Source organism: Sedimentitalea arenosa, from assembly GCF_016428585.1.
Classification (GTDB): domain Bacteria; phylum Pseudomonadota; class Alphaproteobacteria; order Rhodobacterales; family Rhodobacteraceae; genus Sedimentitalea; species Sedimentitalea arenosa.
Genome location: NZ_JAELVR010000009.1, coordinates 56,427 through 170,674 on the forward strand (window position 1 = coordinate 56,427; position 114,248 = coordinate 170,674).

At 65.8% G+C, this 114,248-nt stretch carries 103 protein-coding genes, 1 pseudogene and 1 riboswitch (2 of these 105 cut by a window edge); of the genes and pseudogenes, 53 read left to right on the top strand and 51 right to left on the bottom strand.

Annotation, left to right across the window (positions count from 1 at the left end):
• The 13 genes and pseudogenes from tssH to JF290_RS13540 form a co-directional block, all read left to right on the top strand.
• Window positions 1–1,430, top strand: partial view of a type VI secretion system ATPase TssH gene (tssH, locus tag JF290_RS13485; RefSeq protein WP_199025418.1) — the 3' portion only. It extends 1,273 nt beyond the left edge of the window; the window shows 1,430 of its 2,703 coding nt (coding positions 1,274–2,703); its start codon lies off the left edge, out of view; its stop codon occupies window positions 1,428–1,430.
• A gap of 66 nt (window positions 1,431–1,496) precedes the next feature.
• Window positions 1,497–2,324 (top strand): ion transporter, encoded by an 828-nt coding sequence (locus tag JF290_RS13490; RefSeq protein ID WP_199025577.1) that lies wholly within the window; start codon window positions 1,497–1,499, stop codon window positions 2,322–2,324.
• Window positions 2,321–2,794 (top strand): annotated as a pseudogene (gene tssB / locus JF290_RS19570) (type VI secretion system contractile sheath small subunit); the annotation flags it as partial. The gene JF290_RS13490 and the pseudogene tssB, both read left to right, overlap by 4 nt.
• A 411-nt stretch (window positions 2,795–3,205) precedes the next feature.
• Window positions 3,206–5,560, top strand: a complete 2,355-nt coding sequence (locus JF290_RS19805) for a type VI secretion system contractile sheath domain-containing protein (RefSeq protein WP_343227378.1) — start codon at window positions 3,206–3,208, stop codon at window positions 5,558–5,560.
• Between the two features lie 51 nt (window positions 5,561–5,611).
• Window positions 5,612–7,789, top strand: coding sequence for a type VI secretion system Vgr family protein (locus JF290_RS13500; RefSeq protein WP_199025420.1), 2,178 nt, complete (start codon window positions 5,612–5,614; stop codon window positions 7,787–7,789).
• A 9-nt stretch (window positions 7,790–7,798) separates the two neighbouring features.
• Entirely contained in the window at window positions 7,799–8,410 is a 612-nt protein-coding gene (locus tag JF290_RS13505; RefSeq protein WP_199025421.1) for a DUF6931 family protein, read from the top strand.
• Window positions 8,407–8,709: a PAAR domain-containing protein gene (locus JF290_RS13510; RefSeq protein ID WP_199025422.1), complete on the top strand. Its 303-nt coding sequence runs from the start codon at window positions 8,407–8,409 to the stop codon at window positions 8,707–8,709. The genes JF290_RS13505 and JF290_RS13510 overlap by 4 nt, the downstream gene beginning before the upstream one ends.
• An 8-nt stretch (window positions 8,710–8,717) precedes the next feature.
• Window positions 8,718–10,139, top strand: coding sequence for a type VI secretion system-associated FHA domain protein TagH (gene tagH, locus JF290_RS13515; protein ID WP_199025423.1), 1,422 nt, complete (start codon window positions 8,718–8,720; stop codon window positions 10,137–10,139).
• Between the two features lie 13 nt (window positions 10,140–10,152).
• The gene (tssK, locus tag JF290_RS13520) at window positions 10,153–11,493 is read left to right on the top strand and encodes a type VI secretion system baseplate subunit TssK (protein WP_199025424.1); all 1,341 of its coding nucleotides are present in this window, start codon (window positions 10,153–10,155) and stop codon (window positions 11,491–11,493) included.
• 27 nt (window positions 11,494–11,520) lie between these two features.
• Entirely contained in the window at window positions 11,521–12,930 is a 1,410-nt protein-coding gene (icmH, locus tag JF290_RS13525; RefSeq protein WP_199025425.1) for a type IVB secretion system protein IcmH/DotU, read from the top strand.
• Entirely contained in the window at window positions 12,927–16,496 is a 3,570-nt protein-coding gene (gene tssM / locus JF290_RS13530; RefSeq protein ID WP_199025426.1) for a type VI secretion system membrane subunit TssM, read from the top strand. Before icmH ends, tssM begins: the two co-directional genes overlap by 4 nt.
• A gap of 5 nt (window positions 16,497–16,501) precedes the next feature.
• A complete protein-coding gene (gene tagF / locus JF290_RS13535) occupies window positions 16,502–17,176 on the top strand; it encodes a type VI secretion system-associated protein TagF (protein WP_233155388.1) in 675 nt (224 codons plus the stop codon).
• Window positions 17,173–17,895, top strand: a complete 723-nt coding sequence (locus tag JF290_RS13540; protein WP_199025427.1) for a PP2C family protein-serine/threonine phosphatase — start codon at window positions 17,173–17,175, stop codon at window positions 17,893–17,895. Before tagF ends, JF290_RS13540 begins: the two co-directional genes overlap by 4 nt.
• An 82-nt stretch (window positions 17,896–17,977) precedes the next feature.
• On the opposite strand, the gene JF290_RS13545 is transcribed toward JF290_RS13540, so the two are convergent.
• Both JF290_RS13545 and JF290_RS13550 read right to left on the bottom strand, forming a co-directional pair.
• A complete protein-coding gene (locus JF290_RS13545) occupies window positions 17,978–20,137 on the bottom strand; it encodes a serine/threonine protein kinase (protein WP_199025428.1) in 2,160 nt (719 codons plus the stop codon).
• A 46-nt stretch (window positions 20,138–20,183) separates the two neighbouring features.
• Complete coding sequence (locus tag JF290_RS13550; protein WP_199025579.1) at window positions 20,184–20,759, bottom strand: OmpA family protein; 576 nt, start codon at window positions 20,757–20,759, stop codon at window positions 20,184–20,186.
• A 187-nt stretch (window positions 20,760–20,946) separates the two neighbouring features.
• Here JF290_RS13550 and JF290_RS13555 point away from each other — a divergent pair, with 187 nt between their 5' ends.
• Window positions 20,947–21,789: a M15 family metallopeptidase gene (locus JF290_RS13555; RefSeq protein WP_199025429.1), complete on the top strand. Its 843-nt coding sequence runs from the start codon at window positions 20,947–20,949 to the stop codon at window positions 21,787–21,789.
• 9 nt (window positions 21,790–21,798) lie between these two features.
• Here the strand turns inward: JF290_RS13555 and JF290_RS13560 are convergent, their stop codons facing one another.
• From JF290_RS13560 to JF290_RS13620, 13 genes are all read right to left on the bottom strand, one after another.
• Window positions 21,799–23,298, bottom strand: coding sequence for a caspase family protein (locus tag JF290_RS13560; protein WP_199025430.1), 1,500 nt, complete (start codon window positions 23,296–23,298; stop codon window positions 21,799–21,801).
• Window positions 23,299–23,392: 94 nt separating this feature from the next.
• Complete coding sequence (ureG, locus tag JF290_RS13565) at window positions 23,393–24,034, bottom strand: urease accessory protein UreG (protein WP_199025431.1); 642 nt, start codon at window positions 24,032–24,034, stop codon at window positions 23,393–23,395.
• Window positions 24,031–24,672: an urease accessory protein UreF gene (locus tag JF290_RS13570; protein WP_199025432.1), complete on the bottom strand. Its 642-nt coding sequence runs from the start codon at window positions 24,670–24,672 to the stop codon at window positions 24,031–24,033. Before JF290_RS13570 ends, ureG begins: the two co-directional genes overlap by 4 nt.
• On the bottom strand, window positions 24,662–25,117 hold the full coding sequence (gene ureE, locus JF290_RS13575; RefSeq protein ID WP_199025433.1) for an urease accessory protein UreE: 456 nt from the start codon (window positions 25,115–25,117) through the stop codon (window positions 24,662–24,664). The genes JF290_RS13570 and ureE overlap by 11 nt, the downstream gene beginning before the upstream one ends.
• 19 nt (window positions 25,118–25,136) lie before the next feature.
• Complete coding sequence (locus JF290_RS13580; RefSeq protein ID WP_199025434.1) at window positions 25,137–25,361, bottom strand: DUF1127 domain-containing protein; 225 nt, start codon at window positions 25,359–25,361, stop codon at window positions 25,137–25,139.
• 138 nt (window positions 25,362–25,499) lie between these two features.
• Window positions 25,500–27,209, bottom strand: coding sequence for an urease subunit alpha (ureC, locus tag JF290_RS13585; RefSeq protein ID WP_199025435.1), 1,710 nt, complete (start codon window positions 27,207–27,209; stop codon window positions 25,500–25,502).
• Window positions 27,210–27,220: 11 nt separating this feature from the next.
• Window positions 27,221–27,532 carry an antifreeze protein gene (locus JF290_RS13590; protein WP_233155372.1) on the bottom strand — a complete coding sequence of 104 codons (312 nt, stop codon included), beginning with the start codon at window positions 27,530–27,532 and terminating at the stop codon, window positions 27,221–27,223.
• A 1-nt stretch (window position 27,533) separates the two neighbouring features.
• Entirely contained in the window at window positions 27,534–27,938 is a 405-nt protein-coding gene (locus JF290_RS13595) for a carboxymuconolactone decarboxylase family protein (RefSeq protein WP_199025436.1), read from the bottom strand.
• Entirely contained in the window at window positions 27,938–28,756 is an 819-nt protein-coding gene (locus JF290_RS13600; RefSeq protein WP_199025437.1) for a cyclase family protein, read from the bottom strand. Before JF290_RS13600 ends, JF290_RS13595 begins: the two co-directional genes overlap by 1 nt.
• Window positions 28,757–28,832: 76 nt before the next feature.
• A complete protein-coding gene (locus JF290_RS13605) occupies window positions 28,833–29,141 on the bottom strand; it encodes an urease subunit beta (protein WP_199025438.1) in 309 nt (102 codons plus the stop codon).
• Window positions 29,138–29,308: a hypothetical protein gene (locus tag JF290_RS13610; RefSeq protein WP_199025439.1), complete on the bottom strand. Its 171-nt coding sequence runs from the start codon at window positions 29,306–29,308 to the stop codon at window positions 29,138–29,140. Before JF290_RS13610 ends, JF290_RS13605 begins: the two co-directional genes overlap by 4 nt.
• A 17-nt stretch (window positions 29,309–29,325) precedes the next feature.
• Entirely contained in the window at window positions 29,326–29,628 is a 303-nt protein-coding gene (locus tag JF290_RS13615; RefSeq protein ID WP_199025440.1) for an urease subunit gamma, read from the bottom strand.
• 1 nt (window position 29,629) lies between these two features.
• Window positions 29,630–30,397: an urease accessory protein UreD gene (locus JF290_RS13620; protein ID WP_199025441.1), complete on the bottom strand. Its 768-nt coding sequence runs from the start codon at window positions 30,395–30,397 to the stop codon at window positions 29,630–29,632.
• 527 nt (window positions 30,398–30,924) lie between these two features.
• Between JF290_RS13620 and JF290_RS13625 the strand changes: the two genes are divergently transcribed.
• From JF290_RS13625 to JF290_RS19830, 8 genes are all read left to right on the top strand, one after another.
• Window positions 30,925–33,021, top strand: coding sequence for a 3-hydroxyacyl-CoA dehydrogenase NAD-binding domain-containing protein (locus JF290_RS13625; RefSeq protein ID WP_199025442.1), 2,097 nt, complete (start codon window positions 30,925–30,927; stop codon window positions 33,019–33,021).
• Window positions 33,018–34,190, top strand: coding sequence for an acetyl-CoA C-acyltransferase (locus JF290_RS13630; protein ID WP_199025443.1), 1,173 nt, complete (start codon window positions 33,018–33,020; stop codon window positions 34,188–34,190). Before JF290_RS13625 ends, JF290_RS13630 begins: the two co-directional genes overlap by 4 nt.
• Window positions 34,191–34,299: 109 nt before the next feature.
• Window positions 34,300–35,490 carry an acyl-CoA dehydrogenase family protein gene (locus JF290_RS13635; RefSeq protein ID WP_199025444.1) on the top strand — a complete coding sequence of 397 codons (1,191 nt, stop codon included), beginning with the start codon at window positions 34,300–34,302 and terminating at the stop codon, window positions 35,488–35,490.
• A 3-nt stretch (window positions 35,491–35,493) separates the two neighbouring features.
• Window positions 35,494–36,627, top strand: a complete 1,134-nt coding sequence (locus tag JF290_RS13640) for an acyl-CoA dehydrogenase family protein (protein WP_199025445.1) — start codon at window positions 35,494–35,496, stop codon at window positions 36,625–36,627.
• Window positions 36,608–37,030, top strand: a complete 423-nt coding sequence (locus JF290_RS13645; protein WP_199025446.1) for a PaaI family thioesterase — start codon at window positions 36,608–36,610, stop codon at window positions 37,028–37,030. The genes JF290_RS13640 and JF290_RS13645 overlap by 20 nt, the downstream gene beginning before the upstream one ends.
• Complete coding sequence (locus JF290_RS13650) at window positions 37,027–37,803, top strand: oxepin-CoA hydrolase, alternative type (RefSeq protein WP_199025447.1); 777 nt, start codon at window positions 37,027–37,029, stop codon at window positions 37,801–37,803. Before JF290_RS13645 ends, JF290_RS13650 begins: the two co-directional genes overlap by 4 nt.
• Window positions 37,800–39,320, top strand: coding sequence for a class I adenylate-forming enzyme family protein (locus tag JF290_RS13655; protein WP_199025448.1), 1,521 nt, complete (start codon window positions 37,800–37,802; stop codon window positions 39,318–39,320). The genes JF290_RS13650 and JF290_RS13655 overlap by 4 nt, the downstream gene beginning before the upstream one ends.
• A 440-nt stretch (window positions 39,321–39,760) precedes the next feature.
• Complete coding sequence (locus tag JF290_RS19830; RefSeq protein WP_425503960.1) at window positions 39,761–39,916, top strand: hypothetical protein; 156 nt, start codon at window positions 39,761–39,763, stop codon at window positions 39,914–39,916.
• Between the two features lie 273 nt (window positions 39,917–40,189).
• Here the strand turns inward: JF290_RS19830 and rpe are convergent, their stop codons facing one another.
• The 8 genes from rpe to JF290_RS13700 are packed head-to-tail and all read right to left on the bottom strand — an operon-like array spanning window position 40,190 to window position 47,381.
• Entirely contained in the window at window positions 40,190–40,882 is a 693-nt protein-coding gene (gene rpe, locus JF290_RS13665; protein WP_199025450.1) for a ribulose-phosphate 3-epimerase, read from the bottom strand.
• Window positions 40,883–40,923: 41 nt separating this feature from the next.
• On the bottom strand, window positions 40,924–41,400 hold the full coding sequence (locus tag JF290_RS13670) for a class I SAM-dependent methyltransferase (RefSeq protein ID WP_199025451.1): 477 nt from the start codon (window positions 41,398–41,400) through the stop codon (window positions 40,924–40,926).
• On the bottom strand, window positions 41,397–42,152 hold the full coding sequence (locus JF290_RS13675) for a polysaccharide deacetylase family protein (protein WP_199025452.1): 756 nt from the start codon (window positions 42,150–42,152) through the stop codon (window positions 41,397–41,399). The genes JF290_RS13670 and JF290_RS13675 overlap by 4 nt, the downstream gene beginning before the upstream one ends.
• Window positions 42,149–43,285, bottom strand: coding sequence for a glycosyltransferase family protein (locus JF290_RS13680; RefSeq protein WP_199025453.1), 1,137 nt, complete (start codon window positions 43,283–43,285; stop codon window positions 42,149–42,151). Before JF290_RS13680 ends, JF290_RS13675 begins: the two co-directional genes overlap by 4 nt.
• On the bottom strand, window positions 43,282–43,863 hold the full coding sequence (locus JF290_RS13685) for a histidine phosphatase family protein (protein WP_199025581.1): 582 nt from the start codon (window positions 43,861–43,863) through the stop codon (window positions 43,282–43,284). The genes JF290_RS13680 and JF290_RS13685 overlap by 4 nt, the downstream gene beginning before the upstream one ends.
• On the bottom strand, window positions 43,863–44,951 hold the full coding sequence (locus JF290_RS13690; RefSeq protein ID WP_199025454.1) for a glycosyltransferase family 4 protein: 1,089 nt from the start codon (window positions 44,949–44,951) through the stop codon (window positions 43,863–43,865). Before JF290_RS13690 ends, JF290_RS13685 begins: the two co-directional genes overlap by 1 nt.
• Before the next feature lie 4 nt (window positions 44,952–44,955).
• Window positions 44,956–46,185, bottom strand: coding sequence for a glycosyltransferase family 4 protein (locus JF290_RS13695; protein WP_199025455.1), 1,230 nt, complete (start codon window positions 46,183–46,185; stop codon window positions 44,956–44,958).
• Window positions 46,182–47,381: a glycosyltransferase family protein gene (locus JF290_RS13700; RefSeq protein WP_227363192.1), complete on the bottom strand. Its 1,200-nt coding sequence runs from the start codon at window positions 47,379–47,381 to the stop codon at window positions 46,182–46,184. The genes JF290_RS13695 and JF290_RS13700 overlap by 4 nt, the downstream gene beginning before the upstream one ends.
• A gap of 305 nt (window positions 47,382–47,686) precedes the next feature.
• Between JF290_RS13700 and JF290_RS13705 the strand changes: the two genes are divergently transcribed.
• Window positions 47,687–50,050: a mechanosensitive ion channel family protein gene (locus JF290_RS13705; protein WP_199025456.1), complete on the top strand. Its 2,364-nt coding sequence runs from the start codon at window positions 47,687–47,689 to the stop codon at window positions 50,048–50,050.
• Window positions 50,051–50,154: 104 nt separating this feature from the next.
• Here JF290_RS13705 and JF290_RS13710 read toward each other — a convergent pair whose 3' ends face one another.
• From JF290_RS13710 to JF290_RS13730, 5 genes are all read right to left on the bottom strand, one after another.
• On the bottom strand, window positions 50,155–50,514 hold the full coding sequence (locus JF290_RS13710; protein ID WP_199025457.1) for a hypothetical protein: 360 nt from the start codon (window positions 50,512–50,514) through the stop codon (window positions 50,155–50,157).
• Between the two features lie 122 nt (window positions 50,515–50,636).
• Entirely contained in the window at window positions 50,637–51,791 is a 1,155-nt protein-coding gene (locus JF290_RS13715; protein ID WP_199025458.1) for an ABC transporter permease, read from the bottom strand.
• Window positions 51,788–52,816, bottom strand: a complete 1,029-nt coding sequence (locus JF290_RS13720) for an ABC transporter permease (RefSeq protein WP_199025459.1) — start codon at window positions 52,814–52,816, stop codon at window positions 51,788–51,790. The genes JF290_RS13715 and JF290_RS13720 overlap by 4 nt, the downstream gene beginning before the upstream one ends.
• The gene (locus JF290_RS13725; RefSeq protein WP_199025460.1) at window positions 52,816–54,741 is read right to left on the bottom strand and encodes an ABC transporter substrate-binding protein; all 1,926 of its coding nucleotides are present in this window, start codon (window positions 54,739–54,741) and stop codon (window positions 52,816–52,818) included. Before JF290_RS13725 ends, JF290_RS13720 begins: the two co-directional genes overlap by 1 nt.
• Entirely contained in the window at window positions 54,734–56,506 is a 1,773-nt protein-coding gene (locus JF290_RS13730; protein ID WP_199025461.1) for an ABC transporter ATP-binding protein, read from the bottom strand. The genes JF290_RS13725 and JF290_RS13730 overlap by 8 nt, the downstream gene beginning before the upstream one ends.
• Window positions 56,507–56,726: 220 nt before the next feature.
• Between JF290_RS13730 and JF290_RS13735 the strand changes: the two genes are divergently transcribed.
• From JF290_RS13735 to JF290_RS13755, 5 genes are read left to right on the top strand one after another with little or no spacing between them, the layout of a single operon-like run.
• A complete protein-coding gene (locus JF290_RS13735; RefSeq protein WP_199025462.1) occupies window positions 56,727–57,224 on the top strand; it encodes a class I SAM-dependent methyltransferase in 498 nt (165 codons plus the stop codon).
• A 54-nt stretch (window positions 57,225–57,278) separates the two neighbouring features.
• A complete protein-coding gene (locus JF290_RS13740; protein WP_199025463.1) occupies window positions 57,279–58,652 on the top strand; it encodes a bifunctional enoyl-CoA hydratase/phosphate acetyltransferase in 1,374 nt (457 codons plus the stop codon).
• Window positions 58,649–59,791, top strand: coding sequence for an acetate/propionate family kinase (locus tag JF290_RS13745; RefSeq protein WP_199025464.1), 1,143 nt, complete (start codon window positions 58,649–58,651; stop codon window positions 59,789–59,791). The genes JF290_RS13740 and JF290_RS13745 overlap by 4 nt, the downstream gene beginning before the upstream one ends.
• Window positions 59,792–59,806: 15 nt before the next feature.
• On the top strand, window positions 59,807–60,436 hold the full coding sequence (locus JF290_RS13750) for a glutathione S-transferase family protein (protein ID WP_199025465.1): 630 nt from the start codon (window positions 59,807–59,809) through the stop codon (window positions 60,434–60,436).
• Between the two features lie 17 nt (window positions 60,437–60,453).
• On the top strand, window positions 60,454–61,623 hold the full coding sequence (locus JF290_RS13755) for an acetyl-CoA C-acetyltransferase (protein WP_199025466.1): 1,170 nt from the start codon (window positions 60,454–60,456) through the stop codon (window positions 61,621–61,623).
• An 18-nt stretch (window positions 61,624–61,641) separates the two neighbouring features.
• Here the strand turns inward: JF290_RS13755 and JF290_RS13760 are convergent, their stop codons facing one another.
• Window positions 61,642–62,916, bottom strand: coding sequence for a TAXI family TRAP transporter solute-binding subunit (locus JF290_RS13760; RefSeq protein ID WP_199025467.1), 1,275 nt, complete (start codon window positions 62,914–62,916; stop codon window positions 61,642–61,644).
• Between the two features lie 167 nt (window positions 62,917–63,083).
• On the opposite strand from JF290_RS13760, the gene JF290_RS13765 reads away from it, so the two are divergent.
• On the top strand, window positions 63,084–65,486 hold the full coding sequence (locus JF290_RS13765) for a GcvT family protein (RefSeq protein ID WP_199025468.1): 2,403 nt from the start codon (window positions 63,084–63,086) through the stop codon (window positions 65,484–65,486).
• A 31-nt stretch (window positions 65,487–65,517) separates the two neighbouring features.
• Here JF290_RS13765 and JF290_RS13770 read toward each other — a convergent pair whose 3' ends face one another.
• Window positions 65,518–68,955, bottom strand: coding sequence for an indolepyruvate ferredoxin oxidoreductase family protein (locus JF290_RS13770; RefSeq protein ID WP_199025469.1), 3,438 nt, complete (start codon window positions 68,953–68,955; stop codon window positions 65,518–65,520).
• 139 nt (window positions 68,956–69,094) lie between these two features.
• Here JF290_RS13770 and JF290_RS13775 point away from each other — a divergent pair, with 139 nt between their 5' ends.
• On the top strand, window positions 69,095–69,553 hold the full coding sequence (locus JF290_RS13775) for an Lrp/AsnC family transcriptional regulator (RefSeq protein WP_199025470.1): 459 nt from the start codon (window positions 69,095–69,097) through the stop codon (window positions 69,551–69,553).
• Window positions 69,554–69,660: 107 nt separating this feature from the next.
• Window positions 69,661–71,463, top strand: a complete 1,803-nt coding sequence (locus JF290_RS13780) for an NAD(P)/FAD-dependent oxidoreductase (RefSeq protein ID WP_199025471.1) — start codon at window positions 69,661–69,663, stop codon at window positions 71,461–71,463.
• A 100-nt stretch (window positions 71,464–71,563) separates the two neighbouring features.
• Here the strand turns inward: JF290_RS13780 and JF290_RS13785 are convergent, their stop codons facing one another.
• Window positions 71,564–73,489: a DUF3604 domain-containing protein gene (locus tag JF290_RS13785; RefSeq protein ID WP_233155374.1), complete on the bottom strand. Its 1,926-nt coding sequence runs from the start codon at window positions 73,487–73,489 to the stop codon at window positions 71,564–71,566.
• A 109-nt stretch (window positions 73,490–73,598) separates the two neighbouring features.
• Complete coding sequence (locus JF290_RS13790; RefSeq protein ID WP_199025472.1) at window positions 73,599–73,997, bottom strand: DUF3307 domain-containing protein; 399 nt, start codon at window positions 73,995–73,997, stop codon at window positions 73,599–73,601.
• Window positions 73,998–74,177: 180 nt separating this feature from the next.
• Here JF290_RS13790 and JF290_RS13795 point away from each other — a divergent pair, with 180 nt between their 5' ends.
• Both JF290_RS13795 and JF290_RS13800 read left to right on the top strand, forming a co-directional pair.
• Complete coding sequence (locus JF290_RS13795; RefSeq protein WP_199025473.1) at window positions 74,178–74,867, top strand: hypothetical protein; 690 nt, start codon at window positions 74,178–74,180, stop codon at window positions 74,865–74,867.
• A 65-nt stretch (window positions 74,868–74,932) separates the two neighbouring features.
• Window positions 74,933–78,004, top strand: a complete 3,072-nt coding sequence (locus JF290_RS13800; protein WP_199025474.1) for an ABC transporter transmembrane domain-containing protein — start codon at window positions 74,933–74,935, stop codon at window positions 78,002–78,004.
• A 35-nt stretch (window positions 78,005–78,039) separates the two neighbouring features.
• Here JF290_RS13800 and JF290_RS13805 read toward each other — a convergent pair whose 3' ends face one another.
• The 10 genes from JF290_RS13805 to JF290_RS13850 all read right to left on the bottom strand — a co-directional run bounded on the left by JF290_RS13805 (window position 78,040) and on the right by JF290_RS13850 (window position 87,561).
• On the bottom strand, window positions 78,040–78,324 hold the full coding sequence (locus JF290_RS13805; RefSeq protein WP_199025584.1) for an ArsR/SmtB family transcription factor: 285 nt from the start codon (window positions 78,322–78,324) through the stop codon (window positions 78,040–78,042).
• 111 nt (window positions 78,325–78,435) lie between these two features.
• The gene (locus tag JF290_RS13810; RefSeq protein WP_199025475.1) at window positions 78,436–79,668 is read right to left on the bottom strand and encodes a mandelate racemase/muconate lactonizing enzyme family protein; all 1,233 of its coding nucleotides are present in this window, start codon (window positions 79,666–79,668) and stop codon (window positions 78,436–78,438) included.
• A 74-nt stretch (window positions 79,669–79,742) separates the two neighbouring features.
• Window positions 79,743–80,834, bottom strand: coding sequence for a Zn-dependent alcohol dehydrogenase (locus JF290_RS13815; protein WP_199025476.1), 1,092 nt, complete (start codon window positions 80,832–80,834; stop codon window positions 79,743–79,745).
• Window positions 80,835–80,919: 85 nt separating this feature from the next.
• Window positions 80,920–82,119 carry a TCR/Tet family MFS transporter gene (locus JF290_RS13820; RefSeq protein WP_199025477.1) on the bottom strand — a complete coding sequence of 400 codons (1,200 nt, stop codon included), beginning with the start codon at window positions 82,117–82,119 and terminating at the stop codon, window positions 80,920–80,922.
• 52 nt (window positions 82,120–82,171) lie between these two features.
• A complete protein-coding gene (locus JF290_RS13825) occupies window positions 82,172–83,515 on the bottom strand; it encodes a lyase family protein (protein WP_199025478.1) in 1,344 nt (447 codons plus the stop codon).
• Window positions 83,515–84,228, bottom strand: a complete 714-nt coding sequence (locus JF290_RS13830) for an alpha/beta fold hydrolase (protein WP_199025479.1) — start codon at window positions 84,226–84,228, stop codon at window positions 83,515–83,517. Before JF290_RS13830 ends, JF290_RS13825 begins: the two co-directional genes overlap by 1 nt.
• 17 nt (window positions 84,229–84,245) lie before the next feature.
• Window positions 84,246–85,034: a 3-oxoadipate enol-lactonase gene (gene pcaD / locus JF290_RS13835; protein ID WP_199025480.1), complete on the bottom strand. Its 789-nt coding sequence runs from the start codon at window positions 85,032–85,034 to the stop codon at window positions 84,246–84,248.
• A 36-nt stretch (window positions 85,035–85,070) separates the two neighbouring features.
• The gene (locus JF290_RS13840; protein ID WP_199025481.1) at window positions 85,071–86,048 is read right to left on the bottom strand and encodes a threonine ammonia-lyase; all 978 of its coding nucleotides are present in this window, start codon (window positions 86,046–86,048) and stop codon (window positions 85,071–85,073) included.
• On the bottom strand, window positions 86,045–86,875 hold the full coding sequence (locus JF290_RS13845; protein WP_199025482.1) for an alpha/beta fold hydrolase: 831 nt from the start codon (window positions 86,873–86,875) through the stop codon (window positions 86,045–86,047). The genes JF290_RS13840 and JF290_RS13845 overlap by 4 nt, the downstream gene beginning before the upstream one ends.
• Window positions 86,875–87,561 (bottom strand): haloacid dehalogenase type II, encoded by a 687-nt coding sequence (locus tag JF290_RS13850; RefSeq protein ID WP_199025483.1) that lies wholly within the window; start codon window positions 87,559–87,561, stop codon window positions 86,875–86,877. The genes JF290_RS13845 and JF290_RS13850 overlap by 1 nt, the downstream gene beginning before the upstream one ends.
• 263 nt (window positions 87,562–87,824) lie before the next feature.
• On the opposite strand from JF290_RS13850, the gene JF290_RS13855 reads away from it, so the two are divergent.
• The gene (locus JF290_RS13855) at window positions 87,825–88,256 is read left to right on the top strand and encodes an FKBP-type peptidyl-prolyl cis-trans isomerase (protein WP_199025484.1); all 432 of its coding nucleotides are present in this window, start codon (window positions 87,825–87,827) and stop codon (window positions 88,254–88,256) included.
• 411 nt (window positions 88,257–88,667) lie between these two features.
• Here the strand turns inward: JF290_RS13855 and JF290_RS13860 are convergent, their stop codons facing one another.
• The 4 genes from JF290_RS13860 to fabA all read right to left on the bottom strand — a co-directional run bounded on the left by JF290_RS13860 (window position 88,668) and on the right by fabA (window position 92,029).
• Window positions 88,668–89,273 (bottom strand): VPLPA-CTERM sorting domain-containing protein, encoded by a 606-nt coding sequence (locus JF290_RS13860; RefSeq protein ID WP_199025485.1) that lies wholly within the window; start codon window positions 89,271–89,273, stop codon window positions 88,668–88,670.
• Between the two features lie 178 nt (window positions 89,274–89,451).
• Entirely contained in the window at window positions 89,452–90,243 is a 792-nt protein-coding gene (locus JF290_RS13865; protein ID WP_199025486.1) for an enoyl-ACP reductase FabI, read from the bottom strand.
• A gap of 9 nt (window positions 90,244–90,252) precedes the next feature.
• Window positions 90,253–91,482, bottom strand: coding sequence for a beta-ketoacyl-ACP synthase I (fabB, locus tag JF290_RS13870; protein ID WP_199025487.1), 1,230 nt, complete (start codon window positions 91,480–91,482; stop codon window positions 90,253–90,255).
• A 34-nt stretch (window positions 91,483–91,516) separates the two neighbouring features.
• Window positions 91,517–92,029: a bifunctional 3-hydroxydecanoyl-ACP dehydratase/trans-2-decenoyl-ACP isomerase gene (fabA, locus tag JF290_RS13875; RefSeq protein ID WP_199025488.1), complete on the bottom strand. Its 513-nt coding sequence runs from the start codon at window positions 92,027–92,029 to the stop codon at window positions 91,517–91,519.
• A 189-nt stretch (window positions 92,030–92,218) separates the two neighbouring features.
• Between fabA and irrA the strand changes: the two genes are divergently transcribed.
• Window positions 92,219–92,635 (top strand): iron response transcriptional regulator IrrA, encoded by a 417-nt coding sequence (gene irrA / locus JF290_RS13880; protein WP_199025489.1) that lies wholly within the window; start codon window positions 92,219–92,221, stop codon window positions 92,633–92,635.
• Window positions 92,636–92,649: 14 nt separating this feature from the next.
• On the opposite strand, the gene JF290_RS13885 is transcribed toward irrA, so the two are convergent.
• Window positions 92,650–93,552 carry a LysR family transcriptional regulator gene (locus tag JF290_RS13885; RefSeq protein WP_199025490.1) on the bottom strand — a complete coding sequence of 301 codons (903 nt, stop codon included), beginning with the start codon at window positions 93,550–93,552 and terminating at the stop codon, window positions 92,650–92,652.
• A gap of 88 nt (window positions 93,553–93,640) precedes the next feature.
• Between JF290_RS13885 and JF290_RS13890 the strand changes: the two genes are divergently transcribed.
• Together JF290_RS13890 and JF290_RS13895 are read left to right on the top strand one after the other, a co-directional pair.
• On the top strand, window positions 93,641–94,438 hold the full coding sequence (locus JF290_RS13890; RefSeq protein WP_199025491.1) for a phytanoyl-CoA dioxygenase family protein: 798 nt from the start codon (window positions 93,641–93,643) through the stop codon (window positions 94,436–94,438).
• A 54-nt stretch (window positions 94,439–94,492) separates the two neighbouring features.
• Window positions 94,493–95,272, top strand: coding sequence for a potassium channel family protein (locus JF290_RS13895; protein ID WP_199025492.1), 780 nt, complete (start codon window positions 94,493–94,495; stop codon window positions 95,270–95,272).
• A 13-nt stretch (window positions 95,273–95,285) separates the two neighbouring features.
• Here the strand turns inward: JF290_RS13895 and JF290_RS13900 are convergent, their stop codons facing one another.
• Window positions 95,286–96,152: a hypothetical protein gene (locus tag JF290_RS13900; protein WP_199025493.1), complete on the bottom strand. Its 867-nt coding sequence runs from the start codon at window positions 96,150–96,152 to the stop codon at window positions 95,286–95,288.
• 123 nt (window positions 96,153–96,275) lie between these two features.
• Between JF290_RS13900 and miaB the strand changes: the two genes are divergently transcribed.
• The 6 genes from miaB (at window position 96,276) to metK (ending at window position 103,035) form a co-directional block, all read left to right on the top strand.
• Window positions 96,276–97,595, top strand: coding sequence for a tRNA (N6-isopentenyl adenosine(37)-C2)-methylthiotransferase MiaB (gene miaB / locus JF290_RS13905; protein ID WP_199025494.1), 1,320 nt, complete (start codon window positions 96,276–96,278; stop codon window positions 97,593–97,595).
• A gap of 130 nt (window positions 97,596–97,725) precedes the next feature.
• A complete protein-coding gene (locus JF290_RS13910) occupies window positions 97,726–98,733 on the top strand; it encodes a PhoH family protein (protein ID WP_425503961.1) in 1,008 nt (335 codons plus the stop codon).
• Between the two features lie 75 nt (window positions 98,734–98,808).
• On the top strand, window positions 98,809–99,321 hold the full coding sequence (gene ybeY / locus JF290_RS13915) for an rRNA maturation RNase YbeY (RefSeq protein ID WP_199025496.1): 513 nt from the start codon (window positions 98,809–98,811) through the stop codon (window positions 99,319–99,321).
• A gap of 21 nt (window positions 99,322–99,342) precedes the next feature.
• The gene (locus tag JF290_RS13920) at window positions 99,343–100,257 is read left to right on the top strand and encodes a hemolysin family protein (protein WP_199025497.1); all 915 of its coding nucleotides are present in this window, start codon (window positions 99,343–99,345) and stop codon (window positions 100,255–100,257) included.
• Window positions 100,254–101,759, top strand: a complete 1,506-nt coding sequence (gene lnt, locus JF290_RS13925) for an apolipoprotein N-acyltransferase (RefSeq protein ID WP_199025498.1) — start codon at window positions 100,254–100,256, stop codon at window positions 101,757–101,759. The genes JF290_RS13920 and lnt overlap by 4 nt, the downstream gene beginning before the upstream one ends.
• A 38-nt stretch (window positions 101,760–101,797) precedes the next feature.
• A riboswitch (SAM-SAH riboswitch) is annotated at window positions 101,798–101,847 on the top strand.
• Window positions 101,848–101,853: 6 nt separating this feature from the next.
• Window positions 101,854–103,035 carry a methionine adenosyltransferase gene (metK, locus tag JF290_RS13930; RefSeq protein ID WP_199025499.1) on the top strand — a complete coding sequence of 394 codons (1,182 nt, stop codon included), beginning with the start codon at window positions 101,854–101,856 and terminating at the stop codon, window positions 103,033–103,035.
• A 40-nt stretch (window positions 103,036–103,075) separates the two neighbouring features.
• On the opposite strand, the gene JF290_RS13935 is transcribed toward metK, so the two are convergent.
• A complete protein-coding gene (locus tag JF290_RS13935) occupies window positions 103,076–104,953 on the bottom strand; it encodes an amidohydrolase (RefSeq protein ID WP_199025500.1) in 1,878 nt (625 codons plus the stop codon).
• A 131-nt stretch (window positions 104,954–105,084) separates the two neighbouring features.
• Between JF290_RS13935 and trmB the strand changes: the two genes are divergently transcribed.
• The 6 genes from trmB to rpsA all read left to right on the top strand — a co-directional run bounded on the left by trmB (window position 105,085) and on the right by rpsA (window position 110,694).
• A complete protein-coding gene (trmB, locus tag JF290_RS13940) occupies window positions 105,085–105,786 on the top strand; it encodes a tRNA (guanine(46)-N(7))-methyltransferase TrmB (protein ID WP_199025501.1) in 702 nt (233 codons plus the stop codon).
• Between the two features lie 115 nt (window positions 105,787–105,901).
• Complete coding sequence (gene aroA, locus JF290_RS13945; RefSeq protein ID WP_199025502.1) at window positions 105,902–107,254, top strand: 3-phosphoshikimate 1-carboxyvinyltransferase; 1,353 nt, start codon at window positions 105,902–105,904, stop codon at window positions 107,252–107,254.
• A gap of 3 nt (window positions 107,255–107,257) precedes the next feature.
• Complete coding sequence (locus JF290_RS13950; RefSeq protein WP_199025503.1) at window positions 107,258–107,794, top strand: hypothetical protein; 537 nt, start codon at window positions 107,258–107,260, stop codon at window positions 107,792–107,794.
• Complete coding sequence (locus JF290_RS13955; protein WP_199025504.1) at window positions 107,791–108,414, top strand: (d)CMP kinase; 624 nt, start codon at window positions 107,791–107,793, stop codon at window positions 108,412–108,414. Before JF290_RS13950 ends, JF290_RS13955 begins: the two co-directional genes overlap by 4 nt.
• A 154-nt stretch (window positions 108,415–108,568) precedes the next feature.
• Complete coding sequence (locus JF290_RS13960) at window positions 108,569–108,793, top strand: hypothetical protein (protein ID WP_199025505.1); 225 nt, start codon at window positions 108,569–108,571, stop codon at window positions 108,791–108,793.
• A gap of 221 nt (window positions 108,794–109,014) precedes the next feature.
• Window positions 109,015–110,694, top strand: coding sequence for a 30S ribosomal protein S1 (gene rpsA / locus JF290_RS13965; RefSeq protein ID WP_199025506.1), 1,680 nt, complete (start codon window positions 109,015–109,017; stop codon window positions 110,692–110,694).
• A 112-nt stretch (window positions 110,695–110,806) separates the two neighbouring features.
• On the opposite strand, the gene yghX is transcribed toward rpsA, so the two are convergent.
• Window positions 110,807–111,721, bottom strand: a complete 915-nt coding sequence (yghX, locus tag JF290_RS13970; protein ID WP_199025507.1) for a YghX family hydrolase — start codon at window positions 111,719–111,721, stop codon at window positions 110,807–110,809.
• A 100-nt stretch (window positions 111,722–111,821) separates the two neighbouring features.
• Window positions 111,822–112,523, bottom strand: a complete 702-nt coding sequence (locus JF290_RS13975) for a DUF1194 domain-containing protein (protein ID WP_199025508.1) — start codon at window positions 112,521–112,523, stop codon at window positions 111,822–111,824.
• Window positions 112,524–112,675: 152 nt separating this feature from the next.
• Between JF290_RS13975 and JF290_RS13980 the strand changes: the two genes are divergently transcribed.
• The 4 genes from JF290_RS13980 to JF290_RS13995 all read left to right on the top strand — a co-directional run.
• Complete coding sequence (locus tag JF290_RS13980) at window positions 112,676–113,212, top strand: histidine phosphatase family protein (protein ID WP_199025509.1); 537 nt, start codon at window positions 112,676–112,678, stop codon at window positions 113,210–113,212.
• 248 nt (window positions 113,213–113,460) lie between these two features.
• Window positions 113,461–113,742 carry an integration host factor subunit beta gene (gene ihfB / locus JF290_RS13985; RefSeq protein WP_199025510.1) on the top strand — a complete coding sequence of 94 codons (282 nt, stop codon included), beginning with the start codon at window positions 113,461–113,463 and terminating at the stop codon, window positions 113,740–113,742.
• 4 nt (window positions 113,743–113,746) lie between these two features.
• Window positions 113,747–114,097 carry a lipopolysaccharide assembly protein LapA domain-containing protein gene (locus tag JF290_RS13990; protein ID WP_199025511.1) on the top strand — a complete coding sequence of 117 codons (351 nt, stop codon included), beginning with the start codon at window positions 113,747–113,749 and terminating at the stop codon, window positions 114,095–114,097.
• A 6-nt stretch (window positions 114,098–114,103) separates the two neighbouring features.
• Window positions 114,104–114,248: the 5' portion of a phosphoribosylanthranilate isomerase gene (locus tag JF290_RS13995; RefSeq protein ID WP_199025512.1), read on the top strand. 512 nt of this gene lie beyond the right edge of the window; only the first 145 of its 657 coding nucleotides appear in the window; its start codon is at window positions 114,104–114,106; its stop codon lies beyond the right edge, outside the window.

The following is a 114,248-nucleotide window of genomic DNA, read 5'->3' on the forward strand; positions in this document are numbered from 1 at the left end:
TGCTCGACACCGCCTGTGCCCGCGTCGCCGTCAGCCAGCACGCTGTGCCGGCCGAGGTCGATGACAGTCGCCGCCGGATCGAGGCGCTCTCCACCGAGCTTGAGATCATCGGGCGCGACGAAACCGCCGGCTATGACGTCGGAGACCGTCGCGAGGCGGTATCTGCGGCCAAGACCGCCGAGGAGACGCGTCTCGCAGAGTTGGAATCCCGTTGGGACGCCGAAAAGGCCGTGGTGCAGGGCATTCTCGACCTGCGCGCCAAGTTGCGCGAAGGCGGTGCGCCGGTCGAGGCGGAACCGGGCAGCGAGGGGGCCGAGGCCAGCCCCTTGTCCGACGAGGACCGCGCGCAGCTGCTGGCCGACCTGAAGGCCAAGAACGCCGAACTGATCGAGTTGCAGAGTGAAACCCCCCTGATCCTGCCTATCGTGGACCATCAGGCCGTCGCCAGTGTCGTCGGTGACTGGACCGGTATCCCGGTCGGGCGCATGGTCAAGGACGAGATCGACACGATCCTGCATCTCGAAGATCACCTCGCCAAGCGGGTGATCGGGCAGGATCACGCGATGAAGATGATCGCCAAGCGGATCCAGACCAGCCGCGCGGGGCTCGACAACCCTTCCAAGCCCATCGGGGTCTTCCTGCTGGCCGGCACCAGCGGCGTCGGCAAGACCGAAACCGCGCTGGCGCTGGCCGAGGTGCTCTATGGCGGCGAGCAGAACGTCATCACCATCAATATGAGCGAATACCAGGAAGCGCATACCGTCAGCAGCCTGAAAGGCGCACCGCCGGGTTACGTGGGCTATGGCGAGGGCGGCGTTCTGACCGAGGCGGTGCGGCGCAAGCCCTATTCCGTCGTGCTGCTGGACGAGGTCGAAAAGGCCCATCCGGACGTGCACGAGATTTTCTTTCAGGTCTTCGACAAGGGCGTGATGGAAGATGGCGAAGGCCGGGTGATCGACTTCAAGAACACATTGATCCTGCTGACCTCGAACGCGGGCAGCGACCTGATCATGGATCTTTGCTCCGATCCCGATCTGCTGCCGGAACCCGAAGGCATCGCCAAGGCTTTGCGCGATCCGCTCTTGAAGATTTTCCCGGCCGCGCTGCTTGGCCGGTTGGTCACGATTCCGTATTATCCGCTCAGCCCGGAGATGATCGCCGAGATCACCAAGCTTCAGCTGGGACGAATCAAAAAGCGCGTCGAAGCCAGCCACGGCGTGCCGTTCGAATACTCGCAGGCCGTCGTGGACGCGATCGTCGAGCGCTGCCAGGAGCTCGAAAGCGGTGGGCGGATGATCGACGCCATCGTCACCAATACGATGCTGCCCGACATTTCCGCTGAGTTCCTGCGTCGGATGATGGAAGGGCGCGAGGTGTCGCGGGTGGCCATCGAGTCCGATGGCAAGGCATTCACCTATGCGTTCGACTGAACAACGGCGCTGAACGGACAGGACACAGGAGACGACCACGTGGAGACGACCCCCGATACCAGCCAAATGACATTGCGCGAAAAGGCGCGGGAGTTCGTCGAACGCGACCGCGTCAAGAACATCATCCTCGCGATCATCATCTTCAACGCGATCACGCTTGGTATGTCCACGTCCGACACGATCACGGCGCAGATCGGGCCGGCGCTCAAGGTGATCGACAAGGTGGTTCTGGGGATATTCGTCGCCGAACTGGCGTTGAAGTTCTTCGCCTACGGGCGATCGTTCTTCAACAGTGCCTGGAACATCTTCGACCTGGTCGTCGTCGGCCTCGGCCTGTTGCCCGACAAGGGGGGCTTGTCGGCGCTGCGCGGATTGCGTGTGATCCGCGCCATGCGTCTGTTGTCGGTTGTTCCGCAGATGCGCGCCGTGGTTCAGGCGCTGCTGGACGCGCTGCCCGGGATGGGCGCGGTCATCATCATGCTTTCGATCGTCTATTACGTCTTCGCCGTGATGGCGACACTGATGTACGGGCCCAGTTTCGACGACTGGTTCGGAACGCTGGGACGGTCGCTTTATTCGTTGTTCCAGATCATGACGCTCGAAAGCTGGTCGATGGGCATCGTGCGCCCTGTGATGGATGTCTATCCCTATGCGTGGGCCTTTTTCGTGCCCTTCATCATCATCACGGCGTTCTCGGTGCTCAACCTGTTCATCGGCCTTCTGGTCAACACCATGCAAGCCGCGGTCGAGGCGGACGAACATGCCGAGTTCGAAAACCTGCGTGGCCTCGTCAAGAGCGAGACAGACATCGTCGATGCGCGGGTGATAGAGTTGCTCGAGGAAGTCCGGGCGCTCAGGTCCGAGATCACCGCTCTCAGGGAGGCGGACAAATGACCGAAGGGTCGCAGAAGTTCATCGCTCGCAATCGTGCGCCGCGCGTACAGATCGAATACGACGTCGAACTCTACGGCTCGGAGAAGAAGGTTCAGCTGCCTTTCGTCATGGGCGTGACGTCCGACCTGTCCGGCAAGTCGAAACTGCCGCAGCCTCAGATTGAAGACCGCCGGTTTCTCGAGATCGACGTGGACAATTTCGATGAGCGGATGAAGGCGATGCAACCTCGTGCAGCCTTCAGCGTGCCCAACACCCTGACGGGAGAAGGTGCGCTGTCCGTCGATCTGACCTTTGAGAAGATGGACGATTTCACCCCAGCGGCGATCGCCGCCAGGATCGAACCGCTGCGTACGTTGCTTGAAGCGCGCACGCAATTGTCCAACCTCGCGACCTATATAGACGGCAAGGCGGGCGCCGAGGCGTTGATTGAACGCATCCTTGCGGACCCGGCGCTTCTGGGCGCATTGGCTGGCGGCGCCAAGGGCGTGGACCAATCCGCCGCACTTGAAAGTCTGCGCGCGGCGGAGTTGCCCGAGGAGAAAAGCGAAGAGGACTCCGCCATACTGGACAGTTTGCGCGCGCAGGCTCCGGCTGAGGTTTCCGAGGCTGACGCGACCGGGGATGTGCTTGCAGGCCTCGCGCAGCAGCGTCCTGCCGAAGCTGATCCGCCCGATCGTCCGGCCGACGTCTTGAGCGAACTTCGCGCGCGTGGGGATGCTTTGGAGGTTGATGCCGACGCCGGCCTCGATGATGCGTTAACCAGTCTGCGAACGGACGCGGCACCGGAAGACACGCAGCTCGACGGCCAGATCGAGGACACGCTTGCCAGTCTTGCAAAGGCACATCCTATCGCCGAAGACAGAGGCGCGGATGTCGAAGATGTGCTCGCCAGCCTGCCTGCCGCGTCGCCTGATGAGCCGGCAGCGGAGGATGCGCAATCCGTCCTGTCCGATCTCGCCGCCGCGACGCCCTCTCCCCCCGAGGTCGAGGATGATCTTCTGGGAAGCCTCGATGCGGAAGACAAGTCCGCGCCGGAACCGGAAAAGTCCGATGACCTAGGCGTGTCGGAAAGCGATGAAGCCGGGGCTGTCAGCGTTGACGACGACGCCTTGGACGATCTGATGAGCGATGCGCAGACTCCCGAACCGCAGGAGGCGGAACCGGAGGGCTTCGACGATCTATTGGCGGATGTCGAGGATCCGGCTGATACCTCTGCGACCCCTGTCGAACCGCAATCTGCCGACACCGACGATCTGGACGACCTGCTGGCCGGAATCGATGCGCCGGCGGAGACCGAACCCGAGCCCGCCAAGCTGCAAACTGCGGAACTGGATGATCTGGACGATCTGTTGGGAGAGATTGAAAACCCGGCCGGCGCGACGTCCGCGCAGCAACCTGTCGAGGCAGACGACCTGAGCGACCTCGACGGCCTGTTGGGCGATGCAGAGCCAGCGAACGCGCCAATGTCGGAACCGGTCGCGCGGCCTGCCGCGGAAGTGGACGAACCCGCCGTGGACGATGATCTCGGCAATCTTCTGGACGATCTCGACATGCCTGCCGCCGTCACGGCGACCTCGGCGGAAACGACCTTCGCTTTCGGCAGCATGACGGCTGAAAGACCGGGCCGGGAGGCGTTGAACCGCGCCCGGTTCCGGATCGCGATCCTCGGCGATTTCTCAGGTCGTTCCGCGCGCGGCGAGATGGCCACCGGCAATGCGTTGGCAGGGCGCGCACCGGTGCTGCTCGACCCCGACACCGTCGAGGAGGTGATCGAAGGCTTCGCGACGCGCCTCACCTTGCCGATCGGCAAGGACGGTACGGCGGTCGAAGTTCCTTTGAACGGGCTCGACGACCTGCATCCGGACGAGCTTTTCGACAACATCAGCCTGTTCGCGGACCTCGCCGGCTTGCGCGCCCGGCTGGCCGCGGGGGCAACGGCTGCAAACGCGGCGCGCGAGTTGCGTGCCTGGGGCGAGGCGCACAGCACTCCGGTCGCGCCGCCGCGCCGCACCTCGGCGGGCAGCTCCGTTCCCGCCGGTCTGAAGCTCACCGATTTCCAGCGCTTGATCGGCGATACCCGGCCACAACCGCCCAGATCGGCTCCGATCGACGATCTTTTGGCGCGGATCGTCGGCCCGCATGTGCGCGCTCTGCCCGATGCGGATGCCGCCGCGATGCAAGCGGCCGTCGATGATGCGCTTTCGTCCGCGATGCGTATGATCCTGCATCACCCCGAATTCCAGTCGGTCGAAGCACAATGGCGCTCGCTCGATCTGATCGCGCGCAGCATCGAAACCGACGACCGGCTCGAGGTGGTGCTCTACGATGTCTCGGCCGAGGAGATCGCCGCCGATCTCGCTGCCGCGGGCGACCTGGCCCGGTCCGGCTTCGCGAGGCTCCTGACCGAGGCGCCTCTGGACCCCGAAAACGGTCGGGGCGGTTACTCGGCCCTGATCGGGCTTTATACATTCGAGGAAACGCCGCCCCATGCGGACCTCCTCGGCCGCATCGCGCGCGTGGCGGCGCATGTCGATGCGCCCTTCCTCGCGGCCCTGTCCCCTGCCTGCCTCGATACGCCGAAGGAGGACCGCCACCCGCTGGTCGCCACCGCCTGGGACGGGCTGCGCGCGATGCCGGAAGCCGGCCATATCGGCCTCGCGACGCCGCGTTTCCTGCTGCGACGGCCCTATGGCGCAAAGAGCGATCCGATCTCGGCGTTCAAGTTCGAAGAATTCACCATGGCCGAAGGTTTGTCCGGGATGCTCTGGGCGAACCCCGTGGTGCTGGCCGCGATCCTTTTGGCGAAGTCCTATCGCGAGAACGGCGCGAGCATGGGGCTCGGGTCAATCATGTCGCTGGGGCAGATGCCGTATCATGTCGTCACGGACCGCCATGGCGATCAGGTCGCGCTGCCCTGCACCGAGCGCAACCTGACGCTCGAGCGGGTCGAGAAGGTGATGACGCGCGGCCTGATGCCGGTTGTGTCGATCAAGGGCCGCGACGAGATCCGTCTGGCCTCGTTCCAGTCGCTGGCCGGTGGCCAAATTCTCGGCCCCTGGTCCGACGTCGCGCCGCCGCCGCCCTCGCCGCCGAAACCCACAGTGGAGCCGACGCCCGAGGATGATCTGGGCCTTGACGACCTTCTGGCAGGCTTCGACGCCGACGCGGCGCCGACTGCCGGTGCCGATCCTGGCGACGTCGATGCCGAACTGGCCGCCTTGTTGGAGGATTTGTAGAGATGTTCATGGTTTTTGAAAGCCGTCCAAGTCCGCGGCAAGGGGGATGTCATGGCTGACTACAAACCCTTCGCCGACTCGCGCGTATGGCTGGAGGGTGATTTCCGGTGGCCCGGCCCGGCTGGCGAGAATGGGCCCAACCTCTACCAGGCGATTGTCCACGAGGGGCTGAGCAAGCTGACAGAAACCACGCTTTTACTGCGCTCGGGGACCGAGCATGTGGATCTGAAATCGCTTCTGGGCCAATCCGTGCGCGTTCACCTGATGGCCCAGGACGACAGCCAGAGAGTTTTCAGCGGGATGTGCATCTCGGCCGAAAGCCTGGGCTATCGCGACGGCTTGCACAACTATGTGCTGGAACTGCGCCCCTGGTTGTGGCGGCTGACCTTGACCCGCGATTGCAGGATCTTCCAGGAGATGACCGCGGTCGAGATCATCAAGAAGATCTTTTCCGACGGAGGGTTCGCGGACTACGAGAGCAAGCTGAAGGAAACCTACGCCAAGCGCACTTACTGCGTGCAATATCGTGAAAGCGACTATGATTTCATTTGCCGCCTGATGGAAGAGGAAGGCATCTATTTCTTCTTCCACAATACCCCCAACGGCAGCGGTGTCGAAAAGCTGATCCTGTGCGACCGGACCAGCGCCCACGCGGCGGTTCCCGGGCACGGGACCATTCCCTACAACGCCCGCCATTCGGCCGAAGGCGCAGGCACCAGCCGCGAGGATCATATCGCGGAGTGGACCGAGCTGGACAACGCGACGGCTGGCAAGGTGCTGCTCAGCGACTACGACTTCATGAACCCGACTGGGGATCTGCTGGTCAATCACTCCGTTCCCGGCGGCCACAAGCACGACGCCGCTGAGAGGTTCGATTATCCGGGCCATCACAGGGTCGCGGACGATCACCCGGCCTCGACCGACCTGGGCGAGAAACGGGCGCAGGTCCGCATCCAGGCCGAGGCTGTGCGCCAGGACCAGTTTCGCGCCGCTTCCAACGTGCGCGCTCTGGCGGTAGGGCAGACCTTCAAGCTGAAGGATCATCCCGATTATCACTTCAACGAGGATTACCTCGTGATCTCGGCCAGCCATTACCTGCAGGACATGAACTACTACAAGGCGTCCGAAGGGCGTCGTGACCTTGTCGCGCTGAGCGAACCCTTTCCCGAGACCATGGCCAAGGATGCCTACGCGTGCACCTTCCATGCGATCGGCAAACTGGTGCCCTTCCGCGCGCCGCTGGTCACGCCCTGGCCCGAAATCGCCGGTCTTCAGACCGCCACCGTTGTCGGTCCGAACGACGAGGAGATCTACACCGATGACGAAGGCCGCATAAAGGTCAAGTTCCATTGGGACCGCAACCCGGCGACCAAGAAACCCGAGGAACTGACCTGTTGGGTTCGGGTCGTCACCCCCTGGTCAGGGACCGATTGGGGCATGGTTGCGCTGCCGCGCACGGGCCAGGAGGTGGTGGTTCAATTCGAGGAGGGCGACCCCGACCGCCCGATCTGCACCGGAATGCTCTACAACAAGCCGAAGAAGCCCGCCTACAAGTTCCCGGATGACAAGACCCAGTTGGGCATCCGCACCAAGTCCTCGCCCAAGGGCGGCGAGACGGACTACAACGAACTGATGTTCGAGGACAAGAAGGGCTCAGAGCTGATGCGCGTGCAGGCGCAGAAGGACCATATCGCCCTTGTCAAAGATCGCTCTGTCGTCACCATCGGTCTGGACAAACACGAGATGGTCGAGACCTTTAAGGGGAACAGCGAAATCAAGGAAGACGTCAAGGACGGCAGTCTCTGGGAGGTGATCAAGGCGAATGTCACCCGCATCATCAACGAAGGCAACCACGAATTCACCATCAAGAAGGGCGACGAGAAACTGAAGCTGGAAACAGGCAGTCAGACGCTCGAGATCAAGAAGGACAAGACCCAGACCATCGAGGGCAAGCACACCAAGACGATCACAGGCAATGACGCCACCACGGTCAAGACCGGCGACATGACGATCGACGTCAAGGCCGGGAAGGTCACGATGAAGGCGATGCAGAGCATCGAGCTCAAGGTCGGGCAATCCTCGATCAAGCTCGAGCCGACCAAGATCACGATCAAGAGCATGAACATCGATGCCAAAGCCGACTTGAAGGCGGATTTCAGCGGTCTCATGACAAACATCAAGGCCAGCGCGATCCTCGTCCTGAAGGGCGCACTGACCAAGATCAACTAGGTGACCATCATGAACCCGCGTTTCCAAGATTTGGTCAAGATCCCGGACGCCCCGGCGGCCAAGCTGCTGGCCGAGGCCAACGTCACCCTGCAGACCCGGCTCGATCTGCCCGCGACAACACTACCGGTCGAAATGCTTGAGGCACTGGAGGAGAAACAGGCCTGGATCGACATGCTGATGCTGCTGGGCGTGGTGCTGCCGCCACGCGAACGCGTGTGGTGGGCCTGTCTCGCCGCGCGCGACTATATCGGCCCTAAATCGGACAAGGATCCGCCCGCGCTCGCGCGGTCCGAGGACTGGGTCTTCAACCCTTGCGACGAGACTCGGGAAGCCGCCCGCCAGACCATCGACCATGCCTATGTGGATGACGAGACCGTGCATTGCGCGACGTCGGTGCTTTATGCGGATGGCACGCTCGGACCGGGCGATCTGGCGCAATACCCGGCTCCTGCGGGCGCGGCCGAACTGTCGGCTTTCGCCATGAATGTGGTAGCACTGACAGAGCTATCTGATAGGTTCGACGAGCACGTTCAACTGCTCATCGACCGCGCGCTCGACATTGCCCGTGGCGGCAGCGGACGGGTTAAGGCGACGCAATCCCGGAAGGAGGCAAGCTCATGACGAGACCCCAGGCCCGCATCACCGACAACGTGCTTTGCGCGATGTTCGCGCCGTCTCCCGCGGGGCCGGTTCCCGGCTCCTCCGTGATCATCCCACCCTGCGCGCCGACGGTGCTGGTGGGCGGTCTGTTTGCCGCGCGGATCGGCGATCTGCACCCGTCGGGGCTGGGCCCGCATCCCAACGCTATGGGGTCCGCCACGGTCATCATCTCGGGCATGCCCGCCTCGCGGATCGGCGACGCCACCGGCTGTGGCGGCGCGATCCTCAAGGGCGAACCCACGGTGCTGGTGGGAGGCTAGGCAGCCGGATGGCGGTAACGCTCAAATTCCAGTCCTCCGGAACGGTACCCGGAAACGCGCGACCGGTGCGAATGCAGGGTGGCAGCCTGACCGTCGGGCGTGGACCGGCCAACGATCTCGTACTGCCCGACCCCGACAGGCTGCTTTCCAAGAGCCATTGCGTGCTGGAGGATCACAACGGCAACGTGGTGATCGTCGACCTGTCGACCAACGGCACCTTCCTGAATTACAGCAAGATCCCGATCGGCAAGGTGCCGACGCCGCTGAACAACGGCGATGTGCTGTCGCTCGGCTCCTACGAACTGGTGGTCGAGGTCGCCGCCGACCTTCCCGAGGATGGCAGCGGCTTAATCGCGCCCGCGGCGCAACTGGGGGCATCCCACGGCGATGCGGGCAAGGCGCCTGATCCGCTCGACCTGCTGAACGCCAGCGACCCTGATGGCGATTTCCTCGATGATCTTCTGGGCGAGCCGTCCGGCCCGACCGGTCCGTCCCAGCTTAACCCGACCGATCCGATCGACGAACTGTTGCCTCCGCTGGGCGATGATGGCGAAGACGATGCTTTCTTCCGCGATCCCGACGACGGGCGCGGCGGCGAGGGCCCGAGCCAACCATCGCACAACCCTTCGGCTCAGGACAGTTTTCGTCCGCAGCAATCGCGCGGCGGCGCGAGCCTGATCCCCGAGGATTGGGACGACCTGCTTGCGCCTGACCCGGCCCCGGCCGACAAGCCCGCTGTCGCCGAGTCGCTCCCACAGGCGCCGGAACCGATCGAGGAGCCGCCCCCGCAGCCTCGACCTCAGGCGCAAGTGCAAGAAACCGAACCCGGACCGGCGCAGGACGACGCTGCCCGCGCCTTTCTTGCCGCCGTGGGGGCCGAGGAGGTGCCGGTCAGGGATGAGGACCTGGTCGTCACGATGGCGCGCATGGGGCGCGTGATGAAGACGCTTGTCACCGGACTGCGCGAAATCCTGATGACCCGCACATCGATCAAGGGAGAGTTCCGCATCGAGCAGACGATGATCAGCGCCGGCGGCAACAACCCGCTGAAATTCTCGATCAGTCCCGACCAGGCGATCGAGGCGATGGTGAAGCCCGGCGCGCGCGGCTACCTGAGCGCAGAAACCGCCGCCGAACAGGCGCTTGACGACATCAAGGCGCATGAGGTTGCGATGGTGACTGGCATGGAGGCCGCGCTGCGGGGCGTGCTTGCGCGGCTCGACCCCGAGGTACTGGCGGGCCAGATCGAACAGCGCGGTGGCATCGGCAGCCTGCTCAAGGGCAAGAAGGCGCGCTATTGGGAAGTCTACGAGAAACTCTATGCTGACATATCCGACCAGGCAGAAAACGACTTTCACGACCTGTTCAGCCGTGAATTCGCGCGCGCCTACAAGACACAGCTGGACAAGCTGAAAGACCGGTCAGACTGAAGGGGAGACGTCATTGTCCTGGGACAGCAAGGTGCTTTGGACGGAGGGATTGTTCCTGCAACCCCACCACTTCCAGCAGGCAGACAGATATACCGAGGCGCTCGTCACCGGGCTGGCGCGGCGCGTGCGCCCCTATGCCTGGGGGGTCAGCGCGCTCGATATCGACGTCGAGGCGCTCAAGGTCGGGCAATTCGCGCTGAAATCCTGCGCCGGGCTGACCCAGGACGGAACCGTGTTCCGCATGCCCGCCGCCGAGGATCACCCGCCCGCGCTCGAGGTGCCTGAGACGATCAAGGATTGCGTCGTCTACTTGACGGTGCCGCAGCGACGCGAGGGCGCGGTCGAGGTCGACCTTTCCGGTGCCGAGCTTTCGGCCAGCCGTCTGCGTCCCGCCGAGGTCGAGGTGACCGACACGATGGGCCAGCACAAGAAGCCGGCGATGCTGGGCGTCGGCAAGCTCAGGCTGCAGTTTGCGCTGGCGGTCGACGACATGGCCGACCGGCTCGCGATCCCGGTGGCCCGCATCATCGAGGTGCGACCGGACAAGGAGATCGTGCTCGACCAGGCTTTCATTCCAAGCTGTGTCGACGTGCGGGCCGCGCAACCGCTCGAAGGCTTCGTGCGTGAACTCGAGGGTCTGCTCTCGCACCGGATGCAGGCGCTGGCCGGTCGGCTGTCGGAAGGCGCGGGCGCGCGGGGCGTGGCCGAGGTGTCCGATTTCCTGCTTCTGACGGTGATCAACCGAATGCTGCCGATCGTGCGTCACATGGCGCAGATCGAGAACCTGCATCCCGAGGATTTCTACCGCACCTGTGTCGGTCTCGCCGGCGAACTCTCCGTCTTCATGACCTCCGAGAAGACCGCGCCCGAGTTTCCGCCCTACAAGCATGACGACCTGACCCGCAGCTTCGCTCCGGTGATCCGCAACCTGCGGCAGTATCTCAGCTCGGTGCTGGAGCAGACCGCCATTCCGATCAAGCTGGAAGAACGAAAGTACGGCATAAGCGTCGGCGTGATCGCGGATCGCAAGCTGCTGGGCAATGCGGGTTTCGTGCTCGCCGTGGATGCCGACACCCCTGCCGAGGACGTGCGTCGCCATTTTGCAGGCCAGGCCAAGATCGGTCCGGTCGAGGAGATCCGCCAACTCGTCAACTCGGCCTTGCCCGGGATCACCCTGCGTCCGATGCCGGTGGCACCGCGCCAGATCCCCTATCATGCCGGGGTGGTCTACTTCGAACTGGACTCGGCCAGCCCCTATTGGGGCAAGATGACGACGTCGGGCGGCATCGCCGTGCATGTGTCCGGCCAGTATCCAGGCCTCAAGATGGAGCTTTGGGCGATCCGCAACAATTGAGGCGCGGGCGCAGGATTGGGATGAGAGATGTCTGACGAAGACCCGTTCGCGGAACCTGACGACACCGACAAGACGGTGATCCGCCCCAATCCGGGCGGTCGGCGGACGCCCGCGCCCGCAGCGCCCGCCCCTGCACCGACTGCCGCGCCAGAGCCACAGACCGCCCCCGTGGACGCGATCGGGGTGCCCGTCTCGGCGCCTCCTGCCAGTCCCGCGGCGCCCCGCACGGCCGAGGCAACCGTGGCGCTGACGGGAATGAACCAGCTTGTCGCCTGCGCCAGCACGCTCTTCTCCCTGATCAGTCGCATCCGCAACCGCGCCCAGCACATGGACCCGGACAAGCTGCGCCAGAGCGTCGTGGCCGAGGTGCGCGCCTTTGAGAACCGCGCGCTGCAGGCCGGCATCCCGGCGCAGACCGTCAAGGTCGCGCGCTATGCGCTGTGTGCGACGCTGGATGACGTGGTGCTGAACACCCCATGGGGTGGGCAATCGAGCTGGGGCCTGCAATCCATGGTCGGCACGTTCCACCGTGAAACCGTGGGTGGTGACCGGTTCTATGACCTGCTGGCGCGGCTCGAGAAAGAGCCCTCGACCAATATCGACATGCTGGAATTCCTCTACATGTGCATGTCGCTGGGCTTCGAGGGACGCCTGCGCGTCGAACAGGGCGGAAGTGAGAAACACCTGCGTATCCGCGAGTCGCTGGCGCGGATCATCCGGGCGCAACGCGGCCCCGTGGAGCGCGACCTGTCGCCCCATTGGGAAGGCGTGCAGAAACCGTTCCGCCCGTTGTCTCTCTGGCGCATGGTCTGGATCGCGGTCGGCGTCACCGCCGGTTTGCTGGCCCTGCAATTCGTCGGCCTGTCCTGGGCGCTCTCTACCTCGACCGAGCGGGTCGTCGGACAGCTTTCGGTGATCGACAGCGGCCCGGTGGCCGAGTTGCAACGCCGCGCGCCGCCGCCGCCGCCAGCACCGCCCGCGCCCACGGCGGAAGAGCAGCTTCGGAAAGTCGAAGGCTTCCTGCAGCCGGAAATCGACGACGGCATCGTCGAGGTGTTCCAGAAGGGCAATACATTGATCGTGCGGATCAAGGGGTCGGGCATGTTCGGGTCGGGCTCCGATCAGCTCAGCGCGCCGTTCCGTGCCCCGGTCGACCGGGTCGCCCGCGCGCTCAACGACGAACCCGGCCCGGTCATCATCGCCGGGCATTCCGACAACGTGCCGATCCGGTCTTCGCGCTTTCCGTCCAATATGGCGCTGTCGCTCGCGCGGGCGAAATCCGTGATGGAGAAGATGTCGGAGGCGCTCGACGATCCCTCGCGTCTTTCGGCCGAAGGACGCGCCGACAAGGAGCCCATCGCCGACAACGCCACGCGCGAGGGTCGCGCTGCCAACAGGCGCATCGAGGTCCTGCTGGTCCGGGAGGACGGAACATGATCGGGCGCACGCTCAAGCTGCTTTTCGGCACGATCTATTCGGTGTTGACGATTGCCGCCATCACCTTGTCGCTCTGCATCTGGTACTTTGCGCCCTTCATCGGGGGAGAGACCTGGCGACCTTTCGACACCATTCTGAGCCGGGTTCTGACCATTGCAGGGGTCTGGTTGTTCTTCCTCGCGCTCATGGGATTCATCTTCTGGCGCCGTCGACGCCAGTCCCGCGAGATGGCGGATGAAATCGTCGAGTCCGTCGATACGGATGCCGACGACGTGACGAACGAGGAACTGGGCGAGTTGCGCGCCAAGTTCAAGAAGGCGATCGCCGAGTTGCGCAAGTCAAAGAATGGCCGCCGCAACCTGCGCGAATTGCCCTGGTACGTGATCATCGGCCCGCCGGGAGCCGGCAAGACCACAGCCATCGTCAATTCCGGCCTGCAATTCCCGTTGGCCGATAGCACCGGCAAAGCTGCCGTGGGTGGCATCGGCGGCACGCGCAATTGCGACTGGTGGTTTACCAACCAGGCGGTGCTGATCGACACCGCGGGCCGCTATACAACGCAGGAGAGTGATGCCGCCGCTGACAATGCCGCCTGGCTGGGCTTTCTCGGGCTGCTCAAGAAATACCGCAAGCGCCAGCCGATCAATGGCGCGATGATCGCAATCAGCCTCAGCGACCTGTCGCTGCAGGACGAGATGACCCAAAAGAGCCATGCCCAGGCGGTCAGACGACGTCTGAACGAACTGCGTGAGACGCTGGGCGTCCGCTTCCCGGTCTACGTGCTGTTCACCAAGGCTGACCTGATCGCGGGTTTCAGCGAGTTCTACGACAATCTTGGCAAGGAAGAGCGCGAACAGGTCTGGGGTTTCACAATGCCACTGGATCAGAGCAAGGCCGAGGCTTCGCCCATCGAGGGGTTTGACGCCGAGTTCGCTCTGCTGCTGGGTCAGCTCAACGCGCAGTCGCTGGAACGCATGCAAACGGAAACCGACCACCAGCGCCGCGCGCTGATCGCGGGTTTCCCGAGCCAGGTTGCTTCGATGCGCGGGGTGGCACGCAGCTTCCTGAACGAGATCTTCCAGGACAACCGGTTCGAGAAGCGCCACATGTTGCGCGGGGTCTATTTCACCTCGGGCACGCAGGAAGGCACGCCGATCGACCGGTTGATGCTGAGCATGGCGCAGACCTTCGGCATCGGGCGCCAGGCCATCGGGTCCGGGCAGGGCAGCGGGCGTTCGTATTTCCTGACCCGCCTGTTCGAACAGGTGGTGTTTCCCGAGGCCGGGCTTGTCTCGGCCGATGACAAGGTCGAACGCCGCTACAAGTGGGCACGCCGTGCCGCCATCGCCGCGACCGTCCTGATCGCATTGACGACGGGCGCACTCTGGGTGCGCAGCTACATGGGCAACGCGGCGCTGATCGCCGATGCCGGCGCGCATGTGTCCGCTTACCAGGACGCCGCCGCCATTCTGCCACCCAGTCCCGTGGGTGATACCGACCTGCCGCCGGTGGTCGATGCCCTGAACATCCTGCGCGACATGCCGGGTAACCCCGTGCTGTCCGATCCCGAGCCCGAACGCCACCTGACCTACGGGCTCTACCAGGGCGAGGTCATCGGCACCCAGGCCGCGCAGACCTACCGCGCTGCGCTGAATCAACGTTTCCTGCCTCGCCTGCTGCTTCGGCTGGAGGAGCAGATGTCGGCCAACATGAACAATCCCGACCTGCTCTACGAGGCGCTCAAGATCTACCTGATGCTGGGGCTGCAAGGACCGATGAATGCTGATCTCGTGAAGGAATGGATGCAGATCGACTGGTCCCTGGCCTATGCCGGTCCGGCGCGCGAGCCGCTGCGCACCGACCTCTCCGATCACCTCGACGCGCTGCTGTCGCAACCGATGGAGGCCATCGCGCTGAACGGCCCGCTGGTCGAACAGGTGCAGGGCCTTTTGTCGGAAATGCCTTTGGCGCAGCGCGTGTACAACGGCATCATCAACAGCCCGCAGGCCGTGGCCTTGCCGAAATGGCGCATCACCGATGCCGGCGGACCGGCTGTTCAGCGCGTGTTGGTGCGCTCCTCGGGCAAACCGCTCAATGACGGGGTCGAGGGCATCTTTACCTATGACGGCTTCAACAACGTCTTCCTGCCCGAGGCCGTCGGCGTGGCGCAGCGTGTGGCCGCCGAAAGCTGGGTTCTGGGTGCCCGCGGCGAGGCCGAACAGACCGACGCCGCGTTGCTCGCGCTCAGCCGGGACGTGCTCGACCTTTACTACAACGACTATATCGCGCGCTACGATGCGATCCTCGGCGATATCGACATCATCCCGATGGAAAGCCTTTCGCACGCGGTCGAGGTCACCAACGTTCTGTCGGGTCCAACCTCGCCCATCGTCAACATCCTGACCGAGATCTCGCGCGAGACCCGCCTGACCGAGGATCGCTCGGTGATCGACACCAGTTCGCTGTCGGAAGGGGCCAGTTCCATCGCCTCGATCGAGACCCGCTCGAACCTGTCGGTGCAATCCCAGATCCTCCTGCAGGCCCTGACCAGTGCCGCCGCCAACAATACGGGCGAACCGCCGCGCCCGCCGGGGGCCTATGTCGAGGAACGCTTTGCCTGGCTGCATCGACTAGTCGAGAGGCCCGAGGGACAGCCCTCGCAGCTCGACCAGTTGATGGGTGCCCTGACCGAGGTATACCAGGAGCTCAACAAGATGTCCTTCAGCGGAGTCGGCAACAGCGCCGAGGGCGGCGCGGCGATCCTGCAGTTCCAGCAGGCCGCCAGCCGGATCGACGGCCCGATCCAACGCTGGGCCTCGCAGATAAGTACCGGCTCCTCGGGGATCACGGCGGATGGCACGCGCGCCTCGATCAACGCCGCCTGGCAGGCCAACGTGCTACCCTTTTGCGAACAGGCGCTGAGTGACCGCTACCCGTTCAACCGCCGCTCGCGCGCGGATGTCGCGATGCAGGACTTCGCCCGGCTCTTTGCGCCGGGGGGGCTGATCGACGCCTTCTTCACCGACAACCTGCTGAAATACGTCGACACCCGGTCGCGTCCATGGACCTGGAAACGGGTCAACGATGTCGATCTCGGCATCTCGCAGGCCGTGCTTGAACAAATGCAGTATGCCGCAGAAATCCGCGACGGCTTCTTCGCCGCCGGTCCGACACCGGCGGTGCAATTCCAGATCACGCCAGAGGCGCTCGATCCCAAGGCGAAATCGGTGATGCTGGAGATCGACGGCCAGCAGATCGGGTTTGAACATCGCAGCGGCCAGCCCAGCCCGGTGGCGGTGACATGGCCCGGTTCCGTCGGGCTGGCGCGGATCATGTTCCAGCCGGATCGCAAGAGCATCGAAAGCACCCTGTCACGGGATGGCCCATGGGGCTGGTATCGCCTGCTGGACGCGGCCGAGGTGCGCCGCACCAACGTGTCCGACCGCAAGCGCGTGATCTTCAACGTGGGTGGGCGGATCGCGATCTTTCAACTGCAGAGCGGTTCGGTCATCAACCCCTTTGCCCTGCCGGCGCTGAGCAAGTTCAGCTGCCCCAAGTCGATGTGACGGTGATGGGCTTCGGCGCCTTCGGCAAGATGCCCGCGGTCGGGGATTTTTTCCGCCTGAACGCGCCGTCCGGTTTCGTGCGCGCGTGGGACGACTGGCTGCAAGGCACGATGATTGCGGTCAGTGAGGCTTTGGGCGCGGGATGGGACGCGCATTACATGTCGGCGCCGATCTGGCGGTTCAGCCTGGCGGCCGGCTTGGCGGGTCCGCAGCCGGTCATGGGTGTCCTGATGCCCTCGGTCGATCGTGTCGGGCGGCGCTTCCCCCTGACCCTGATGACACCTTTGCCCGTGACCGGAGCGGATGAGCTGGCGCATTTCTCCCGCGAGACGCTTTTCGGCGCAGCGGAGACGCTGGCGCTGGAAGCATTGGAGGACGACATGACGACCGACCGTCTGACCACCCGGCTCGCGGAGCTGCCGGCACCCGGGTCCGTTGCCGAGACATTGCGCGACACGGGCGACGGTACTTTGCATCTGGTCGCGGACGAAGACACCGGTGTGCTGCCCACTCTGGCAACACGGCTTCTGTCGAGCCGCTATGCGCGCCCGAGCCTCTGGACTGCGCATGTCGATGGGCGCGAGCACCTGATAATCTGCGAAGGTCTGCCCTCGCCACGGCACGCGCGCGGGTTTTTTGACCTTTCAGACCCCGCAGTTCCGTCCGGTGCCCAGGCATGAACGCGTCGCCCGATATCCGTTACAACGCCAAGACACATGTCGGGCTCAAGCGGAAGGTCAACGAGGACGCCGTGCTGGCTCTGCCCGACCAGCATATCTGGATGGTCTCGGACGGCATGGGCGGCCATGATGCCGGCGATTTCGCCAGCCGACTCATCGCGGATCGGGTCGCGATGGTGCCACGGAGCCTGCCGCCAACAGAACGGATGCACGCGCTGCGCGAGGCGATCCTGACGGCGCATACGACCATCCGCGAAGAGGCTGACAGCCGCGGACGTGGGCTCATCGGGGCGACCGTGGCGGCACTGATGCTGGCCAATGGCCATTTCGTCGGGCTCTGGGCCGGGGACAGCCGGATCTATCGCTTGCGCGACGGCGAGATCGAGATGCTGACGACCGATCATTCCGCCGTGGCCGACCTGGTGCTGGCAGGGCAGATGACCTGGGACGAGGCAGAACGCCATCCGCAATCCAACGCGATCACCCGTGCGGTCGGTGTCGGCGAAGACCTTGGACTCGACAAGGTCCGCGGCGAGGTGCAGCCGGGCGACAGGTTCCTGATCTGCTCGGATGGGCTGACCAAATACGCAACCTTCCGGATGCTGCGCGATGCGTTGGCGCGCTTTCCGATCGAAACGATATCGGATCAACTGATCCAGATCGCTCTTGAAGGTGGCGGGGCCGACAACATCACGGTGATCGTGCTGGACGTGCCCTGAGACGTTAGGGATTGCGCCGCCCGTCTCATAGACGCACGACTTCCCAGAGCTTTCGATAGCCAAGGACGCCTGACGTAGGGGTTCAGTTCGCGGCGGTAACGAGCAGGCGGCTGTCGAGCGACAGGATGCTGTCGCGGTCGGTCTCCATGTCTTCCTGAAGCGCCTCGGCATAGCCGAGCGCGGATTCGGAGGTGGGGCGCAGCCCGTCGAAGAGCGGTGCGACGGAATGCAGGACGACCACCTTGCTCTTGCCGAGGGCGCTGTCATCGACGCGGAAGGCGAGACGACCGTTCTCGGCGGCCTCGGACAGCGGATAGGCGACGCGCACCCGCACCTCTCCGTCCCGGCCTGCGCGCAGGTCGGCGATCGCGTTGTCCTGGCGATTGAGGTTGGGCAGCAGGTGAAAGACATTGCCTGATACGTCGAGGATCGACACGGTCAGGTAACCCTCTGTCACGTCCGCGGGCAGGACCACGTCGATCACCGGGTTCTCGCCGACGAAGAAACGCCCTGACGGATTGGGTTCGTTGCGGTCCCCGACCGTGTACTCGACAACGATCCCGCCGGGTGGGGCGTCGGGCAGGTGGGTTTCGATCAGGCAGAGCGTCGGGTTCAGGACTTCGACATCAAGCACCACGTTCCGCTCTCCGGCCACAGCGCGCAGCGCGTCGAACAGTTGCACCCGCGTCACCGTGTCGGCGACCCGTCCGGTGACCACGATATCGCTGTCTGGGCCGAACCCGACCGGCGAGGCGCCGGGCAGGGCGAGCGGACCGCAATCGGCCATCTCGTCCAGAAGGCGGGCAACTTCGGCAGTTTGCAGGAAGACGGGTTCGTGCCGGATATCGGCCTCGCCGCTGAGCGCCCCGGGAAATCCGGCCAGAAACAGGTCCGACAGGCGATCCTGCAAATCGGCATCACGCGTCATGCCGCTCACGCTGGCCTTGTTGCCGGTCATCTTCAGGTGCCACTGGTCGAGCGGTTCCAGCCGGTTCAAGGTTTCCAACACATCCGTGCCCCAGCTATCGGCCACGTCGCCACTGGCCAGGGTCAGATCGGCGCTGCCCTGGTGACGGCTCATCAGGCTGGTGAGCGCCGCGCGCGTGCTGTCCGAGGGCACGTTGCCCATCGCGCTGGGGGTCCCGTCGAGCGGCTTGGCGACGTCCAGCGTGAACGGGTCGGACACGGGGTAGGCCGGAGCCATCAGGCCATCCAAAGCACCGCCCATGTAAGCGCCGAGCACACCGAGCAGAAGCGCCAGCGCGGACAGAGCGGCGATCAAGCCACCTCGCGCGCGGCGCGGCTCGGGCGCTGGGGGCGGCGGCGCGGCCTGCGGCGAATCGGCCGCAAGTGTTGGCGCGGGTGTTGCACGTTTCGGCGGGGGCACGATCACGGTGGCGTCGCCCTCGGCCGCTACACCCTGCTCGCGCAGGAAGTCCAGCACCTCGCCCGCGGTCTGGAACCGGTCGTCGGGCACGGGCGCGGTCATCCGGTCGATCAGCGTTTTCAGCGGTTCGGGCACGCCCTCTGTGTCGAGTGGTTCGCCTTTCTTGCGCACCACCTCCATCGGGTTCTTGCCGATATCGGGCTTGGCACCGCGGAAATTGGCGAGGAGCAGCGCGCCCAGCGAATAGAGATCCGAGCGCGCGTCGGTCTGCCCGTTCAACTGCTCGGGCGCGGCATAGGCGTATTTCCCGGCGAATTCGTTGCCGACAATGGTCTCGGCACCGGGATTGGTGTCCTTGGCGATGCCGAAATCGATGATCACCGGCTTGGAGGGGTCGCCGTCCCGCAGGATGATGTTGTCGGGGCTGAGGTCGCGATGCACGATCTTGCGCCGATGCGCGGCTTGCAGACCTTCGGTTACCTTGCGGCAGATCATCAGAAGGTCATCCGCCGGCATCGGACCCTGCGCCAGCTTCTTGTCGAGTCCCGGCCCCTCGACATAGTCCATCACCAGATAGACCAGCCCATCCTGGGTGCGGTGGTTCTCGGAATAGCGCACCACGGCGTCATGGCGGATCTCGCGGATCTCCTCCTCGCGGGTCAGCAGCACGAGGTAGTCATCGTTACCCGAGAATTCGGATTTCAGCACTTTCAGAGCCGCCAGACGGCCCGAAATCTCGCTGCGGGCCCTGTAGACATCCGAGGTGCCGCCCCGACCTAGGAGCGCTTCGATGCGATAGGTGTTGTTCAGCACGTCGCCGGGCTGAAAGGCGTCGCTGGGACGGGATTCGATCATCGCCCGCGCCTCGCTGCGTCAGCTTTGCAACGGCGTGTCAGTGTGTTTACCCCAGCGCCTGGAATTCGACGCGACGGTTGATATCGGCCCGTGGATTGGCGCTGTCATAGGGCGCGACCTCGCCCATGCCGATCGCTTCGAGCCGGGTTTCGGCGATGCCGCAATCACTGACCAAGTGACGCTTGACCTCCTGCGCGCGCAGCAGCGAGAGTCGTTCGTTATAGTCGGCCGACCCCGAACTGTCGGTATGTCCGACGATCTGGAATACCGAAACGTCCACGGTTTTCATCACGTCGCAAAGCGTCGCCAGCTTGGGTTTCTGGTCGTTGCGCAGGGCGGCGCTGTCGAAATCGAAGGCGATCTGGATGTTGACCTGATCGGCCTTGTCGACGGCGGAGTATTCCTTGGCGGCGGCAGGGGTCACGGCGGCGGTCTCGGTGGCCGCACTATCCTCTGTCGTGGTTGGCACGATCACCAGGCCGCGCGTCTTCTGCTTCTTGAACGCGTCTGCGATCTCTTCGGCGGTCATGTCGGTAGTGGATTGCGCCAGACCCAGGGTTGGAGCGGCAAAGGCGACCCCCGCGATCAGGGAAATGGCGGCGATTTTCGAGAAACGGACCATCATGCGTCCTTTGCATAGAGTTCAATCAACAACAGGTGCATGTTATACGACACGCCCCCGTCTCACAACGGTTTTGCGCCGCACCCACACGGGCATTTGTTCTGACACTTCGTGGGTTTGTGTGAATAATTCCTTTACTCCCTGCGTCCGGGCAGGCTCAAATGACGGGAAGCGAAACGGAGGGCCGATGCGGTTTCTACCTGCTATCATCATCGCCGTGGCGGTGGTCCTGGCACCGGCGATCTGGGTCGGGCTGACCTACCTTCTGTCGGAGGAGGATTTCCAGGGCTCGGCGGTGGACTCAGGTGCTCGCATCGAGGTCGAAATGCTGCGTCAGCAGGTCGAGGACCTGCAGATCCGGATGCAGTCGCTTGAGCGCGAGATCACCCGGCTTTCGGCAGGCACCACGCGGGGTCAACTGGGCGCGCCCGACCCTGCGGATGTGGACGAGGTCTTCCGTGATACCGGTCCGAACGAGATCATCGACGCCTATGCCCAGGTCGTGCTGATCGCCAACCGGCGCAATGTGAATCGTGGGCTCGAGGTCGCGGGCCCGCGGTTTCTGGAAGAGCGGCTGGGCCGTCCGCGCGACGCGCTCAGCGACGATTGCCAGCCGATGACCAACCCGGAGTTGTCCAACAAGCTGGTGCTGCAAGATGTCGGGCCGATCCGGGTGAACATGCTGCAGCCCGCTGCCGACTCGCTACGGCGCGTGTTCGAGACCGTGCGCAGCGCCGATCCCGACCTCTATGATCGCATAAACACGTCCGGGTCGCTCTGTGTGCGCCGCATTCGCGGCACGGTCGCCAGCCTCTCGACCCACAGTTATGGCCTTGCGGTCGATCTGAACATTGATGGGCATCTCGACAATTTTACCGATGGAAAGACCCAGCTGGGCCTGACGATCCTGGCCGATTTCTTCCATGCCGAGGGCTGGGTCTGGGGCGCCGGGTTCAACCGCGAAGACAGTATGCACTTCGAGATCAGCCGCAGCAAGCTTGAGGAATGGCTCGACCAGGGACTGCTCTGACGTTGGCCGCTATTCCTTCAGCCCATAGGCCAGCCGGATCGCCTTTTGCGTTCCGGGGCCGAATTCGCCATCTATCGCGCCGGCGTAGAATTCAAACTCCTTCAGGCGTGCCTGCAAGGCTCGGCGAGTCTGCGGGCTGAACATCTTGGGCCGCTTGGCCAGAAGGTCGAGCACGTCACGGCTGCCCGAGCGCAGCGCGGAATAGAGGTAGTCGGCCGCGTCGCCCGGTCCCTTGGTCTCGATCAGTCCGTCATCGATCAGGGCGGCGAAGTTGAACAGGGCTTGCGGGTGGCGCAGGTCGGCGGCGCGTTCGAACAGGGCCAGTGCTTTTTGCGGATCTGCAGGTAGGCCCAGCCCGCCCTGGTAGTGCAGAAAGCCCAGATCGTTGATCGCGTCGGCGAAATCCTGATCCGCCGCAGCCTGGTAGAGGTCGAGCGCGCGGGCCTCGTCGACCGGGACGCCGGTGCCGCGCTCATAGATCTTGGCCAGCTCGAACTGCGCCTCGGGCGATCCGGCGGCCGCAGCCTTTTCGAGGAACGCCACCGCCTGCACCGGGTCGAACCGCCCCTCGTTGGGGTTGAGCCGCATGTAGGCCAGCCCCAGCATCGAGCGCGTGTCGCCCAGATCGGCCAACGCGAGAAGCTGTTCCTCCTGGTCCGGACGAAGCGACGCCCAGGCCGATTGTGATGCGCCGGATATGTCCTGCTCGCCCTCGGCGGCCCCGGCAAGGTAGAACGGCACCCCGGTCAGCGAGCCATAGGTATGTGGCTCCTGCAGGTTGTTGGTCTCGTCCAGCACCTTGTCGCGCACCTGCCGGAACATCAGGCTGATCTCGAGCCCCGGCTGCACCATCTTGTCGATCAGCGCCCGGGCATAGGGGCTGTTCTCGCCGACACCGTCCAGCGCCACCTGGCCATCCTTGGCAGCAAAGGCGACCAGCGTGCCGCGCTCGGGTTTCGCCGCCGCGAGGCCGCCGCCACCGCCGCGTGTCGGATCGGTCGACTGCGCGCCCGCCTCGATCGGGCGCGACAGGTCGATCACGTCGCCCAGGGGATTGTCGCGGCAGGAATCCAGGATCACGATCCGCATCTTGCGCGCCCGCTCGACCGAGGCGAGCATCTGCTTGAGCGAGATCGATTGCCGCTGGATGTCGCGGTTCGACGCGATACTCGCATCCACCGGGATCAGGAAATTCTCGCCCTGTACCTCGACCCCGTGGCCGGCGAAATAGATCAGCGCCAGGTCCGCGACCTCGGATCGAAACGAGAAATCATCGAGCAATTGGCGCAGCTCATCGCCGGTCGCGTCCAGCGACAACGTCACGTCGAACCCGATGCCTTTCAGGGTCTCGGCGATGGCACGGGCGTCATTGCGGGTGTTGTCCAGCCGCTCGATGGTTTCATAGGCGCCCATGCCCAGAACCAGGGCCACCCGGTCGGTCGCCGACAGGGCAGCCACCGGCAAGAGGCAGGCACAGCACAGGGCAAGGATGCGGATCACGGCGCGCATGTCATGGTTTCCAAAGCTTTGCGACCCGCGCACCTTATCGCAGAACCACCCGGATGACAGGTCAGATATTCGTGACCTTTCGCCGCCCTTTCGGTCAGACGGCAGCGGCTTGCGCCGTGGGTTCGGGCAACCCGCCGAGCGCGCGGATATGGGCGACGATCTCGGCGACGCCGCCGCCGGCCTTCAGATTGGCAAAGACGAAGGGGCGCGACCCGCGCATCCGTGTCGCATCCCGCTCCATCACCTCGAGCGACGCGCCCACATGGGGGGCGAGGTCCGTCTTGTTGATGATCAGCAGGTCCGACCTGGTGATCGCCGGGCCGCCCTTGCGAGGGATTTCCTCGCCCGCTGCCACGTCGATGACGTAGAGCGTGATGTCGGCCAGTTCCGGGCTGAAGGTGGCCGACAGGTTGTCGCCACCGGATTCGATCAGGACAACGTCGAGATCGGGAAATTTCGCGCACAGTTCGGCCACCGCAGCCAGGTTGATCGAGGCATCCTCGCGGATCGCCGTATGCGGGCAGCCGCCGGTTTCCACGCCGCGGATCCGGTCCAGCGGCAGCGCCTGCATCCGCATGAGGGCCTCGGCGTCCTCCTGGGTGTAGATGTCGTTGGTGATCGCCGCGACCGACAGGTCGTCGCGCAGTGCCCGGCACAGGGCGGCGGTCAGCGTGGTCTTGCCCGCGCCCACCGGTCCGCCGATGCCGATGCGCAGGGGTCCGTTCGGAGATGTCATGACTGGAAAAGCCTCGTTGCCTGAGTTTCGTGTTTCATCGCGCCGATATCGGCGGCGAGGACGCAACTGCCGATATCGTCCGGTGACGCTTCCATCGCCGCTTCGGCCAGTGACAGGCATAGCGGCGCGCACTCGGCGAGAACGGCCTGCCCGTCGCTCTGCCCCAACGGCACCAGCCGCATTGCCGCAGAGCTGAGATTGCCGGCGAAGGCATACAGGAACAGCGCCAGCGTATCGCGCAGGGGCAGCCCGCAGAACTTTGCGGCGACGCCTACCGCGACCGGATAGCAAAGGTCTTCGAACGGCGTCTCCCAGATCGGCGCGGTCGCGCGCGCGAAGGCCGCGCCCTGGTTGACGGTTTCCGCCAGGCGTTCGCGTGACGGGGCCAGCGCGCGGGCAAGGGCGTCGGTCTCTGCCGCATCGTCGGCGCGGTAGGCGTCGGCCAGCAGGATCGCATCGCTACGCCCCGCGCCGTACTCCAGGATATCGCGCAGCCACCGGGAAAAGCTCGCCCGGTCGTGCACGTCGCCCTGCGCGACCGCCCATTCGAGGCCATGCGAATAGCTGAACGCGCCGACGGGGTAGGCGGGGGACAGCCACTGCGACAGGGTCAACAGGGCGTTCGGGTCAGTGCGCATGGGAATGGGTGCGCCCGTGCCCATACGCACCTCCTTCTGGCGTGAAGGGTTCGACCACTTCGTGCACTGTCGCGCCGATCCTGCCGAGCATGTCGCGGATCACGTGATCCGGCTGGATCAGCAAACGGTCGGCTTCGATCTGGCAGGGGGTGTGGCGGTTGCCCACATGCCAGGCGATGCGGGTCAGGTCGTCGCCGGTGATCTCGAGCAGGGGTTCGGCCGCTGCGAGAATGCGGATCTCTCCGCCATCCTCCAACACCAGCACCCCGCCGTGATCCAGCGAGGTCGTCTTGGGCAGATCAACCAGCAGCGACCTGCCTCCGTCCAGCTCCAGCACCTTGCGGCGCAGGAAGCGCGACTCGTAATCCAGCTGCACCTTTCCGACCGGCTCCGGCTTGTGCGGGTGGTCGTGGTAGTGCCGGGCGGTCAGCGCCGGGGCGGTCATGAACGCCCCCCTGCAGAGATCAGCCCCAGAATACGTCCTTGAACACGAAGCGTGCGATCTCGTCGCGGCGCAGGCCACGCTCGGCCAGTTCGGCATCGCTCAGCGCGTTCAGCGCCTCCATCTGGCGCAGCCGCGAATCCGACTCTGCCCATGCAAGGAAAATGTTGCCGAGAGCCGAAGAGAACCGATGAAAGGCGCCGCTCAGCGAAAGGGACGCGTCGTGATGTGTGGATGAATGTGCCATGGGAATACTTGCCTCTTTGGGGGTGGAATTTGTCTCCCCAAAAGTATGCTGCATGTGCAGCATGAACCAGTGCATCTGCAGAATATCCGCTGTGCGTCTGGTGCAAACCTGGATGAAAATACATCATAAGCCGTTCTCTCAAAACAGGAAATAGCGTTGCGCCATAGGCAGGCTTTCCGCCGGCTGGCAGGTAAGAAGCTCGCCATCGGCGCGCACTTCGTAGGTTTCGGGATGCACCTCGATCCTGGGCGTGGCCGTATTCAGCACCAGGTCGCGCTTGCCGATCCGGCGCGTTTTGCGGACGGCGACGGTTTCCTTGGCCATTCCCAGTGCTGCGCCGATGCCATCGGCTTGCGCCGCCTCGGACACGAAGGTGACGGCCGATCGTTCGACCGAGCGGCCGTAGGCCGCGAACATCGGCCGTGAATAGACCGGCTGCGGCGTCGGGATCGATGCGTTGGGATCTCCCATCTGTGCCATCGCGATGCTGCCGCCCAGCAGCACCATCTCGGGCTTCACGCCGAAAAACGCGGGGTTCCACAGCACCAGATCGGCGCGCTTGCCGATCTCGATGCTGCCGATCTCGTGGCTCATGCCATGCGCGATGGCTGGGTTGATCGTGTACTTCGCGATGTAACGGCGAACGCGGAAATTGTCGTTCTCGCCGGTTTCCTCGGCCAGTCGCCCGCGTTGCTTCCTCATCTTGTCCGCCGTCTGCCAGGTGCGGATCAGAACCTCGCCCACACGGCCCATCGCCTGGCTGTCGGACGCGATGATCGAGAACGCACCCATGTCGTGCAGGATGTCCTCGGCGGCGATGGTCTCGCGCCGGATCCGGCTTTCGGCAAAGGCGACGTCCTCGGGAATCGACTTGTCGAGGTGATGGCACACCATCAGCATGTCGAGATGTTCCTCGATCGTGTTCACCGTGAACGGCCGGGTCGGGTTGGTGGAGGAGGGCAGCACGTGCTCCTCGCCGCAGATGCGGATGATATCCGGAGCATGGCCCCCGCCCGCGCCCTCGGTGTGGAAGGCATGGATCGTGCGCCCTTTCATGGCGGCGACGGTGTTCTCGACGAAGCCGCTTTCGTTCAGCGTGTCGGTGTGGATCATCACCTGCACGTCCATGTCGTCGGCCACCGACAGGCAGCAGTCGATGGCAGCAGGAGTGGTGCCCCAGTCTTCGTGCAGCTTCAGCGCGCAGGCACCGCCGCGGACCATCTCGACCAGTGCGCCGGGCTGGCTGGCGTTGCCCTTGCCCGCGAGACCGATGTTCATCGGAAACGCGTCAAGTGATTGCAGCATCCGCCCGATGTGCCACGGCCCCGGCGTGCAGGTGGTGGCCAGCGTGCCATGCGCCGGACCGGTCCCGCCGCCGAGCATGGTGGTGACGCCCGAATGCAGTGCGTCCTCCATCTGTTGCGGGCAGATGAAGTGGATGTGGCTGTCAAACCCCCCGGCCGTCAGGATGCGCCCTTCGCCGGCGATCGCCTCGGTGCCGGGGCCGATGACGATATCGACGCCGGGCTGAGTGTCCGGGTTGCCCGCCTTGCCGATCTTCGCGATCCGCCCGTCGCGCAGCCCCACATCGGCCTTGTAGATGCCTGAATGGTCCACGATCAGCGCGTTGGTGATGACCGTGTCCATCGCGCCGTCGGCCCGCGTGGCCTGGCTCTGGCCCATGCCGTCGCGGATCACCTTGCCGCCGCCGAACTTCACCTCCTCACCATAGGTGGTGAGGTCGCGTTCCACCTCGATGATCAGGTCGGTATCGGCGAGCCGCACCCGGTCTCCGGTGGTGGGGCCGAACATGGCGGCATAGTCGGCGCGGGCGATGGTTGCGGGCATTGTCGGGCCTCCTATCTGAATTGCGGGCCGCGCTTGCCGAGGCGGCGTGCGTTGGAACGGGTTTTTCTGCTGATTGGCGCGAGACCGGTGGCGGCCACGGCCAAGGGCGATTTGCCGGCCATTGTCGCTGTCCCGGCCGCCATTGCGGCACGGGTCCAGGCGTCGACCTTTTCCGAGACCATGCGCGAATTCTCGGATGCGGGAACAGACCAGCCCCCCATCATCCCGAGTGTACGCATCCAGATGACCATCTGCGCCTCGGCCAACATGACCGACATGTCATAGCCGAGACGCCAGAGCTGAAATGGGTCGCTTCGTTTCAATTCAGGACTCCTCTGCTCTGAATACTTCGTCGACCGGCGTCTGTAGCCCGGTGACCAGCGCATTGGTCTGCGCCGCCATGCCGATCACGGCGAGCAACTCGCCATGCATCTCGGGCGTCATGCCCTTGGCCCGCGCCGCCGCCGTGTGGGAATGCACGCAATAGGAACAGCCATTGGCCGTGGATACGGCGACATAAATCATCTCCTTGACCAGCGGGTCGAGCGCGCCTGGCGCCATCACCACCTTCAGCCGCTCCCAGGTCGCGTGCAGCAAGGCCGGGTCATGCGCCAGCGATCGCCAGAAATTGTTGATGAAATCGGTGCCGCGCACCTGTCGGATGTCATCGAAGACGGCCAGCGCTTCGGCGCTGACCTCCTCGTCCTGCAATAAAGGTACAGTGCCCATCAGATCATCCCGAAGATGCGCGCCGGGCCGCCCGATCCGCCGCGATGGGACGGCGCACCCACGATCAGCGTCGCACCGGTGGCTGGCATCTGGTCGAGCCCCTTGAGGCATTCGATGCCATAGCGGTTGGTCGGTAACCAGGCATAGTGGGTGGCGAAATCGGCGGACGGACCGTGATCCAGCGACAGCGTGTCGACCGCGATGGCGACCGCGCCGGTTTCTTCGATCAGCATCTGCGCTGTTTCGACGTGAAAGCCGGGGAAGTGCATGGTGCCCGCCTCGTCGGCATTGCGGAAGCCCGCGCCGACCGCCTTGTGGTCCCAACCCGAATGCATCGCCACGCAGGCGCCATCGGGGATGTCGCCGTTGGCCGCGATCCAGGCCGCCAGATCGTCGGGTGTCACCTGCGCATCCGGATCCTCTGCGGCGCGTGCGGCGATGTCGATCACCGCCAGCGGACATACGAGGTTGCCGATCGGGATCTCGTCCACCGACTGTCCGTCGGCCGAGAAATGCAGCGGCGCGTCCACATGGGTACCGGTGTGTTCGTTCACCATCACCTTGAACAGGTTGAACCCGTGTTCCGCGAAATTGAACTGCTGCTCCATTTCGACGCCCGGTTCGCCGAAATAGGTCGGGAAATCAGCGTCATAGGCGTGGCTCATGTCGACGACACCGCCATGGCCGCTCGCCATCGCGGGCGTTGTCGTCCCGGTGGCAACGGCCCCCGCCGCGACCGCCGCCGCTCCGGCGGTAAAGAACGACCGGCGCGACAGCATCCTGTCCTTCACCGCATTCATCACGCAAACGTCACACATTTCATCTCTCCCTGAGTTGGTTTTCGCGTCCGGGCGTCTGGCGCCCGCGCCCCAGCCTAGCACAGCCGCAAAAATCTCAATCCAGATTTCCCATCACCGCCTGGTTGAAGCCGAACACCCTCCGCGCTCCGCTCAGCGGGATCAACTGCACCTCGCGGCGCTGGCCCGGCTCGAACCGCACAGCGGTGCCCGCCGCGATGTCCAGCCGCCGTCCGCGGGCCGTCACACGGTCGAAATCGAGCGCCGGATTGGCTTCGGCGAAATGAAAGTGCGAGCCGACCTGCACGGGCCGGTCGCCGGTATTGGCCACCATAAGCGTGATCGCTTCGACCCCCGCGTTGAGCAGCAGATCGCCTTCGGCGACCATCACTTCGCCGGGGATCATTTTGTGCGAACCCGCACCAGAACGGCGGCGCCGGCGCCCACGCCGATGAGCGCGAGGCCCAGAAGCAGAGGCAGCATCTCGCCGCCATGGACATGCGGCGCATCGGTCGCGTGGGCCAGCGCAGGGCTCGCGGCCAGGGCGGGAAGGGTCAGGAAAAGTCGGGTCATCTCGGTCTCCTCGGAGGTCAGCGGATCGGATTGTGAACGGTGACGAGCTTGGTGCCGTCGGGAAAGGTCGCCTCGACCTGCACGTCGTGGATCATCTCGGGCACGCCCTCCATGCATTGCGCGCGGGTGATGATCTCGGCACCGGCCTGCATCATGTCGGCGACGCTGCGCCCGTCGCGCGCGCCTTCGACTACCGCGTCGGTGATCAGGGCGATCGCCTCGGGATGGTTCAGCTTGACGCCGCGGGCCAGCCGCCTGCGTGCGACCTCGGCAGCCATCGCGACCAGCAGTTTATCCTTTTCGCGGGGGGTCAGTTGCATGTCAGATCATCCATGTTCGGGGGAGGTCGCCGCCGTTGAGCAGTCGGATCAGGGGCAGCATCGTTTCGCGCAGGGTGAACCCGTCTTGTGCCAATAGGCGGGCAAAAAGCAGCCCGTCGCGGACGAGGCTGACGCCGCCTGTCACGGGCATCAGGGCGCGCGCGGGCGCAAGAAGCCGCTCGGCATCGGGCGCAGCCAGCACCACGCTGGCCCAGGCGCCGCAGCCGGCGCCGATGGCCGGTCCCTCCATCCGCTCGACCGCATCGCCCAGGATGCGGGTGCGATCCGACATCAATAGCTTACCATCGCATGTGATCTCGATCCGGTCGTGGAAGGCGAGGTCGCGCACGGTTTCGCCCATCGCCGCGCGGCCCAGGATCACCGGTTCGACCAAAAGGGCGCGCGCGTCGCTCGCCATTTCGACTCTCAACCGGCGCGAAAGCGCCGCGCCGTCATAAAGCAGTGTTTCCTGCGGAAGCCAGTCCAGCCGAGACCCCGTGCCCAGAACGATCCGGGTGTCGATCCGCCCGGTTTCGCCCGGCTGCGCGCGATAGGCGCGCTCTGCTGCTTGCGTCGTCAGCACCAAGTGACAGCCGGCATCAGCCTCGGCAGCGATGGAAAAGCGGTCGCCGCCGGTCACGCCGCCGGCGGTGTTCAGCAGAACTCCGGTCAGGGCATCGCCACTGCCACGCGGAAACAGCAGCTTGAGCGAGCCGCGCTGATGCAGCGAAGCCAGCACACTGCTGCCGTCGCGTTTTTTGATGCCCAACCGAACGGCGCCCTGCGCTCTCGGCTGCGCCGCCTCGGTCACCGGCAGGCCAGGGATATGAGCGGGTGCGGTAATGGTCTGGTCCTGCGCGATCTGGGAGGTGGTTGAGAGTTATCGCGGTCAAAATGCAGGCAGCCACGCTCTACTGTCTGCCCGGATGCCACCCTTTTGCAGACAATACAGATTGCGTTGCGCAGAAAGCGTGCACAAAATGCGATCGCGACCAGAAAATGGGCGCTATTTGTCTGCCGCAGGTCGCCCGCCACGCCCGATCACGGACGTCAAACCGCCGAAAGCGGTTGCCGACCCGGCTTTTCGTGGAATAGGGTTTCGCAGAGTGAAACTCCGGGAATCGCACGCGCACCGTGAAATGGGAGGACTTGCCGTCCGTCTGGGCGGGAAGTGACGCAAGGTTCAAACCGGCAACGGGATCTGCGCGTTTGCATGGGCGGGACATCGGGGACTAGACATTTCAAGCGCGCGCCCAAGCCGGTGCGCCACACGTCATGATGATAGAGGGGAGCCTTATGACGGACGCCATCGGATATGAACGCATCGGCGATATCGCGGTTCTGAAAGCACAGAACCCGCCGGTCAACGCATTGGGATACGACGTGCGCGTCGGCCTGATGGAAGGCATCGCCCGCGCCGAGGACGAGGGCGCCAAGGCGGTCCTGATCTACGGCGAAGGCAACACCTATTTCGCCGGGGCGGATATCCGGGAATTCGGCCAGCCGCCGAAATCCCCCGGCCTGCCCGAAGTCTGTGACCGGATCGAGGCTTCGCCGCTGCTGGTCGTGTCCTCGATGCACGGAACGGCGCTTGGCGGCGGACTCGAAGTCGCGCTGTCCACCCACTACCGCATCGCAGTTCCTACGGCGCGTGTCGGACTGCCCGAGGTTCTGCTGGGCATCCTGCCCGGCGCCGGCGGCACGCAGCGCTTGCCGCGTGTGGCGGGCGTCGAAGCGGCGCTCGACCTGATCACGACCGGACGGCATATCAGGGCCGACGAGGCGCTGAAGCTCGGCATTATCGACAGAATCGAAGACGGCGCGCCACGCGAGATCGGGCTGGCCTATACGAAGGAACTGCTGGATCAAAACGCCCCGCGCCGCCCGGTGAGCGAAATGGAGGCGCCCGAGCCGGTCGATTTCGACGCGGTCCATGACAGCGTGCTGAAAAAGGGCCGAGGCCAGATTTCCCCCGCCACCGCCGTGCGCGCGGTGCAGGCCGCGACCGAACTGCCCTTTGCCGAGGGCATGAAGCGCGAGCGCGAACTGTTCATGGAATTGATGAACACTGACCAACGTCAGGGACTGATCCATGCCTTCTTCTCGGAACGCGCGGTCAGCAAGCTGCCCGAACTGAAGGGGGTCGAGCCGCGCCGGCTGGCCGCCATCGGCGTCATCGGCGGCGGCACGATGGGGGCGGGGATCGCCACCGCCGCGCTTTTGTCGGGGCTGACCGTGACCCTGCTGGAAATGTCGCCCGAGGCGGCCGAGGCGGCCAAGGGCCGGATCAAGGGCAACCTTCAGGGTGCCTTGAAACGTGGCAAGATCGACCAGGCGAATTTCGAGACCCTGACCGAAAAATCGCTGACTTTGGCGACAGACTATGATGCTCTGAAGGACGCCGACCTCGTGATCGAGGCGGTGTTCGAGGAAATGGACGTGAAGAAGAAGGTCTTCACCCAGCTCGACGCCGTCTGCAAACCGGGCGCGGTGCTGGCGACCAACACCTCCTATCTGGATGTGAACGAGATCGCCGCGATGACCAAACGCCCGCAGGACGTGATCGGACTGCATTTCTTCTCGCCCGCCCACGTGATGAAGCTGCTGGAGGTTGTGGTCGCGGATGAAACCGCGCCCGACGTGGTGGCGACCGGCTTCGCGCTCGGCAAGCGTCTCGGCAAGATCTCGGTCCGTGCCGGGGTCTGCGATGGCTTCATCGGCAACCGGATCCTGTCGACCTATCGGACGGCAGCCGATCACATGATCCTCGATGGTGCCTCGCCCTACCAGATCGACAAGGCGCTGGAAGACTTCGGTTTTGCCATGGGACCCTTCGCGGTGGCAGATCTCGCCGGACTCGACATCGGTTGGGCGGTGCGCAAAAGGAAACGCGCCGAAGGGCTCGACCCGCGTGCCCGCGACAGTGCTTATGCCGACAAGCTGTGTGAAGACGGCCATTTCGGCCAGAAGACCGGCAAGGGGTATTACGACTACGCGGCCGGCCCGCGGTCGCGCGTGCCCAACCCCGACGTGATGCCCCTGATCGAGGCCGAGCGCGCCGAGCAGGGCATCACCCCGCGCGAGTTCACGGATGAGGAAATCGTGCGCCGCTACATGGCCGCGATGGTCAACGAAAGCGCCAAGGTGGTGGGCGAAGGTATTGCGCGCCGCCCGCTCGACGTGGATATGACCCTGCTCTTCGGCTACGGCTTCCCCCGGTATCGCGGCGGTCCGTTGAAATGGGCGGACCTCGAGGGCTTGCCGGGGCTGCTCGACGACATAAGGTCCTGGGCCAAGGAGGATCCCTATTTCTGGGAGCCCGCGCCCCTTTTGGAGAAACTGGTCGCCGAAGGGCGCACCTTCGATGATCTCAACAAGGAAGCTGCCGCATGAAACAGGCCGTGATCGTCGCTGCCGCCCGGACCGGGCTGGCCAAGTCCTTCCGGGGCTCGTTCAACATGACCCACGGCGCAACCATGGGCGGCCACGCCGTCGACGCCGCCGTGGAGCGCGCGGGGATCGACCCCGGCACGATCGAGGATTGCGCCATAGGCTGCGGCTATCCCGAGGGCGAGACCGGCAGCAACATCGCTCGCCAGATCGCCATCCGCGCCGGTCTGCCGGTGACGGCTGCGGGCATGACGGTGAACCGCTTCTGCTCGTCGGGCCTGCAGACGGTGGCGCTCGCGGCGAACGCGATCACTGCCGAGGGGGCCGGGCCGATGGTCGCCGGCGGTGTCGAGAGCATCTCGATGGTGCAGCCCAAGGCGCGGCGTGCCGAGGAAAGCTGGATCGCAGAGCACAAGCCTGCGATCTACATGACGATGATCGAAACTGCCGACATCGTGGCCGAACGCTACGGCATCAGCCGCGAAGACCAGGACGCCTACGGTCTGCGCAGCCAGCAGCGCATCGCGGCGGCGCAGCAGGGGGGACTGTTTGACGACGAGATCGTGCCGATGCAGACCACGATGGCGGTCAAGGACAAGGAGAGTGGCGAGGTGACGCTGCACGAGGTCACGGTGGATCGCGACGAATGCAACCGCCCGAACACCGCGATCGAGAGCCTGCGCGGCCTGCAGCCCGTACGCGAGGGCGGCTTTGTCACCGCGGGCAACGCAAGCCAGTTGTCGGATGGGGCCGCGGCGTTGGTCCTGATGGACAGCACGGCGGCCGAAAAGCAGGGTCTGGACCCGATGGGCGCCTTCAAGGGATTCTGCGTCGCCGGGTGCGAGCCCGACGAGATGGGTATCGGACCTGTGTTTGCGGTTCCGCGCCTGCTGGAGCGGCATGGGCTGACGGTCGATGACATCGACCTCTGGGAGTTGAACGAGGCTTTCGCGAGCCAGGCGCTCTATTGCCGTGACAGGCTGGGGATCGATGACGCCAAGTGCAACGTCAACGGCGGCTCGATCGCCATCGGCCATCCGTTCGGCATGACCGGTGCGCGCATGGTCGGGCACCTGATGCGCGAGGGCAAGCGGCGCGGCGCGAAGCTGGGCGTCGTCACCATGTGCATCGGCGGCGGCATGGGCGCCGCCGGACTGTTCGAGATCTACTGAAGGCCCGGGGGGCGTGCGCCCGGCCCGTCGAGGGCCGGACACACGCGGTCCGGCACGGGAGGCCGGACATCGCCCCCGATCCACGCAATCGCATCATAGGAGAGCACAAATGGACCTGAGCTATTCCCCCGAGGAAATCGCCTTTCGCGACGAGGTTCGCGCCTTTCTGGACGAGAAGCTGCCCAAGGCGCTCGCCGACAAGATCCGCCGGGGCGGGCATCCCAGCAAGGCCGAGCAGGAAGAGTGGCATGCCATCCTGAACGAGCGCGGCTGGCTCGCCCCGAATTGGCCCAAGGAATATGGCGGCGCAGAGTGGAACGCGGTGCAGCGTCACATTTTCGAGGAGGAATGCGCCTTTGCAAGTGCGCCGCGCATCGTGCCCTTCGGCCTGTCGATGCTCGCCCCGGTGTTGATGAAATTCGGCTCCAAGGAGCAGTGCGACCACTACCTGCCGCGGATCCTCGACGGCACCGACTGGTGGTGCCAGGGCTATTCCGAGCCCGGTGCGGGATCCGACCTTGCGTCTCTCAAGACCCGCGCGGTGCGCGAGGGGGATCACTACATCGTCAATGGCCAGAAGACCTGGACCACGCTCGGCCAGTATGCCAACTGGATCTTCTGCCTCGTGCGCACCGATCCCGACGTCAAACAGCAGGAGGGGATTTCCTTCCTGCTGATCGACATGGATACGCCCGGTGTCGAGGTCCGTCCGATCATCCTTCTGGACGGCACGCACGAGGTCAACGAGGTCTGGTTCACCGACGTCAAGGTGCCGGTCGAGAACCTCGTCGGCGAGGAGAACAAGGGCTGGACCTATGCCAAGTACCTCCTGACGCACGAGCGCACCAACATTGCCGGAGTCGGATTTTCCGAGGCCGGTCTCGCCTCGGTCAAGCGCATGGCCCGGGCCGAGATGTCGGACGGCAAGCCGCTTGCCGTCAATCCGCATTTCGCAGCCCGCGTCGCAAAGGTTGAAATCGATCTGATGGCAATGGCCACCACTAACCTGCGCATCATCTCCAAGGCGGCCGTCGGGCAAGCGCCGGGGGTCGAGGCGTCCATGCTCAAGGTGAAGGGCACGATCATCCGTCAGGAGATCAACGACCTGGCGCGCCGTGCCGCTGGCCCCTACGCGATGCCTTTCGCCTCGGAACTGGTCGAGGGCGACAACGATCCGATCGGACCGGACTATGCGGGCCCTGTGGCACAGAAATATTTCAACAACCGCAAGCTGTCGATCTTCGGCGGGTCAAACGAGATCCAGCGCGGGATCATCGCCAAAGTGAAGATGGGAGGCTGAGCCATGAATTTCGATCTCACCGAAGAACGCCAGATGCTGCAGGACAGCCTGCGCCGTTTTCTCAAGGACCGTTATACCACCGACTTGCGTAACCAGATCATCGAGTCCGAAACGGGGATCAGCGACAAGATCTGGGGCGAACTGGCCGAACTGGGCGTGATCGGCGCGCTCTTCACTGAAGAGCAGGGCGGTTTCGGCGGTGCGGGTTTCGATATCAGCACGGTGTTCGAGGAACTTGGCCGTGCCGGCGTGGTCGAGCCTTTCCTCGACACGGCGATCCTGGGCGGCGGGCTGATCGCGGCGCTGGGGAATGACAGTCAGAAGGACCTGGTGGAAGAGGTGATCGGCGGCACGCTCCATCTCGCTTTTGCCCATGGCGAGCCGACCAGCCGCTATGACCTCAGCCGTGTCGAGACCACGGCGAAATCGGACGGCGACGAGATCGTGCTGACGGGACGCAAGGCTGTTGTCGTCAACGCGGAAGCGGCGGGCCAGATCGTCGTCTCGGCGCGCGAGAGCGGCGGAGCGGATGAAGAGGGCGGCATCTCGCTCTTCCTGTTGCCCGCCGGTACCCAAGGCGTCACCCTGCGTGGCTATCCGCTCCTGTCGGGCGGGCGCGCTGCCGAGGTCACGCTGGACGAGGTGCGTCTGCCTGTCTCCGCACGGCTGGGCGACGCGGGCGCGGCCTTCCCGGCCATCGCCGCTCGGGTGGCCGTCGCCAACGTGGCGCTGGCGGCGGAGGCGATGGGCGCGATGGAAACCGCGGTCGAGCTGACGCGGGAATACCTGATGACGCGCAAGCAATTCGGCCGCCCGATCGGCACCTTCCAGGCGCTGGCGCATCGATATTCCGACTTGCTGATCGAGATGGAACAGGCCCGCTCTGCCGTCATCAATGCCGCCGGGCACCTTGCCGGTCCCGAACGCGAGCGCGACCGCCACATCGCCAGCGCGCGCAACCTGATCGGGCGTGTCGGGCGGCTGGTCGCTGAGGAAAGCATCCAGATGCATGGCGGCATCGCCATGACGCAGGAATACGAACTGGCCCATATCGCCAAGCGGATCGTCATGACCGATCACCGTCTTGGTGATACCGACTACCACCTGGAACGGTTCATTGACCTCAGCGCCGCCTGAAGCTCCCGTCGCCCCCGGCAGCGGTGCGCATGACCTGATCGGTTATGACATCGATCTGTCGGCGGGCGACGGCACCGCCCGCGTGGTGCTGAGGCTCGCGCCCAAGCACCTCAACCGAAACGGAAGCCTGCACGGCGGTATCATCGCCATGATGCTCGACGCCAGCGCCGGCTTCGCCGCGTCGATGGCCACCGGCTCCGCGCTGGTGCCGGTCGTGACCGTGGCGCTGAACACGCAATACCTTGCGCCCGTGATGGCCGGGCAAGTGGTCGCGACCGGGACTGTGAAACAGGCAGGCCGGTCGATCTGCTATGCCGATGCCGAGTTGCGCGACGCCGCCGGTCGGCTGCTCGCAACCGGCAACGGTGTGTTCAAGTACATGCGAAAGGGAACCGGCACATGACCCTCGCCCGGCTCGATGCCCTTGGCGATAGGCTGGTCGTCGTCAACATGAACGCGGCACGCCGCGGCGCGCTGTCGCCTGATCTCTATGCCGCGATCGGAGCGGCGATGGAGCAGGCGTCCGATCCCCGCATCCGCGCGGTGATCCTGACATCCCAAGGCGGTTTCTTCTGCGCCGGCGGCGACCTCAATGTGCTGATCGAACGCCGTGGGCTGACCGAGGCGGAGCGCCGCGACAAGGTCGACCAGTTGCACGATCTGGTGCGCGCCATCCGCGCCTGCCCGGTGCCGGTGATCGCTTCGGTCGAAGGCGGCGCCGCCGGGGCCGGAGCCTCGCTGGCGCTGGCCTGTGATCTGATCGTGGCGGCGGAGGGCGCGAAATTCACCGCGGCTTACGTCAAGGCGGGGCTGGTGCCCGATGCGGGCCTTACCTCGTCGCTCGCGCGTCTCCTGCCGCGCCCGCTGGCGATGGAAATGTGCCTGCTCGCCCGTCCCGTCAGTGCCGAGCGGATGCAGGCGCTCGGCGCCATCAACACCGTTGCGCCCACAGGCCAGTGCGACGCTGCGGCCCACGCCTTGGCCGACGCGCTTGCCCGGGGTCCACGCGACGCGCAGGGTACGATCCGCACCCTTGTCGCGGACGCCTACGAGGTCACCGAATCCGCGCAACTGGATGCTGAACGCGACGCGATGGCCCGCGCCGCAGGAGGGAACGAAGCCGCCGAGGGTATCGCGGCCTTCCTCGAGAAGCGCCAGCCGAGGTTTTCAACATGAATGCCCGCCTGCAGGATCTCGACGACGTGCGCTGGCACCATTTGCTCGCCCCGCACATCGCCGAGCGACCCGACGCGCCGGCCCTGGCGGACGATGGCGGCGCGGCCTGGGACTACGGCGCACTCGACACCGCTTGCGACGCGGCCCGCGACCTGCTGCTGGACCATGGCGTGCGCCCCGGCGACCGCGTCATGCTGCTGGCCGAAAACAGCGCCACCGCGGTCGCGTTCATGTTCGCCGCTTCGCGAGTGGGGGCGACGGTGATCCCGGTGAACGCGCGTCAGACCGAGTTCGAGGTGGCCCGCCTGCTGGCCCACGCCGATCCTGCCGTCGTGGTCGCCACCAGCGCCGCCTCGGGCGAGGCCGCCGCTCATGCCGACCGACTTGGCGCAACGCCCGAACGTGGCGCCTACGGAGACGTGCACCTGCTGGCCCGGCCCGGCACCCGGCCGGACGACGATCCCGACGTCGCGGTGCTGCTGTATACCACCGGCACCACCGGCATGCCCAAGGGCGTGATGCTGACCCATGCCAACATGGTCTATGCCGGGCGCGCGGCGCGGGGCTATCGCGGGCTGGCGCCTGGCCACCTTGTCTATGGTGTCGCACCGATGGCGCATGTGATTGGCCTGGCCTCGATGATGACGGCGACCATGTGCTCCGGCGCCACCGCACGGCTCGAGGCGCGGTTTTCGGTCGAACGGCTCTATGCTGCACTGAAGGAGGGCGTGACCCATCTGCCAGCGGTGCCGCAGATGCACGCTCTTCTGATGCAGCATGTGCAGGCGCATGGTCACGCCACGCTGGACAGTGCGCACCTGGCCTATGTCTCCTCCGGGGGCGCGCCGCTCGACCCGGCATGGAAGCGCAAGGCCGAAGCGTTCTATCGCCTGCCATTGCAGAACGGGTATGGCATGACCGAAACCACCGCTGCCGCCAGCATCACCGCGAACCGGCTGGGCGATCCCGACGTTTCCGTCGGCCCGCCGCTCGACGGGGTCGAGATTCGCATCGACGACACCGTGCCCGGCGGCGGCGACGGACAGGGCGAAGTGCTGATCCGCGGCCCCAACGTGATGAAGGGCTATTATCGCAACCCCGAGGACACCGCTGCGGTACTCAGCGCCGATGGCTGGCTGCGCTCGGGCGATCTGGGCCGCATCGACGAGCAGGGCCGCCTGCACATCCTCGGCCGCTCCAAGGAGTTGATCATTCACGGTGGCTTCAACGTTTATCCGCCCGAGGTCGAAGCGGCACTGAATGATCACCCGCAGGTGATCCAGTCCGCTGTGATCGGGCATGTGCAGGACGGCGACGAAAAAGTGTTGGCCTTCGTGCAGGCGGCCCCGGACGACCTGCCTGATCCGGATGACTTGCGCGCCTTCGTGGCCGAACGGCTGACCGGCTACAAGCGCCCCAGCCGCATCATCATTGCCACAAGCCTGCCCGCCGCGGCCACCGGCAAGATCCTGAAACACAAGCTGCTCGACCACTTCGCCGACGATCTCGCGCGCTGACCGGCGCGAAGGTCGAAAACCTGTCATCCACTGGGAGTGTTGCTGCGGTTTGCTCAGAACCCCCATGCATTTTCGGGCAGAGTGGAACGCAGGCGACAACCTACGCAGGCACGGTCGGCCGTTCCTGACAGCGCGTGCCGGTATGATACTGACCCGCTTTCGGAACCGTTCGCATGCACCAGATTCCGCGACTGAAGAGGGCGTCTGGAACTAGACTCGAACTGAGAGTGAAACCCGCCGACGGTCACAACGGTCGGAACGCCGCTCGGGGCGGTCCGATGGAGCGGCGTGTTGAAAGGGAAGCGCTGCTGGCACTACTCGGAACGGAACGCGTGCGCGGCTATCGTGGCACTGTCACAGACACCGATGCCTGGAGTTGGTTTGCGCGGCGGCCTGACGACATCTTTGTCGTCACACCGCCAAAGTGCGGGACGATCTGGATGCTCAGTATCGTGATGATGCTGATCCATCGACGCGCGATGCCCGATGGTCACAGCACGCACCTTGGCTCGACTACATGTTCCCCGAGGACGAGCGTGCGGGCTTCCGCCGCTTTCTCGTCGGGCCGCTCACCGACGGCGGCACAGACGATCTGACCGTTGCCTCGACCGTGCAGCACTACGCCGTCAGAATGGCGGGTGTGCTGCTGACACCGAAGGATGTCGCCTGGTTGGATTGGGTCGACCGCCGCACGCCCTGATTTGCGTCCGAGTGCCGATCGGCTGACTCGTTCTACCGGCTGCTGGTTGCCAGTCCCCAGCTGATCCTGCGAAGAGCGGTGAGGGCGTCTCAAGACACTGCCGCCAGACCGAAACCATTTGTGAAACGCACGAATCCGGTTTCCAGCCCTGAGCAAACCGGCGAAACCTTCAGGCATAGACCCCTTCGGCGGCTTCGCGGATCGCGCGGATGTTGGCGCCGTAGGCCTCCGGCGCGGCCACCGATCCGCCCTTGAATACCGCCGAGCCGGCCACCAGCACATCCGCTCCGGCGCGCGCCACAAGGGGGGCCGTGGTCGGGTCGACCCCGCCGTCGATTTCGATATGCACCGGCCGGTCGCCGATCATCGCGCGCAGCTGGCTGACCTTGTCGATTTGGCTGTGAATGAATTTCTGCCCGCCGAAGCCGGGATTCACGGTCATCACGCAGATCAGGTCGACCATGTCCAGCAGCGGTCCGACAGCTTCGGCCGGCGTGCCGGGGTTGAGCGCCAAGCCGGCCTTGGCGCCGCTGGCGCGGATCGCCTGCAGCGTGCGGTGGATATGCGGCCCGGCTTCCAGATGCGCGGTGATGACGTCCGCACCCGCCTGCGCGAAGGCGTCGATATAGGGATCGACCGGCGCGATCATCAAGTGGACGTCCATGATACCTTGAATGTGCTTGCGAATGGCGGCGCATGTGCTGGGGCCGAAGGTGATGTTGGGTACGAAATGCCCGTCCATAACATCCACGTGCACCCAATCCGCCCCCTGCGCCTCGATGGCCTCGCATTCGGCCCCAAAGGCGGCGAAGTCGGCCGAGAGGATGGATGGAGCGATCTTGATCTTGCGGTCAAAGGACATGAGGCACCTTTCGGGTTGGGTCGCGGGAGTTATATAGCCATTCAGCACCGATAGAACAGGTAGCGGTCGCGCGCGATCGTTTCGGGCCCCTCTACGCGGCGCAGTCCGACCAAAGGCTGGCCCGACACGATCAGGCCGCCCGGCACCATCAGACGCGCGATCAGCGGGCTGAGTTTTGCAGCCTCGGCCACGTCGTTCTCCTTGATCCCGCTGCCGAAATCGTAGTGAGCAAGGGCAAAGCGTGCGCCCTCTTCGTGCAGGTGGTTGAGCATCGGTTCGGCCTCGCCCTGCAGGAAATCTTCTTCGGGCGGGATGCAGGAGGGGTGGCATTGCAGCACCCGATCGATCACCCGGATGCGCCGACCGGGCAGGCACTCGCGCAAATGGTCATAGGTCCGCCCGTTGCCGAGCCCCAGATCGAGCACATCGCCCGACAGGTCGGCGATGTCCCGCGCGGCCCAGTTCAGCCCATCCCGCTGCGCGGTCAGCCGGCGCAGCATGGAATCCAGTCGGCTCATCGATACACTCCCTTCAAAGCGGTCCAGGGCCGGGTCGGCCCCGCCCGCAGGCGGTTCAGCAGCTGTTCCGCAAACTCCCAGATCGCTGCATCGTGGACAAGGTGATGCGTCAGGACGCCATAAGGTTCATCCCTGTCCGCAAGTCCCTCCCGTCGATCCGCCAGCTGCCCCGCGACCTGCGCGATCAGCCGGTCGGGGTCTACCACCCCCCCGCCGCCTTTCCAATCGATCGGGTCAAGATGCGTGTTCACATGGATCAGCCCCGGCGCGGCCTCGGGCTGCTGGCGCGGTGTGAAAGTCGAGAGCCAGCAATAGCCGAGCGCGGACAGGCTGGCTGGAAGCGCAGGGTCGATGCGGTTCCAGGACGGTACGAACATCGGCGCAAGACGGGTGCCGAAAAGCTCGGTCAGTCGCGCGAGGCCGGCGTCGGCGTCGGCGCGCATCGGAACGAGTGGGCGATGTGCGCCGAATTCGGCTTTCTTCTCGCCTGCGGGTGCGTGGTTCTCATGCGCCCAGCCATGCACCACGGGGATCAAATGGTCGGGCAGGGCGCCAGCAAGTTCTTCCTCGGCGGTTTTCGGGATCACTGCGAGATGCACCGGCAGATCGACCGCTTCGGACAGCTGGGCCAGCCGGTCAAGCGCAGGCGTTGCGGCGGTTGCATCGTCGTCCCGCCACCACAGCGGCAGCGTCAAACCCGCCGCCTGCCACAACCGCAACTCGGCGTCGAGCGGTGTCCAGTCTGCGGTCATCTCGCTGCCTCCAGAAGGTCCGACGCGATTGCCACGGATCGCGTCGCGCCGTCAAATCGCATCTGGCGCAAGATTCGCTTCGGCGCCGCGATCACCCTTGCCAGCATCTCGCAGAGCGCGGTGGGCGACAGGTCGTGGCTTTTCAGCACTTCGATACCGGGAAGGCGTGCCAGGCTGTGCGCCCTCAGCCCCTGTTCGACCTCGTTTCCCGCATCGAAGGGCAGAAAGACCGCCGGTGTGCCCGCCTGCAGGATGTCGAGCGCGGTGTTGTAGCCGCATAGGCTGATCGAGGCGGCTGCACCAGCCAGCATCTGGCGGAAATCCGGCCGTGCGGGCTCTACAGTGGTGTTGGGCGCCGCTTTGACCTGCAGCTCTTTCAGGCGGTTCGCATCTGCGCCGCCAACGAGCAGCCGCCAGTGCCTGTCGGGGTCAATACGCGCGGCTTGCAGGGCGGCCCGGAACAGGGGCATACCCACCGCGCCGCCTCCGGCGCTGACCAGAACCTCGCCCTGCCCGAGACCGTCGGGATGCGGGCTGGCTGGCGGCGGCGCGATGAAGCCGGAATAACGCAGGCGGTCCGCAAGTGCCGGGCCGACCGGCCAACTCGCCTCCAAAGACACCAGTTGCGGATCGGAATGCACCAGCACCGCGTCATAGAGCGACGTGACAATGTGCTCGGTTCGCTCCGCCTTGGCGGGCGAGGAGGGCGGTGCGAGAATGTCGCGGATCGAGGCCAGGACGACTGGGCGCGGCGTCACCGAAGCCGCGCGCTCCAGCAAGGCGTCAAATTCCCGCGCCAGAACGCGGCGACCGAAGGGATACAGCTCGGTGACCAACACGTCCGGGATGAAGTCGTCGAGTGCGTTGCAAAGCATGTCGCGACGGGCCTCGCGCAGGCTCTCGCCAGCCTCGACCCCGTGACGATCCAGAAGCCGGGCGAAGTTCACCCCGTCCGAGCGCACGGGCGGCAGTTGGAGCAGATCGATCCCCGCAGTCTCGGGCGCATCCAGCGGCATCCCCCCGCTGATGAGCCGTACGTCGTGGCCGTGGTCCGCAAAGGCGTGGGCCAGCGTTCCCGCCCGGCGCAGGTGCCCGGTGCCCAGAAGGTGGGTGACGACGATCATCACCTTCATGCGCGCCGCTCCAGCCGCATTGGCTCGGTCTCGGGGCGCAGGGTGCTACCGTCGAATGTCAGCAGGAACAGGCGATTGCGCTTGATCCTGAAGGGTGCAGGCCCCGTGAAATCCCAGCCAAGCGCACGGGCCAGCATCACCCGCATGATGCCGATGTGGCAAACGACGACCGCGTCCCGGTCGAGGCTGGCGAGCCAGGGTCGCAACCGCGCATCGACCTCGGCCGGGCTTTCACCGCCGGGCGGTCGGTAGTTCCAGCCCCACTGCTCGATATGGCGAAAGCCCGTTTCCGGGTCGGCCAGCAGGTCCAGCCCGCGTTGTCCTTCCCAGTCGCCCCAGTTCATCTCGGTCAGGGCGGCCGCTGTCTTGGGACGCCGCCTTGCGACGATCTCGGCGGTGTCACGCGCCCTGGCCAGGGGGCTCGACCAGAGGTCTGCGTTCTTCCAACCTGCGGGCAAGCACAGGGCTGCGAGTTCCGCGCGTGCCGCGTCGTCGAGCGGAATGTCGCTTCGGCCCTGAATCCGACCGGCGCGATTCCAGGCCGTGTGGCCGTGGCGGAGGAGCGCGATTCGGACCATCATGCGCCTGCAAGCAACGGTGCGACCGCCCGCCAGAACGTGCTGCGTGCCGGGCCGATCAGGTGGTGCGCCGCGATCCTGTCCCGTCCCGCCTGTCCAAGGTCGTGGCGCATGGCGGGATCTGCCAACAGCGCATCGATCCGGCCGGCCAGCGCCCCGGGGCCGTCCGCGGGCGCGGGGTAGTTGCCCGGGGCCAGCACGTCGCGCACGCCCGGGCGGTCCTGCGCCACCACCGGCAAGCCTGAAGCCTGCGCCTCGAGATAGACCATGCCAAATCCCTCGTTGACGCCCGGCCAGAAAAAAAGCGCGGCGGCGTTGTAGGCGCGGGCCAGATCCTCGGCGCCGAGCGCGCCGAGAAAGCGCACGCGCGGTCCAAGAGGCCGCATCAGGGCCTCGACCTCTCCGCGCATCGGCCCGTCGCCCGCGATGTCGAGCCGCCATTCGGGATTGGATAACTGGCCCAGCGTCTCGGCGATCAGTTTGTAGGAGGCCAGCTTGTCCCCTGCGCGCATCATGCCCGCTGCCAGAACCGCGCGCCCCGGCGTCGCGCAATTCGCAGAGGACGGCAGATCGGTGCGTGGCAGAAAGGGGGGAAGGTTGACCAGAAGCTGATCCGCCGGCTTGTCGCGCTTGAGCGTGCTCAGGTCATGCGCGGTCAGATAGAACACGAGGTCGGCGGCATCGGTGGCGGCTTCTGCGGCGGCGGCGAAATCGGCCCATGGCCCTGCCAGCCGGCGACGCGCACGGCTGGACTCGATCTGCACGTAGGGCAGGCCGAGCCGCTTGCAGACCACCGGGCCGATCAGGTCGGGCGCCTTGTAGTAGTTGTGATATGTGACCCAGAGCATCGGCGGGCGCGCGCGCAGCTCTGCACAGAGCCGGTCGGCCTCGGCCACGGCCCGCGATCGCAGTTCGCGTTGCACCGCAGGGTCGCCCCGTCCATCGCGCAACTGGACCTCCGACACCAGATCGACGGATATCTCGCCGGTCGCGATCGCGGCCATCAGGGCGCGGGCAAAGGTCCGGTCGCCCGAAGGGACCGGGTGAGTCGGGGCTTTCATCGGGGCGTAGAAGGCGACACGGGCCATCGGTCTAGCGCGTCATGTCGGTCAGGCGCTGCGACAGGCGGGCGATACCCGGCGCCATTCCGAACTCCGTGCGCAGCCGGGACAGGGCGGCTTCGGCCATGGCAAGCGCCTGTGTGGGCCGGTCTGCGAGCGTTTCGATCGCAGCGGCAAGCGCCTCCGGGCTGTCGTTGGCGAGGATGCCGTGCACGCCACTCTCGATGAATTCCGGAATGGCTGACACGGCCGTCGACAGGATCGGCAAACGCTGGCTGGCGGCCTCCATCAGCACGTTGGGCAAGCCGTCGCGATCGCCGTCGGACGCGATCCGGCTGGGCAGCACGAACAGGTCGCTTGCGCGCATATCGGCGATGACCTGCGGTTGATCGCACGCCCCGCGCCAGGTGATCCGTGCGGCAATTCCGGCCTCCTCGGCCTGTCGTGCCAAGGCGTCGCCCAGCGGGCCCCCGCCGATATGGGTCCAGGTCCAGTCGATGCGGTCGGGCAGGCGCGCGAGAGCGGCGATCAACCGGTCGAACCCCTTCTTCTCGACCAGGCGTCCGACCGACAACAGCCGCAGCGGCGCATCGGGGCTGCGCGGTGCACGGTCGGGCGGGAGAGGAAACCGCGACAGGTCGAGACCGTGATAGATGAGGTCGATCCGCGACGGTTCCGCCGCCAGCTTGCGAAGCTGTGATGCACCATAGGCGGTGCAGGTCGCACCAAAGCGGGCGCCAGTTTCGTCATCGGCCAGCTTCTCCTTGATCTCCCAGTCGGGTGATGTCCAGATATCCTTGGCGTGGGCCGAGAAGCCCCAGGGGATGCGGCGCATGATCGCCGCGTAGCGCGCGACCGAGGCCGGGGTGTGCAGGAAATGGGCGTAGAGGCCGTTTACGCCGTCGGGCAACTCGGCGGCCAGCACACAGGCCTGTCCGAACCGGCGGATGCGGTTGACGTCGAGATCGCGGGCCAGGTCCTTGCGCCAGACGGCATAGGCGCGCGCATAGCCGGGCAGGTCGCGCGCCTTGGCGCGGGCGCGCCAGACCCGCGCGGGATCGTCGTGTAGGTATTCCGGCAGGTAGTGCACCGGTGCCGTCAGACGGTCATGCAACGGGTGCGTCTTGGTGTCCGTCGGGTGGCGCAATGACCAGATGTCGAAACGGTGCCCGGCAGCCTCCAGCGCGACAAGCTCTTGCGCGATGAAGGTTTCGGACAAGCGCGGCCAGCCCTTGACGACGACGGCGAACTTGCCGGTCATTCGGCTGCCGTTTCTGCCCGCTCGCCCAGCAGCGCCGCAACCCGGTCGGTCACATAGTCCAGACCGTCCAGCAACCCGTCCGAGATCGCCTCGGATGGCAGCGACTGCGACGGGAGCGCCCGGATGGCAGCGATCATCGCCTGTGGCGTCATCCCATCGCGCGTCTCGTCCAGCATCCGCACGAGGCCCATCTCCTCGGCGCGGCTGGCGCGGATGTATTGTTCGAGCCGTGGCACCGTGCGGGGTACGATGACCGCGCGTTTGTCAAAGGACAGAACCTCGCAGAAGGTGTTGTAGCCACCCATGCAGACGACACCTTCGGCCCCCATGAAGAGCGTTTCGATCTGGGACTCGAACCCGACGGCGGTGACCCGGCCTTGAAGGGCTGCGACGCGTGTCTCGAACTCGGCCCGTGTTTCTCCCGACAGGAAAGGGCCGTAGACCAGGATCGCGCGCGGGCCAAGCTCGGGGTCCTGCTCGTAGGCCGACAATACAAGGTTGACCATCGCCTGTCCGTCGCCGCCACCGCCGGGCGTCACCAGCACATAGGGTTCGGTCGGCGGCGGGGTCGAAGAGCCGGCGGTCCGCCGCAGGTAGCCCGTCCAGTGCATCCGCCGCTTGACATTGTCGCTCAGGTTCAAGCCCGAGGTGGGGTCGTAGAACGAGCGCAGGCCATAGATCCACAATTCGTCGTAGTAGGTTTCGGTTGCAGCGATGCCGCCCTTGCGCTCCCATTCCGTCGCGAGGATGCCCGGCTCGTCCAGCACGTCACGCAGCCCAAGGATCAGGCGAGCACGTCCGCGGCGCGACAGCAGATCGAGCGTGCGCACCAGTTCGCCGCGAAAGCCTGTCGGCTCCTTGTCCACGATCAGGATGTCGGGATCGTACTGCTCAGCCGTGGCCTTGATCAGTCCCGAGCGCAAGTCGGTGGTCTGTTCGATATCCATGCCCAGCGTCTGCGATACGTAGCTTCCGTCGCGCAGCTTGGTGACACCGGGCAGACGCACGTGATCGACGCGTGCGGGAAAGGTGAAGCGGCCCGCCACCGGCGACCCGGTCAGGATCAGCGCCGAGGCCGACCGGTCGGCGCGGGTGATCGCCTCGGCCAGCGCGCGCGAGCGGCGCAGATGGCCCAAACCGAATGTGTCATGGCTGTAGAGCATGATGCGCGCCGCGCGAGGCTTGGGCCGGGTCATGTGTGTGTCCCGTCCGGCGTCGGCTGGTGTGCCATCGTCTGCCCCATGTCCGTCACGCGGCCACACATGGCGGCCCCTGCTGAATTCCTTAGATACCGTCCAGGCCCTTGCATGTCGCAGCGAAGGCACCGGCCGGTCCGGCAACGCCGACCCTACTATTGAAACGGGGGTCGAATGCAATGGCAAAAAGTTCGGGCGCCCGGTGCGCCGAAGGCCCTGCGAGGCGGTTCCGCCAAGTCAATTGCGCCGATGGGAACGCTCCTGTAGCGTCCGGTGGACACGTCATATCGGATCGAGGGGCCGGCATGGGCCAATTTCTGCTTCGCCTTGCGCTCGCCTGTCTCGTGGCCCTTTCCATGGTCGGGCCGGCGACGGCCCAGACCCTGCCAAGCCTCGGGGGCGCCGCCGCGTCTCGTGATGCGGCGCCCGAGGAAACAGCGCTGAGCAAGGCGATCCGGGACGCTGCGGAAAGTGGCGTCAACGTGATCGTGCTGGATGGAGATGGCAAGCTGGTCGCTGCCGTGACACCGCCGCCGGCGCCTACCGACGCGTCTGCGGCTGCCGACAGCGCGATGCAGGACAAGTCGGCGCTGATGCAGGCGCAATCCGAGGTCGCCCAGTTCCGCGCGACTCTCAGAGAGCGGCTCAAGGCCTTGCCGACCTCGCTGGCGGAAGTGGCCTTCATCCTGCGGGCGACCAGCCCGGACGGTCGTATCATGACTTACGTCGAGGTGCTGTTCTGGACTCTCGTGCTCTTCGTCGTGGCGCGCCTCGTGGTCGGGTATACCTATGGGCGCAGGTTCGCCCTGGGCCTCATGCGGGCGCGGTCGCTGGAGGCTCCGCAGGGCTATCGCGAGAAGATGCCACTGCTGGTCTTTCGGTTCTTCCTCGGCATCGGGGGCACGGTGCTGGGCATGGTGCTGGCTTATGTCTCGGGCGTTCTCATCTTCGATCCCGTCGACGACCTGTCCATCGAACTCACCATCGCGGCCATCTATCTTGCCTTCTTCCTGTCGCGAACGGTGTCCGATCTGTGGCGCATGCTGCTGTCGCCCTTCCTCAGCCAGTACCGGATTCCAGTGCTTTCGGACCGGGACGCCAAGCGGCTCTACTACTGGGCCGCGGGGCTTGCCACCTACAGCATCGTCACCATCATCTTCAGCGCCTGGATCGCGGATTTCGGTTTGAACTACAACGTTTACGCGATCCTCTACGGTGCGCTGTCGTTGGTCGGCGCGATCGGCAACATCGCGATGATCCTGTTCAACGCGGGTCCGATTTCCGGCGCGATCCGGGGTGGGCGCGCGGCGCATGAGGTGCCGCGGCTGACCCGGTTCCTGTCGTTGGCCTGGGCGCCGCTGGTGATCGGATACATCCTGTTCGGCTGGTTCGAACTGGCCTTCGACCTCGTGCTCGAGCGTGAGGAATCCGTGCCGCTGATCGCCGGGGCCTACGTGGTCTTCCTGTCGATCGTGGTGGTCTACGGCGGCATCAACTACGTGATCGAGCGCTATTTCGACCGGGCGCGAAAGGTGGAGCGGTTGAACAGCGAACTGGCGGCCGCCGAGGCGGGGGAGCGCGAGGAGACTGGCGGCGCCCCGATCGAGCGTCCGCCGCACGAGATCATGACTTATGAGGCGCTGTCCCGGCGTGTCGCCGGGATACTCGCCTTCGTGGCCGGGGCATACGCGATGCTCCGGGTCTGGGACCCGGAGAACGCGGTCCTTCCGGATTCCGTGCTGGGCAATCTTCTGGACGTGATCACCATCCTGTTCATCGGCTACGTCGTCTATCACCTCTTCCGGATCTGGATCGACAGCAAGATCGCCGAGGAGAGTGTCGATGAATCCGAGGCTGAACTGGGCGACGAGGGCGGCGGCGGCAGTGCCAGCCGGCTGGCGACCCTGTTGCCGCTGTTCCGAGGCGCGATCCTGGCAGTGGTGGTGGTCTCGATCGCGCTGATCGCGCTGCTGGAACTGGGGATCAACGTGAGCCCGCTTTTCGCCGGTGCCGGCGTGGTCGGTCTGGCGGTCGGCTTTGGCGCCCAGACCCTCGTGCGAGACATCTTCTCGGGTGCGTTCTTTCTGATCGACGACGCTTTCCGCAAGGGCGAGTACATCGACATCGGCGACGTGAAGGGCACTGTCGAGAAGATTTCCGTGCGCTCGTTCCAGCTGCGACACCATCTTGGTGCCCTGAACACCATTCCGTTCGGCGAGATCAAGGTGCTGACCAATTACTCCCGCGACTGGGTGATCATGAAGCTGCCGCTCCGCGTGACGTATGACACCGATGTCGAGAAGGTACGCAAGCTGATCAAGAACCTCGGGATCAAGCTGCTGGAGGACCCGGTCATCGGCGAGAATTTCATCCAGCCGCTGAAGAGCCAGGGTGTGATCGAGATGCAGGACAGCGCGATGATCATTCGCGTCAAGTTCATGACCAAGCCCGGCGACCAGTGGCTGGTGCGCAAGAAGGTCTATGAAGAGATCCGCGAGCTCTTTGCCCGCGAGGGGATTCATTTCGCCCATCGCGAGGTGACGGTGCGACTGGCGGATGGCAAGGCCGACGATCTGACGCCGGCGCAGAAGGAGGCCGTCACCGGCGCGGTGCAAGGGGTGATCGACGACGAGCAGATGGAGGATGATGGTCGCGGCGACGATCGCTGAGCCCGCCCGTTCGCGCCGGACCAGCGGCTCCCGCCCCCTCATCCGGCCCCTTGCGGGACCGGTTCGGCGTTGGGCCAGGCCGCGCGTGCCGCGCGGCTGTGGGGCTAGATGTCGCGGTCTGGATCAGCGATCAGCCTGCCCGAGGTCGCCAGTACGCGGGGCTTTCCGAACCGAGCCGTGAGCGACGCCAGCCCATGACCGAGGAATCGGCAGGTACAGAGCGACACGCCGGTGCCGTCGTTCACCAGGATCAGACGATCGCCTTCGAATTCGAGCCCGAAACCGCGCTTTGCCAGAGTGATGATCAACCCTGTCCAATCCTGTGCCCGATCGAACGCGTCGATCACGTGACAGGCCAGCGACACCGCCGTTTCGCAATCCAGTGCGGTCTCGCCATCGCCGCGGTTTACGCCCGTCCACAGGGTCGGACGGGGAGAGTCGGGTGGGGGAAGATGGATCGCCATCGCAGGAACTCGCACAAGAACACTTGGTATCAAACCCCGTCAGCATAAGGTGAAGCGGTCTGATTTTACAGGAGAAAGTCTATGGAGAATTCCCTGATAACGTGTAAAGGCGCGGGGGACGGTCAGTCGGCATAGGGGTCGAGGCTGTCGCGTAGCCCGTCACCGAGGAAGTTGAACGCCAGCACGATCACGATGATCGGCAGCATCGGGATTGCCGTCCAGGGATAGATTTCGATGCTGGCGAGGTTCTGCGCATCGTTCAACATCACGCCCCAGCTGACCGCCGGCGCCCGCAAACCGAGCCCGAGGAAGGAGAGGGCAGTTTCGCCAAGGATCATCGCCGGGATCGACAGCGTTGCAGACGCAATCAGGTGGGACATGAAGTTCGGCAACAGGTGTTTTCGGATCACCCGGCCGGAACTGGCCCCCATCATCTCGGCTGCGCGCACGTATTCCTCTTCGCGCAAGCTCAGGAATTTGGCCCGAACCGCGCGCGCGAGACCTGGCCAGTCAAGTATCCCGAGGATGATCGAGATGATGAAGAACACCGCCACCGGCCCCCAGTTCGACGGCACCGCCGCCGAAAGGGCCAGCCAGAGCGGCAATTCTGGCAGGGACCGCAGGATTTCGATCACCCTGTTGATCACCCAGTCGATCTTGCCACCGAAATAGCCGGCGATGCTGCCGAAGCCGATGCCGAGGAAGAAGGAGACCGAAATCCCGATCAGACCCACGGTCAGCGACAGTTGCGCGCCATACAGGATGCGGCTGAACACGTCGCGCCCCAACCGGTCCGAGCCCCAGAGGAACACGGTCGCGCCATCGGGGGCGCAGAACAGGTGAGTGTCGGATGGGATCAGTCCGGCCAGCCGGTAGCTTCCTCCCTCGCAGAAGAACTCGAGCGGCATCGGTCGGGTTTCGTCGGTGACGAATTTCCACTGGAAAGTCTCGAGATCGGCCTCGGCCAAAGTGGGGTACACGAATGGACCGATGAATTCGCCTTCGTGGAACAGGTTGATCGATTGCGGCGGGGCATAGAGATACTCGGAATCCCGCTCGTTCGCCGTGTAGGGCGCGATGAACCCGACGAAGGGCAACATCAGGTAGCAGACCAGCAGGAAAACTCCCGACACCAGGCCCAGCTTGTGCTGCTTGAACTTCCGCCAGACCAGCACCCAGTTGGGCGCATCCAGGTCGCGCCGTTCGAGCGTCTGGATATTGGCCTTGGGGTCGAAGGGGGCATCATCGACATAGCGGCCATCGGGGAGCCTGCTCATGTTTCTCGCCCCTCGTAGCGGATCCTTGGATCGAGCAGCACCAGCAGCAGGTCCGAGATCATCGTGCCGACCAGTGTCAGCAGCGCCACGAACATCAGGACGAACCCGGCAAGGAACTGGTCCTGTGTCTTGAGCGCAGTCAGAAGCGTCGGCCCGATCGTCTGCAAGCCCAGCACGACCGATACCAGGACCGAGCCCGATACCATCGACGGCAGCAGGTTGCCGATATCCGCAACGAACGGGTTGAAGGCCATGCGCAACGGGTATTTCGTCAGCATCCGCGAGGGGCTCATGCCCTTGGCGATGGCGGTTTCCACGTAGGGCTTGCCGAGCTCGTCCAGCATGTTGGCGCGCAGCCGCTGCATCATCGCCGCGGCACCCGAGGTGCCGATAACGAAGGTCGGCACGATCAGGTGGATCAGGATCGACTTGACCTTTTCCCAGGTCATCGGTTGCCCCTCATAGATCGGGTCCATCAGGCCACCGATGGGCAGGTCGAAATACTTGTGCCCGTAGTAGAACATGATCAGCGCAAGCAGGAAGTTCGGCGTCGCGAGTCCCAGGTAACCGACGAAGGCCGAGGTATAGTCGACCCAGGTCTTTGAGCGCGCCGCCGCCAGAACCCCCAGCGGCAGGGCGACGAGGTAGACGAAGAGCACGGCGGCGAGGTTGACCAGCACCGTCAGCCAGAGCGACTCGCCCACGATCTCGGCCACCGGACGGTCGAACTCGAAGGACCAGCCGAAATCGCCCTGGATGAGCCCGGAAAAGCCCTGCGGGCCGGGCAGGAAGCCGATCCAGATCAGGTATTGCTGCCACAATGGCCGGTCGAGCGCGTATTCGGTGCGCAGGAATTCCGCCTTGGCGACGCCGGCGGACTGGCCAGAGGCGCGCAACTCGGCGATCTGGTTGGACAGGTAGTCGCCGGGCGGAAGGTTGATGATCACGAAGATCAGCGCGGACACCACGAGAAGTGTCAGCAGCATCGTCCCGAAACGGTAGACTGCATAGCGCAGTATGCTCATCAGCCGTTCCCGTCGACGAAATAGAATTCATCCATGCGGTGAATGCCGAAATGCGCGCCGGGATCCCACGCCCAGAGACCCTTTTCCGGAACGTTGCGCAGGTTCTTGTTCACGACGACGGGCTGGGGCGCCTCGGCGAGGGTCCCGATGCCATAGATTTGGTCGGCATGGATCGCCAACATCTCGATCCATGCGGCGTCGCGTTCCTCGTTGGTGGTGGCGACGTCCCAGTCATGCGCCAGCTCCATCAGGCGCTGTGCCTCGGGCAGGTCGGGTGGCTCGCCCGCCGCCCCGTTGGTCTGATAGTACTGACCCCATTTCGGCCAGGCAAAGAACTCCTGCTGGCGCGGAGCGAGATAGTCGGGCGAGGTGTAGGAGCGCGGAATGCCGTTGTCCCAGCCATACCAGACCCCGGCCATGGTGGTTCCTGCGAAGATGCGGTTGCGCAGGATGTCGCGGTCGAGCGGACGCATCACAAGCTTGACGCCGATCTGGCGCCAGTCGTCGGTGATGATCTGCAGCGCGTTCTCGACCTCCTGCCGTTCCCCGGCGGTCTCGACCACCAGTTCCATGGGCCGTCCATCGGGCAGCAACCTGATTCCGTCGCCGCCGCGCTCGGCCAACCCGGCCTCGTCCAGCAGCGCGTTGGCCTTGTCGACGTCCAGTGTTGCCCAGGCCTCGCGGTTTTCCTGCTTGAAATAAGGGCTGGCCGGCAGCACCGTCATGGCACCGGGCTTGGCCAGGTTGAAATACAACGCCTTGTTGATCGTGTCGCGGTCGATCGCGAGGCTGAGTGCGCGCCGCACCCGCACGTCGCGCATCACGTCGCGCCAGACGGGGTCGTTGTAGTTCAGGTTCGGGTAGATCGCGATCTGGCTGGCGACGGCGTTGCCCCACATCAGGGTCTTGTAGTTGCTGCCGTCCGTCTCGCCCTTGCGCAGGATCGAGATGTCGCGGAAGTCCAGCCCGCGCGCCTGCAGGTCGGCCTCGCCGGCATTGGACTTGGCGGCGATCAGGCCGGGGCTCACGATCTCCATCTCGACCACGTCGATATAGGGCAGCTGCACGCCGTTCGGATCGATCCGGTGGTAGTAGGGGTTCCGCACGAACAGGTGGCGGATCTTCTTGCCCGAGGTCGAATTCATCCACGGTTGCAGGGTCGGCAGCTCGTGGTTGTCGAACTTGTACATGTTGTCGAGGTTGTTGTGCAGCGCGGCCCAGCTGCGCACGCGGGTTTCCTCGATCATCTCCTTCAGCTTGGCCGGGTCGGCATAGTCGCCGTGAAACTGCTTGAGGAAGGTCGATGGACGATAAATGAAGGGCGGGCGTGCCAAAGCGAGGCTGGCGATGAAATTGGGGTTCGGATCTTCCCATTCGTAGATCACGGTGGTCTCGTCGGGAAAGCTCACCTTCGGCAACTTGCCCTCGACGCGCAGGATGTCGGGCGGGCCGGCCGGGCTCAGAAGCTCGTTGTTGGCGACGTCGTTCCACCAGTATTCGAAATCGGCCGAGGTGAAGGGCGACCCGTCCGACCACTTGTGCCCGGGGCGCAGGCGCAGCGTGAACTTGCGGTCTTCCTCGCTCTCGTAGGACAGCAGCAGATCGGGCTGCAATTCGTAGAGATGGTTGTAGCCCACCAGCCGCGCATAGCCGTAAACGACCATCTGGCGGATGTCCTTGCTGCGGCTGACCATGGTGTTCAGCGTACCGCCCTCGACCCCCGGCGTGCGGCCACGACTTTCCAGATCGACAACAAGGGGCGTCTGGGGCAGGCGTTCGCCGATCGGCGGCAGGTGGCCCTTCTCGACCTCGGTCGCCCAGAAGCTGTTTTCCTGCAGCTTGGGGAGTTCGACCGCAAATGCCGCCGGCACGGTCAGCGCCAACGCGGCGGCGGACAGAAGAAAACGTCGGAAGGGGTCAAACATGGCATCGCACCTTGTGGCCAGGTTCCAGTGTCGCGAGAGAAGGTATCATGGTGTTCGAAAAACGAAAGGCCTCGGGCCAGGTCTCGGGCGCGCCGGCGCCTTGCGCCACCAGCTTCAGGTCAATCGGCCGGTTGATGTCCGGTGTCGGCTGCGCAGCGATCAGGGCCTTGGTATAAGGGTGGCGCGGGTTGTGAAACAACGTGTCGGGCGGTGCCTGTTCCACCACCAGTCCCTGGCGCATCACCGCCACCTCGTCGGCAATCCGCGCCACCACGGCGAGATCGTGGGAAATGAACAGATAGGACAGGTTCATCTCGTCCCGGATATCTTCCAGCAGCGTCAGGATCTGCTCTTGCACGCTCACGTCCAGCGCGCTTGTCGGTTCGTCGCAGACGATGAGCGCCGGGTCGAGCATCAGCGCGCGTGCGATGGAAAGCCGCTGGCGCTGCCCGCCGGAAAAGGCGTGCGGATAGCGTTTCAGCATGTCCGCGTTCAGCCCCACGGCACGCAGCTTTTCGGCGGCCAAGTCACGGCGCTCGGTGCGGGTGCCGATCCGGTGGATGTCCAGCGGCTCGGTCAACGCGTCCAGGATGCGCATCCGGGGCGAGAGCGAGGAATAGGGATCCTGGAACACCATCTGCGCGTCCTTCTGGAACGCGGTGCGCTCGGCTCGACTCATCCGGTGGACGGCGATCGGCGCGCTGCCCGCTGCGGCCCGGAACAGGACCTCGCCGCCCGGGTCGGGCAGTTCCGCCCCCAGCGCGATCCGCGCTGCCGTGGACTTGCCGGAGCCGCTTTCGCCGACGATCGCCAGCGTCTTGCCACGCGGCAGGTTCAAATCGATGCCCCGACAGGCATGGATCAGAACGTCGGGTTTCCACGCCGAATTGCTGCGCATCGTGTAGGTTTTGGAAACCGCTTTCATCTGCAGGATCAGGTCCTGTTCGGGCAGCGGCGGTGCGACCTCGGCGACCGCCGGGATCGTCGGGGCAGCATCGAACAATTGCTGCGTATAGGGATGCGCCGGTGCATTCAGCACGAGCCGTGCCGGCCCGGATTCCATGACCCGCCCCTTGTTCAGAACGACCACTTCCTCGGCCATGTTGGCGACCACGCCCAGATCGTGGGTCACCAGAACCATCGCCATGCCTGTTTCTGCCTGCAGATCCTTCATCAGGCCCAGAACCTGCGCCTGCGTCGTCACGTCCAGCGCCGTCGTCGGTTCGTCCGCGATCAGAAGATCGGGCTTCGAGACCATCGCCATCGCAATCATCGCGCGTTGCAGCATTCCGCCGGACATTTCGAACGGGTAGGAGTCGTAAGCGCGGTCTGGGTCCGGAAAGCCGACCCGGGCGAACATGTCGATTACCCTGCCGCGCGCCTGTTTTTCGTCCATGTGCTTGTGCAGCCACAGGACTTCGCTGACCTGGTTGCCGATCTTGTGCAGCGGGCTGAGCGAGCGCATCGGCTCCTGGAAGATCATCGAGACCGCGTCGCCGCGCACATCGCGCATCCGACGCTCGGACAGCCGTGCGAGATCGATCCCCTTGCTGCGTCCGTTTAGCACGACCGAGCCGCTGCGGATCTGAGCGACACGCGGCAGGATTCGCAAAATGCCGCGACAGGTCACGGTCTTGCCCGATCCGGATTCTCCGACCAGCGCCAGGGTTTGTCCGGGCATCACGTCGAAACTCACGGATTGCACCACGTCCTCGCCCCGACCGAAGCCGATCGACAGGTCCTTGACGGACAGCAATGGGCTCATCGCGCAGGGCCCGTTTCGTCGATGGTCAACATGTCGGGTCCGTGGTCCTCCCCAAGAAACACCGGACCAGTCTCGCTTGGCTCCGCCCCTCTCGTCAAACAACAAATTTGCAACGGCGGCGTCACGCCACGGCGTTTCTGACGGGCGCTCTACACATGTGCTGCATTCTTTGGCATGACAGGCGCGGCCCGGACCACCCGGTTCAGCGAACGGAGCTTGCATGACCAGCAGATTGGATCTTTTCATCGATCGCATGGTGTCCCAGCGCGCCTGCCTCGACTTCGCCATAGGCGAAACCGCCGCCATGGCCGGTCCGGTCTTCGAACTGGGGCTCGGCAACGGGCGCACCTATCACCATCTCGTGACGCGGGTCACGGGGCGCGACATCTTCGTCTTCGATCGCGCGATTGCCAGCCACCCCGACAGCACTCCGTCAGAAGAGTTCACGATCCTTGGCGACGTGACCGAAACCCTGCCCGCAACGCTTGCCAGGATGGGCCCGGTCGCCAGCCTGGTCCATGCCGATCTGGGTGGGCACAACCGCGCCAAGAACGAGCTTTTCGCGCGCAAGATATCGCCCCTGATCGAACCGCTGCTGGCGCCGGGCGGACTGATGGTGTCCAGCGACAGGATGTATTTCGATGCGCTCGCCGAATTGCCCCTGCCGCCAGCCGCAGTGCCAGGGCGCTGTTTCGTCTATCAGAAACCGGTTGACTGACGGCGCCGAACCGCCACTCTGAGCCTGGTTTGCCGAGGCGGGAGAAGGGCACGGATGCAGAATATTCCCTATAATGATCTCAAGATCGGGATGGAGGCCGAGATCACCCGTATCTGCCGGCCCGACGATCTTTATGTCTTCGCCAACGCATCAGGTAACCTCAACCCGATGCACCTTCCCAAAGCGGATGGTGACGGCGATGGGAAACCGGAATCGGTCGCGCCCTCCATGTGGGTGGCCTCGCTGATCTCGGGTGTGCTGGGCGGGCATTTGCCCGGTCCGGGAACCCTCTATCACTCGCAGACGCTGCGCTTTCTGGGCCGCGCCCATGCCGGCGATACGCTGACGGCGGGCGTCAGACTGACTGCCAAGGGGGCGGACCGGCACGTGAGTTTCGACACCTGGGTAAAGAACGCCGATGGCGCCCGAATTGTCGAGGGCGAAGCCGAGGTGATCGCTCCCGATCGCCTGATTTTGTTCGATGCCAGCGACGTGCCGGGACTGACCGTTCAGACCCACCGCCATTTCGACCGACTGCTCGAACTGGCCGAACCGCTTCCGGCGATCCCGACCGCCGTGGTCGCGCCCGAGAAACCCGATGCTCTGGCGGGGGCGATCCTTGCCGCGCAGCACACGCTGATCGACCCGATCCTGATCGGCCATCCCGAACGCATCGCCGAGGCTGCCCTGGCCGAGGGCATCGACCTGACTCCCTACCGCATCGTCGAGGCGCGCGACCATGCGCTGGCCGCTGAAATCGCGGTGAAGATGGTGCTGGAAAAGAAGGCCGCGGCGGTGATGAAGGGCCACCTGCACACCGACATCCTGCTTGCCGCGGTGCTCAAGCGCGATGGCGGGCTGCGCAAGGGCGGGCGTCGGCTGAGTCATGTCTTCGTGATGGACGTTCCGGGGCTGGAACATCTGCTGATGGTCACGGATGCGGCGATCAACATCACGCCCGATCTCCAGACCAAGGCGGATATCTGCCAGAACGCCATCGATCTCGCCCTGAGTCTCGGCATCGAACAGCCGAAAGTCGGCGTGCTCTCGGCCATCGAAACCGTCAACCCGGCGATCCCCTCAACGCTGGATGCGGCGATCCTGTCCAAGATGGCCGACCGGGGCCAGATCACGGGCGGGCTGGTGGACGGACCGCTCGCGATGGACAACGCGATCGATCTTGCGTCGGCTATGACCAAGGGCATCGTTTCGAAAGTGGCGGGGCGCGCCGATATTCTCGTCGCGCCGAACATGGAAGCCGGCAACATGGTCGCGAAGGAATTGACCTTTCTCGCCCAGGCCCGCGCGGGGGGGCTGGTCATGGGCGCGAAATGCCCGATCATCCTGACCAGCCGGTCGGACGACGAGAAATCACGCCTCGCCTCCTGCGCCATCGCCGCGCTCAACGCCGCGGGAAACCTGGAATGAGCGCGATCCTCACTCTGAATGCGGGCAGTTCCTCGCTGAAATTCGGAATCTATCACACGGGTGAAGAACCCGAATTGCTGTTATCGGGTCAGGTCGAGAACCTGGGCCCGGTGGCGCGACTGAAATTGTCGGGCCAACAACCCACTGATATCGGCCCCGCCGACCATGCGGTTGCCGTACGCGCCATTCTCGACGTGGCAACGCCGGCGCTGGCTGGTCACGTGGTCACCGGCGTCGGCCATCGCATCGTGCATGGAGGCAAAGCCTTTGGAGAGCCGGTGGAACTGACCGAGGCTGTTGTCGAACAGCTGGCCGCGCTGGTGCCGCTTGCGCCTTTGCACCAACCGCACAACCTGGCAGCCTTGCGTGCGGCGCAGGTGGCTTTTCCCGGCGCGGTACAAATCGGGTGTTTCGACACCGGATTTCACCGCGGTCATCCGTTCGTCAACGACACGTTTGGTCTGCCGCGCCGATTCTACGACGAGGGCGTGCGGCGTTACGGCTTTCACGGCCTGTCTTATGATTTCATCTCGGGCGTGCTGGCGCGCGACTGGCCGGACCTTGCGCGCGGGCGCACGGTCATCTGCCATTTGGGCAACGGCGCGTCGATGTGTGCTGTCAAAGCGGGGCGCAGCGTCGGCTCCAGCATGGGCTTCTCGGCCCTCGACGGCCTGCCCATGGGCACCCGCTGCGGACAGCTCGATCCCGGCGTGCTGCTCTACCTGCTGGACCAGGGCATGACAGGCCAACAGATCGCCGATCTGCTCTACAAGGAAAGCGGCCTCAAGGGGCTCTCGGAAATCAGCCATGACATGCGCACTCTGTTGGCCAGCGAAGACCCCCGCGCGGCACAGGCCATCGACTATTACGTCTTCCGCATCCGCCGCGAACTGGGCGGCATGGCCGCCGTTCTGGGCGGGCTGGATGGCGTGGTCTTCACCGGCGGCATCGGTGAGAACGCGGCACCGATCCGTGCCCGCGTGATCGACGGGATGGACTTCCTCGGCCTCACGCTTGACGCTGCGGCAAGTGACGCGGGCGCGGTTTCCATCGGCGCGGGGGCTGCTAAGGTTCTGGTGATCCCGACCGACGAGGAGCGCGTCATCGCCCGCGCCGTCGCCTCGGCCCTCACGGCCTGACCAGAAGGACCCGACATGCTGTTCTACGATTGCTCGACCGCCCCCAATCCGCGCCGTGCGCGCATGTTCATCGCCGAAAAGGGGCTCGAGATCGAAACCCGCGAGATCTCGATGCGCGAGGGCGAGCAGCTCAAACCCGAGTTCCTCGCCGTGAACCCGCGCGCGACCATTCCGGTTCTGGTGACCGACGCCGGCACGGTGCTGGTCGAAAACGTCGCCATCGCGGGCTTTCTCGAGGCCGCCTATCCGGAACCGCCGCTGATGGGGCGCACCGCCGACGAACGCGGCCTGGTCCTGATGTGGAACGCGATCGCCGAGCAGAATTGCGGCATGGCCGTGGGCGAAGCGTTCCGCAATTCCCACCCGGCGATGAAGGGGCGCGCGCTGCCCGGGCCGCAGGATTACGACCAGATCCCCGAACTGGCCGAACGCGGTCGGGCGCGCCTGTCGGTGTTCTTCGACGACCTGGAGAAACGTCTGGGCGAAAGCCCGTTCATCGCCACCGATCACCTGACGCTGGCCGACATATCCGCCTTCGTCTTCATCGACTTCGCGCGCGTCATCAAGACAAGGATTCCCGAAGGAAACACCGCGACGCGGACGTGGTTCGACAACATCGCAGCGCGTCCCAGCGCCAGCCTCTGACCGCGAAAGGACAGACCATGCCCGAAGCCTATATCGTCGCCGCCAGCCGCACCGCCGGGGGCAAACGCGAAGGCCGCGTCGCCGGTTGGCATCCGGTCGACCTGGCTGCCGCCGTGCTGGATGACGTGGTTGCGCGCGCCGGCGTCGCGCCGGATGCCGTCGACGACGTGATCATGGGCTGCGTCAGCCAGGTCGGCGAGCAGGGGATGCATTTCGGGCGCAACGCGGTCCTGGCTTCGAGCCTGCCGCAATCGGTGCCCGCCGTCACCATCGACCGGCAATGCGGCTCCTCGCAGCAATCGATCCATTTCGCCGCCCAGGCCGTCATGTCGGGCACACAGGACGTGGTGATCGCCGCCGGCGCCGAGAGCATGAGCCGGGTCGCCATGGGCTCGACCGGCCGCTGGGCGCGTCGCGCCACGCCCGGCAGCCCAACCAGCCCGGGGCTTGCCCGCGCTTATCCTGAAACCATCTTCAGTCAGTTCACCGGCGCCGAGATGATCGCCGAGAAATGGAACCTGTCGCGTGCCGATCTGGACGCCTATGCCCTGGAGAGCCACCGGCGTGCAACACGGGCGACGGACGCCGGCGCCTTCAGGGATGAAATTCTGCCCTTGGACATCCAGACCGAGGCCGGGCGCGACGTGCACGACACCGACGAAGGCATTCGCCGCGATGCCACGATGGACAGCATCGGGTCGGTCCGCACCCTGGTCGAAAACGGTCGCATCACCGCCGCCAACGCCAGCCAGATCTGCGATGGCGCGGCGGCGGTCATGATCGTTTCCGAAGACGCTTTGAAAGCGCACGGCCTGACGCCCCTGGCGCGCATCCATCACCTGACGGTAACGGCGGGCGACCCTGTGATCATGCTCGAGGAACCGCTTTTCGCCACCGATCGCGCGCTTCGAAAGGCCGGGATGAAGATCGACGAGATCGACCTTTTCGAGGTCAACGAGGCCTTCGCTCCGGTGCCGCTTGCATGGCTGAAGCACACTGGTGCCGATCCCGAACGGCTCAACGTCAATGGCGGCGCCATCGCGCTCGGCCATCCGCTCGGTGGCTCGGGCGCCAAGCTGATGACGACGCTTGTGCATGCCCTGCGGGCGTGCGGCAAGCGCTATGGTCTGCAGACCATGTGCGAGGGCGGCGGCATCGCCAACGTGACCATCATCGAGGCCCTCTGACGGCCCGTTGGATGTGCCTCAGGACGCAATGGCACCGTCCCTGATCTGGGCGATCCGCTTGCGCACCAGCCCGATATGGATGCGCGCATTGTAGGAAGATTGCCGATAGGCCGCCGGCAGGCGCAGCTGTGCGAGCCGGTTTTCCAGCTCGTCCAGCCGCTCGTCCATCTTGGCCAGCGCCGCGTCGTCCTGCTGCTTGTCCAGCTCCTCTTCGATCAGGCGGATCTCGGGGTAGTGCTGCCAGACGCGCCAACCCATCACATAGGCATAGGCCGCCGGCAGCACCCGCAGAAGCGGCAGCAGGATGAACAGGATCGGAAGCAACAACAGAAGCATCCGGTTCAATTGTGCCGCGATCCAGTAAGGCAGGTAGTCCTGCCAGACCGACGGTCCGTCCTGAATCAGTTTCTGGGCGATCGAATTGACTGGCAGATCAGTCCCCTCGATCGACGGGAAGGTATCGGGGTCGCTCAGCAATCCGCGCACCCCGTGGATCTCCAGCGCCGCCATCGTCAGCCGGTTCGCCAGCGCCGGGTGCAGGTCGGCGGCGACCGCCAACCGCGCTTCCAGCGCGATGATCCGGCGGGATTGCTTGGGCAGGACCGGACGCAGAGAGATCGCCCCGTCCGGCAGGACGACGCTGCGGGGGTATTCCAGTTTCCGCGCGATCGCCTCGACATGGTCCAGATCGAGGAATTCCACCCAGATCTGCCCGTAATTCGACACCAGGTAGGGCGCATCCACGGGGGCCACGAAGACCGCGATATCGACGCTGCCATCGGCGAGCCCCGCCAGGGCCTCCTCATAGCCCAGTGACAGATGCGTGTTGGCTTCGGGCGCCAGGCCGATAACGGCCTGAAAATCGCGAAAGGCGGCGGCGGTGCCGCTGCCCTCGGTGCCGCTGGTGATCCGTAGGCCTTGCCAAAACGCGGGGTTCGTGGGCACGTCGCGGTCGCGCCGCGCCAAAAAGCTCATCGGTTCGAAGAAGATCGTCCCGATCGCTTCGACCGTTTCGTTCTCGACGTCGATCCCGCCTTGCAGGATTGCCGCGTCCACCTCGCCGGCCGACAGAAGCTCGGCATTTTCGGCCGATCCGGCCGTATGCACGACCTCGACCATCAGATCGTCACGGGCGAGGATGGCGGCGTAGCGCTCGGCGATCTGCGCATAGCCACCGTTTTCGGGGCCCGCTGCCAGGGTCAACCGTTGCGGTGGGTGCAGCGTCATCATTGCGGCGACGATCGCCCCGATCCCACCCAGAAGGACGAGCAGAAACACGGCTCTAAACAGCACTCTCATATCTCCCCGCTCCCCGGCTTCGGATTGAACCTAGTCGTTGTCGCGTATCCGGCGCAACCGGTTGCCACAGGCCGTCGGTGCGGAGGGTGCAAAAGTCTGGACGGCCTTGCCCATCGCTCCTAGCGTATTTGGCGACACGGCAGACCGGGGAGGGAACGGGCATGAAGTCGCACTATCGGGTGGTCGTCATCGGGGGCGGCGTCGTCGGGGCCTCGGTTCTCTATCATCTGGCGAAGTTCGGCTGGAGCGATGTCTGCCTTCTGGAACGCTCGGTCCTGACGGCAGGCAGCAGCTGGCACGCCGCGGGCGGGTTTCATGCGCTGAATGCGGACCCCAACATGGCGGCGCTACAAGCCTATACCATCGACCTTCTGGAGGAAATCCAGACTGAAAGCGGGCAGGATATCGGCCTGCACATGACCGGTGGTCTGACCATGGCCGGCACGCCCGACCGCTGGGAATGGCTGCAATCGGCCTACCGCGTGTTCCAATCGATCGGCATCGAAGATTGCCGTTTGGTGACGCCCGAGGAGGCTGGAAAGCTCAACCCCATCATGTCCACCGATGGTTTCCTGGGCGGTATGTGGGCCGACCGCGAAGGCTATCTCGACACTACCGGCACCGTCCACGCCTATGCGGGGGCGGCGAAAAAGCGTGGCGCTTCCGTGTTCGAACACACCATGGTCAAGGATCTGATCCAGACCGCCGAGGGCTGGCAGGTCGTCACCGACAAGGGCACGATCACCTGCGAACACGTGGTCAATGCCGCAGGCCTCTGGGCGAAACAAGTCGGGCGCATGGCTGGCATCGAACTGCCCGTGAGCCCGCTCAAGCATCACTACCTGGTTTCCGACACCATCCCGCAGCTCGAACAGATCGATTTCGAAGTCCCGATGACCGTCGATCTCGAAGGCTTCACCTACCTGCGGCAAGACCAGAAGGGCGTGCTGCTGGGGATCTACGAAATCGACACCGAACACTGGGCGATAGATGGTGCGCCCTGGGATTACGGGATGGAACTGTTCCAGGAACAGACGGACCGGATCGAAAACGAACTGACCCTCGGATTCGAACGCTATCCTTGCCTGCAAGAGGTCGGCGTCAAGACCTGGGTCAACGGCGCCTTCACCTTCAGCCCCGATGGCAACCCACTGGTCGGCCCGGTGCCGGGCAAGCGCGGCTACTGGTCCGCCTGCGCGGTGATGGCGGGCTTCTTGCAAGGTGGCGGTGTCGGAAAAACGCTGGCGGAGTGGATGATCCACGGCGAACCCGAGGCGGACGCCTGGCCGATGGACGTGGCCCGCTATGGCGACTATGCGCAGAACAAAGGCTATATCCGCGAAACCACCGGGCAGTTCTATTCCCGCCGCTTCGTCATGACCTACCCGAACGAACAGCTTCCCGCCGGGCGGCCTGTGAAGATGGCGCCGGCCCACGACGCGATGGCGTCGGCGGGCTGCAAATGGGGCGTGAGCTGGGATCTGGAGGTGCCACTCTACTTCGCGCCCCATGGCTTTGAGGAAACGCCGACGCTGAAACGCTCCAACGCCCATGATATCGTGGCAGCGGAATGCCGCGCGATCCGGGAAAACGTCGCGCTTCTGGACATCACCGGCTTTTCACGGTTCGAGGTTTCGGGGCCGAACGCGACCGGGTGGCTCGATCACCTGATGGCGGGAAAACTGCCGCCGCCGGGACGAGCGCGACTCGCGCCGATGCTGGGCGAAACCGGGAGGCTCAAGGGCGACCTGACGCTGCTCAACTGGGGCGACGGGCGCTACTGGATCATGGGCAGCTACTATTTGCGCGCCTGGCACATGCGCTGGTTCGCGGATCACATGATGGACGGCGTCACGGTGCGGGACCTGGGCGATGAAGTTGCGGGTTTCGCGGTGATCGGCCCGAGGTCGCGCGACGTGATCGCCGGCGTGGCTGAACAGGACATCGCGGCGTTGCCCTTCATGGGCTGCGGGCCATTCGACGTCGGCCTGATCCGCGCCCATGTGGCGCGCATGTCGGTGACGGGCGAGATGGGCTATGAGATCAATTGCCGCATGGGCGATCACATCGCCCTGCGCCGCCTTCTGCTACAGGCGGGCGCGGGTGACGGCATCCGCGAGGTCGGCTTCAACGCGCTGCTCTCGACCCGGCTGGAAAAGAGCTTTGGCATCTGGTCGGCGGAATTCACCCAAGGCTACACACCGGCGATGACCGGGTTGGATCGCTGGATCGACTGGGACAAGGAGTTCGTCGGCAAATCCGCCGCGCTGGCGGAAAAGAACGGACCCGGTCCCGCCCAACGGCTCGTCACGCTCGAGATCGACGCGGCTGACGCCGATGCCAGCGGCTATGAGCCGGTTTGGAGCGGGGACGAGAAGGTCGGTTTCGTGACCTCTGGCGGCTATGGCCATTGGACGGGGAAATCGCTGGCCATGGCACTGGTCGATCGCGCCCATGCTGGGATCGGCACCGATCTGTCCGTGCACGTGGTCGGGGTCGAGCGCGCGGCCCGAATTATCGCGCCCTCGCCTTATGACCCCGAAGGACGCGCCATGCGCGCCTGAGTGTCTCCGGCCAGCAAAGAGCCGGAGACACTCAGGCCTCTGCGGGGGCCAGCGCGGCGAGTGCCGCCTCGGCCTCCGCACGGGCGGATCTCGCAGCGGCGGTGCGCACCGGGCCGTAGCCCCGGATCTCGTCCGGCGCCGAGAGGATCGCCTCGCAGACGGCGTGGGTCTCGCTCGTGCACACTGCGGCGACGCGCGGAAGCAACGCCTCGTACCAAGCCAGCACTTCGCGGTTGAGCCGCGCCTCGGCATGATAGGCGAAGGGGTCCAGCACGCTGCCGCGCAGGCGTTTCAGCGTCGCCAATCCCCGCAGCACCGGTGTGAGCCATGGGCCGAAGGTGCGTTTCAGAGGTCGGCCTCTCGAATCTCGTCCCGGGCTGAGCAGCGGTGGCGCGAGGTGATAGTTGATCTTGAAGTCGCCTTCGAACTGCGCCGCCAGCCGTTCCGAGAAGGCAGGGTCGGTCTGCAGGCGCGCGACCTCGTATTCGTCCTTGATCGCCATCAGCTTGAACAGCCCGCGCGCAGCGGCAAGGCGCAACGTTTCGGGCGCATCTGACGGAAGAACATCGGCGAAGGAGGCGAGCGTGTCGCGATACCGGTCGGCATAGGCGGCATCCTGGTAGGCCGTCAGGAACTCGGCCCGCCGGTCGATCATCTGTGCCAGCGTTTCCGTCGGCGGCGCAGGGTCGTCCAGAAGTTCGGCCAGCCTGTCGGGGGCCGCGGCCAGAACCCGACCCAGCGCGAAGGCTTTGCGGTTCGTTTCGATCTGCACGCCGTTCAGCAGGATCGCCTGTAGCAGTGCCGCGTCGCTGACGGGCACGAGGCCGGCCTGCCACGCCGCCCCCAGCATCATCACATTGGCATAGACCGCATCGCCCAGCAGCCGTTCGGCCGCGCGGCGCGCGTCGAACGCGGTCAGGTTCGCCGCGCCGATCGTCTCGGCAATCACTGCCGTGCGCGCATCGATCCTGAGCGAGGCATCGCGGTTCAGGACCAGGTCACCGGTCGGCATCTCGGCGAGGTTCAGCACCATCCGCGTGCCCTCGCGATAATGCATCGATGCCTTGGGGGCGGAACTGACCACCGCGTCGCAGCCGATCACCGCGTCGGTTCCCCGCGCATCGATGCGCACCTGGTTCAGCGCGGTTGGGCTTTCGGCCAGCCGCACATAGCTGAGCACGGTGCCGAATTTCTGCGCGAAGCCGGTGAAGTCGAGAACGCTGGTGCCGCGCCCCTCCAGATGCGCCGCCATCGTGATCAGCGCGCCGACCGTCACCACCCCGGTGCCGCCGACGCCGGTGACCAACAGGTCGAACGGGTCCTTCAGGGCTGGCATGGACGGCGCGGGCAGATCGGCGGTCAGGGCTGCGATGTCCAGATCGGCCGTCTCGGGCGCGCGCCTGGTCGCGCCGGTCACGGTCACGAAGCTAGGGCAGAAGCCGTCAAGACAGGAGAAATCCTTGTTGCAGGAATCCAGGTTGATCCGGCGCTTTCGCCCGAAAGGCGTATCGACCGGTTCGACCGACAGGCAGTTGGACTGCACCGAACAGTCGCCGCAGCCTTCGCAGACCAGCTCGTTGATGACGGCGAATGTCGGCGGATCGTCCATCGTGCCACGCTTGCGGCGACGGCGTTTTTCGGTGGCGCAGGTCTGTTCGTAGATCAGAACCGTGACACCGGGGATTTCACGCAACTCGCGCTGCACAGTGTCCAGCGCCTTGCGGTCGTGAAAGCTTGTGCCGGTGGGAAACGCGCCGCGGTCGAACTTGCCAATGTCATCGGAGATCAGCGCGATGCGGGCGACCCCTTCGGCGCGACAGGTCTGGGCGATGCCGGCAACCGACACCGGCCCGTCGACCGGTTGGCCGCCGGTCATGGCGACGGCGTCATTGTAAAGGATCTTGTAGGTGATGTTGGTGCCAGCCGCGACCGCCTGCCGGATCGCGAGAGAGCCGGAATGATACCAGGTTCCTTCGCCAAGGTTCTGGAAAATGTGCTTGTTTCCGGTAAACTTGCTCGCCGCCACATGCGGCACGCCCTCGCCGCCCATCTGGGCATAGCCGTCGGTGTCGCGGTTCATCCAGCTTGCCATGACATGACAGCCGATGCCACTGGCGGCACGCGAGCCCTCGGGCACCTTGGTCGACGTGTTGTGCGGGCAGCCCGAGCAGAAATAGGGCGTACGGGTCGCCCCTTTGACGGTCAGCAGGGTGGGAGGCGTGTCGGTCAGGGCGCGGGCCTTTTCCGGCAGGTTTTCATCGGGAAAGAACGCATGCAGCCGCGCGGCGACGATCGGCACCAGCAGCAGTGGTGACAGCTCTCCGGTCCAGGGGATCAGCGGGTTGCCCTCGCTGTCATGCTTGCCGACCATCTTTTCCGGTTTTGCGCCGGGCCAGTCATAGAAATGCTCCTTGAACTGGCTTTCGATGATGCCGCGTTTTTCTTCGACCACGAGAACCTCGTCCTTGTCCGTGACAAAGTCGAGCGCGTCTCGCCGCGCCAGCGGCCAGACCATGCCGACCTTGTAGATGTCGATGCCAAGGCGGTGGCAGGCAGCATCGTTCAGGCCCAGAAGACGCAGCGCCTCCATCAGGTCCAGGTGTGCCTTGCCGGTGGTGACGAAACCGAACCGCGCCTCGGGTAGATCATGAATACGCCGGTCGATCGGGTTGGCTTCGACAAAGGCCTGAACAGCGTCCAGCTTGTGGCCGATGCGGGTCTCGATCTCGGGGCTGGGCAGGTCGGCCCGGCGCACATGCAGCCCGCCAGGCGGTGCGGTATAGTCGGGCTGCACGAACACCCGATCGGGGCGCAATTCGACCGAGCGCGCAGATTCGACCGTTTCGCTGATCGCCTTGAACCCGACCCAGGTGCCGGAAAACCGCGACAGGGCCAGCCCGTATTCGCCGTACTCCAGGTATTCGTCGACCGAGGCCGGGTTCAGCGTGGGCATGAACCAGGCCATGAAGGCGACATCGGACTGGTGCGGCATGGAACTGGACACGCAGCCATGATCGTCGCCCGCCACGACCAGCACACCACCCCTGGGCGCGCTGCCATAGGCGTTGCCATGTTTCAGCGCGTCGCCTGACCGGTCGACGCCCGGTCCCTTGCCGTACCACATGGAAAACACGCCGTCATAGGCGCAATCGGGGTCGAGACTGGCCTGCTGCGCGCCCAGAACGGCGGTAGCGCCCAGATCCTCGTTCACCGCCGGCATGAAGGTGATCTCGGCCTCTTTCAGGCGGTTCTTGGCGCGCCAGAGTTCAAGATCGAGCGCGCCGAGAGGGGAGCCGCGATAGCCCGAAACAAAGCCCGCCGTGTTCAGCCCGGCGGCCCTGTCACGTCGGGCTTGGTCGAACATGATCCGCGCCAGCGCCTGCGTGCCGGTGAGAAAAACGCGCCCTTGGGTGCGGGCATAGCGATCGTCCAACTGGTAGGTGTCGAAACGGGGATCGGGAATGGTCATCTGGAGCCTCCTTGTCGCGCGAGGCCGGAAGAGTAACCCGGATCGTGTGGAAAATACTGTCAGCTTTGGGCGCAAAAAGTTGTAAACGGGGAAAATACTGTCACATTATAGCAAGAATGTGAAACGGGGTGCCACTCGGATGGAGCTAGACGACAAGGACCGGCGCATCCTTGCCATGCTGCAGGGCGATTGCCGTCTGTCCAACGCCGATCTGGCGGAAAAAGTAGGCATGTCGACCTCGGCGCTGTGGCGGCGGGTGCGCAGCCTGGAGGAGGCGGGTGTGATCGAACGCTACGGCGCCGTGGTCGATCCCGCGCGGATGGGGCTGGGGTTTCACGCCATCGTCCACGTGCACCTCACGCGGCATGACCGGGACCGGGTGGGGGGTTTCATCCGTGCAGTGCGCGGACGCCCCGAGGTGCAGGAGTGCTATGCCACGACCGGGCAGAGCGATTATCATCTGCGGGTGCTCTGCCGCGACCTTGAAGCCTACAACGCCTTTCTCGAGGAGTTCCTGTTCCGGCAACCGGCGGTCGAGAGCGCGCAGACCAACCTGGTTCTGCGGACCATAAAACGCGCCGGACCGGTGCAGGGTTGACAGGCAAGCGCCCGCGACGAAAGTGTCGGGTTCCCTGGCGTAAATCTGTTCGCCCGACAGCGCGTCCCGTGTCACACTCTCACCTGCAACATTTGGGAGGATGACGCATGCTCGACACTACACTCAACGACCAGGTGCAGGGATTGCTCGACACGTTTGGCGCTGCGCTCGAGCGCAGCGATATCGACGCGGCGGTGGGTATGTTCCTGGACGATTGCTATTGGCGTGATCTCGTGACCTTCACGTGGAACATCAAGACAATGGAGGGCAAGGAGCAGGTTCGCGACATGCTTTCGACGCAGTTGTCCGCGATCGAACCCAGCGGGTGGCAGATCGCCGAGGGCGAGGTTGCGAGCGAGGAGGGCGGGATCACCACCGCCTGGATCAGCTTCGAGACCGGAGTGGCGCGCGGCTATGGGCTGATCCGCCTGAAGGACGGGCTGATCTGGACGCTGTTGACCTCGATGACCGAACTCAAGGGCTTTGAGGAACCATTGGGATACGAGCGCCCCCTCGGGGCCAAGCATGGTGCGGCCAAGGGTCGGTTGTCCTGGGCCGAGGAGCGCGAGAAGGAGCAGGCGGAACTGGGCTACGACACCCAGCCCTATACCGTCATCATCGGCGGTGGGCAGGGCGGCATCGCGCTGGGGGCGCGGCTGCGGCAGCTGGGGGTGCCGACGATCATCGTGGAGAAGAACGACCGGCCTGGCGACAGTTGGCGCAACCGTTACAAGTCGCTCTGCCTGCATGATCCGGTCTGGTATGACCATCTGCCCTATCTGCCCTTCCCGCCGAACTGGCCGGTGTTTGCGCCCAAGGACAAGATCGGCGACTGGCTGGAAATGTACACGAAGATCATGGAGTTGAACTACTGGACCCGGTCGACCGTCGAACACGCCGAATATGACGAGGCGAGCAAGGAATGGACCGTCACCGTGAACCGGGACGGAGAAAAGGTGGTGCTGAAGCCCAGGCAGCTGGTCTTTGCCACGGGTATGTCGGCCAAGCCGAACATGCCGGACTTTCCGGGCATGGACAAGTTCAAGGGCGATCAGCACCATTCCAGCAAGCACCCTGGCCCGGATGCCTACGTGGGCAAGAAGGCGGTGGTGATCGGGTCGAACAATTCCGCCCATGACATCTGCGCCGCCCTTTGGGAAAACGACGTGGATGTCACGATGGTGCAGCGCTCCTCTACCCATATCGTGCGCTCGGAACCCCTGATGGAGATCGGGTTGGGAGACCTGTATTCCGAACGCGCGGTCGAGGCCGGGGTGACGACGCAGAAGGCCGACATGATCTTTGCTTCGCTGCCCTACCGGATCATGCACGAGTTTCAGATCCCGATCTATGACAAGATCAAGGAGGTCGATGCGGAGTTCTATGCCGGGCTTGAGAAGGCCGGCTTTCAGCTCGACTGGGGCGCGGATGGCTCGGGCCTGTTCATGAAATATCTGCGACGCGGGTCGGGCTACTACATCGATGTGGGTGCCAGCCAGTTGATCATCGACGGCAAGATCAAGCTGAAGGCGGGGCAGGTCAGCGAGATTGACGAGAACGGAGTGATTTTCGAGGACGGGTCACGGCTGGACGCGGACCTGATCGTCTATGCCACAGGCTATGGGTCGATGAACGGCTGGGTTGCCGATATCGTCGACCAGGAGACCGCCGACAAGGTCGGCAAGGTCTGGGGGCTGGGGTCGGATACGCCCAAGGATCCGGGGCCCTGGGAAGGCGAGCAGCGCAACATGTGGAAGCCGACCCAGCAGGAGGCATTGTGGTTTCACGGCGGCAACCTGCACCAGTCGCGGCACTACTCGCAATTCCTGTCACTTCAGTTGAAGGCGCGGATGGAAGGGGTAGACACGCCCGTCTATGGTTTGCAGGAGGTGCATCACACCGGGCGGTGAGGTTGGCGGGACGCCGTCCAACCCGGGCCACCGCAGGGGTGGCCCGGTCGGTTTTGGCTGTTTTCGCTCTGACAGAAGACGAGCGCCGCGCCAGATCGGCTTACTCCGCCGGTGAATACCAGATCGGCGAGGTGTAGGCGCGTTCGGTGACGACCATCGTCACCTCTGGGCCGGGCGTGTTGCCGAAATAGGCCGCGTCATAGGCGGTCCAGCGCGGGGTGGGGATTTCCAGCACGCGGGCATAGTAGACGGCCCGTTGCGCCGGGTCGAAATCGGGGTCCTGCCAGACGGTGATCAGGTCGGAGGAACCGATTGTATTGGCCCAGGTCGCGTTGGCCACGTCGACCGTGCTGCCGACCAAAGGTACCTTGCCGTCCGCACCCGGCTCGCGGTCGCCGGACCAGACCACGTCGTACACCTTTTCCTGCATCTCGCCGTTGCCGTCGACCCAGCCCTTGACGATCTGGATGCGGTCGAGGTTGCCCGAGAGCGGATCCTTCAGCGCGGCGACGAGGAAGCCGGGCACGGCATCGTCTGATGGCGCCGGCGGCAGGTCCGCACCCATCGGGACACCCTTGCCATAGCCGATCGCGCCGGGGTTGCGGCCCTGCGCGTCGGCGGGTTCGAACTCCCAGCCGCCGAAGAAGCGCACCAGCATGCGGGGACCGGTGGTGCCGTAGACTTCCTTGCGCTTCATCGCGTCCCAGATCGATGCGCGGGAGTTTTCCGCGGCCCAAACGGCAGTCAGCCCCGAGGCCCCCAGCGTCCAGTCCTTGATGGTGCGACCTTCGAAATCGAACGCGTTGGCCGTCATCCGTTCCACGCCCGGTTCGCTGGCGGGGAACTTGCCGAAGAAATTGTTCTCCTCGGCCGAGGATATCCCGGTGTGATCGTCGGTCGAGCCGACGAGGCCGAACTTGAACGGGTTGGTGCCGAGCTGGTCTTCCAGCAGCAGGCCGCGCTTTAGGGCCTGGCGGGCGTATTCGTACTCGATCATGCCGGGTTCCTTAGGCACCACGTTGAGGTTGCCCTTGTCCCAGATCTCGAAATCCGCAAATTCATCGGCAGGCGCAAGGCTGGGGTGCTGTTCTGAGGTGCCCTTGCTCTGCGTGACCTCGTAGAGCGGCTCCCACCGTTGGCGCGCCGCTGCCCAGTCGGCGTCGATCGGCTGGCCGTCCGGGGTTTCGGTTGCGAACATAAGTCCGTTGGACAGGTTGCCATTATGCGGGATCGCCAGCACGCGGCCGCCGGTTTCGGCCTCGTACGTTTGCATCCAGTCCCAGAGCTCGTTGGGGATTTCGGTGTCGAACGTGGTCAGCGGCCGCACCCGGTCGGCCAGCGCCTTGCCGTCGCGGTAGATCACGTTGCGGTGCAGGTTGTTGCCGCCGCCGTAGTTCGATGTCCATTCATAGCCGATCATGGCGGAAAAGGTGCCAGGGTCGTCATGGCTTTCGACGATTTCGGTCATCTTGCGCCACATGTCGAATTGAACGGTCTTGTCGGTCACCGCTTCGGGCAGTTTGCCCTGACCTTGCAGGGTGATCATCTCGATGACCACGGCGCTGGCCGCATCGCCACCGGCGTTCATGCCCTTGTTCCATTCCTTCAGCTTGGGATCGGCCAGCAGGGCCGGATCTCCCGCCAGAACGCCGGCCATGATTCCGAGCGCATCGGAATGGTCGGCGACAACCATCCAGTCATAGGGCCGCGAGAGCTTGACCTGCTGGCCGGTGCTGGAGGTGATCTCGGCTCCCTTGGCATAGCGCAGCGCCGCGTCGGGGTCGACGCGGGTGCCGCTGGCGATCGCATCGGGCGACCAGGACGTATGCAGGTGCTGTTCGCCCCAGAGCGGGATCATCGGATAGCTGCGTCCGGCATAGGGGGAATACCCGGGCTGGCCGAAAAACCGTTCGATCCGGTCCGCCTGGATGGTTCCTGCGTCGGTGTTGACCTGGGCGATCCCGGTCTGCGCCAGGGTGGCCAGAGCGAGGATCGTCGTTGCGCGAAGGGCGATGCGAAGGGTCATTCTGGGTCTCCCGTTGTCTGCGATGCGCCACCCGGACGAACAGCGCCGGAACACTCGGTCAAACGGTATCACGGTGGCGTGACAACGCAACGGTGCAGAGCGTTCGCGGTCAGCCGGACGGCGCGGTGATAACGACCCAGGCCCAGACCATGGCGATATAGGTGAACTGGTGCAGCGCCTGGTCGAGCCCTGCCGCACGCCAATACCCGGCATCGGTGGGGCCGAGGCCGCTTTGCGCGGAATGCCGCGCCTTGGCCCAATCGATGTGGAAATGCACAATCCATTCCGCGACGCAGAGCGCCAGGATCAGCCCCCAGGGCGCGCCGATCAGGGCGAAGGCGATCGCCGAGCCGAGCGCGTGAACCGCAGCGTGCTGGGCGCGGCCCAAGTGCAGATAGGTCGCGCGTCCGGTCAGCATGCGGGGTGTCTGCAGGAAATAGTCACCCAGCATATGCTTCATCTGCAACAGGCAGAACAGGATCAAAATTGTACTCGTAACGTCGGACACGGTGGCCTCCCGTTTCACACTGGGAACAGCTTAGGAGGTTCGGGGTCATGTCGCAATCGCGCTGGGGCGGCGGGGAAATCCTTGACCGGTGAGCGCGGCGTGGACAGGGTGAATTCGGGCACACGACCAGACCGGCGCCCTGGTGGGTTTGCGCGCCGAGCGTTCGTGAAAGGACAGTCCATGAACCTGAAAGACTATGCTACGCCGTCGGCCGTGCTAAAGAATTGCACCGGCGAAACCAAGATCGAGAGTTTCGGCAAGATATCCGAGCGGCTGGACAAAGCCGCCGACGAGATCGACCGCGAGGCCGCCAAGCTGGGCAAGGCCATCCGGCAGGTCAACCCAAAGACCGATAAGTTGCAGCAGGAGTTCAACAAGTTGTCCCAGCAGATGGCCCTCGCCGCGCGCTATGGTTCGGATGCGGCCGAGGAGATGCGCGGCGCGTCCTATGCTCTGCGCGATCTCACCAAACTCTACGTGCGCGAACTCAAGGAGGCGACCGAGACGACGAGCGCGTTGCAGAGCATGTATTCGACCCTGGCGAAAGCCATCGACAAGGCCAACAAGTCGAACAGTTCCGGCGACAGGATGAAGGCCGAGATCGCCGCGAAAGCCTATGAAAAGGCCTGCAAGGCGGCGGAGAAGAAGTTGTACGTGCTGGGGCAAACGGACAAGCGAGTGCAGAAAATGTACGAGAAATCGGCGCAGTTCTCCAAGAACAGTTATCTGACTTCGGCCGAGTCGATGGAGCGAGTCCTGACCCGGATCAAGAACTATCTCGGCAAGGGCGAAATCGAGGTCGCGAAGGTCAAGGACGAGTTTTCGAGCGTGAAATCGGACCTGGCCTGGGTCAAGACCTTTTCCAAGTAGCGCCGCGTCCGCGCCCGCCTTGCCCATTGCGCCGGGACGGGTCGGGTTGCTAGGCTTGCGGATCAATGGGAAGAACCGTGGCGGTGCCGGGGGCGGCGCCGGCGCGGCGGGTTTGGAATAGTGTTATAGAACGTTCGATTTTCGGGTTCATCTGGAAGTACTCCAAGCGCGATCAGCTGATCCTGCTGGTTGTGACTTCCGCCCTTTTCCCTCTGCTCTACCTGACGCTCGAACTGCCTAAAAGGATCATCAACGACGCCATCGGCTCGCAGACCGCGACCATCGATGTACTCGGCATGCAGATCGGTCAGGTGACGTTCCTTGGCCTTCTGTGTGGTGCCTTCCTTGTGTCGGTCCTGCTGCACGGGCTGCTCAAGATGCGCATCAACACGATGAAGGGCGTGCTGAGCGAGCGGATGCTGCGCCGGCTGCGCTATCAGCTGATCGCGCGCATCCTTCGCTTTCCGCAGCCCTATTTCGAACGTGTCAGCCAAGGCGAGCTGGTGTCGATGGTGACCGCCGAGAGCGAACCAATGGGCGGGCTGATGGGCGACGCGATCAGCCAGCCTGTGCTGCAGGCAGGGCAGATGCTGACGATCCTGACCTTCCTGTTTCTGCAGAGCGTCTGGTTCGGGCTGGCGGCGGTGGCGCTGATCCCGCTGCAGGCCTGGCTGATCCCGATGTTGCAACGCCAGATCAACCTGCTGAACAAGACGCGCATCCACGAGGTGCGCGTCCTCGCCAGCACGATCGGTGAGAGCGCGGCAGGGGCGGCGACGCTGCGCAGCCATGGTGGCTGGCGTTATCGCCTGGCGCAGATCACCGACCAGCTGGGACGGTTGTACGAAATCCGCTTCGAGATCTACCAGAAGAAATTCTTCATGAAGTTCCTCAACAACTTCATCTCGCAGCTGACGCCGTTCTTCTTCTTTTCGGTCGGGGGCTACCTGGTGCTGCAGGGGTCGGTCTCGCTGGGCGCGCTGGTGGCGGCGCTGGCCGCCTACAAGGACCTGTCGAGCCCGTGGAAGGAGCTTCTGACCTTCTACAACCAGACCCAGGACATGTCGACGCGATGGGAGGTGCTGCTCGAGCGGTTCGCGCCGTCGGGGATGATCGATGCCGATCTGATCGAGGGCGCGCCGGACGAGATTCCGCATCTGACCGGAGACATCGTGCTGGACACGGTGAGCGTGCGTGACGGTGATGGCAACGATGTGCTTGAGGAGGTATCGGTCACGATCCCCGCAGGCGCAGTGGTCGCCATCTCCGCACCGAGCGCCGAGGACCGTCGCGCCTTCGCGGAACTGCTGGTGCGCGAGGTGATCCCGGCGAGCGGGCGGGTGACGATCGGCGAGCACGACCTGTCCAAGCTGCACCAGGCGGTGATCGCGGCGCGGATCGGCTACGCGACCTCGCAGCCGGTGCTGTTTCAGGGCACGTTCGGCGACAACGTGATGATGCCGGTGCGGGCGCGGCCGGGATCCGCCGCCTCGGAAAGCGCGGCGCTGCGCGAGGCTGTCCGCGCTGGCAACAGCGCGGACCCGCTGGAGGGCGACTGGATCACGCCCTCGATCGCGGGTCTGGACGATCCCGACGCGCTGCGCGACTGGTGGTTGCGCCTTGTCGACGGAATGGGATCGGGCACGACACTGTTCCGCAAAGGGCTGGAACAACGCTTCGTGAACAACATGCCTGACGAATTGATGCAACGCATCGTCTCGCTGCGGCCGGTCGTGCAGCAGGCCTTGCGCGACGCCGGGCTGCGGCAGCACGTCTTTTTCATCAGGTCCGACATGTACAATCCGGGGCTGCCGCTGGCCGAAAACCTGACCCTCGCGACCCCGCGCCGTCCGATAACGCGCGAGATCCTGGCCGAGCAGACCGGCTTCATCGCGCAGCTGCGGGCGCTCAAGCTCGACCGTGACATCGCGGGGTTGAGCCGGGATGTGATCCTGCTGTTGCGGCAGACCTTCGGCGTCGACGGGACCGACCACCCGCTGTTCGACAAGCTGGGGCTTGACCCCGGCACCTACGAGGCGGCACTTGCCCTTTTGGGACGGCTCGACAAGGGCGGGTTGAGTGGCCTTAGCGACAACGAGATCGCGACGCTTCTGATGGTGCCCTCGCTGATCACCGCCGAGAAGATCGGCCCGGCCTTTCCCGAGGACATGAAGGCGCGGGTGCTCGAATTGCGCAAGAGCCATGCCGGTGACCTGCAGCGCGGTCTGGGAGAGCTGTTCGTGCCGTTGGACGCGGAGACCTATGCGCCCGGCCTGTCGGTCCAGGACAACGCGTTGTTCGGCAAGCTGTCGGACACCGCCGGCGTTGCGGCCGAGGAGGTGCGCGCGCTGGTCGCGCAGGTGCTGCTCGATCACGGGCTCCGCGGGCAGATCGTCGACCTGATCTACGACTTGCCGATCAGTCTTGGTGGCAGCAATCTGCCGCGCCAGTTCGCCGAACCCTTGGCGCTGAGCCGGGCGACGATCAAGCGGCCCGACATTCTGATCATGGACAAGGCATTGGCAAGCTATGACCTCGAAACCCGGATCTCGGTGCACAAGCGTTTGCGCAGCCTGTTGCCCGACACCACGCTGATCTATCTTGACGAGAGCTTCGCACGGGAGAGCGTGTTCGATGCCTATTTCGACCTGGAACAGGGTCGCATCGTGACCGAGGACACCGGCGTTGCCGGGGCCGGGGACAGCGCCGCCGGCGCCGATCTCGCGCGCAAGCTTCGAGCGCTGGAACGGGCCGACCTGTTCTCGGGCCTGAGCCGCAAGCAATTGCGGCTGTTGGCCTTCGGTGCGCGCTGGTACGAGGTCAGCGCCGGACAGATGGTGTTCCAGAAGGGCGACGCGCCAACCGATGGTGCCTATGTGCTGCTGGAGGGCAGGGCGGACCTGATCCTGCCGGGCAGCGACGGGGATCCGGACGAACTGATCACCACGGTTGGCCCCGGCGCGCTGGTCGGTGAACTGGGCCTGATCCGAAACGAGCCGCGTGCACTGACCATGGTGGCCACCAGCGATCTCAGGGCGCTGCGCCTCGGCAAGGAACAGTTCCTCGATGTGGTCGAGCACGACGCCGCGACGGCGTTCCGTCTGCTTCAGGTGGTGGCCGGTTACGTCAAGAACTGAGGCTAATGCCCGTCATTGACCGATCTCGGTGACGCTCAGTCGGTGCTGCAGAACAGCGAGTAGAGCAGACCGATCACCTGCTCGGTATTGCTGTCGGACAGCGAGTAGTAGATCGTCTTGCCCTCTCGCCGCGTCGCGACCAGTCCCTCTTCGCGCAGGCGCGCCAGCATCTGGCTGACCGCCGCCTGGCGGATCGCCAGCAGTTTTTCCAGCTCTCCGACCGACTTCTCGCCCGCGCCGAGATGGCACAGGATCATCAGCCGACCCTCATGCGCGAGGGTCTTGAGATAGGCCGCGGCTTCGCACGCACGGGCCGCCATATCCGCGGGCGGTGGTGCTTTGATCTCTTCAACGGTCTGGACTGTCACGGTCTTGGGCTTTCGCAGCGGTTCACATCATACATCCTCTATGTAACATTCTTTTGCTGCATGTCACCCCTCTGTTGCCGGCGCCCCGCCCTGAAACGCGTTGCCACGCTGATAATCGCAAGGCTCGTCGCGCATTTCCAGGTGCAGTCCGGTTCCCAGGTACGGATGCGCGCGGGCGAGATCTTCATCGACTTCGATGCCCAACCCCGGCGCGGTCGGCGGCGTGATGAACCCCTCCTCGACCTTGATCGCACCCTTGATGAGGGCCGAATGGAACGGCGTTTCGATGGTTTCCGCCATCAGGATATTGGGGATGCTGGCGGCAAGCTGGATATTGGCCGCCCATTCCACGGGCCCGGCATAGAGATGCGGCGCCATCTGCGCGTTATATGCCTCGGCGAGCGCGGCGACCTTCTTCATCTCCCAGATGCCGCCGGCGCGCCCCAAGGCGGGCTGCAGGATGCTGGCCGCCCCGGTCTGAAGGATGGCCGCAAATTCCGCCTTGGTGGTCAGCCGCTCGCCGGTGGCGACAGGGATGCGCACCGCCTGCGCGACACGGGCCATCTCGGCGGGATTATCCGGCGGCACCGGTTCCTCGAACCAGAGCGGGGAATACGGCTCGAGCGCCTGACCCAGCCGGATCGCCCCGGCCGTGGTGAATTGCCCATGCGTGCCGAAGAGCAGGTCGGCCCTGTCGCCCACCGCCTCGCGGATCGCGGCGCAGAACGCCACGGATTGCGAGATGTCTCGCATCCCCGGCATGTGGCCACCACGCATGGTGTAAGGGCCGGCCGGGTCGAACTTGACCGCCGTGTAGCCCTGCCGAACCATCTCCGCCGCGCTTTCGGCGGCCTGGTCCGGCGCGGTCCAGAAATCGCTCAGGTTATGCTGTGCCAGCGGATAAAGGTACGTATAGGCGCGGATGTGCGCGTTCATCCGCCCGCCGATCAGCGCGTGCACCGGGCGATCGCGGTCCTTGCCGAGAATGTCCCAGCAGGCGATTTCCAGCCCCGAGAATGCGCCCATCACTGTCAGGTCGGGCCGTTGCGTGAAGCCACTGGAATAGGCACGGCGGAACATCAACTCGATATTCTCGGGATTTTCGCCCTGCATGTGCCGCCCGAACACATCCTCGATCACGCCGCGCATCGCGTCGGGCCCTACCGAGGACGCATAGCATTCGCCCCAACCAACGATCCCGGTGTCGGTGGTCAATTTGACGAGGATCCAATAGCGCCCCCCCCAACCTGGCGCGGGCGGCGCGGTCACGATGATGTCGAGGTCCTGCAATTTCATCGCGCGCTCCGCTCCTTCATCTTCGGTCCAATACTCCGGGGGCCGCCGGCAGGCGGCGGGGGCAGCGCCCCCTCTCACCTGTCGAACAGGATCACGTTGCGCTTCGCACTTCCGGTCTTGGTGTCGGCGATCGCTTCGTTGATCTGCGACAAAGACCACCGCCCCGAGATCAGTTCGTCCAGTTTCAGCCGCCCCTGCTGGTAGAGATCGACCATCCAGGGAATGTCGCGCTGGATCACCGTGTCGCCCATCTTGGAGCCGATCAGCCCCTGGCCCTGGTAGGACATGCCCATCGGGTTGTATTCGGCATTGGCCTCGGCATGCGGCATGCCGATCATGATCGCCTTGCCGCCCCAGCCAAGATAGCGCGGCGCGTCATTGTAGGCCGCCGCCGCGCCGACGGTGACCAGCACCGCGTCCGCGCCGCGCCCACCCAGTGCCTTTTGCGCCGCGCGCCAGGGTTTGGGGGACGTGGCCAGCACGCCGTGGGTTGCGCCGAATTCCTTGGCGATCGCCAGCTTCTCCTCGATCATGTCGACAGCGACGATGCGACGGGCGCCGGCGATGCGCGCACCCTGGATCGCGTTCAGCCCGACGCCGCCGGCGCCGATCACCACCACGTCCTGCCCGGCGCGCAGACCGGCGGCGTTGACCGCCGCGCCGACCCCGGTGATGACGCCGCAGGACAAGAGGCAGGCCGCCTCCTTGGGCATGTCTGCGGGGATCTTCACGATCTGGCTGTGATGCACCACGACCTTTTCCGCGAATGCTCCGCAGGCCATCGCCTGCAGCAGCGGGCCACCATCTGCGGTCTTGATCGAACCCTGCACGCCGTCATTGGGGGTTTCGCAGATCGTCGGTTTGCCGCCGGCGCAGTTCGGGCACGACCCGCAGGCGCGGATCAGGGTCACGATCACGTTGTCGCCGGTTTCGAACCCGGTGACGCCCGCGCCGAGGCCGGTCACGACGCCGGCGGCCTCGTGGCCATAGACCGCAGGCAGGTGCCCGCCCCAGGCCCCTTCGGCATAGGAAATGTCCGAATGGCAGATCGCGACGGCGTCCAGCGTGATCTCGACTTCGCCGGTGCCGGGGTCTGCGAGCTGGATATCCTCGATCACGAGCGGCGCGCCGAAGTCGCGGCACACGGCGGCTTTGATGGTTTGCATGGAAGTCTCCCCGGTTTCGTTTCGGCGCAAGGTGGACCGGGGCGCGCCGCATCGCAAGGCCGAATGCGCCGCGATCCGGTCGCCTTCAGACCGTGGCAGGGCGTGATTTCAGAAACAAAGCCAGCCCGAGCAGCATCAGCAGCAGCGACACGACAAAAGGCGCGCCCGGAAAGTAGACCGCCGTGTCCCGGTGGGTGAAGGTGGCGAATACCGAAGTCATCAGCAGCGGAGAGATAATCATCGACAGGGCGCTGACGCTGGTCAGCACGCCCTGCAGTTCGCCCTGCGCGTCGTCCGGCACGGCCTGCGACATGATCCCCTGCAGCGCCGGCGTGATCACCGCGCCAAGCGCCGCGATGGGCGTCAGGATCAGGGCCAGCGTGCTGCTGGTCACCACCGCGATCAGGCCGAAGGCGAAGATGTCGAAGACATGGCCATACACCACCGTGCGCCATTCCCCCAGCCAGCGCAGAACCAGCCGGATCAACCCGCCCTGCACCACGGCCATCATCACCCCGAACAGGGCCAGAGACAGGCCGATGGTCTGCGGGCTCCAGCCGAACCGCTCCTGCGTGAAGAAGGACCAGATCGAGGGATAGACGTGAAAGGCCACGGAATAGATGAAATAGACCCAGAGCAGCCGCCCGATCCCCGGCAGCCGCCCGACGCTGCGGAACGCGCCCAGCGGGTTGGCACGGTGCCAGGAGAACGGGCGCCGGATGCGGTCGGTGACGGTTTCGTGCAACACGAAATAGCCGAACACGGTGTTCAGCGCCGCCAGCGCGGCGGCGGCATAGAAGGGCGCCCGGGTGCCCAGTTCGCCCAACATCCCCCCGACCAGCGGGCCGAGCACGAAGCCGACACCGAAACCCGCCCCGATCAGGCCGAAATTCACCGCCTTTTCGCCTGGCTTGGAGATGTCGGCCATGAAGGCGCTGGCGGTGGCGTGGGTGGCGGCGGTTATGCCGCCAATGATGCGCCCAAAGAGCAGCAGCCAGATCGACCCGGCCAGCGCCATCACCAGGTAGTCCACCGCCATCACCGCGAGCGAGATCAGCAGCACGGGCCGGCGGCCGAACCGGTCCGACAGGTTGCCCAGAAGCGGGCTGAACAGGAACTGCATCACCGCGAAGACGGTCGACAGGACGCCGCCCCAGAGCGCCGCCGTGGCGAGCGATCCTCCCTGCACTTCGAGGATCAGTTCGGGCATCACCGGCATGATCAGCCCGATGCCCATGGCATCGAGCATGACGGTGATCAGGATGAAAAGGACGGGCAGGCGCACCGGATGGCTCCATCAAGGGGCGGGCGCGTCATGGCCCAGCCGCGCACCGCCGTCATGGCGCGGAATCGACATTTGCCGCCACGTCAGCGGCGAAGCGCCGCGCCTCCTCGGGAGCGCGGCCCATCTGGCGGGCCGGGTCGAAGAGGGTTGCGGTGTCGAGCCATGGATGCGCCTCGACCGCCAGCTCGGCAAGTAATCTGCCGCTCTGCTGCGCTGCGCGGCAGAGCGTCTTGACCTCGGCCTGCGCCTCGGGCCGGGGCATCCGTGCGGCGAGCGCGAAGCTCAACGCTTCGGCATGGATCAGGCCCAGCCCGCCGCCAAGCGCATCCGCCATCGCCGTGGCGTCCGGCGCAACATTGGCCGACAGGTCGCGGGCGATGCGGGCGGCGCTGGCGGCGCCCAGAACGATCTGGGGCAGGCACATCCATTCGGTGAACCAGGTCGCGCCGTCGCGCTGGTGCCGCGCCAGGGCCGCGCCCTGCAAGACGCCGTGCAGCCCGGTGGCCTGCCGCGCCAGCGCGACCAGCGCCGAGGGAGCGACCGGGTTCTGCTTCTGCGGCATGGTCGAGGACGACCCGGCGCCGCCGAGCGTGATCTCTCCGATCCCGCTTTGCGCCAGTTCGGTCAGGTCTTCGCCCATCTTGCCGCATGCAAGGGTGACGCGGGTCAGCCAGTCGGCCAGTCGCAGGAGCGGAGTGCGGTCCGCATGCCAGTTGCGCCGTGGATCGCCCAGGCGCAACTCGGCGGCCAGATCGGCGCGCAGGGCGGCAGCGTCGGGGCCGAGTTCGGAGGCCGTGCCGGCCGCGCCGGCAAGCGACACCAGGAGGCAGCTGTCGCGCAACGCGGGCAGTTCGCCGACCAGTGCCAGCAGCGGCGCGCCCCAGCCGGCGGCCACCGCGCCAAAGCTGGTGGGCGTGGCGTGCTGGCCATAGGTGCGCGCGGCCATCGGCAGGTCGGCATGGTCCGTTGCCAGCCGGGCGAGACCGTGCAGGACCTGCGCCATATCGGTTTCGACCAGCGCCAGCGCCTGACGCAGGCGCAGCATCAGACCGGTGTCGATGATGTCCTGAGAAGTCGCGCCCCAATGCAGGTATTGGGCGTGTTCGGGCGCCTGCATCTCGGCCCGGAAAGCGGCAAGCAGGCCAGGCACGGTGACGCCGTTGGTGCCGGTCGCGCCGGCCAGTGCGCCGGGATCGATCTGTACCTCCATCACCATGCGCGAGATCAGCGCGGCGCTATCCTCGGGAATGATCCCGCGCGCCGCCTGGACCCGCGCCAGCGCGCCCTCGACCAGCAGCATGGCCCGCAGGGCGGCGCTGTCGCTGAACAGGCGCCCGGCTTCGCCGGTCGGAAAGAGCTGCGCGTGCAGCGGGCTGTCAAACACCGAGGCGGCCATCAGAGCAGTCCGGCGATGCGATGCAGCCTGAGCGCCAGCCCGGTCGGATCGGAGAAGAAGGGAGAATGCGAGGTGGGCATTTCGAAGACATGGTCGGCGGGCCAGTCCCGTGTCATTCGGGCCTGGTATTCCGGTGGAATGGTGCGGTCATCGGCGCCGCGGATATAGAACTTGGGCACGTGTGCAAACCGGTTGGTCAGGGTCAGCGGCGTTTCCTGCGGCGCGATCGCCTGTGGGCAGAGATGGTCCATCGCATAGGACACGGTGGCATCGGGGCAATCGTGGTAGAACAGCGCCCGAACGCGGTCGGGCACCAAACTGTAGGACAGCCCATCGGGCGCGCGCTCGACCGCTCCGGTCAGGGTCTGCCTCGGCCCGGCCTTGCGCATGTCGATCATCGAGAGGCCCGAGACCGGCACATAGGCACAGAGATAGACCAGCGCGCGCATTGCCGCCGGATCGGCCTCGGCTGCGGCGCTGATCGGGTAGCCGCCCCAGGAATGACCCAGAACGATGCTGTCGGGCGTGCTGGCGGCAAGGACCGCGTCGCGGGTCAGGTCGAGCGTCACCTCGGACAGGGGCGTCGTGTCGTCGCCGTGGCCGGGGAGATCGATGGCGTGGGCGTCATGGCCGAGGTTTGCAAGCTCCCCCAAGAGGTCACGCCAGCACCATGCCCCGTGGCAGGAGCCGTGTATCAGCAGGAACCGCGCCATGTCAGCGCTCCTTGCCCCTAGACATGGCCGGTTTCGCGCAGGAAGCGGGTCAGGACCTCGGCGTATTCCACCGGGTTCTCGACGCAGGGCAGGTGGCCCGCGCCGCGGATCAGGTGGAACTGCGAGCCGGGAACCAGGTCGACGGTTTCGCGCACGAGGTCGGGCGGGGTCGAGCCGTCCTGATCGCCCGCGATGCCGAGCGTCGGCAGGCGCAACCCGCTGGTCGGGGTCATGAAATCGGTGCCCGAAATCGCGGCGGAACACCCGACATAGCCCACGGCCGGCTGGCGCACCAGCATGTTGCGCCAGAGCGCGAGGTCCGGGCTGGCGCGGAAGGATTTGCTGAACCAGCGCTCCATGACCGGGTCGGCGAGGCTTTCGATGCCGCCGGCCTCGATCGCGGCGATGCGGTCGTTCCACATCTCGGCGGTGCCGATCTTGGCCGCGGTGTTGGACAGCACCATCGCGCGCACGAGGTCCATCCGCTTGACCGCGAGGCCCTGCGCGATCATGCCGCCGATCGACAGGCCGACGAACAGGCAATCGCGCACCTTCAGGTGGTCGAGCAGCAATTCGGCGTCGCGCACCAGCGCGCCCATCGAGTAGGGTGCGGGCGGGGCCGAGGACAGACCGTGACCGCGCTTGTCGTAGCGGATCAGCCGCAGCCCGTCCGGCAGCAGCGGCAGCACCGCGTCCCAGAGCCTGAGATCGGTGCCCAGCGAGTTGGCGAAGACCATCGGCGCGCCGTCGGGATCGCCGTCGATACGATAATGAAGCTGGACCTCGCCCAGGTCGGCAATGTGCATGAACGCCCTCCGCTGATCGATCGGCGCGACCCTAGCCTAAGGCTCGAGCCTTGCCAACGCGTCGCGGAACACCGCAGGATCGACATTGCCGCCGGTGGCGACGGCGATCACCGCGTCGCCCTGCACCGCCTCGGGGTGGAAAAGGGCGGCGGCCAAGGCCACCGCGCCGCCCGGTTCCAGCACGATCTTGAGCCGGGCGAAGGCGAGCGCCATGGCCTGCAGTGCCTGCGCCTCGGTCACGACGAGGCCCGGCCCGCACAGCCGCTTCAGGATCGGGAAGGTGATCTCGCCGGGTTGCGGCGTCACGATGGCGTCGCAGAGACTGCCGGAGGTTCGGGCGTTGCGCTGGATCGACCCGGTGGCGAGCGAGCGGGCCACGTCATCGAACCCTTCTGGCTCGACCGTGCGGGCGCGCAGCCCCGGCGCGTGGCCTTCCAGCGCCAGCGCGATGCCCGAGGTCAGCCCGCCGCCGCCGCAGCAGACCAGAACGTCGCCCTCGGTCACGCCCTCGGCGGCGGCCTGGTCGGCGATCTCGAGCCCGGTGGTGCCCTGACCCGCGATCACCTGCGGCTCGTCGAAAGGCTTGATGAGGGTCAGGCCGCGCTCGGCGGCGAGGCGGTCGCCGATTGCGTCGCGATCCTCGGTTTCGCGGTCGTAGAGCACGATTTCGGCGCCCAGCGCACGGGTGTTGTCGATCTTCATGCGCGGGGCGTCGGCGGGCATGATGATGACTGCCGGTGCACCACGCGCCTGGGCGGCCCGGGCGACGCCCTGGGCGTGGTTGCCGCTGGAAAAGGCGATGACGCCGCGCGCGCGGGTATCGGGGGGCAGGGCCGAGACCGCCGACCAGCCGCCGCGGAACTTGAAGCTGCCGGTGTGCTGCAGGCATTCGGCCTTGACCAGCACCCGCCGCCCGGCGATTTCGTCGAGAAACGGCGAGGACAGCAGCGGTGTACGCCGCGCGTGGCCCGCAAGCCGGTCGGCGGCGGCGTGGATCATCGACAGGTCGCTCATGCGGTGTCCTTCAGGATGCGGCGGATCAGGTCCAGGCTTTCGGGTTCGTCGAGCAGCGGCACGTGGCCCCGGTCGGGCACCGTGACGGCGATCATCTCGGGATTGCGGGCCTGCATCGCGGCGAGTGTCTCGGCGCCGAGGATGTCGGAATTGGCACCGCGCAGCACGCCGAGCGGCTTTTCGGCGAGCGCGTCAAAGAGCGGCCAGAGGTCGGGGGGCGGACCGTCCTGCATCTGTGCCATCAGCGCGTCGCGCAGGCGCGGATCGTAAGTCAGGGCGAGGCCCGCGTCGGTCTGGCGGAACTGCGCGGCGGCCTGACGTTGCCAGATCTCGGGGGAAAGGCCGGGGAATTGCGGTTCGAGGGCCGCCTGCAGCGCCTGCGCCGCGTCGGCGAGGGTCCGGGCGGTCGGTGGGCGGCCCACGTAGTCGAGGATGCGGGCGATGCCCGCGGGCGCGACCTCGGGGCCGACATCGTTCAGGATCACCCCGGCGACGCGATCCGGCTGCGTCGCGGCCAGCGCCATGGCGATCAGCCCGCCGCGCGACGTGCCGAGGATCGTGACCGCGGCGAGGCCCAGATGGTCGAGCAGGTCGACCACATCCTGCGCCTCGCGCGGGACCGCGTAGCTGTTGAAATCGGGCGCAGGGTCGGACTGGCCGCGACCGCGGTAATCCATTGCGATCAGGCGCAGATCGCTCACATGGGGGGCGAGGAAGTCGAAGTCGCGCGTGTTGCGCGTGAGACCCGGCAGGCAGAGCAGGGGCTGGCCGGCGCCGGTGTCCTCGTAGTGGAGGGTGAGCCCGTCGGTGGTGATGAAACGGGCCATCAGCGCGCCGCCAGATCGGGGATGGAGGTCAGGTCGGACAGCACATGGGCCGGTGTCCAGGGCAGCCGGTCGACCGGATCGCCGGCGCGGTTGACCCAGGCGGTGGTGAAGCCGTAGCCGGTGGCGCAGGCGGCGTCCCAGCCGTTGGAGGAGACGAAGAGCACCTCGTCGTCAGGGCATCCGAAGCGCGCGCCGACGAGATCGTAGACCGCTGCCGCGGGCTTGAAGATGCCGACGGTTTCGACGGACAGGACATCGTCGAGCAGCGTGCCGATCCCCGCCGAGCGGATCGCGCCGTCGAGCATCGCGGGCGAGCCGTTGGAGAGGATCGCGGTCTGCTGCCCGCCGTCCTTGAGCGCGGCGAGCATGCCGGGCACCTCGGGATAGGCGGCGAGTTCCCAGTAGAGGTCCAGCAGGCGCTGGCGCAGGGCGGCGTCGCCGGCGAGACCGGCGGCCTCGAGCGCCCAGTCGAGCCCGTTCTGGGTGACCTCCCAGAAATCCGTGTGAGCGCCCGCGACCGCGCGCAGCCAGGTGTATTGCAGTTGCTTGAGGCGCCAGTGTTCGGCCAGCGTGCGCCAGCTGTCCGCCAGCGCCGGGAAGGCCGGGTCCCGGGCGGCGTGACGCGCGGCGGCGGCGACGTCGAAGAGGGTGCCGTAGGCATCGAAGACACAGGTGGTGATGGGCATCGCGGGCTCCAGATTTTGGCGCAGAGTGGCACAGGTGAAGCGGGGTTGGAAGCGCCGGAATGGCGCTGGTTCGGCGCGGGTGGGGGCGCTGCCCCCGTCGCCTGGCGGCGACTCCCCCGGAGTATTTTTCCAAAGATGAAAAGGGGTTGGCGGGCAGGGGCGGGGGCGCGGGTTTACATGCGGGGATGAGGGGTTAGGTTGGGCGTTCCTGCCCGGCCCCACGGTCTGGCCAAACGCGACACAGAGCCCAAGGGGGAGATACCATGACCCAGGCCAAGACAGGCGATACCGTGCGTATCCATTATACCGGAACCCTTCAGGACGGCAGCACCTTCGACAGCTCGGAAGGCCGCGACCCGCTGGAATTCGAGGTCGGATCGGGGCAGATCATACCCGGTCTGGACGGCGCGCTGCCTGGCATGGAGGTGGGTGAGAAGAAGGTGGTGAACGTCGCCTGCGAGGACGCCTATGGCCCGGTCCAGCCGGGGATGCGTCAGGCGGTGCCGCGCGAGAGCATTCCGCCGGAGATCGACCTGCAGACCGGAATGCAGCTGCAGATGCAGTCGAGCGAAGGGCAGGTGCTGCCGGTGACCGTGGTCGAGATGACCGAGGAGAAGGTCACGCTGGATGCGAACCATCCGCTGGCGGGGCAGGACCTCGTGTTCGAGATCGAACTGGTCGCGGTCGGGGAGTAACACCGCCGGCGCACGATTTTTTCCGAAAGCGCGTTAACGCCCTTGTTTTCATGGGCGGGTGGCCTGTGCCATGCGTGCAGACTCCGTGCATACCGCGTGCATACGCGGCGTGTGGCTTTGCTGTGCAGCGCAGCGTTGACGCGGCGCGCGGTGCAGGGAGGTGCCCGGTGCGGGAAGCTGTGTCGGGATGCCAACCCGGAAGGGCAGCGGAGAGACCGCGCACTCGAACCGGAGCCATCCTGTTGCGGTCTCCGCCACGGGTCGCCAGGCGGTGGACATGAGGATCGGCCTGCCGGGAATGGTCGAGACGCATCGCAGGGTTCAGCGTGGAACCTTGGGTCCGTCCAGGTCATCGGCGATCCCGAGGCAGGGTGCGGTCGCTCGCCCGCGCTCGCGCGGTTCGGGGCGCGTTCAGGTTGCGCCTGAGCGCGCATGGCGCAGGCACCGCAGCGCGCCGAGACTGCCGATACCGCCCAGGAGCAGCAACAAGCTGGCCGGGAGTGGAATCGGAGCGATATCCGCGGTTTCATAGGTCAGAGAGACGGTGCCGTAGCCCGGCTGTCCCAGAAACGGCACCCCGGTTCCGGCATACCAGAGCCCGGTGAACCCGCCTTCGTCCGCGAACAGCGCGAGGTCGAAAGCGACCGGGGCACCGACGAAGGAGGATGCGTCGACCCCGAGCGCGCGCAGGTCGGCGGAGAAGGTGAGAAAATTCTCGGACTGCCCGAGCGCCATGCTCGCCAGCGCTGTGCCGTTCAACAGGACGCTCGCGAAGGCCTCGGCTGCGGTCAGATCGTTCACGAGGATGCGGGAATCGATCGACAGGGTGGCCGAGACGAGCCCTGCGGGATCGCCGGAAAACGGATCGAGGAAGAGCGAGTCGGTGACGGTCGTATTGGTCACGACGGCCGAGAACACGAAAGCCCCGGTGACGGTTTCAGTGGCCGCGTGGGCGGAACAGGACACCGTCAGCGCGGCAAGACCCGAGGCTGCGAGACGGGACAGGTCCAGGGACATGGCTGCCTCCTGTCGGTTGATGTCGCCCGGTTGCCTTTCGCGGCAAAATCATGGCCGATTTTGCGGTTTTTCGCAATCCGGCCGGACCCGGGCGCCGGTCGTCGGATGCCCGAAGCTGGGTCGCGCACCGCGCGGCGGGCCACCGGTGGCAAAGCAGGTCGTGGCGCCTGGCCCGGTCTCAGAGGTATTCGGATTGGGGCATGCCGAGGACGTGGTAGCCGCCGTCGACGCGGATGATTTCGCCCGTGGTGCAGGCGCCGGCGTCGGAGACGAGGTAGACCGCGGTGCCGCCCACCGCCTCGAGCGTCGCGTTGGCGCGCAGCGGGGCGTTCTGGTCGGTGTGCTTGTAGGTGCGGCGCGCGCCGCCGATGGCGGCACCGGCCAGGGTCTTCATCGGGCCCGGCGAGATCGCGTTGACGCGGATGCCTTCGGGGCCGAGATCGTTGGCCAGGTAGCGCGTCGCGGATTCCAGTGCCGCCTTGGCGACGCCCATGACGTTGTAGTTCGGCACCACCCGGTTGCTGCCCTGGTAGGTCAGGGTGATCAGCGTGCCGCCGTTCTCGACCATCAGGGGATGGGCGCGGCGGGCGATCTCGATGAAGGAATAGGCGCTGATGTCCAGCGAGTTCTTGAAATTGGCGCGGCTGGTGTTGAGGAACCGCCCGGTCAGTTCGGACTTGTCGGAATAGGCGATGGCGTGGATGACGAAATCGATGGTCGGCCAGCGCGCCGACAGGGCGTCGAAAGCGGCGTCGAGCGAGGGATCGTCGGTCACGTCGACATCGACCATGAAATCGGAGCCGACCGAGGCGGCCAGCGGTTCGAGCCGCTTGCCGAAGGCGTCGCCCTGGTAGGTGAAGGCCAGGTCGGCCCCCGCCTCGTGCAGGGCGCGGGCGATGCCCCAGGCGATCGAGCGATCATTGGCGACGCCCATGACGAGGCCGCGTTTGCCTGCGAGTGAAGTGGTCATGTCCCGATCCTATCCGTTGAATTTCGACAGGATCATCGATCCGTTGGTGCCGCCGAATCCGAAGCTGTTGGTCATCACGCTGTCCAGCCCGGCGTTCTCGACCATGTCCAGCGCGATCTCGGACGGATCCAGCGCCGGGTCGAGGGTTTCGACGTTGATCGAGCGGGCGATGAAGTCGTTGTCGAGCATCAGGAGGCTGAAGATCGCCTCGAGCGCGCCGGCCGCACCCTGGGCGTGGCCGGTCATCGACTTGGTCGAACTGATCGGGGGCGTCGTGCCTTGCCCGAAGACGCGGCGCACGGCCTCGACCTCGCCGACATCGCCCACCGGCGTGCTGGTGCCGTGGGCGTTGATGTAGCCGACGCGGCGCTCTTCGGGCAGGGTCGCCAGCGCCAGCCGCATGGCCCGTTCGCCGCCTTCGCCGGAGGGGGCGACCATGTCGTGCCCGTCGCTGGTGGCGCCGTAGCCGGTGACCTCGGCATAGATCTTGGCGCCGCGCGCCCGGGCGTGCTCGAGGTCTTCGAGCACCACGATGCCGCCGCCGCCCGAGATGACGAAGCCGTCGCGGTCGGCGTCGAAGGCGCGCGAGGCGCGCTGCGGCGTGTCGTTGTACTTGCTGCTCATCGCGCCCATCGCGTCGAACAGGCAGGAGAGGGTCCAGTCGAGTTCTTCACCGCCGCCGGCGAACATCACGTCCTGCTTGCCCATCATGATCTGTTCGGCGGCGTTGCCGATGCAGTGCAGGCTGGTCGAGCAGGCGGAGGTGATGGAATAGTTGATTCCCTTGATCTTGTAGGCCGTGGCGAGGTTGGCCGAGATCGTCGAGGACATGCATTTGGGCACCGCGAAGGGGCCGATGCGCTTGGTCGCGCCGGATTTCAGCACCGTCTGGTGCGCGGTCAGCATGGCGCTGGTCGAGGGCCCGCCGGAGCCGGCGACGAGGCCGGTGCGCGGGTTCACGATGTCGGAGTCGTCCAGCCCGGCGTCGGCGATGGCCTCGGCCATGGCGATATGGGCATAGGCGGCGCCCGGTCCCATGAAGCGCAGGGCGCGCTTGTCGACGTGGTCGGCGACGGTCAGCTTGAGCGTGCCGGCCACCTGGCTGCGAAAGCCGTGTTCGGCCATGTCGGGGCTGGCCTCGATTCCGGACGTGCCCGCCTTGAGCGCGGCCAGGACCTCGGCTGCGTTATTTCCGATGGACGAGACGATCCCCAGCCCGGTTACAACGACGCGACGCATCGGCGCTCTCCCTCTTGGCGGCCCTGACGGGCAATCAGGCCTGGGCGGTTGCCAGGCCCACCTTCATGTCCTTGACGGCATAAATCTCTTCGCCGTCGGCGACAACCCGTCCGTCGGCGACGCCGAGCTTGAGCTTGCGGTCGATGATCCGGGTCATGTCGACGTAATAGGTCAGCATCTTGCGGTCGGGTTTGACCATGCCCTTGAGCTTGACCTCGCCCACGCCCATCGCCATGCCCTGGCCCAGCATGCCGCGCCAGCCGAGGTTGAAGCCGGTGAGCTGCCACAGCCCGTCAAGGCCGAGGCATCCGGGCATGATCGGGTTGCCGGGGAAGTGGCACTTGAAGAACCACAGGTCGGGATGGATGTCGAACTCGGCCACTACGTGGCCTTTGCCGTGGCTGCCGCCGTCGGCGCTGATCTCGGTGATGCGGTCCATCATCAGCATCGGGGGTTCGGGCAACTGGGCGTTGCCGGGGCCGAACAGTTCGCCACGGGCGCATTTCAGCAGGCCCTCCTTGTCAAAACTGTTGGGATACTGGGACATTCCGCCGCCTTTCCTGCCTGTGCTCGCTGCCGTTTCCGGAATCCGTCTAACACCGCCGTCGCGCTTCCCGCAAGGGCGCGCGGCGCGTCGGGGTGTGGCGTCTTCCTGGCAGTTGCGACTGAATTTCATTTGAAATCGTGCCGCCGGACGCCCTATATACAGGGTCAGGACGACAACCGGGATACAGACATGACGCAGAAGGCCATCAAATCCGCGACCAGCTGGCTGAACTCGGCCGGGCTGCGGCCGACGCGTCAGCGGCTTGCGCTGGCCGAGTTGCTGGTCGGCGACGGGCAGCACCGCCATGTCACCGCCGAGAGCCTGTTCGAGGCGGCGCGGGAGTCCGGCGCATCGGTGTCGCTGGCGACGATCTACAACACCCTGCGCGCGTTCTGCGATGTCGGGTTGATGCAGGAGGTCACGGTGGATGGCTCCAAGAGCTATTTCGACACCAACACCCATGATCATCCGCATTTCTACTGGGAAGACGAGGGCCGCCTGTCCGACGCGCCGTCGGATGAACTGGTGATCACGCGGCTGCCGGATGCGCCCGCCGGGGCCGAGATCGCCTCGGTCGACGTGGTGATCCGCCTGCGCCGCACCTGACCTTGTCCTGAGCGTCACCCCCACGCCGCGCCGAGACCGCCCGCGAGCGCCGACAGCACGCCCGCGCGCTGCGGCGGCAGCGGGGCGGTGCCATGGCGTGCGAGGATGATCGGTTCGACCGCCGCGGGGTCGCTGACGGGAATCGCCACCACCGGACGTCCGTCATAGCTGAGATGGCCGGGCGGGCGGCTGTGGCTGAGCCCGATGCCTTCGCCATGCGCGGCGAGGCTGCGCAGGATCTCGAGCGAGGCGGCGCGGTGCACGACGCGCGGGCGCAGGTCACGCTCGCGGAACAGCGCCAGAACGTGCTGGGCGGACATGCCTTCCTGGAACAGGATCAGCGGATGGTCGGCGAGGGTGGCGAGGTCGATCTCGGACCGGGTGGCGAGCGGGTGGTCGGCGGCCACATGGGCGCAGGGCACCGCATGGGCGAGCGTATGACGGTCGAACCCGGCGTCGAGCCCGAGGTCGTAGGTCACGGCGAGATCGACCTGCCCGTCGATCATCGCGGTGGTCAGCGCCTGAAACCCTTCGACCCGGTAGCTGACCGCGATGCCCGGGAAGTTGCGGCGCATCAGGTTCAGGGCCGGGGCCAGCAGGAAGGGCGCGAGATCGACGAAACAGCCCAGCACCAGCGATTGCGGCGCGGGCGCGTCGGGTTCGGTCCGCTCGAGCCGCGCGGCGCGGGCGAGCAGGTCTTCGGCCTGGCGCACGAAGTCGCGCCCCTCGGGCGTCAGCACGAGGGCTGCGCCCTTGCGGCGGAAGAACAGCGTCTTGCCGAGCCGTGATTCGATGCGCGAAAGCGCGGCCGATAGCGCGGGCTGGGAGACGTTCACGTCATCGGCGGCGGCCGACAGGCTGCCTTGGCGGGCGATCGCGGTGACGTATTCGTACTGGCGCAGGGTCAAGTATAACATGAGATTATATGTGCCATCGGAATATATGAATTGAAACATCCAAGACGATTGGGCAGGACGGGGCGACGCAGCCCGAAGGAGAGATTCCATGCCCCACCCGCTCGTGACCCGTGACGACATCGACACGTTCCAGCGCGACGGGGTCGTGCTGATCCGCGGCCTGTTCGCCGACCATGTCGAGACCCTGCGCGCCGGTGTCGCGCGCAACATGGACGCGCCCGGCCCCTATGCTTCGGAGAACCGCAAGGAGGGGCATACGGGGCTGTTCTTCGACGATTACTGCAACTGGGAGCGCATCCCGGAATTCGCCGAAGCGATCCGCGAGTCGCCCGCCGCCGCGGTCGCCGCCGACCTGATGCAATCCGACAGCGTGCAGCTGTTCCACGATCACGTTCTGGTCAAGGAACCCGGCACCTCGATGCCGACCCCCTGGCACCAGGACGGGCCCTATTACTTCGTGCAGGGCCGCCAGACCGTCAGCTTCTGGTCGCCGCTGGACCCGGTCCGCGAGGCCAGTCTGCGCTGCGTGGCCGGATCGCACCGCTGGGAAAAGGACGTGCTGCCGACCCGCTGGGTCGCGGAGTCGGCCTTCTTTGCGGACGAGGGCCAATACATGCCGGTGCCGGATCCCGAGGCCGAGGGGATGCGGATCGTCGAGTTCGAGATGCAGCCCGGCGACGCTGTGGCGTTCGACTATCGCACGCTGCACGGTGCGCGCGGCAACACCAGCGCCACGCGGCGGCGGGCCTTCTCGCTGCGGCTGGTGGGGGACGACGCGCGCTATGTCGAGCGGCCGGGACCGACCTCGCCGCCGTTTCCGGGGCACGGGATGCAACCGGGCGAGCGGCTGCGCGAGGACTGGTTCCCGGTCCTGCTGCGCGCCTGAGGCGGCAACAAAGCACTTGAACCGGGGTCGAAAACCCGGCTTGCTTCGGGGATCATGCGCGAGTCCCTGAAACAGTTCCTGTCGTCGCTCTACCTGGGCTACAGCCCGCGCGCCAAGTGGTTCCGCTATGGGCTGATCGCCTTTGACACCCTGACCATCCTGTTCTTCGTCGCGACGGTTGCGGTGCCGCTGACGCCGACGCTAGTGGTCGTGAACACGGTGCTGGGGCTGCTGATCCTGGCGGATTTCGGGGCCCGGCTGTGGCTGGCGACGGACCGGCGCAAGATGCTGCGGCAGCTCTACACGATCGCCGACCTGGTGGTGATCGTCACGCTGCTGATCGCGCCGCTGTTCGACCTGCACGACCTGGCCTTCCTGCGCATCCTGCGCGGGTTGCGGCTGATCCATTCCTATCACCTGCTGCGGGATCTGCGCCAAGACAGCCGGTTCTTCCGCCGTCACGAGGACGCGCTGCTGGCGCTGGTCAACCTGATCGTCTTCGTCTTCGTCACCACTTCGGCGGTGTTCGCGCTGGCGGCCGACGAGGGCGCCGGGCCGGAGGGCTATGTCGATGCGCTCTATTTCACCGTGGCGACGCTCACCACCACGGGATACGGCGACATCACCCCCACGACGGTCACCGGCAAGCTGTTGTCGGTGGTCATCATGGTGGTCGGCGTCGCGCTTTTCGTGCAACTGGCCAGCGCGATCATCCGCCCGACCAAGGTGCGTTTCAAATGCCCGGAATGCGGGCTGATGCGGCATGATCTCGACGCGGTGCATTGCAAGCATTGCGGCGAGACGCTGAAGATCGAGACACAGGGCGCGACCTAGGCGAGGCGTCCGGTCAGAACCATTGGCCCGGTTCCATCAGGCCGAGATCGAGCAACTGGCGCGACGTCCATTCGAACGCGGTGGAATTGTGCCAGCGAAACGTGTCGATGGCGAAGGCGGAACCCGGGTTGCGCTTGAGCGCCTTGGCGGTGCGGAACGAACAGACCGCGGCGGTCAGGTTGTGATGCCAGGGGCAGGCATAGGTGTTGTATTCCTCGTCGTTCAGCGTGTGATCGGGACGCAGGCGCAGCCCGCGCCGGGCCCGGAACAGCGAGATCCGGTCGATCTTGCGGCTGGCGGGGGGGATGTGTTCCTCGAACCGCCAGCGCAGCCCGCCGTGGAAGTCGAGCTGCCGGTCCAGCGCGATGTCGCTGTCCGGGGCCGTGCGGGCCAGCGCGTAGTAGCCCGAGCGGTCGAGATAGGCCTGGTCCATCGACACGGCGTTGGGATCGCGCGCCAGGTCGCCGGCGTAGAGGTCGATCACGTAGGTCAGCATGGCGTCGCGCCGCTCCTGGGCGTGGAACTCGACCATCTCGCCGATGCTGCGCGTCTCGCAGAAGGGATAGAACAGGAATTCGGCGTTGTAGCAGTAGTGCAGCCAGGCGCCGGGAGCGGCCTCGATCACCCGATTGACGGCGTCAAAGACCGCCTGCGGGGCCGAACAGTCGAACCGGATGCGTCGCACCCGCGCCGCCACGTCATCGCCCAGCGCGAAGGCATCGGGCATCAGGGCCAGCACCGGCGCGAATCCGCGGTCGCAGAGATGGCGAAGGGTGGCATCGAGGCCGACCTCGTCCTCGGCGAAGACGAGCGCCACGGGACCGCGGGCCAGGTCGCTGCGGTGCTGGGTCAGGAACCCCTCCAGCGTCGGATGACTCATGCGGTGTGCCCGGTGCGTGTCATTCTGGTGTTCTGCGTCAGACTCGGTTAATTCCCGGTGCATTGCAAGCCGTCCCCATCCGGTCTAGACGAGGCCGCCCGTTCCAACCCGGAGGCCAAGCCCATGAGTGCCACGAAGAAGCTCTTCATCAAGACCTATGGCTGCCAGATGAACGTCTATGACAGCGAACGCATGGCCGAGGCGCTGGGCGGGCAGGGCTATGAGCAGACGCAGTCGCCGGACGATGCGGACATGATCCTGCTCAACACCTGTCACATCCGCGAGAAGGCGGCGGAGAAGGTCTATTCCGAACTGGGTCGCTTCAAGGGGCTGAAGGCCGCGCGGCCCGATCTCAAGATCGGCGTGGCGGGCTGCGTCGCGCAGGCCGAGGGCGAGGAGATCATGCGCCGTCAGCCGATGGTCGACCTGGTGGTCGGCCCGCAGAGCTATCACCGCCTGCCCGAGATGGAGGCGAGGACGCGCGCGGGGGAGAAGGCGCTCGACACCGATTTCCCCGAGGAGGACAAGTTCGAGAAGCTGAAGAGCCGTCCCAAGGCGCCGCGCGGCCCGACCGCGTTCCTGACCGTGCAGGAAGGCTGCGACAAGTTCTGCGCCTTCTGCGTCGTGCCCTACACCCGCGGGGCCGAGGTCAGCCGTCCGGCGGACCGCATCCTGACCGAGGCGCGGGACCTGGTCGAACGCGGCGTGCGCGAGATCACCCTGCTGGGGCAGAACGTCAACGCCTATCACGGGGCCGGCCCGGAGGGCGACATGACGCTGGCGCAGCTGATCTGGGCGCTCGACAGGATCGACGGGCTCGAGCGCATCCGCTTCACCACCAGCCACCCAAACGACATGAGCGACGATCTGATCGAGGCGCATGGCACCTGCGCCAAGCTGATGCCCTATCTGCACCTGCCGGTGCAGTCGGGCAGCGACAGGATCCTCAAGCGGATGAACCGGAGCCACACCGCCGAGAGCTACCTGCGTCTGATCGAGCGCATCCGCGCGGCGCGGCCCGACATCCTGCTGTCGGGCGATTTCATCGTCGGCTTTCCCGAAGAGACCGAGGCCGATTTCCAGGCCACGATGGATCTGATCGAGACGGTGGAGTACGGCTCGGCCTATTCCTTCAAGTACTCGACCCGCCCGGGCACGCCGGCCGCCGAACGCGCGCAGGTCGACGAGGACTCCAAGACCGACCGGCTGCACCGGCTGCAGGCGCTGATCACCCGCCAGCAGCGCGCGCTGCAGGATGCGATGGTCGGGCGCGTGGTCAACGTGCTGTTCGAGAAACCCGGCCGCCTGGAGGGCCAGATGGTCGGCAAGTCCGACTACCTGCACGCGGTGCATGTGCGCGACCCGCAGGCGCGGGTGGGCGACCTGCTGCCGGTGCGCATCGTCGAGTCCGGCACCAATTCGCTGGCCGGGCTCCCCGCCTGACCGCTTGCGCGGCAGCACGCCGCCCGCCCCGTTACAAAATGGTTGAAGACCGGTGCTATCGCTTGCATGGCGCCGCGGAACTTGGCACCCTTTGATCACAACGCCTGACATGGCAGCACAGGAGAGCGGATTGGCCACAAGCGCCCTGACCCCACCGCAGACCGGAACGGCCCCCACCGAGGTGCTGATCGAATTTCCCGACAATCGCCTGCTGATCGACCTTTGCGGAGAATACGACCGCAATCTCGCCGATATCGAACAGAAGACCGGCGTCCAGATCGTCCGCCGCGGCAACCAGCTCGCGATCATGGGCGAGGAGGACAGCCGCAGACAGGCCGGCGAGGTGCTGCACGCGCTCTACGAACGGCTCGAAACCGGGCGCGACGTGGAAACCGGCGACATCGACCGCGAATTGCGCCTTGGCGGCGGCGACAGCTACACCGGGGCGCGCGACGGCGACCAGCTCGAAATGTTCAAGGGCGGCAAGGTCGAGATCAAGACCCGCAAGAAGCTGGTCGAACCCCGCACCGCCGCGCAGCAGGCCTATGTGCAGGCGCTGTTCGAAAACGAGCTCGCCTTCGGCATCGGCCCGGCGGGCACCGGCAAGACCTACCTGGCCGTCGCGGTCGGCGTGAACATGTTCATCGGCGGCCATGTGGACCGGATCATCCTGTCCCGCCCGGCGGTCGAGGCGGGCGAACGGCTCGGCTTCCTGCCCGGTGACATGAAGGACAAGGTCGATCCCTACATGCAGCCGCTCTACGACGCGCTGAACGATTTCCTGCCCGGCAAGCAGCTGGCCAAGCTGATCGAGGAGAAACGCATCGAGATCGCGCCGCTCGCCTTCATGCGCGGGCGCACCCTCTCCAACGCCTTCGTGGTGCTGGACGAGGCGCAGAACGCCACCTCCATGCAGATGAAGATGTTCCTGACGCGGCTCGGCGAGGGCAGCCGCATGGTGATCACCGGCGACCGCACCCAGATCGACCTGCCGCGCGGCGTCCCCTCGGGCCTTGCCGATGCCGAACGGCTGCTCAAGACGATCCCCAAGATCAGCTTCAACTATTTCACCTCGAAAGACGTGGTGCGCCACCCGCTGGTGGCCGCGATCATCGAAGCCTACGAGGCCGACAGCTGACCGCGCGCGGCTTTTCATCTTCGTGACAATACTCCGGGGGCGCGGGGGCTGGCCCCCGCTCCGACAGGGGCCAGAATGCAGATCGACATCATCGAGGACGACCCGCGCTGGACCGCGCTGACCCTGCCCGGCCTGGCCGAGGCGGCGGCCATTGCCACCTTCGCGCGGCTCGGGATCGACGCGGACGGCTGCACGCTGTCGCTGCTGGCCTGCGACGATGCCCGCATCGCCGAGCTCAACGCCGAGTTCCGCGGCAAGCCGCAGCCGACCAACGTGCTGAGCTGGCCCGCCGCCGATCTGGCCGCGGCGGACCCGGGCGCCGTCCCGGCCGCGCCCGAGCCGGATTTCGCCGGCGAGACCGAGCTTGGCGACATCGCCATCGCCTGGGAGACCTGCGCGCGCGAGGCCGAGACCGCGGGCAAACCGATGGCCGATCACGTCACCCACCTGCTGGTGCACGGGCTGCTGCATCTGCTGGGCTATGACCACGTTCGTGACCCCGATGCCACTCTGATGGAGCGACTTGAGGTCGAAATACTTGGCAGACTGGGTCTGGATGACCCATATAGGGACAGGACGGGGCCCTAGGCCCCCTTTCGGACAGGACAGATGGGCGACACAGACGACAGTTCTAACGCGGCGCAACGCGCGCAGTCCCAGGACCAGACGACCCCGGATCATTCGGACGACCCGGACGCCGAACAGGCGGAACCTTCTGAACGGTCAGGCTTTTTCGGCCGCATCATCGAGGCGTTCACCCCGGCGGACGCGCCCGATCAGGAGTCCGGCGGCTCCGGCGGGTCGCGTGCGCACGGCATGATCAACCTGCGCCGGATGCGGGTCGAGGACGTGGCGATTCCCACCGCCGATATCGTCGCCGTGGCCAGCACCATCGGCAAGGAGGACCTCGTGCAGGTGTTCCGCGACAGCGGCATGACCCGGATTCCGGTCTATGAGAACACGCTCGATACCCCGGTCGGCTTCGTCCACCTGAAGGATTTCGCGCTGACCCATGGCTTCAACGGCGGCAGCGTGCCGTTCGACCTGGACTCGATGCTGCGCCCGCTGCTCTTCGTGCCGCCCTCGATGCCGATCGGGGTGCTGCTGGCCAAGATGCAGACCGAACGGCGGCACATGGCGCTGGTGATCGACGAGTATGGCGGGGTCGACGGGCTGTTGACCATCGAGGACCTGATCGAACAGGTGGTCGGCGAGATCGAGGACGAGCACGACACCGACGAGGACCAGACCTGGGTGCGCGAGAAGCCGGGCTGCTACATCGCGCTGGCCAAGACGCCGCTGGCCGAGTTCGAGGCCGAGATCGGCCAGTCGCTGACCGATCACGACCAGGTCGACGAGGAGGAGATCGACACGCTCGGCGGCCTCGTCTTCATGCTCTCGGGCCGCGTGCCGACGCGCGGCGAGGTGGTGCCGCATCCCGACGGACCCGAATTCGAGGTCATCGACGCCGATCCGCGCCGGATCAAGCGCCTGCGGGTGCGGCTTCCCGACCACGCGACGTGACCGGCACGGACAGGCGCCGGGGGGCGGCCCGGCTCGCCCTCGCGGCCGGCGCGGGGGCGTTGGCGGCGTTCGGCCTCGCGCCCTACGGGATCTGGCCGCTGACCCTGCTGGCGCTGGCGCTGTTGCCCTGGCTGCTGACCGGGCCGGCGCGGTGGGTGGCGGCGCTCGGCTGGGCCTTCGGCACCGGGTATTTCGCCCACGCACTGATCTGGATCGTCGAGCCCTTCCTCGTCGATGTCGAGCGGCATGGCTGGATGGCGCCCTTCGCGCTGGTCTTCCTCGCCGCCGGGCTGGCGCTGTTCTGGGGCGCGGCCTTCTGGGCGGCGGCCCGGTTCGCGCAGACGTCCCTTGCCCGCGCGGGGATGCTGGTTGCGACCTGGTCGCTGGCCGAGGCCGCGCGCGGAACGGTGCTGACCGGGTTTCCCTGGGCGGCCCCGGCTCAGGTCTGGGTCGGCACCTGGGCGGCGCAGCTGCTGGCCTGGATCGGTCCGCACGGGCTGACCGCGCTGACCCTGGCCGCCGTCCTGCTGCCGGCGGCGGCGCTGCATGGGCGCCAGCGCCCGGGTCGGGCCGCGGCGAGCCTGCTCCCCGCCGCGGCCCTCGCTCTGCCGGCGCTCTGGCTGGGTCAGGCGCTGCCGGGCGAGATGCCGTCCACGGGGACGGTGCGGCTGGTGCAGCCCAACGCTCCGCAGGATCAGAAATGGGATCCGGCGATGATGCCGGTCTTTTTCCAGAGGCTGATCGACTATACTGCCGCGCGGCCGCATCCCGACCTGATCGTCTGGCCGGAAACCGCGGTGCCGACGCTGCTGGAATACGCCGCGCCGACCTTCGAGGTGATGGCCGATGCCGCCGGGGGCACGCCGATGGCGGTCGGCATCCAGCGCAGCGAGGGGCCGCGCAGCTACAATTCGCTGGTGCATCTGGACGGCGCGGGGCGGATCGCCGCGATGTATGACAAGCATCACCTCGTGCCGTTCGGCGAGTACATCCCCGGCGGCGACATCGCGGCACGGTTCGGCCTGCGCGGCTTTGCGGCGCAGGAGGGCGACGGATACAGCGCCGGGCCGGGGCCTCAGGTCATCGCCTTCGGCAAGCTGGGGCTGGGTCTGCCGCTGATCTGCTACGAGGCGGTGTTCCCGCAGGACAGCCGTGGCACCGCCGAGCGGCCAGATTTTCTGCTACAGATCACCAATGACGCCTGGTTCGGCGAGTTCGCCGGTCCCTACCAGCATCTCGCGCAGGCGCGGATGCGCGCGATCGAGCAGGGTCTGCCCATGGTCCGCGTGGCCAATACCGGGGTTTCGGCGATGATTGATCCCCAAGGCCGGATAATCGCCGAGATCGGACTGGGACAGGCCGGTTTCGTCGATGCGCCGCTGCCCGCCCCGCTGCCGCCCACGCTCTATGCGCGCACCGGCGATCTTCCGGCGATCCTGGCGCTTCTGGCGCTGGCGGGCGGGATCGGGGTGACGAGATCGCGCGCGGGCGGGCGCGTTTAAGCGATTGACCCCGGCGAGACACGGCCTTAACCCGAGTCTGCCCGCCACAACGGCTTCCTGACGTGGTGGGGTAAACCTCAATGGAGCACTTTTCATGTCCCGCAATACGTACACGTTCACCTCGGAATCCGTTTCCGAGGGCCACCCCGACAAGGTCTGCGACCGGATTTCCGATGCCGTTCTCGACGCCTTTCTGACCGAGGAACCCGAAGCCCGCGTCGCCGCCGAGACCTTTGCCACCACCAATCGTGTCGTGATCGGGGGCGAGGTGGGCCTGTCTGACAAGGACAAGCTGACCAAGCTGCGGGACGACCTGTCGCATGTGGTGCGCGATTGCATCCGCGACATCGGCTACGAGCAGGACAAGTTCCACTGGAAGGATGTCGAGATCACCAACCTGCTGCACGAGCAGTCGGCCCATATCGCCCAGGGCGTGGTCGGCAGCGAGGGCCGCGAAGAGGGCGCGGGCGACCAGGGCATCATGTTCGGCTTCGCCACCAACGAGACCCCGGCGCTGATGCCGGCGCCGATCCAGTATTCGCATGCGATCCTGCGGCGGCTGGCCGAGGTGCGCAAGGATGGCAGCGAGCCGGCGCTGGGTCCGGACGCCAAGAGCCAGCTCTCGGTGCTGTACCGTGACGGCGAGCCGGTCGGCGTGAGCTCGGTCGTGCTGTCGACCCAGCATATCGACCCGGACCTGACCAGTGCCGACATCCGCGCCATCGTCGAGCCCTACATCACCGAGATCCTGCCCGACGGCTGGCTGTCCGCCGAGACCGTCTGGCACGTGAACCCGACCGGCAAGTTCGTGATCGGTGGCCCGGACGGCGATGCCGGCCTGACCGGGCGCAAGATCATCGTGGACACCTATGGCGGCGCGGCACCGCATGGCGGCGGCGCGTTCTCGGGCAAGGACCCGACCAAGGTGGACCGCTCGGCCGCCTATGCGGCGCGCTATCTTGCCAAGAACATCGTCGCGGCGGGGCTGGCCGACAAGGCGACGCTGCAGCTGAGCTATGCGATCGGCGTATCCCGGCCGCTGTCGATCTATGTCAACAGCCACGACACCGGGCAGGTGCCGGACGAACGGATCGAGGCGGCGGTCGCCAAGGTGATGGACCTGACGCCGCGCGGCATCCGCAATCACCTGCAGTTGAACCGGCCGATCTATCAGCGCACCGCGGCCTATGGCCATTTCGGCCGCGAGCCCGAGGCCGATGGGGGCTTCAGCTGGGAGCGCACCGATCTGACCGAGGCGCTGAAACAGGCGGTCTGACCGGCGTCCACACGGACGCGGCCGCCGGCGTGCCCGGCGGTCAGTTGCCGGCGGTGGCCGCCAGCACGGCGTCGTTCAGCGACTGAAGCATCATGTGCAGCCCGTGATCGGGGCCATGGCCGTGACGGTGCCGCCCCGCGGTCCGGGCCGAGGCGACACGGATCAGCGTGCCGAGCCCGTCCTGCGGCCCGGGCTGCAGGCGTCCCTCGTCCTGCGAAGCGCGGTCGTGGATGGTGACGCCCTCCTTGATCGTCTGTTCGACCACCAGCTGGTCGAGGTCGTCGGTGGGCACGGCGGTCGGATCGGCGGACAGGATCACCAGGTCGGCCAGCTTGCCCACCTCGATCGAGCCCTTGTGGTGGTCCTCGTGGTGGTGCCAGGCGGGCCAGAGCGTCATCGCCTTGAGCGCGGTCATGACGTCGATGCGCTGATCGGGGCCGATGATGTCGCCCGTCCGCGAGCGCCGCGTCACGGTGGCGTCGAGCACCCGCATCGAATCGGGCAGTGCGACCGGGGCGTCGGTGTGGCTGGAAAACCGCATGCCGCGCCGGTGGACCCAGCCGGTCGGCGAGATGTCGTCGGCCAGCGCCGGTCCGACCGTGTGGTCGCGGTGCCAGTCGCCCCAGTAGAACGTGTGCATCGGGAACAGCGAGGGCGTGATGCCGAGCGTCTTCATCGCGTCGACCTGGTCCTCGCGCAGGAACTGGCCGTGGATCAGCACCGGGCGCAGGTCGCCATCGGTGCCGTGCCGGTCCTGCGCCTGCCGGTGCGCGGCGATCAGCAGGTCCGAGGCCGCCTCGCCATTGGAGTGGGTGATGATCTGCACGCCCGAACCGTAGGCCCAGTCGATCGCACCGGTGACCTGTTCGGCGGTGGCGGCGGGATAGCCGACATAGCCGGCCGGGTAGTCGCCCACAGGATCATAGTAGGGCCGGTCGCGCCAGGCGGTGAAGCCCTGCGGCGATCCGTCGATGGTCAGCTTGGCCCCGGCCACGCGGACGCGGTTCTCGTAGTCGGGCGAGACGTTGGCGGCGATCCAGTCGCGATCGACCAGAACGTCGGGATAGGTCACGACATCGATGGCGAACCCGTCTTCCCGCGCGACCTCGCGCAGGATCTCGACCGTCTGGGGGATCGACCGGCCTTCCTCGGCGCTGGTGAAGCCGAACCGGGCCCAGAGGTCGGCCCCGGCGCGCGTCATTTCCTTGAACCCGTCGACGCCCACCCGCGACAGCAGGCTCACCACGACCGGGATGTGCGCGGTTTCCTCGAGCACGCCGTTGGGCGTGCCGTCCGGGTCGCGCCGGATGACCCCGCCCGCAGGGTCGGGCGTGTCGGCGGTGAGGCCGGCGACGTCCAGCGCCTTGCTGTTGCCGGCGCCCAGGTGGCCGGACTGGTGGATGAGGTAGATCGGGATCTCGGTCGACACCTTGTCGAGGTCGTGGCGTGTCGGGTGGCGCTGCTCGGCGAGCATGGCGTTGTCATAGCCGAAGCCGATGATCAGGTTGACCCGCTCCACCACCTCGCGGTTGGTCTCGACCCAGTCGCGCAAGGTCTGCAGCAGCGAGTCGATATCGGTCACGTCGCCGTCGGGCGGTGCCAGCAGGTTGGCCGACAGCGCCTGCAGGCCGCCCATCATCACGTGGGCATGGGCGTCGAAGAAGCCCGGGATCAGGGCGCGCCCGTCCAGTTGCGTAAGTTCGGTGGAGTCGCCGCGATGCACCATGATCTCGGCCTCGGGGCCGACCGCGATGATGCGCCCATCCAGAACCGCGACCGCCTCGGTGCGGGGCCGGGTGTCGTCCATGGTCAGAACCGGGCCGCCGAAAAAGATTCGATCGGCGATCTCCTGGGACAGCGCCGGCAGGGGCAGGCAGGGCAGAAGCGCCAGAACGGCGGCGAGTGACGAGCGCGGCATGCGGTATCCTTTCGGGTGCGGCGGTTGAAGATACCCTAGGCGGTGCGTGCCGTTTCCGGCAAGTCCCGCCCGCGCTGATCGGTGTCATGCGGCGCTTGCGAGCCTTGGTTCCGGCGGCTACACCGCGCGCCATGACACACAAGGACCGCCCGCACCGCAATTTCTATGGCCGCCTCAAGGGCAAGGCGCTGAAGCAGAGCCAGAAGACCTATCTGGACGAGGATCTTGCCGCGCTGTCGCCGGGCGCGGTCAACTGGGAGGACAACCCGGAGCGGGTGCCGCTCGACCTCGCCCAGCTGTTCGGCGGGCGCGAGGTCTGGCTGGAGATCGGCTTTGGCGGCGGCGAGCACATGGTGCACCAGGCGGCGGCCAACCCGGAGGTCGGCATCATCGGGGCAGAGCCCTATATCAACGGCGTCGCCATGCTGCTGGGCAAGATCCGTCGCGCCGGGGTCGAGAACCTGGCGGTGCATCCGGGCGATGCGCGCGACCTGATGGACGTGCTGCCGGAGGCGTCGATCGCGCGCGCCTTCCTGCTCTATCCCGACCCGTGGCCGAAGAAGCGCCACCATCGCCGCCGCTTCGTCACGCCCGAACACCTGGAGCCGCTGCACCGGGCGATGGCGCCGGGGGCCGTCCTGCGGGTGGCGACGGATATTCCGGACTATGTGCGCCAGACGCTGGAAGAGGTGCCGCGCGCAGGCTTCACCTGGATGGCGGAACGGCCCGAGGACTGGCGCGCCCCCTGGGACGACTGGTTGTCGACCCGCTATGAACAGAAGGCGCTGCGCGAGGGCCGTGTGCCCCATTACCTGACTTTCCGCCGCGTGTGAGGGCGGGCGTCGCCCGGGGGCTTTCCGGCTGCGCAGACGCCCGGCGCGAAGGCGTGTGGACCCGGCTTGTGGCTTGCGCTAAAGCGGGTGCGGTTGACTTTCTGAAAGGCGCGCAATGTCCGCTCACGGCTCTCCCACTCCCATGATGTCCTCGCCCAGCGGGCCGCTTTCGGGCGTGGCGGACGTGCCCGGCGACAAGTCGATCTCGCACCGGTCGCTGATCCTGGGTGCTATGGCGGTCGGCGAGACGCGGATCACCGGCCTGCTGGAAGGCGAAGACGTGCTGGACACGGCGCGCGCGATGCGGGCTTTCGGCGCCGAGGTGACGGATCACGGCGGTGGTGCATGGTCGGTGCATGGCGTCGGCGTCGGCGGGTTCGCCGAGCCGGGGCAGGTCATCGATTGCGGCAATTCCGGCACCGGCGTGCGCCTGATCATGGGCGCGATGGCGACCAGCCCGATCACCGCGACCTTTACCGGCGATGCCAGCCTGAACAAGCGCCCGATGGCGCGTGTGACCGACCCGCTGGCGCAGTTCGGCGCGCAGGCGGTGGGGCGCTCGGGCGGGCGGTTGCCGATGACGATCGTCGGCGCGGCCGATCCGCTGCCGGTGCGTTACGCGGTGCCGGTGCCCTCGGCGCAGGTGAAATCCGCCGTGCTGCTGGCCGGTCTGAACGCGCCGGGGCGGACCGTGGTGATCGAGAAGGAGGCGACGCGCGACCATACCGAGCGGATGCTGGCCGGGTTCGGCGCCGAGATCGCTACCGAGGATACCGAGGAGGGCCGCGTCATCACCCTGACCGGCCAGCCCGAATTGCGCCCGCAGGAGATCGTGGTGCCGCGCGATCCGTCGAGCGCGGCCTTCCCGGTCTGTGCGGCGCTGATCGTGCCGGGATCGGACGTCCTGGTGCCGGGCATCGGGCTGAACCCGACGCGCGCCGGGCTGTTCACCACGCTGCGCGAGATGGGCGCCGATCTGACCTATGAGAACGCGCGCGAAGAGGGCGGCGAGCCGGTCGCCGATCTGCGCGCGCGCTATTCGCCGGACATGAAGGGCATCGACGTGCCGCCGGACCGCGCGGCCAGCATGATCGATGAATACCCGGTCCTGTCCGTGGTCGCGGCCAATGCGAGCGGCGTCACGATGATGCGCGGTGTCGCGGAGCTGCGGGTCAAGGAAAGCGACCGGATCGACGCGATGGCCGAGGGGCTGCGCGCCAACGGCGTCGCGGTCGAGGAGGGCCCGGACTGGTGGTCGGTCACCGGCCACGGCCCCGGATCGGTCGCGGGCGGGGCCACCTGTGCCAGCCGGCTGGATCACCGGATCGCCATGTCCTTCATGGTGCTGGGCATGGCGGCGCAAGCGCCGGTCACGGTGGATGACGGCGGTCCGATCGCCACGTCCTTCCCGATCTTCGAACCGTTGATGGGCCGGCTGGGCGCCGCGCTGTCGCACCCGGCGGGCTGAGCCGTGCGGGGGCTGCATCTGCTCCTGGTCGGGCTGATCGCGGTGGCGGGGCTGGTTTTCGCCGCGATGTGGCTCTGGACGATCCCGATCATTTCCGCGGGCACGACGCCGCCCGGCCTGATGGACATGCAGCCTGCCGACATGAGTGCCGAGGCGACCCGCACGTATCTTGCGACCATGTCGGATACCGCGCTGCGCACCTATCTGGGGCCGCAACGGGTGCTCGACACGGTGTTTCCCATCGCGCTGGCGGCGGCGCTGGCGCTGGTGACCCTACTGCTGTTGCGGCCGCGCATCGGGCGGCTGGCGCTGGTGGCGGCACTGGTGCCGATGCTCTATCTCTATGCCGACCTGCTGGAGAATGCCGCCATTGCGGACCTGCTGCGTCGGCCGAACGCGGCGGATGCGGTGATCGAGCAGGCGCGGGTCTATACGCAGGTCAAGTTCCAGGTCCTGCTGATCGCCGGTCTGATCCTGGCGCTTGCGCTGTTCTCGCGGCTGGTCAACTGGAGCCTGGAACGGATCAGGAGGGTGGGATGACGTTCACGGTCGCCATCGACGGGCCGGCGGCTGCCGGCAAGGGCACGATCAGCAAGGCGGTCGCCGCGCGGCTTGGGTTCGCGCATCTGGACACCGGGCTGCTGTATCGCGCGGTCGGGGCGCAGGTGCTGCGCGGCGTCGACCCCGAGGCCGCGGCGCGCGCGCTCACCGCCGAGGATCTGGAAGCCGAGGACCTGCGCCGTGCCGCCGTGGCGCAGGAGGCCAGCAAGGTCGCGGCCATTCCCGCCGTGCGCGCGGCGCTGGTCGAGTTCCAGCGCGCTTTCGCGCGTCGGGTCGGCGGCGCCGTGCTGGACGGGCGCGACATCGGCACGGTGATCTGCCCGGAGGCCGAGGTGAAGCTGTTCGTGACCGCCAGCCCCGAGGTGCGCGCCCGCCGGCGCCATGCGGAACAGGTGGCGCAGGGGGCGGACGACCCCTATGAGATCGTGCTGGCCGAGGTCCGGGCGCGCGACGATCGCGACATGAACCGGACCGACGCGCCGCTGAAACCGGCGGAGGACGCGGTGGTGCTGGACACGTCTGACCTGAGCATCGAGGCGGCGGTGGCAAGGGCGCTCGAGATCATCGACATGCGGCGCGGGCAGGGCGCATCGGGCTGAGTCCGGACCGCCCCGTATGCCTGTCAAGGTCGGGAAATCCTCGGTCCGGAATTCCGGACTGACCCTCGCGCCGCCTGGGCGCTAGGGTCTGGCTTGCCGATATGCCCCGCTCGGCGGGACGGCAGGACAGGACCGGATTTCAGGAGTCATTCACATGGACAGTTTCATTTTCAGGAGTTCCACGGACACGCGCGCCTATCTGAAGATCGGCGACATCGCAGGCGAAAGCCAGCTTGACCCGGCGATGATCTGGGGCAGCGATGGGGCGTCCCTGAAGGGGATGCATGTCGACCCGGTGATTCCGGGGGCCGACAGGGTCGAGGACCCGCTCCTGGGATACGACCTGCCGGTGGGTTTTGAGGATCCGCTGCTTGGCTGACGGGCGCCGTGGCAGGGCATTGAGCCCTTGCCAAGCGCAGGCCGAGCGACTATACGCCGCGATGTCCAAGCGGCAGTCCAGATCGCAGACACCATGAGCAGGGCCGGGGAATTCCGCGGCCCTTCGTCTGTTTAAGCGGTTCGCACGGACCAACCCAAACCCACAGACCGGCGGAGACAACCGCACGGCCGGAAAAATGTGAAAAAGGAAACGACTTATATATGTCCGCTAACGCATCCATGGAGGAATTCGAAGCCCTCCTGAACGAAAGCTTCGAAATGGACACGCCCGAGGAAGGGTCTGTCGTCAAGGGCAAGGTCATCGCGATCGAAGCGGGACAAGCCATCATCGATGTCGGCTACAAGATGGAAGGCCGTGTCGATCTGAAAGAATTCGCAAATCCCGGGGAAGCTCCCGAAATCGCCGCCGGCGACGAGGTCGAAGTGTTCCTGCGCCAAGTCGAGAACGCGCGCGGCGAAGCCGTGATTTCGCGCGAGATGGCCCGCCGCGAGGAAGCCTGGGATCGTCTCGAGAAGGCTTATGCCGACGAGCAGCGCGTCGAAGGTGCGATCTTCGGCCGCGTCAAGGGCGGCTTCACCGTCGATCTGGGCGGCGCCGTCGCGTTCCTGCCCGGCTCGCAGGTCGATGTGCGTCCGGTGCGTGATGCGGGCCCGCTGATGGGTCTGAAGCAGCCGTTCCAGATCCTGAAGATGGACCGCCGCCGCGGCAACATCGTCGTGTCGCGCCGCGCGATCCTCGAAGAGAGCCGCGCCGAGCAGCGCGCCGAAGTCATCGGCAACCTGCATGAAGGTCAGGCCGTGGACGGCGTCGTCAAGAACATCACCGAATACGGCGCCTTCGTCGATCTGGGTGGTGTGGACGGCCTGCTGCACGTCACCGACATGGCATGGCGTCGCGTCAACCACCCCTCCGAGATCCTGTCGATCGGCGAGACCGTCAAGGTGCAGGTCATCAAGATCAACAAGGAGACCCACCGCATCAGCCTCGGCATGAAGCAGCTGCAGGAAGATCCGTGGGATCTGGTCGGCGCCAAGTATCCGCTGAACAGCGTTCACAAGGGCCGCGTCACCAACATCACCGATTACGGTGCGTTCGTGGAGCTGGAACCCGGTGTCGAGGGCCTCGTCCACGTCAGCGAAATGTCCTGGACCAAGAAGAACGTGCATCCCGGCAAGATCGTGTCGACCTCCCAGGAAGTCGAAGTCATGGTGCTGGAAATCGACGGCGCCAAGCGCCGCGTGTCGCTGGGTCTCAAGCAGACCATGCGCAACCCGTGGGAAGTGTTTGCGGAAACCCATCCCGAGGGCACCGAGGTCGAGGGCGAGGTCAAGAACATCACCGAATTCGGTCTGTTCATCGGTCTCGACGGCGACATCGACGGCATGGTTCACCTGTCCGACCTGTCCTGGGACGAGCGCGGCGAAGACGCGATCCAGAACTATCGCAAGGGCGACGTGGTCCAGGCCGTGGTCTCCGAGGTCGATGTCGAGAAAGAGCGCATCAGCCTGTCCATCAAGGCGCTGGGCGGTGACAAGTTCGCCGAGGCCGTCGGTGGCGTGAAGCGCGGCTCGATCATCACCGTGAACGTCACGGCGATCGAGGATGGCGGTATCGAGGTGGAATACGAGGGCATGAAGTCCTTCATCCGCCGCTCCGACCTGAGCCGCGACCGCTCCGAGCAGCGCCCCGAGCGCTTCAGCGTCGGCGACAAGGTCGATGTGCGCGTGACCAATGTCGACAGCAAGACCCGCCGTCTGGGCCTGTCGATCAAGGCGCGCGAGATCGCCGAAGAGAAGGAAGCCGTCGAACAGTATGGCTCCTCGGACTCGGGTGCATCGCTGGGCGACATCCTGGGCGCGGCGCTCAAGGGCGACGACTGATCCCGGCTGCCGCAGGGCAGACCCAAGACACAGGCCTCGCCCTTTCGGGCGGGGCTTTTTTCATTCCGCCTTGCAACCATTTTGACCGATTGAGGATGACTCCCTGCAACGCTTACGCCGGTTGAAGATGTTCGTCGAAGAAGGCCAGCGTGCGGTCCCAGGCCAGTGTGGCGGCCGCCTCGTCGTAGCGCGGCGTCGTGTCGTTGTGGAAGCCGTGGTTGACGTTCGGGTAGAAGTGTACGCTGAACGTCTTCTGGTTGGCGCGCAGCGCCTCTGAATAGGCGTCCCAGCCCGCGTTGATCCGCTCGTCCAGACCCGCATAGTGGATCAGCAGCGGCGCCTCGATCTGCGGCACGTCCTCGGCCGCCGGCTGGCGTCCGTAGAACGGCACCGACGCGGCAAGATCGGGATAGGTCACCGCAAGCGTGTTGCAGACGCCGCCGCCATAGCAGAAGCCGACCGCGCCGACGCGCCCGGTCGAGTCGGGGTGATCGCGCAGGAACTCGAAGGCGGCGAAGAAATCCTCCATCAGCTTTGCCGGGTCGAGCTGGCGTTGCATCTCGCGGCCCTCGTCGTCGGTGCCCGGATAACCGCCCAGCGGTGTCAGCCCGTCGGGTCCCAGCGCCAGGTAACCGGCCTTGGCGGTGCGGCGCACCACGTCCTCGATATAGGGGTTCAGGCCGCGGTTCTCGTGCACGACCAGCACCGCGGGCAACGGGCCGGTCGCACCCGCAGGCTTGGCCATCAGGGCGCGTATGGTGCCGTGACCGTCGGGGCTGTCATACTCGATCATCGCGGTTTCGATGTCGGGATCGTCCGGGGCGACCTGCTGGGCCCAGGCATAGTTCGGTTGCAACTGGTCGAGGATCATCGCGCCGGTCACGCCGGCGGCGGCATAATGGCCGGCGCGGGTGATGAACTGGCGCTTGGAGATCTTGCCGTGCACGTAGCCGTCGAAGATTTCCAGGATGCGCGGATCGAAATCGCTGGCCTTCTTGCGCTTGGGGAGGGGGTCGGGTCCGGTCATGGTGAGGGTCCTTTCGCGATCGCGGCTGTTGCGGTCGTCGCCCAGAATACCTGAAAACGGCTGAAGACTGGACGGATATCGGCTCGCGCCCACGCACATTTCAGCGCGCGGCCAAGTCCTGCCCCGGCATCAGGCCGGAAATCTCGAGGATCAGCTTGCGCCGAATCGCCTGTGCGAGGTCGCTTTCGTTCTCGGCGGTCACGACGAAGGCCCCGACGCCGCCGATGATCTGTTCCTCGTAGATCCGGCCCAGATCGGGAAACCGCGCCGGGGCGTCGCAGAACCGGCAGAGGATCGGCAGCCCGTTGATCGTGATCCCGGCGGCGACCACTTCGTCGCGGGCCGCGGCGATCGACGGGCCGGAAAAACTGTTGGGACTGTCGCCGGAGAAGTCGATCACCTTGCGCCAGCCGTCGAACGCATTGCGTTCGATCATGCGCTTGCCGTCCAGCAGCGCCGCGCCGATGGCATTGCGCCCGTAGGCCTGCCGGGGCGGCGCCAGCAGGGCATCCGCGAACCGGCCCGCGCTTTCGGGGCCGTCGATGCGCATCCAGTCGACGACGACGGCGGTGTTGGCCGCCCATTCGACGTAGGTTACGGCAATGGCGCCATAGGCTGAGTTTTCGATCGCGGCCAGCACGCCGGCATCCGTCATCGTCTGAGCATAGCCTTCGCGCTGAAAGCGGATTTCCTCGGGCGAGATCGACCCCGAGGCATCCGCCAGCAGGACCAGTTCAAGATCGACATCCTGCGCCGCCACGGGCAGCGCCAGGAGGAGGAAAAGGGCGGTCAAAACGCGCATGATGCAAGTTTAGCGTGAAACGGTGACTTGGGAACACGGTCAACGCGGAGTCCGTGTCGATGCCCAGGCCGGGATGCGACCCTGCCCATGTCTCGCGCCGGCTGCGCAAGATCCGGGCTGGACAGAAAGCGGAAGCGGCATACCTCCCGCCCATGCGTTGGATTGCCTTTCTCCTCTTCCTGTTGCCTGGCGTGGCGCTCGCCAACGATTGGGACGCGCTGTCCGAACACGGCGTCATCGCCATCATGCGCCACGCGCTGGCGCCGGGCACCGGCGATCCGCCTGGCATGCAGATCGACGACTGCGCGACCCAACGCAATCTGGACGACCGGGGCCGCGCGCAGGCCCGCGCCATCGGTGACGCGTTCCGGGCGCGGGGGATCGCGTTCGACGTGGTGTTCAGCAGCCAATGGTGCCGCTGCCGCGATACCGCCGCGTTGCTGGACCTTGCGCCGGTGCAGGAGGCACAGGCGCTCAATTCCTTTTTCGGGGACTACACGACGCGGCAGCAGCAGACGCGGGACACGCGTGCGCTGATCGATCGCACGGCCGGCCGCCTGATGCTGGTCACCCACCAGGTCAACATCACCGCGCTGACAGGGCGTGCTACGCGGTCGGGCGAGGTGCTGGTGATCCGCCCGACATCCGAGGGCGTCGAACTGCTGGGCCGCATCATGATCGACCCGTGACCCGAAGGGACACCGCGCCCGCGACGGTGCGCCGAATCAAGTTTCGATGCTCTCCTCCCGCGCGCCCGCGCCGGGGAGGCGCTCGCCTCTGGCGATCGATCCATGCCCGCGAATCCCGCGCAAGCTCTCCCAACCAAGGCATTTTTTCGTTTTTCTTTAACTCGTTCTGGTTTCAGCGACGCGAATTTGCTCGTATAGTCGGCGCGTTGGCACATGAGCGCGGATGTGCCCTGGGAGGGGGCGACCTTATGATTCGATCGGAATTGATTCAGAAAATTGCAGACGAGAATCCACATCTCTACCAGCGTGACGTCGAGCGCATCGTGAACACCGTGTTCGAGGAAGTCACCAACGCGATGGCGCGTGGCGACCGGGTGGAACTGCGCGGCTTCGGCGCGTTTTCGGTCAAGAAACGCGACGCCCGCATCGGAAGAAACCCGCGCACCGGCGAGACCGTGCATGTCGAGGAGAAACACGTGCCCTTCTTCAAGACCGGCAAGCTGCTGCGCGACCGGCTGAACGGGAAATGAATTGATGCGCTATTTTCGCTATGCCTTTCTCGGAACGCTCGGGGCCATCCTGATCTCGATCTCGCTGGCCAACCGCGATTTCGTGACGCTCAAGCTGATGCCCGACGCGCTGGCCGAGCTCCTGGGGTTCAACGCCAGCGTGGCGCTGCCGCTCTTCGTGGTGGTGCTCGGTGGTATCGTCGCGGGGCTGGTGATCGGCTTCGTCTGGGAGTGGATGCGCGAATACAAGCACCGCCGCGAGGCCGCCGAGAAAGCGCGCGAGGTGCGCAAGCTCGAACGCGAGGTCGGCAAGCTGAAGACCGAAAAGCACCAGGGCAAGGACGAGGTTCTGGCGCTCCTGGAAGAGGCCCGCTGAGCGGTCATGCCCCAAGGCATCCAGGTCAAGATCTGCGGGCTGCGCAGCGCCGCATCCATCGCGGCCGCCGCCGACGCGGGGGCGCGCTATGTCGGGTTCGTGTTCTTCCCCAGGTCGCCCCGCAACGTCGCACCGGCCGACGCGGCCGGGC

Excerpts from the sequence above, each read along its gene's own strand:
- JF290_RS13690 (WP_199025454.1), bottom strand. The coding sequence starts at position 44,951 with ATGGCCCGTGTCGCCTTCTACGCCCCGATGAAAGCCCCGACTCACCCG.
- JF290_RS13580 (WP_199025434.1), bottom strand. The coding sequence starts at position 25,361 with ATGGCACATTCATCCACACATCACGACGCGTCCCTTTCGCTGAGCGGC.
- JF290_RS13920 (WP_199025497.1), top strand. The coding sequence starts at position 99,343 with ATGGGCGACACAGACGACAGTTCTAACGCGGCGCAACGCGCGCAGTCC.
- ureE (WP_199025433.1), bottom strand. The coding sequence starts at position 25,117 with ATGACCGCCCCGGCGCTGACCGCCCGGCACTACCACGACCACCCGCAC.
- fabB (WP_199025487.1), bottom strand. The coding sequence starts at position 91,482 with ATGCGTCGCGTCGTTGTAACCGGGCTGGGGATCGTCTCGTCCATCGGA.
- JF290_RS13815 (WP_199025476.1), bottom strand. The coding sequence starts at position 80,834 with ATGCAAACCATCAAAGCCGCCGTGTGCCGCGACTTCGGCGCGCCGCTC.
- aroA (WP_199025502.1), top strand. The coding sequence starts at position 105,902 with ATGTCCGCTCACGGCTCTCCCACTCCCATGATGTCCTCGCCCAGCGGG.
- JF290_RS13745 (WP_199025464.1), top strand. The coding sequence starts at position 58,649 with ATGAGCGCGATCCTCACTCTGAATGCGGGCAGTTCCTCGCTGAAATTC.
- JF290_RS13500 (WP_199025420.1), top strand. The coding sequence starts at position 5,612 with ATGGCTGACTACAAACCCTTCGCCGACTCGCGCGTATGGCTGGAGGGT.
- JF290_RS13720 (WP_199025459.1), bottom strand. The coding sequence starts at position 52,816 with ATGAGCATACTGCGCTATGCAGTCTACCGTTTCGGGACGATGCTGCTG.
- JF290_RS13780 (WP_199025471.1), top strand. The coding sequence starts at position 69,661 with ATGCTCGACACTACACTCAACGACCAGGTGCAGGGATTGCTCGACACG.
- JF290_RS13770 (WP_199025469.1), bottom strand. The coding sequence starts at position 68,955 with ATGACCATTCCCGATCCCCGTTTCGACACCTACCAGTTGGACGATCGC.
- JF290_RS13845 (WP_199025482.1), bottom strand. The coding sequence starts at position 86,875 with ATGGCCCGTTTCATCACCACCGACGGGCTCACCCTCCACTACGAGGAC.
- JF290_RS13730 (WP_199025461.1), bottom strand. The coding sequence starts at position 56,506 with ATGAGCCCATTGCTGTCCGTCAAGGACCTGTCGATCGGCTTCGGTCGG.
- ureG (WP_199025431.1), bottom strand. The coding sequence starts at position 24,034 with ATGACATCTCCGAACGGACCCCTGCGCATCGGCATCGGCGGACCGGTG.
- JF290_RS13860 (WP_199025485.1), bottom strand. The coding sequence starts at position 89,273 with ATGTCCCTGGACCTGTCCCGTCTCGCAGCCTCGGGTCTTGCCGCGCTG.
- JF290_RS13680 (WP_199025453.1), bottom strand. The coding sequence starts at position 43,285 with ATGAAGGTGATGATCGTCGTCACCCACCTTCTGGGCACCGGGCACCTG.
- JF290_RS13735 (WP_199025462.1), top strand. The coding sequence starts at position 56,727 with ATGACCAGCAGATTGGATCTTTTCATCGATCGCATGGTGTCCCAGCGC.
- JF290_RS13610 (WP_199025439.1), bottom strand. The coding sequence starts at position 29,308 with ATGACCCGACTTTTCCTGACCCTTCCCGCCCTGGCCGCGAGCCCTGCG.
- rpe (WP_199025450.1), bottom strand. The coding sequence starts at position 40,882 with ATGTCCTTTGACCGCAAGATCAAGATCGCTCCATCCATCCTCTCGGCC.
- JF290_RS13890 (WP_199025491.1), top strand. The coding sequence starts at position 93,641 with ATGCCCCACCCGCTCGTGACCCGTGACGACATCGACACGTTCCAGCGC.
- JF290_RS13715 (WP_199025458.1), bottom strand. The coding sequence starts at position 51,791 with ATGAGCAGGCTCCCCGATGGCCGCTATGTCGATGATGCCCCCTTCGAC.
- JF290_RS13550 (WP_199025579.1), bottom strand. The coding sequence starts at position 20,759 with ATGGTCCGTTTCTCGAAAATCGCCGCCATTTCCCTGATCGCGGGGGTC.
- JF290_RS13685 (WP_199025581.1), bottom strand. The coding sequence starts at position 43,863 with ATGGTCCGAATCGCGCTCCTCCGCCACGGCCACACGGCCTGGAATCGC.
- JF290_RS13490 (WP_199025577.1), top strand. The coding sequence starts at position 1,497 with ATGACATTGCGCGAAAAGGCGCGGGAGTTCGTCGAACGCGACCGCGTC.
- JF290_RS13895 (WP_199025492.1), top strand. The coding sequence starts at position 94,493 with ATGCGCGAGTCCCTGAAACAGTTCCTGTCGTCGCTCTACCTGGGCTAC.
- JF290_RS13865 (WP_199025486.1), bottom strand. The coding sequence starts at position 90,243 with ATGACCACTTCACTCGCAGGCAAACGCGGCCTCGTCATGGGCGTCGCC.
- JF290_RS13560 (WP_199025430.1), bottom strand. The coding sequence starts at position 23,298 with ATGCGCGCCGTGATCCGCATCCTTGCCCTGTGCTGTGCCTGCCTCTTG.
- JF290_RS13615 (WP_199025440.1), bottom strand. The coding sequence starts at position 29,628 with ATGCAACTGACCCCCCGCGAAAAGGATAAACTGCTGGTCGCGATGGCT.
- tagF (WP_233155388.1), top strand. The coding sequence starts at position 16,502 with ATGGGCTTCGGCGCCTTCGGCAAGATGCCCGCGGTCGGGGATTTTTTC.
- JF290_RS13510 (WP_199025422.1), top strand. The coding sequence starts at position 8,407 with ATGACGAGACCCCAGGCCCGCATCACCGACAACGTGCTTTGCGCGATG.
- JF290_RS13640 (WP_199025445.1), top strand. The coding sequence starts at position 35,494 with ATGAATTTCGATCTCACCGAAGAACGCCAGATGCTGCAGGACAGCCTG.
- JF290_RS13740 (WP_199025463.1), top strand. The coding sequence starts at position 57,279 with ATGCAGAATATTCCCTATAATGATCTCAAGATCGGGATGGAGGCCGAG.
- miaB (WP_199025494.1), top strand. The coding sequence starts at position 96,276 with ATGAGTGCCACGAAGAAGCTCTTCATCAAGACCTATGGCTGCCAGATG.
- JF290_RS13695 (WP_199025455.1), bottom strand. The coding sequence starts at position 46,185 with ATGACCGGCAAGTTCGCCGTCGTCGTCAAGGGCTGGCCGCGCTTGTCC.
- JF290_RS13765 (WP_199025468.1), top strand. The coding sequence starts at position 63,084 with ATGAAGTCGCACTATCGGGTGGTCGTCATCGGGGGCGGCGTCGTCGGG.
- JF290_RS13605 (WP_199025438.1), bottom strand. The coding sequence starts at position 29,141 with ATGATCCCCGGCGAAGTGATGGTCGCCGAAGGCGATCTGCTGCTCAAC.
- JF290_RS13830 (WP_199025479.1), bottom strand. The coding sequence starts at position 84,228 with ATGGCGCGGTTCCTGCTGATACACGGCTCCTGCCACGGGGCATGGTGC.
- JF290_RS13630 (WP_199025443.1), top strand. The coding sequence starts at position 33,018 with ATGAAACAGGCCGTGATCGTCGCTGCCGCCCGGACCGGGCTGGCCAAG.
- JF290_RS13675 (WP_199025452.1), bottom strand. The coding sequence starts at position 42,152 with ATGACCGCAGACTGGACACCGCTCGACGCCGAGTTGCGGTTGTGGCAG.
- pcaD (WP_199025480.1), bottom strand. The coding sequence starts at position 85,034 with ATGCACATTGCCGACCTGGGCGAGGTCCAGCTTCATTATCGTATCGAC.
- JF290_RS13545 (WP_199025428.1), bottom strand. The coding sequence starts at position 20,137 with ATGATCGAATCCCGTCCCAGCGACGCCTTTCAGCCCGGCGACGTGCTG.
- JF290_RS13955 (WP_199025504.1), top strand. The coding sequence starts at position 107,791 with ATGACGTTCACGGTCGCCATCGACGGGCCGGCGGCTGCCGGCAAGGGC.
- JF290_RS13855 (WP_199025484.1), top strand. The coding sequence starts at position 87,825 with ATGACCCAGGCCAAGACAGGCGATACCGTGCGTATCCATTATACCGGA.
- JF290_RS13710 (WP_199025457.1), bottom strand. The coding sequence starts at position 50,514 with ATGGCGATCCATCTTCCCCCACCCGACTCTCCCCGTCCGACCCTGTGG.
- JF290_RS13555 (WP_199025429.1), top strand. The coding sequence starts at position 20,947 with ATGCGGTTTCTACCTGCTATCATCATCGCCGTGGCGGTGGTCCTGGCA.
- trmB (WP_199025501.1), top strand. The coding sequence starts at position 105,085 with ATGACACACAAGGACCGCCCGCACCGCAATTTCTATGGCCGCCTCAAG.
- JF290_RS13635 (WP_199025444.1), top strand. The coding sequence starts at position 34,300 with ATGGACCTGAGCTATTCCCCCGAGGAAATCGCCTTTCGCGACGAGGTT.
- JF290_RS13805 (WP_199025584.1), bottom strand. The coding sequence starts at position 78,324 with ATGGCGGCCCGTGCGTGCGAAGCCGCGGCCTATCTCAAGACCCTCGCG.
- JF290_RS13850 (WP_199025483.1), bottom strand. The coding sequence starts at position 87,561 with ATGCCCATCACCACCTGTGTCTTCGATGCCTACGGCACCCTCTTCGAC.
- rpsA (WP_199025506.1), top strand. The coding sequence starts at position 109,015 with ATGTCCGCTAACGCATCCATGGAGGAATTCGAAGCCCTCCTGAACGAA.
- JF290_RS13935 (WP_199025500.1), bottom strand. The coding sequence starts at position 104,953 with ATGCCGCGCTCGTCACTCGCCGCCGTTCTGGCGCTTCTGCCCTGCCTG.
- tagH (WP_199025423.1), top strand. The coding sequence starts at position 8,718 with ATGGCGGTAACGCTCAAATTCCAGTCCTCCGGAACGGTACCCGGAAAC.
- JF290_RS13960 (WP_199025505.1), top strand. The coding sequence starts at position 108,569 with ATGGACAGTTTCATTTTCAGGAGTTCCACGGACACGCGCGCCTATCTG.
- ureC (WP_199025435.1), bottom strand. The coding sequence starts at position 27,209 with ATGCCCGCAACCATCGCCCGCGCCGACTATGCCGCCATGTTCGGCCCC.
- JF290_RS13655 (WP_199025448.1), top strand. The coding sequence starts at position 37,800 with ATGAATGCCCGCCTGCAGGATCTCGACGACGTGCGCTGGCACCATTTG.
- JF290_RS13625 (WP_199025442.1), top strand. The coding sequence starts at position 30,925 with ATGACGGACGCCATCGGATATGAACGCATCGGCGATATCGCGGTTCTG.
- JF290_RS13885 (WP_199025490.1), bottom strand. The coding sequence starts at position 93,552 with ATGTTATACTTGACCCTGCGCCAGTACGAATACGTCACCGCGATCGCC.
- JF290_RS13595 (WP_199025436.1), bottom strand. The coding sequence starts at position 27,938 with ATGGGCACTGTACCTTTATTGCAGGACGAGGAGGTCAGCGCCGAAGCG.
- JF290_RS13705 (WP_199025456.1), top strand. The coding sequence starts at position 47,687 with ATGGGCCAATTTCTGCTTCGCCTTGCGCTCGCCTGTCTCGTGGCCCTT.
- tssM (WP_199025426.1), top strand. The coding sequence starts at position 12,927 with ATGATCGGGCGCACGCTCAAGCTGCTTTTCGGCACGATCTATTCGGTG.
- JF290_RS13600 (WP_199025437.1), bottom strand. The coding sequence starts at position 28,756 with ATGTGTGACGTTTGCGTGATGAATGCGGTGAAGGACAGGATGCTGTCG.
- JF290_RS13785 (WP_233155374.1), bottom strand. The coding sequence starts at position 73,489 with ATGACCCTTCGCATCGCCCTTCGCGCAACGACGATCCTCGCTCTGGCC.
- yghX (WP_199025507.1), bottom strand. The coding sequence starts at position 111,721 with ATGACCGGACCCGACCCCCTCCCCAAGCGCAAGAAGGCCAGCGATTTC.
- JF290_RS13980 (WP_199025509.1), top strand. The coding sequence starts at position 112,676 with ATGCGTTGGATTGCCTTTCTCCTCTTCCTGTTGCCTGGCGTGGCGCTC.
- JF290_RS13755 (WP_199025466.1), top strand. The coding sequence starts at position 60,454 with ATGCCCGAAGCCTATATCGTCGCCGCCAGCCGCACCGCCGGGGGCAAA.
- JF290_RS13975 (WP_199025508.1), bottom strand. The coding sequence starts at position 112,523 with ATGCGCGTTTTGACCGCCCTTTTCCTCCTCCTGGCGCTGCCCGTGGCG.
- JF290_RS13795 (WP_199025473.1), top strand. The coding sequence starts at position 74,178 with ATGAACCTGAAAGACTATGCTACGCCGTCGGCCGTGCTAAAGAATTGC.
- JF290_RS13725 (WP_199025460.1), bottom strand. The coding sequence starts at position 54,741 with ATGTTTGACCCCTTCCGACGTTTTCTTCTGTCCGCCGCCGCGTTGGCG.
- JF290_RS13840 (WP_199025481.1), bottom strand. The coding sequence starts at position 86,048 with ATGAGCGACCTGTCGATGATCCACGCCGCCGCCGACCGGCTTGCGGGC.
- icmH (WP_199025425.1), top strand. The coding sequence starts at position 11,521 with ATGTCTGACGAAGACCCGTTCGCGGAACCTGACGACACCGACAAGACG.
- JF290_RS13700 (WP_227363192.1), bottom strand. The coding sequence starts at position 47,381 with ATGACCCGGCCCAAGCCTCGCGCGGCGCGCATCATGCTCTACAGCCAT.
- JF290_RS13650 (WP_199025447.1), top strand. The coding sequence starts at position 37,027 with ATGACCCTCGCCCGGCTCGATGCCCTTGGCGATAGGCTGGTCGTCGTC.
- JF290_RS13570 (WP_199025432.1), bottom strand. The coding sequence starts at position 24,672 with ATGCGCACTGACCCGAACGCCCTGTTGACCCTGTCGCAGTGGCTGTCC.
- JF290_RS13800 (WP_199025474.1), top strand. The coding sequence starts at position 74,933 with ATGGGAAGAACCGTGGCGGTGCCGGGGGCGGCGCCGGCGCGGCGGGTT.
- metK (WP_199025499.1), top strand. The coding sequence starts at position 101,854 with ATGTCCCGCAATACGTACACGTTCACCTCGGAATCCGTTTCCGAGGGC.
- JF290_RS13775 (WP_199025470.1), top strand. The coding sequence starts at position 69,095 with ATGGAGCTAGACGACAAGGACCGGCGCATCCTTGCCATGCTGCAGGGC.
- JF290_RS13750 (WP_199025465.1), top strand. The coding sequence starts at position 59,807 with ATGCTGTTCTACGATTGCTCGACCGCCCCCAATCCGCGCCGTGCGCGC.
- JF290_RS13810 (WP_199025475.1), bottom strand. The coding sequence starts at position 79,668 with ATGAAATTGCAGGACCTCGACATCATCGTGACCGCGCCGCCCGCGCCA.
- ybeY (WP_199025496.1), top strand. The coding sequence starts at position 98,809 with ATGCAGATCGACATCATCGAGGACGACCCGCGCTGGACCGCGCTGACC.
- JF290_RS19830 (WP_425503960.1), top strand. The coding sequence starts at position 39,761 with ATGCTCAGTATCGTGATGATGCTGATCCATCGACGCGCGATGCCCGAT.
- JF290_RS13540 (WP_199025427.1), top strand. The coding sequence starts at position 17,173 with ATGAACGCGTCGCCCGATATCCGTTACAACGCCAAGACACATGTCGGG.
- irrA (WP_199025489.1), top strand. The coding sequence starts at position 92,219 with ATGACGCAGAAGGCCATCAAATCCGCGACCAGCTGGCTGAACTCGGCC.
- JF290_RS13900 (WP_199025493.1), bottom strand. The coding sequence starts at position 96,152 with ATGAGTCATCCGACGCTGGAGGGGTTCCTGACCCAGCACCGCAGCGAC.
- ihfB (WP_199025510.1), top strand. The coding sequence starts at position 113,461 with ATGATTCGATCGGAATTGATTCAGAAAATTGCAGACGAGAATCCACAT.
- JF290_RS13670 (WP_199025451.1), bottom strand. The coding sequence starts at position 41,400 with ATGAGCCGACTGGATTCCATGCTGCGCCGGCTGACCGCGCAGCGGGAT.
- JF290_RS13825 (WP_199025478.1), bottom strand. The coding sequence starts at position 83,515 with ATGGCCGCCTCGGTGTTTGACAGCCCGCTGCACGCGCAGCTCTTTCCG.
- fabA (WP_199025488.1), bottom strand. The coding sequence starts at position 92,029 with ATGTCCCAGTATCCCAACAGTTTTGACAAGGAGGGCCTGCTGAAATGC.
- JF290_RS13990 (WP_199025511.1), top strand. The coding sequence starts at position 113,747 with ATGCGCTATTTTCGCTATGCCTTTCTCGGAACGCTCGGGGCCATCCTG.
- JF290_RS13505 (WP_199025421.1), top strand. The coding sequence starts at position 7,799 with ATGAACCCGCGTTTCCAAGATTTGGTCAAGATCCCGGACGCCCCGGCG.